General features: G+C 50.0%; 86 protein-coding genes, 8 tRNA genes and 1 pseudogene (1 of these 95 only partly in view). 41 read left to right on the top strand and 54 right to left on the bottom strand.

Translation table 11 applies throughout. From position 1 onward, the window contains the following. Positions 1-118: 118 nt before the first annotated feature. The 20 genes from Q0090_RS07825 to pta all read right to left on the bottom strand — a co-directional run bounded on the left by Q0090_RS07825 (position 119) and on the right by pta (position 22,541). Positions 119-1,906 (bottom strand): hypothetical protein, encoded by a 1,788-nt coding sequence (locus Q0090_RS07825; RefSeq protein WP_297949409.1) that lies wholly within the window; start codon positions 1,904-1,906, stop codon positions 119-121. A 235-nt stretch (positions 1,907-2,141) separates the two neighbouring features. Continuing rightward, a tRNA-Cys gene (locus Q0090_RS07820) sits at positions 2,142-2,212 on the bottom strand. 148 nt (positions 2,213-2,360) lie between these two features. Further along, a tRNA-Gly gene (locus Q0090_RS07815) sits at positions 2,361-2,433 on the bottom strand. Between the two features lie 21 nt (positions 2,434-2,454). Continuing rightward, positions 2,455-2,537, bottom strand: a tRNA-Tyr gene (locus Q0090_RS07810). Positions 2,538-2,726: 189 nt separating this feature from the next. Then, positions 2,727-3,947 carry an ABC transporter permease gene (locus Q0090_RS07805; protein WP_297949407.1) on the bottom strand — a complete coding sequence of 407 codons (1,221 nt, stop codon included), beginning with the start codon at positions 3,945-3,947 and terminating at the stop codon, positions 2,727-2,729. After that, on the bottom strand, positions 3,944-4,591 hold the full coding sequence (locus tag Q0090_RS07800; protein WP_297949405.1) for an ATP-binding cassette domain-containing protein: 648 nt from the start codon (positions 4,589-4,591) through the stop codon (positions 3,944-3,946). Before Q0090_RS07800 ends, Q0090_RS07805 begins: the two co-directional genes overlap by 4 nt. A gap of 5 nt (positions 4,592-4,596) precedes the next feature. Beyond that, positions 4,597-6,162 carry a hypothetical protein gene (locus tag Q0090_RS07795; protein ID WP_297949403.1) on the bottom strand — a complete coding sequence of 522 codons (1,566 nt, stop codon included), beginning with the start codon at positions 6,160-6,162 and terminating at the stop codon, positions 4,597-4,599. 250 nt (positions 6,163-6,412) lie between these two features. Then, complete coding sequence (locus Q0090_RS07790) at positions 6,413-7,882, bottom strand: fimbria major subunit (protein WP_297949401.1); 1,470 nt, start codon at positions 7,880-7,882, stop codon at positions 6,413-6,415. A 483-nt stretch (positions 7,883-8,365) separates the two neighbouring features. Continuing rightward, positions 8,366-9,562 (bottom strand): ribosome-associated translation inhibitor RaiA, encoded by a 1,197-nt coding sequence (gene raiA / locus Q0090_RS07785; protein WP_297949399.1) that lies wholly within the window; start codon positions 9,560-9,562, stop codon positions 8,366-8,368. 249 nt (positions 9,563-9,811) lie between these two features. Further along, positions 9,812-10,006, bottom strand: coding sequence for a 30S ribosomal protein S21 (rpsU, locus tag Q0090_RS07780; protein WP_004333564.1), 195 nt, complete (start codon positions 10,004-10,006; stop codon positions 9,812-9,814). Between the two features lie 193 nt (positions 10,007-10,199). After that, positions 10,200-11,498: an NCS2 family permease gene (locus tag Q0090_RS07775; RefSeq protein WP_297949397.1), complete on the bottom strand. Its 1,299-nt coding sequence runs from the start codon at positions 11,496-11,498 to the stop codon at positions 10,200-10,202. A 210-nt stretch (positions 11,499-11,708) separates the two neighbouring features. Beyond that, positions 11,709-12,380, bottom strand: a complete 672-nt coding sequence (locus Q0090_RS07770) for a hypothetical protein (RefSeq protein WP_297949395.1) — start codon at positions 12,378-12,380, stop codon at positions 11,709-11,711. A 640-nt stretch (positions 12,381-13,020) separates the two neighbouring features. Beyond that, a complete protein-coding gene (locus Q0090_RS07765; RefSeq protein ID WP_297949393.1) occupies positions 13,021-14,619 on the bottom strand; it encodes a T9SS type A sorting domain-containing protein in 1,599 nt (532 codons plus the stop codon). 25 nt (positions 14,620-14,644) lie between these two features. Next, complete coding sequence (locus Q0090_RS07760; RefSeq protein WP_004333776.1) at positions 14,645-15,193, bottom strand: pyruvoyl-dependent arginine decarboxylase; 549 nt, start codon at positions 15,191-15,193, stop codon at positions 14,645-14,647. Between the two features lie 90 nt (positions 15,194-15,283). Then, positions 15,284-16,600: a hypothetical protein gene (locus tag Q0090_RS07755; RefSeq protein WP_297949391.1), complete on the bottom strand. Its 1,317-nt coding sequence runs from the start codon at positions 16,598-16,600 to the stop codon at positions 15,284-15,286. Between the two features lie 2 nt (positions 16,601-16,602). Further along, positions 16,603-17,913, bottom strand: a complete 1,311-nt coding sequence (gene rimO / locus Q0090_RS07750; protein ID WP_297949389.1) for a 30S ribosomal protein S12 methylthiotransferase RimO — start codon at positions 17,911-17,913, stop codon at positions 16,603-16,605. Next, the gene (gene ftsY, locus Q0090_RS07745; RefSeq protein ID WP_004333620.1) at positions 17,910-18,863 is read right to left on the bottom strand and encodes a signal recognition particle-docking protein FtsY; all 954 of its coding nucleotides are present in this window, start codon (positions 18,861-18,863) and stop codon (positions 17,910-17,912) included. The genes rimO and ftsY overlap by 4 nt, the downstream gene beginning before the upstream one ends. Positions 18,864-18,903: 40 nt before the next feature. Beyond that, on the bottom strand, positions 18,904-20,019 hold the full coding sequence (gene nspC, locus Q0090_RS07740; RefSeq protein ID WP_297949386.1) for a carboxynorspermidine decarboxylase: 1,116 nt from the start codon (positions 20,017-20,019) through the stop codon (positions 18,904-18,906). Between the two features lie 286 nt (positions 20,020-20,305). Further along, a complete protein-coding gene (locus Q0090_RS07735; protein WP_297949384.1) occupies positions 20,306-21,505 on the bottom strand; it encodes an acetate kinase in 1,200 nt (399 codons plus the stop codon). A gap of 28 nt (positions 21,506-21,533) precedes the next feature. Further along, positions 21,534-22,541 carry a phosphate acetyltransferase gene (pta, locus tag Q0090_RS07730; RefSeq protein ID WP_297949382.1) on the bottom strand — a complete coding sequence of 336 codons (1,008 nt, stop codon included), beginning with the start codon at positions 22,539-22,541 and terminating at the stop codon, positions 21,534-21,536. A 500-nt stretch (positions 22,542-23,041) separates the two neighbouring features. Here pta and Q0090_RS07725 point away from each other — a divergent pair, with 500 nt between their 5' ends. From Q0090_RS07725 to Q0090_RS07710, 4 genes are all read left to right on the top strand, one after another. Further along, positions 23,042-23,521 carry an ArgR family transcriptional regulator gene (locus tag Q0090_RS07725; protein WP_297949380.1) on the top strand — a complete coding sequence of 160 codons (480 nt, stop codon included), beginning with the start codon at positions 23,042-23,044 and terminating at the stop codon, positions 23,519-23,521. Between the two features lie 31 nt (positions 23,522-23,552). Then, on the top strand, positions 23,553-25,265 hold the full coding sequence (locus Q0090_RS07720; RefSeq protein WP_297949378.1) for an alkaline phosphatase: 1,713 nt from the start codon (positions 23,553-23,555) through the stop codon (positions 25,263-25,265). An 80-nt stretch (positions 25,266-25,345) separates the two neighbouring features. Beyond that, positions 25,346-27,067: a sulfate permease gene (gene sulP, locus Q0090_RS07715; RefSeq protein ID WP_297949376.1), complete on the top strand. Its 1,722-nt coding sequence runs from the start codon at positions 25,346-25,348 to the stop codon at positions 27,065-27,067. Positions 27,068-27,183: 116 nt separating this feature from the next. Continuing rightward, positions 27,184-28,011: a glycosyltransferase gene (locus tag Q0090_RS07710; protein ID WP_297949421.1), complete on the top strand. Its 828-nt coding sequence runs from the start codon at positions 27,184-27,186 to the stop codon at positions 28,009-28,011. A gap of 26 nt (positions 28,012-28,037) precedes the next feature. On the opposite strand, the gene rodA is transcribed toward Q0090_RS07710, so the two are convergent. From rodA to purH, 6 genes are all read right to left on the bottom strand, one after another. Next, entirely contained in the window at positions 28,038-29,507 is a 1,470-nt protein-coding gene (rodA, locus tag Q0090_RS07705) for a rod shape-determining protein RodA (protein ID WP_297949374.1), read from the bottom strand. Beyond that, positions 29,497-31,362 carry a penicillin-binding protein 2 gene (gene mrdA / locus Q0090_RS07700; RefSeq protein ID WP_297949372.1) on the bottom strand — a complete coding sequence of 622 codons (1,866 nt, stop codon included), beginning with the start codon at positions 31,360-31,362 and terminating at the stop codon, positions 29,497-29,499. Before mrdA ends, rodA begins: the two co-directional genes overlap by 11 nt. Positions 31,363-31,376: 14 nt before the next feature. Further along, positions 31,377-31,892, bottom strand: a complete 516-nt coding sequence (gene mreD, locus Q0090_RS07695; protein WP_297949370.1) for a rod shape-determining protein MreD — start codon at positions 31,890-31,892, stop codon at positions 31,377-31,379. A gap of 3 nt (positions 31,893-31,895) precedes the next feature. Beyond that, complete coding sequence (mreC, locus tag Q0090_RS07690; protein ID WP_297949368.1) at positions 31,896-32,765, bottom strand: rod shape-determining protein MreC; 870 nt, start codon at positions 32,763-32,765, stop codon at positions 31,896-31,898. 80 nt (positions 32,766-32,845) lie between these two features. Next, positions 32,846-33,868, bottom strand: a complete 1,023-nt coding sequence (locus Q0090_RS07685; RefSeq protein ID WP_297949366.1) for a rod shape-determining protein — start codon at positions 33,866-33,868, stop codon at positions 32,846-32,848. 44 nt (positions 33,869-33,912) lie between these two features. Further along, positions 33,913-35,433 (bottom strand): bifunctional phosphoribosylaminoimidazolecarboxamide formyltransferase/IMP cyclohydrolase, encoded by a 1,521-nt coding sequence (gene purH, locus Q0090_RS07680; RefSeq protein WP_297949364.1) that lies wholly within the window; start codon positions 35,431-35,433, stop codon positions 33,913-33,915. A gap of 507 nt (positions 35,434-35,940) precedes the next feature. On the opposite strand from purH, the gene Q0090_RS07675 reads away from it, so the two are divergent. The 7 genes from Q0090_RS07675 to Q0090_RS07645 all read left to right on the top strand — a co-directional run bounded on the left by Q0090_RS07675 (position 35,941) and on the right by Q0090_RS07645 (position 44,448). Continuing rightward, positions 35,941-36,531 carry a leucine-rich repeat protein gene (locus tag Q0090_RS07675; protein ID WP_297949362.1) on the top strand — a complete coding sequence of 197 codons (591 nt, stop codon included), beginning with the start codon at positions 35,941-35,943 and terminating at the stop codon, positions 36,529-36,531. Between the two features lie 13 nt (positions 36,532-36,544). Next, positions 36,545-37,309 carry a hypothetical protein gene (locus Q0090_RS07670; RefSeq protein ID WP_297949360.1) on the top strand — a complete coding sequence of 255 codons (765 nt, stop codon included), beginning with the start codon at positions 36,545-36,547 and terminating at the stop codon, positions 37,307-37,309. A 5-nt stretch (positions 37,310-37,314) separates the two neighbouring features. Further along, on the top strand, positions 37,315-38,967 hold the full coding sequence (locus Q0090_RS07665; protein ID WP_297949357.1) for a hypothetical protein: 1,653 nt from the start codon (positions 37,315-37,317) through the stop codon (positions 38,965-38,967). 166 nt (positions 38,968-39,133) lie between these two features. Further along, positions 39,134-39,658 (top strand): hypothetical protein, encoded by a 525-nt coding sequence (locus Q0090_RS07660; RefSeq protein WP_297949355.1) that lies wholly within the window; start codon positions 39,134-39,136, stop codon positions 39,656-39,658. Continuing rightward, a complete protein-coding gene (locus Q0090_RS07655) occupies positions 39,658-41,733 on the top strand; it encodes a hypothetical protein (RefSeq protein WP_297949353.1) in 2,076 nt (691 codons plus the stop codon). The genes Q0090_RS07660 and Q0090_RS07655 overlap by 1 nt, the downstream gene beginning before the upstream one ends. A 701-nt stretch (positions 41,734-42,434) precedes the next feature. Beyond that, the gene (locus Q0090_RS07650) at positions 42,435-43,016 is read left to right on the top strand and encodes a 30S ribosomal protein S16 (protein ID WP_004333562.1); all 582 of its coding nucleotides are present in this window, start codon (positions 42,435-42,437) and stop codon (positions 43,014-43,016) included. 172 nt (positions 43,017-43,188) lie between these two features. Continuing rightward, on the top strand, positions 43,189-44,448 hold the full coding sequence (locus tag Q0090_RS07645; RefSeq protein ID WP_297949350.1) for a pitrilysin family protein: 1,260 nt from the start codon (positions 43,189-43,191) through the stop codon (positions 44,446-44,448). Between the two features lie 33 nt (positions 44,449-44,481). On the opposite strand, the gene Q0090_RS07640 is transcribed toward Q0090_RS07645, so the two are convergent. The 19 genes from Q0090_RS07640 to Q0090_RS07550 all read right to left on the bottom strand — a co-directional run bounded on the left by Q0090_RS07640 (position 44,482) and on the right by Q0090_RS07550 (position 65,899). Then, entirely contained in the window at positions 44,482-45,180 is a 699-nt protein-coding gene (locus Q0090_RS07640; protein WP_297949348.1) for a copper homeostasis protein CutC, read from the bottom strand. Positions 45,181-45,235: 55 nt separating this feature from the next. After that, the gene (locus Q0090_RS07635; RefSeq protein ID WP_297949346.1) at positions 45,236-47,533 is read right to left on the bottom strand and encodes a serine protease; all 2,298 of its coding nucleotides are present in this window, start codon (positions 47,531-47,533) and stop codon (positions 45,236-45,238) included. A 40-nt stretch (positions 47,534-47,573) separates the two neighbouring features. After that, positions 47,574-48,548 carry a methionyl-tRNA formyltransferase gene (gene fmt, locus Q0090_RS07630; RefSeq protein WP_297949344.1) on the bottom strand — a complete coding sequence of 325 codons (975 nt, stop codon included), beginning with the start codon at positions 48,546-48,548 and terminating at the stop codon, positions 47,574-47,576. Positions 48,549-48,577: 29 nt separating this feature from the next. Then, positions 48,578-50,377, bottom strand: a complete 1,800-nt coding sequence (locus Q0090_RS07625; protein ID WP_297949342.1) for a chloride channel protein — start codon at positions 50,375-50,377, stop codon at positions 48,578-48,580. Then, a complete protein-coding gene (locus tag Q0090_RS07620) occupies positions 50,374-51,780 on the bottom strand; it encodes an exopolysaccharide biosynthesis polyprenyl glycosylphosphotransferase (RefSeq protein WP_297949341.1) in 1,407 nt (468 codons plus the stop codon). Before Q0090_RS07620 ends, Q0090_RS07625 begins: the two co-directional genes overlap by 4 nt. After that, positions 51,777-52,373, bottom strand: a complete 597-nt coding sequence (locus Q0090_RS07615) for an L-threonylcarbamoyladenylate synthase (protein WP_297949339.1) — start codon at positions 52,371-52,373, stop codon at positions 51,777-51,779. Before Q0090_RS07615 ends, Q0090_RS07620 begins: the two co-directional genes overlap by 4 nt. A gap of 275 nt (positions 52,374-52,648) precedes the next feature. Further along, the gene (locus Q0090_RS07610; protein WP_297949337.1) at positions 52,649-53,650 is read right to left on the bottom strand and encodes an acyltransferase; all 1,002 of its coding nucleotides are present in this window, start codon (positions 53,648-53,650) and stop codon (positions 52,649-52,651) included. Between the two features lie 132 nt (positions 53,651-53,782). Then, on the bottom strand, positions 53,783-55,060 hold the full coding sequence (gene nqrF / locus Q0090_RS07605) for an NADH:ubiquinone reductase (Na(+)-transporting) subunit F (RefSeq protein ID WP_297949336.1): 1,278 nt from the start codon (positions 55,058-55,060) through the stop codon (positions 53,783-53,785). Between the two features lie 53 nt (positions 55,061-55,113). Next, on the bottom strand, positions 55,114-55,740 hold the full coding sequence (gene nqrE / locus Q0090_RS07600) for an NADH:ubiquinone reductase (Na(+)-transporting) subunit E (RefSeq protein ID WP_297949334.1): 627 nt from the start codon (positions 55,738-55,740) through the stop codon (positions 55,114-55,116). A gap of 37 nt (positions 55,741-55,777) precedes the next feature. After that, positions 55,778-56,398, bottom strand: coding sequence for an NADH:ubiquinone reductase (Na(+)-transporting) subunit D (locus Q0090_RS07595; RefSeq protein ID WP_297949332.1), 621 nt, complete (start codon positions 56,396-56,398; stop codon positions 55,778-55,780). Positions 56,399-56,413: 15 nt separating this feature from the next. Then, a complete protein-coding gene (gene nqrC / locus Q0090_RS07590) occupies positions 56,414-57,151 on the bottom strand; it encodes an NADH:ubiquinone reductase (Na(+)-transporting) subunit C (RefSeq protein WP_297949330.1) in 738 nt (245 codons plus the stop codon). 31 nt (positions 57,152-57,182) lie between these two features. Then, a complete protein-coding gene (gene nqrB, locus Q0090_RS07585) occupies positions 57,183-58,379 on the bottom strand; it encodes an NADH:ubiquinone reductase (Na(+)-transporting) subunit B (protein WP_297949328.1) in 1,197 nt (398 codons plus the stop codon). Positions 58,380-58,394: 15 nt separating this feature from the next. Beyond that, the gene (locus Q0090_RS07580) at positions 58,395-59,753 is read right to left on the bottom strand and encodes a Na(+)-translocating NADH-quinone reductase subunit A (protein WP_297949325.1); all 1,359 of its coding nucleotides are present in this window, start codon (positions 59,751-59,753) and stop codon (positions 58,395-58,397) included. 202 nt (positions 59,754-59,955) lie between these two features. Beyond that, positions 59,956-60,222: a hypothetical protein gene (locus tag Q0090_RS07575; RefSeq protein ID WP_297949323.1), complete on the bottom strand. Its 267-nt coding sequence runs from the start codon at positions 60,220-60,222 to the stop codon at positions 59,956-59,958. A 15-nt stretch (positions 60,223-60,237) separates the two neighbouring features. Beyond that, positions 60,238-60,954, bottom strand: a complete 717-nt coding sequence (locus Q0090_RS07570) for a CDP-alcohol phosphatidyltransferase family protein (RefSeq protein ID WP_297949321.1) — start codon at positions 60,952-60,954, stop codon at positions 60,238-60,240. Then, entirely contained in the window at positions 60,951-61,625 is a 675-nt protein-coding gene (locus tag Q0090_RS07565) for a phosphatidylserine decarboxylase family protein (protein ID WP_297949318.1), read from the bottom strand. The genes Q0090_RS07570 and Q0090_RS07565 overlap by 4 nt, the downstream gene beginning before the upstream one ends. 613 nt (positions 61,626-62,238) lie before the next feature. Next, positions 62,239-62,817 carry a rubrerythrin gene (gene rbr / locus Q0090_RS07560; protein ID WP_297949316.1) on the bottom strand — a complete coding sequence of 193 codons (579 nt, stop codon included), beginning with the start codon at positions 62,815-62,817 and terminating at the stop codon, positions 62,239-62,241. A 596-nt stretch (positions 62,818-63,413) separates the two neighbouring features. Next, positions 63,414-64,139 (bottom strand): DUF5131 family protein, encoded by a 726-nt coding sequence (locus Q0090_RS07555; protein WP_297949314.1) that lies wholly within the window; start codon positions 64,137-64,139, stop codon positions 63,414-63,416. 776 nt (positions 64,140-64,915) lie between these two features. Further along, the gene (locus tag Q0090_RS07550; protein ID WP_297949312.1) at positions 64,916-65,899 is read right to left on the bottom strand and encodes an NAD(P)-dependent oxidoreductase; all 984 of its coding nucleotides are present in this window, start codon (positions 65,897-65,899) and stop codon (positions 64,916-64,918) included. A gap of 357 nt (positions 65,900-66,256) precedes the next feature. Between Q0090_RS07550 and Q0090_RS07545 the strand changes: the two genes are divergently transcribed. The 14 genes from Q0090_RS07545 (at position 66,257) to mfd (ending at position 79,221) form a co-directional block, all read left to right on the top strand. After that, a tRNA-Asp gene (locus Q0090_RS07545) sits at positions 66,257-66,330 on the top strand. A gap of 97 nt (positions 66,331-66,427) precedes the next feature. Next, positions 66,428-66,509: transfer RNA gene (locus tag Q0090_RS07540), tRNA-Leu, on the top strand. Between the two features lie 44 nt (positions 66,510-66,553). Then, a tRNA-Leu gene (locus Q0090_RS07535) sits at positions 66,554-66,637 on the top strand. A 147-nt stretch (positions 66,638-66,784) separates the two neighbouring features. After that, positions 66,785-67,273 (top strand): ferritin, encoded by a 489-nt coding sequence (locus Q0090_RS07530; protein ID WP_297949310.1) that lies wholly within the window; start codon positions 66,785-66,787, stop codon positions 67,271-67,273. A 105-nt stretch (positions 67,274-67,378) separates the two neighbouring features. Further along, positions 67,379-68,110, top strand: a complete 732-nt coding sequence (gene mtnN, locus Q0090_RS07525; RefSeq protein WP_297949308.1) for a 5'-methylthioadenosine/S-adenosylhomocysteine nucleosidase — start codon at positions 67,379-67,381, stop codon at positions 68,108-68,110. Between the two features lie 24 nt (positions 68,111-68,134). Beyond that, entirely contained in the window at positions 68,135-68,614 is a 480-nt protein-coding gene (locus tag Q0090_RS07520; RefSeq protein WP_004333581.1) for an S-ribosylhomocysteine lyase, read from the top strand. 70 nt (positions 68,615-68,684) lie between these two features. Then, a complete protein-coding gene (locus Q0090_RS07515) occupies positions 68,685-69,863 on the top strand; it encodes a DNA polymerase III subunit beta (protein ID WP_297949306.1) in 1,179 nt (392 codons plus the stop codon). 15 nt (positions 69,864-69,878) lie between these two features. Next, positions 69,879-70,655: a 3'-5' exonuclease gene (locus tag Q0090_RS07510; protein WP_297949304.1), complete on the top strand. Its 777-nt coding sequence runs from the start codon at positions 69,879-69,881 to the stop codon at positions 70,653-70,655. A 24-nt stretch (positions 70,656-70,679) separates the two neighbouring features. Further along, positions 70,680-71,906 (top strand): bifunctional phosphopantothenoylcysteine decarboxylase/phosphopantothenate--cysteine ligase CoaBC, encoded by a 1,227-nt coding sequence (coaBC, locus tag Q0090_RS07505; protein ID WP_297949302.1) that lies wholly within the window; start codon positions 70,680-70,682, stop codon positions 71,904-71,906. Further along, a complete protein-coding gene (locus Q0090_RS07500) occupies positions 71,906-72,814 on the top strand; it encodes a DUF4835 family protein (protein WP_297949300.1) in 909 nt (302 codons plus the stop codon). The genes coaBC and Q0090_RS07500 overlap by 1 nt, the downstream gene beginning before the upstream one ends. Before the next feature lie 34 nt (positions 72,815-72,848). Beyond that, positions 72,849-74,519, top strand: a complete 1,671-nt coding sequence (gene recN, locus Q0090_RS07495; RefSeq protein WP_297949298.1) for a DNA repair protein RecN — start codon at positions 72,849-72,851, stop codon at positions 74,517-74,519. Then, positions 74,512-75,252 (top strand): 23S rRNA (guanosine(2251)-2'-O)-methyltransferase RlmB, encoded by a 741-nt coding sequence (rlmB, locus tag Q0090_RS07490; protein ID WP_297949296.1) that lies wholly within the window; start codon positions 74,512-74,514, stop codon positions 75,250-75,252. The genes recN and rlmB overlap by 8 nt, the downstream gene beginning before the upstream one ends. A 26-nt stretch (positions 75,253-75,278) precedes the next feature. After that, positions 75,279-75,656, top strand: a complete 378-nt coding sequence (locus tag Q0090_RS07485) for a RidA family protein (RefSeq protein WP_004333684.1) — start codon at positions 75,279-75,281, stop codon at positions 75,654-75,656. A 187-nt stretch (positions 75,657-75,843) separates the two neighbouring features. Then, entirely contained in the window at positions 75,844-79,221 is a 3,378-nt protein-coding gene (gene mfd, locus Q0090_RS07480; protein WP_297949294.1) for a transcription-repair coupling factor, read from the top strand. A 20-nt stretch (positions 79,222-79,241) separates the two neighbouring features. Here the strand turns inward: mfd and Q0090_RS07475 are convergent, their stop codons facing one another. Both Q0090_RS07475 and Q0090_RS07470 read right to left on the bottom strand, forming a co-directional pair. Continuing rightward, positions 79,242-79,952, bottom strand: coding sequence for a DNA alkylation repair protein (locus Q0090_RS07475; protein WP_297949292.1), 711 nt, complete (start codon positions 79,950-79,952; stop codon positions 79,242-79,244). After that, on the bottom strand, positions 79,927-81,453 hold the full coding sequence (locus tag Q0090_RS07470) for an O-antigen ligase family protein (protein WP_297949291.1): 1,527 nt from the start codon (positions 81,451-81,453) through the stop codon (positions 79,927-79,929). Before Q0090_RS07470 ends, Q0090_RS07475 begins: the two co-directional genes overlap by 26 nt. A 351-nt stretch (positions 81,454-81,804) precedes the next feature. Between Q0090_RS07470 and Q0090_RS07465 the strand changes: the two genes are divergently transcribed. After that, the gene (locus tag Q0090_RS07465; protein WP_297949289.1) at positions 81,805-82,437 is read left to right on the top strand and encodes a hypothetical protein; all 633 of its coding nucleotides are present in this window, start codon (positions 81,805-81,807) and stop codon (positions 82,435-82,437) included. A gap of 95 nt (positions 82,438-82,532) precedes the next feature. On the opposite strand, the gene Q0090_RS07460 is transcribed toward Q0090_RS07465, so the two are convergent. Then, positions 82,533-82,604: transfer RNA gene (locus Q0090_RS07460), tRNA-Arg, on the bottom strand. 126 nt (positions 82,605-82,730) lie between these two features. Here Q0090_RS07460 and guaA point away from each other — a divergent pair. From guaA to Q0090_RS07395, 13 genes are all read left to right on the top strand, one after another. Continuing rightward, a complete protein-coding gene (guaA, locus tag Q0090_RS07455) occupies positions 82,731-84,251 on the top strand; it encodes a glutamine-hydrolyzing GMP synthase (protein ID WP_297949287.1) in 1,521 nt (506 codons plus the stop codon). Between the two features lie 225 nt (positions 84,252-84,476). After that, entirely contained in the window at positions 84,477-85,298 is an 822-nt protein-coding gene (panB, locus tag Q0090_RS07450; protein ID WP_297949285.1) for a 3-methyl-2-oxobutanoate hydroxymethyltransferase, read from the top strand. A gap of 33 nt (positions 85,299-85,331) precedes the next feature. Next, on the top strand, positions 85,332-86,393 hold the full coding sequence (locus Q0090_RS07445) for a hypothetical protein (protein WP_297949283.1): 1,062 nt from the start codon (positions 85,332-85,334) through the stop codon (positions 86,391-86,393). 29 nt (positions 86,394-86,422) lie between these two features. Next, on the top strand, positions 86,423-87,697 hold the full coding sequence (locus Q0090_RS07440) for a type IX secretion system plug protein domain-containing protein (RefSeq protein WP_297949281.1): 1,275 nt from the start codon (positions 86,423-86,425) through the stop codon (positions 87,695-87,697). Between the two features lie 26 nt (positions 87,698-87,723). After that, on the top strand, positions 87,724-89,244 hold the full coding sequence (locus Q0090_RS07435; RefSeq protein ID WP_297949279.1) for a GH3 auxin-responsive promoter family protein: 1,521 nt from the start codon (positions 87,724-87,726) through the stop codon (positions 89,242-89,244). A gap of 386 nt (positions 89,245-89,630) precedes the next feature. Continuing rightward, the gene (locus Q0090_RS07430; RefSeq protein ID WP_297949278.1) at positions 89,631-91,019 is read left to right on the top strand and encodes a DUF6242 domain-containing protein; all 1,389 of its coding nucleotides are present in this window, start codon (positions 89,631-89,633) and stop codon (positions 91,017-91,019) included. 16 nt (positions 91,020-91,035) lie between these two features. Beyond that, on the top strand, positions 91,036-91,785 hold the full coding sequence (locus Q0090_RS07425) for a hypothetical protein (protein ID WP_297949276.1): 750 nt from the start codon (positions 91,036-91,038) through the stop codon (positions 91,783-91,785). Between the two features lie 13 nt (positions 91,786-91,798). Further along, positions 91,799-92,584 carry a polyprenyl diphosphate synthase gene (gene uppS, locus Q0090_RS07420; protein ID WP_297949419.1) on the top strand — a complete coding sequence of 262 codons (786 nt, stop codon included), beginning with the start codon at positions 91,799-91,801 and terminating at the stop codon, positions 92,582-92,584. After that, a complete protein-coding gene (locus Q0090_RS07415) occupies positions 92,584-95,295 on the top strand; it encodes a POTRA domain-containing protein (protein ID WP_297949417.1) in 2,712 nt (903 codons plus the stop codon). Before uppS ends, Q0090_RS07415 begins: the two co-directional genes overlap by 1 nt. A 73-nt stretch (positions 95,296-95,368) precedes the next feature. Next, positions 95,369-95,881, top strand: coding sequence for an OmpH family outer membrane protein (locus tag Q0090_RS07410; protein ID WP_297949274.1), 513 nt, complete (start codon positions 95,369-95,371; stop codon positions 95,879-95,881). Between the two features lie 65 nt (positions 95,882-95,946). Further along, positions 95,947-96,444, top strand: a complete 498-nt coding sequence (locus Q0090_RS07405; RefSeq protein ID WP_297949272.1) for an OmpH family outer membrane protein — start codon at positions 95,947-95,949, stop codon at positions 96,442-96,444. An 80-nt stretch (positions 96,445-96,524) separates the two neighbouring features. Next, a complete protein-coding gene (locus Q0090_RS07400) occupies positions 96,525-97,238 on the top strand; it encodes a M15 family metallopeptidase (protein ID WP_297949270.1) in 714 nt (237 codons plus the stop codon). Positions 97,239-97,291: 53 nt separating this feature from the next. Then, positions 97,292-98,491 carry a hypothetical protein gene (locus Q0090_RS07395; protein ID WP_297949268.1) on the top strand — a complete coding sequence of 400 codons (1,200 nt, stop codon included), beginning with the start codon at positions 97,292-97,294 and terminating at the stop codon, positions 98,489-98,491. On the opposite strand, the gene Q0090_RS07390 is transcribed toward Q0090_RS07395, so the two are convergent. The 6 genes and pseudogenes from Q0090_RS07390 to metG all read right to left on the bottom strand — a co-directional run bounded on the left by Q0090_RS07390 (position 98,488) and on the right by metG (position 108,657). Continuing rightward, positions 98,488-98,943 carry a nucleoside deaminase gene (locus Q0090_RS07390; protein ID WP_297949266.1) on the bottom strand — a complete coding sequence of 152 codons (456 nt, stop codon included), beginning with the start codon at positions 98,941-98,943 and terminating at the stop codon, positions 98,488-98,490. The genes Q0090_RS07395 and Q0090_RS07390 overlap by 4 nt on opposite strands. Before the next feature lie 749 nt (positions 98,944-99,692). Continuing rightward, a pseudogene (locus tag Q0090_RS07385) lies at positions 99,693-101,822 on the bottom strand (S46 family peptidase); the annotation flags it as partial. A 19-nt stretch (positions 101,823-101,841) separates the two neighbouring features. Further along, a complete protein-coding gene (locus Q0090_RS07380; RefSeq protein WP_297949264.1) occupies positions 101,842-103,272 on the bottom strand; it encodes a DUF389 domain-containing protein in 1,431 nt (476 codons plus the stop codon). Positions 103,273-103,274: 2 nt separating this feature from the next. Further along, the gene (locus tag Q0090_RS07375; protein ID WP_297949262.1) at positions 103,275-104,774 is read right to left on the bottom strand and encodes an oligosaccharide flippase family protein; all 1,500 of its coding nucleotides are present in this window, start codon (positions 104,772-104,774) and stop codon (positions 103,275-103,277) included. Positions 104,775-104,791: 17 nt separating this feature from the next. Next, positions 104,792-106,549 carry a bifunctional UDP-sugar hydrolase/5'-nucleotidase gene (locus Q0090_RS07370; RefSeq protein WP_297949260.1) on the bottom strand — a complete coding sequence of 586 codons (1,758 nt, stop codon included), beginning with the start codon at positions 106,547-106,549 and terminating at the stop codon, positions 104,792-104,794. Between the two features lie 50 nt (positions 106,550-106,599). Beyond that, a complete protein-coding gene (gene metG / locus Q0090_RS07365; protein WP_297949258.1) occupies positions 106,600-108,657 on the bottom strand; it encodes a methionine--tRNA ligase in 2,058 nt (685 codons plus the stop codon). Positions 108,658-109,110: 453 nt separating this feature from the next. Between metG and Q0090_RS07360 the strand changes: the two genes are divergently transcribed. Continuing rightward, a tRNA-Gly gene (locus Q0090_RS07360) sits at positions 109,111-109,186 on the top strand. A 168-nt stretch (positions 109,187-109,354) separates the two neighbouring features. Beyond that, positions 109,355-110,240, top strand: the 5' portion of a protein-coding gene (trpS, locus tag Q0090_RS07355) for a tryptophan--tRNA ligase (RefSeq protein WP_297949256.1). Its footprint extends 110 nt past the window's final position; 886 of the gene's 996 nt are visible here — the first part of the coding sequence; its start codon is at positions 109,355-109,357; its stop codon lies beyond the right edge, outside the window.

The raw sequence follows: 110,240 nt of genomic DNA, 5'->3' as shown, positions 1-110,240 counted from the left end.
ATAGGAATCAGTCCAAAGCTATATAGCTTTCTTCGCCATCCTATATAGCTCTACCGATGCACCCATACACCTATATATGAGGTCTTGCGCAACGGTCTCATGTGGTAGTCCTTAGATGTTATTTCTCGGGTTGATATCTTAGAGAGCAGAGCTCTGCTATCTGCTCTCTGTATTTAGGTATGTCATAGAGGCCGTTCCAAACCTCCTCAAGTCCGATGCGGTGTCGATCCTTCCCCCAAGGGCGTCGGTGTATGTCAGGCATATAGTCGGCGAAGACGACGTACTGGGTGTAAGGGTCATCTATGCTTGGGAGTCTATTCTCTTTCTTCTTGATTTTGTCTGGGTCGCTACTGGGAGTTACTTGGGCAAGGGTGGTCATTCCCCAGGATCTCCCACTGATATCTACGTGGGGAGTAGAGCCCTTAGGATCTATATGTGTGACGGATAGTCCATAGGCATCTGCAAGGTCAGAGGTAAGCCACATCTTGCATAGCTCCTCGGTAGCCTCATCGGAGAGGAGACTGTAGTGCTGTGGGTAGATGACGCCATAGTAGGCTCTGTAGACCGCCTCTTTCTTTCGCTGATTGACCACCTGAGTGATGGTCCTCATTGTCTTGATGGTGCTCTGCAGGAGCGGATAATCTTTGGGGTCAAGGTCGTCCCAAAGAGCCCCCCAGCAGGGTGTGCAGTAGGCACTCTTAAGCTTGAAGCAGTAGAGGCGGTAGCCTGCGTGCTGCTCCATATAATACTCTGTCCCTTGCTTGATAAGGCCAATGCGTACGGCGCTCTCCCCCTTGTATCTTGCTACGACGAGGAGGTCTTGCTCCTTGGCTTTGCTCGCCAGCTTCATAAAGTCCTGGATGTACGCAGCGCCCTTGGGACGTGGGCTTTTCTCCCCTGCGGCGAGTGCGTCGAAGTACTCTTGGTGTCCCCTATCGCAGCCTGTCTGGGCGTAGTCTTGGATACAGATGGATACTACTCCCTCTTCGTATAGGCGCGAGGTGTGCTGAGCGGGCTTGCCCTCATAGCTCGTGCACCATACATAGACGGGATCATCGAATGCAGGGGCTTGTAGCCAAAGGATCTCCGCTTGTCTGGTAGCTAAGGATAGGAGGCGCTCTCGCTGGAGGTCATCGTTGGCTTTGAGATACTCCTGCTCCTCAATGGGGAAATACTTCTTGGCCAGTGCAAGCTCGATAGGGTGGCATGGTGGGAGGCTCCACATCTCTGGGTTTGTGTGCTCCGCGACATAATTGGGTAGAGGGAAGGCCTTTTGATCTTGGAGCCTTTCCCAGTGCATGAGAAACCAAGAGGCATAGAGACCTCGGTAAGTCCACCACACAAAATCCGTGTTGATCTCCAGCGTCTTATCCCACTGCTCCATCATCTCGATGCGCTTGAGGCAGCGCACACTATCGCTTAGGTCAATGGAGGGATCAAGTAGCGGATGGTAAGGTGGCCGATCTTTGATATACTCTCGGACGAGCTCTCGCATCGAGAAGCTTCTTCGGAATATCTCTTCGAGAAGGTCCGCGTGCTCCTCCAGTGAAAAGGAGCGCAAGACTTTGGGCTTGTAGTTGGAGCGGGTGAAGCCCAATAGCTCAGCTATGTCTGGGTCTTCCTTTTTTATGCGCACCCGCTCTGTGATGCGCTGTATCAGGTCTTCGTTTATAGAGGCAAGAGTACCGCGGACTTCGAACCAGCGAGGCTCGTCTCGTGATGCACCTTTCTCAGCCAAGTAGCGGAGAGCTTCTTCTTTGAGGTGGTAGCCTGCCCAGACCATGCGGGCGAAGGCAAGCTCTCTCTCTTCCGAAGTTATTTGACTGCCTTCCATAGTGTATTCTTCGAAGAGACTTCTGGGCTTCATCTTGAGGTCCAGTAAGATAAAGGGGGAGATATGCTTCATGTATCGAAATGTCTCTCGTGGTAGCCGCCGAGAGTCTAATCGTGGGTGCCTATAAGGGAAGTGGCTACTACCCTCCCTCATCGGATATCGACTATCATAAAGATAGCCAATAACCACCACATATTAGGCGATGTGCCTCGTGGCTTAGATGTAGAAGTGATGGTAGGGAGAGATAGCTGTACTGATAAAAGCAGAGAGCTCCGCCATCCTGTCGGATAGCGGAGCCCTACTTCTGAGGTTCCTGGCGGAATCGAACCGCCGTAAACGGTTTTGCAGACCGGTGCCTAACCACTCGGCCAAGGAACCCTGTGTGGTTTGCGCTTGCAAAGTAACTAAATTCCTCCCACATACACAAGCCTGTGGCGCCGAGTCTAGTGCTCGGGGTGGTATAAAAAGCAAGATGCGCATCTCAGAGAGAGAGACGCGCATCTTATAGCTTGCTTAGTCAGCGTAGAGCGGAAGACGGGGCTCAAACCCGCGACCCTTAGCTTGGAAGGCTAATGCTCTATCAACTGAGCTACTTCCGCATTCCTGATGACGGAAAGGAGTGGGCAGTGATGGATTCGAACCACCGAAGGCGTAAGCCAGCTGAGTTACAGTCAGCCCCATTTGGCCACTCTGGTAACTGCCCCTCCGTCTGCAGCGCATCATCCCTTATTACTATCACTCCTCTGAGCGGGAAGGACGATCCGCATTCTCTTGTAAACACACCAATCCATAGGAGGGCATTCAAGAATCGGAGACAAAGGTACACACAAAATCAGAAATCACCAAACATCTGGCAAAAAATCCTTCTTTTTAGACTTCGGCCCTGCGAAAATCATAGGTATCTAAGACGTCTCATGAAGCCTCTGATGGCAAGAATATTCCCCAGAGAGATCAGTAGTATGATGACCAAACCCAGCCCCAGAGCTGAGAATATACTACTAGGCGCTGCAAGGCCCTCTAATCTCGGCAGATATAGGCCACGTACCACAAAAAGGGCGATGGCAGCAAAAAAGTAAACGCCAAGGTTCACCAGAGCAACAAGCCTCTCGTAGGGGCGAGCCACCTCAAAGGGAGAGTATCCCAACAAGAGCAAAATGCGCAACTTCTCCGTATTCTTCTGCAGAAGAAGATGAATGCTGAGGGTGAGAATAAAGAAGGACAAGGTAGAAATCAGAAGCCCCACCGCAAGCACAATAACAAGACTAATGGTCAAGAGGTAGTTTGCCTTATTCCTATTCATCTTATCTCCTGCCACCTCGTAATTATGCGCATCGAGGTATTGCTCCACCTTGGCATCCCCGGGTTGAGAGACCTCTAAGATTATTCGGCTCACCTCATCCGGGGGAGAAACGATACCCAACTGCCTATTACTCCACGCCATAAAGCTCTCCGGCACTATTATCGTATTGATACGACTAGAGAAGCCCACAATATGGCCCGTAACGCTCAGACTCTGCCCTTGAGACCCCGTCAGATAGAATTGAATGGGGATCAGCCCCACCATGCCTTCGCTAACACGGGGCAATCCTTGCGATGATGCAAAGCCAAAATTATAGAGTGCCAAATAGTCTTTGGGGATAATGATGGGCACCTCCTGAGGTCGAACCGGATCAAATTGCCAATCGGCCCCCTCCACATCGAGAAACTCCTCGGGCATAGTCTCAAAAAACATTTGCGTCTCCAAACCGCCCTGCCCCGGCTGTGCCACAACGGCCACCACATTATATTTAGACGATGAGAAGGTACCCAACTTACGCACCCAAGGCTGGGATGAGAGTTGCGCTATCTCCTTAGACGAAAAGACACCCGCCTTGCTATCGCCCCTCGAGAAGAGACCGCCCACGGCATCTAGCCCCCCGACCTTTTTGGTCAGCACCAAATAATCCTTATTGATAAAGCTATCCTCGCCCGAAAAAACGGTACGCACATCAGCATAGAATTGCAGCCCTATCATCACGATACAAAGCCCTATCACATTGGCAAGAGCAAAGCCGACCAATTGTCCCACACTTACGTTTTTGCGCAAGAGTTTCCCTAAGAGATGGCGGTTCATAGCTTGAGTGTATGCGTATAATCTAGAAGTAAGGGATTGCCAACAGAGGTGGATATAATAGCCGCACCCTGCTTGTTTGCCTCTTCACGCACAAGCTCTGCGACGATCCTATTATTCTCTTCATCCAAGTGACTCACGGGCTCATCCATAAGGTAGAATTGGCACGCTTGGCAAAGGAGACGTATGATAGCCACACGCTGCTGCTGACCTACCGACAACTTGCTCACGGGGCTATTCCACTTGTCTTTAAGACCCAGAACATCGAAAAGCCGAACGATCTCCTCTTTGGATTTGTAGTGGGTAAGTCGATTCTTTAGGAAGACATTGTCCGCTGCCGAGAGCTCCGGAAACAAGGCCAAATCTTGGGGCAAATAGGCAATTTCTTCCCTTCTTATCCTACACCAATCCCCCACAGAGAGGGAGTTTATATCCCTACCATCGAAGAGGATTGAGCCTTTGTAGTCACGCCTATAACCACAGATATAGGCACACAGCGACGACTTGCCGGCTCCGCTCTCTGCCGACACGAGATAGGAGATACCCTGCCTTAGGTCCAGCCCCGACTGAAGCCACACCTCCGACCGGAGAGGCGGCTCTGCCGAGAAGACACAAGGCAGGGTATCTTGTAAGGTAATTGTTTGCACTTTGCTTATGCTTGGAACATGCGTTTCACAAAGCCCTCTAGGATATTATTCCCCTCGGCAGCATCATTGCGGAAGACTATGGTAGATTCGTGTGGAGAAGACATACGCATCATGAGGTACCCATCCAAGCTATACTCTGCAATTTGCTTTATAAGTGCGCTTAGAGAGGACTGGGAAGATAAGTCAACGAACAATCCCCCATAACTCCCCACAAACGAGGCAATATGTTTATTCTCAAGAGCCGTTTCTTTGGGCTGAACAAAAGGCGCATTTCGGTAGTACACATAGTTATTTAGAACCCCATAGTAGGCTCCCCTTTCGCTACTGAGGAAGTCCTCATCCAGGTGATACACTCCATTATTTTGCGAACTCTTCGCATCATTCATTTGGCACAAGAGGGTATCCAGATGCAGGAGAAGTTCGGCACTATTCTTGCTCTGGGCGAGCAACATATACTCTGGGGTAGAATCCCAAGTCATGATTGAGCTTGGTAATTTTACGGCGCCGGCTATTTCTCCTCCAAGGCGGCAAATAACCTGCTTCGCCAAGAGAGCCTCAGCATCCGACGCACTTGTAAGAGCCAATGCCTCGCACACTGCGTCTAAGGTTTTCTCTCCAAGAGACGAAACAGCGATAAGCGCAACATCCTTTGGAAAGTTGGAAAGAAGTTCCTTTGTCACCTTAACATCACTCATAAAAGGACTGGTGTAGGGCTTCCCCTCCGGATCATAAAGTTTAATTTCGCTCCTAATTTCTTTTTTCTCAAAAGAAATGGTAGCAATCATGCGCATAACCTTTTGCTCTTCGAGCATGGGGAGCGCTTTTTCAAAGTCCATGGTTTGAGGTGCTTCTTCCTCAATGGCTTCTACTTCATCTTGCTCTACCCCCTCTTTAGAGAGTTCATCCAAATCCTCATCCCAGTCTCGCCAATCTATATCTTCGTCCTCTACACAGTTGCGGTTAAAGTTCAGACCGCGAAGTTCATCCAGATGAGCAAGGAGAGCATAATTCATATACATACCGGCATCCTTAGCATAGATATCGCTGATGTGCGGTATGGTATTAGCATTCTTCTCGGGCTTTATCTCTACATATTTCTTGACGGTCTCAAGAGGATCCAACCCCATGTCGTTGGAGATAATCCAGACCTGTTTTTTATTACTTACTACGGTACAATTCTTATTAGAGGCAATCCAGTATCCTTCTTTCTCTTCACGCTTCCCGTCCAAGTCCAACTGAGAATAAGTCTCGCTAAACTGCTTAAAGTCTTTTACGAAAAAAGTGAAGGTAAGATTCTTTTCCGGAGTGATAAAGAAGAACAGATCGTGCAACTTTACAGACTTAACCAGATCCTTCAAAAGAATAAAGTTCTCATCTTCGGCAGCATCTTTCGGGATATACTTTTCAAAATTCCCCTTTTTGATCAAATCTGCTCCGTTGCAATAGCCCACAAATAGACTCTCTTGAGGGATCGTCTCGAGTAATTTCTTAGCACCCTTGGGGCTACAAGAGGCAAGAAGTCCTACCACTAGCAACGTTGCCACAAGGCAAGTGTAACGAATTGTCTTCATCTCTATATCATCTTTTAGTTTAAACTCCCAACCCATTATTGGCTGGCTCTTTCGGCAACAAAGATATGTATATAATGGCATTTAGATGAACACACCTCCCCTCCTCCCCGCTTGAAAGGGAAATGCCAGACGGCTCTCTTCGAGCATCTTAAGGCTGATTTCTTTTCACTTTTAGGCGAAGAACGAAAACAAAACAGCCCTAAACCTGGGAAGATTTAGGGCTGCACCGGATCGATTATTAGGGAGAGACTTACTCCAAATCAGCCTCGGCCGTATGCGAAGACAGATCCTTAACCGTGAGAGTAAAGGAGAGGGAGGACTTTTCGGCAATACGCTCCGAGGTCAGTTTATCGGGAAAAAGGTTACTCCCATATCCCAGAATTGTATTCAGATGGACAGCATATTCATTATTGCGCACCACTCCATAACGCCCGAAAGAGTTCCACAAAGGCGCCTCTGTTTGCCCAAAATGACGAATCGGAAGGAAGTAATAATTATAGGAGTGGTGATAGAATTGTATCCCATTAATGGTGAAAGCGGCACTGCAAGCCGTGAGCAACCCCTTCTTCTCGGGGTCTTTCAATCCCTGCTTCAAGGCCGGCAAGAATCCCGAAGGCATCCCATCCACCGGCTTATTATAAGCATCTACGTTTTTCAGTACCTCTTGCACAAGAGCCGCAAATGCGCTCTCTTTCATCGCGCCGCCCTTATAACGGACCCAACCCTCGTCTGCAGTTAGAGCATCTTTCAACGTCTTTGGCACCACCTTTGCCCTTACAACAATATGGGGAACAAGGGACACAAGATACTGATTAGGCGGACAAGTCGTCTCCTTTACATATAGCCTCTTGTCGGACAGATCCGCACTATTGCGCTCCTTACCGGCCGTAGCATAAAACAATGCCGGATTGGGAGCTACACGATATTTACCAATAAACTCAGCCGTCAGAGAGCCGGGAGCCTGATCCTTTATCGCCTCATAACCGGGGCTATAGGCGTAGTCTTTGGCATAGGGTCGCTCCTCACCCTCTAGCTTTGTCCGGCGTATCAAGTCAAACTCCTGAGAGAAATAGATGGTGCGAAAGGCGATCTTCTCATCCAGCAATAGCACTTCGCCATTTGCCACATGGGGCGCACCGTAAACGAAAACTCGAGCAAGCATCGGCTCCACCTCTAACTGACAAGCCGTTTTCCCGCCAAGCCCCTCTATTGTTTCACTGAACTGGTCCTCTGAAACATGGCAGAGATCTGAGCTCACGGGAGACATGACAACGCTATGAACTTTACTCCCATCCACATCTGCCAGATAGGAAATATCCCCCTTGATAGCCTCCCGAAAATCCTTAAGTTGCGTATATCCCTGTAACCTCTTTTCCAATGCCTCCGTAGCATTAACAAAGGAGAGTATATAACATTCTTTACGCACAAGTTTGATCGGCGTAGGAGTAGCCATATTTCCCTCCACCCTCTTAATTCCAATCATTTTGCTCTCGGGACTATTCCCATCGAAGATATAAAGGGTAAGACGACGAACCTGATGAATAGGATCTTCGCCCCCCTCTCGCAACACCCCTTGAGGGCAATCTAGAGAGAAAGAGATATACGCAGAGTCTGTACTTAGGGTCGTAGTGCCGCCATTGTTGGGAGACGAAGTATGGCAGGCAGACAGCACCCCTCCCGCCAAAAGAGCTCCAAATAAAACTTTTGCTGTGAATTTCATAAATCCTATGTATTATATATTCACACGCAAAGTTAGCATCTATTTACAAATAAAAGACCTACACGAAACAACCTAGCAGGGACGAGACCTATACAAAAAGCTCATTTACAAGCACTAACACCTCCCACATTATTCTGAGGCTTAGCCAACCATCCGAGAGACCTCCCCCAGGGAACCAGATGAACCCTGCTTTATTCTATGGCTCAATCCAAAAAGAGAAGGGAGCCGCCTCACCCTCTCTCGTTGGAAATAGTCTATAAAAAAGGAGGGCTTACTCTCTCTCCGAAAGTAAATACCCTCCTATGGCGCCGGGGCAAAACCCCACTCAATCTATGTCACAAATATATCGAATCCTCAATATCGGAAGAGGGGAAGAAAGGCATCAAATAGAGCCTCCAGCTCTCCCCACTCCGGTGCAATACTTCCAGAGCCCCCCAATAGGACTTCGGATAGTTGTTCCCTGACAAAGATTGAGGACTATACTTAATGCTGTTCCTTTATCTTTTCGATTTGACGCTTAAGAGCATCTACAGCCAAATCCACAGCCTCCTCAAAACTAGAGGCCTGCTTCTCTGCAAAAAGATCGGGACCGGGCACTTCCAAACGAATCGAAGCTTCCTTATTCTTATCTTCGCCTCCCTTGGCAACCTTTAGCACAACCTCAGCTTTAACTACACCTCCGTAGAGACGATCCAAACGATCGAGCTTCTTTTGTACAAACTCTTCTAGTGCCGTAGTAGCGGTAAAATGTACTGATTGAATCCTAACTTCCATAATAGACTTCTTCTTTGATGCTCGTGGATGAGCGTTATACATCTGTTGCAACTCTGCTAGCGAAGTGTGTGTATATAGTACCGTTGTAGCTACGCTTTTATGCCCTAAAAGCTCCTTTACCGCCATCAGCTGCGCTCCATTGTTGAGCATAGCCGTAGCAAATGTATGCCTTAATACGTGAGGACCTCGACGTGCCAAACCTGGAATAGATTGTAACCGCTCGTGTACAATCTGATACACCACCTCTCCGCTAAGAGGTTGGTTACCCAAAGAAACAAAAAAAATCTGAGATAAACCCACCTTTTGGTGCTTGAGTGCAAGATATTCTGCGATGCGAGCAGCGAGATGCTCTCCGAATGGGATCACTCGCTCCTTCCGCCCCTTCCCAAAAACACGTAGTAGCCTCGAAGACAAATCAACGCCCCCCTCCAAAAGCCCTACCAATTCACTTCTACGCATGCCCGTCTCGTAGAACATCTCTAGGATCAATTGATTACGTAGGGCAACAAAATCCCCTTTATCTATTTCTTGCGCATAAAGCAGGTTGCTAACCTCTTGCTCCGAGAGCACTGCAGGCAACGGACTCTCGCCTCGCGGACCACGCACAAGACGAGCAGGGCTCTGCTCCAACGTACCGATCTTTACGAGATAACGATAGTAACTCTTGAGGGAACTCAGTTTACGATGCACAGAGCTTCTCTTCCGCCCCTGCTCTATTAGAGAGGACAAGAAACCTCGGATCAAGTCTCTATCCCCATCACTAGGCACAAACTCCTCGCCTAGCACGCCCTCCACATACTGCACATACTGCTGCAAATCCAACTCGTATGCCGCAACGGTGTGCTCCGACTGATTGCGTTCGTAGCGGAGATAACTCAGAAAACGTTCGATGCTAGGATGAGGCATAAACTCCTAAAAAAAAGAAACGTTGCTCCCCACACAAAAGAGGGAAGCAACGCTAAGTCACATACTAAAAAGTGAGGCGAGGCAATTAAGGGCCCGCTCAACATCGGGCACTTTACACACCCAAGGGAGCTCACGCCCCAAAGGCTCTTCCACCAAGAATCCCGTTCAAGAAAGGATCGGAAGTATTCCTCCCCTCTCCTCCTCCCAAGCTCCCGAAAGACAAGAGCCGGAGTCCTTTGGAGCCTATGTTTATTGCTCTTCTGCCTGACGAAGTGCCTGCACGTAGATGGCTTTTTCCATCTTTTTGCGCTTCACTTCAGAGGGCTTGATGAAAGCCTGACGTCTTCTTAGCTCACGAACTGAACCAGTCTTGTCAAACTTTTTCTTGTAACGCTTCAACGCGCGCTCGATGTTATCACCCTCTTTGATTGGAACTATAATCATAGTCTACAATATTACTTTTATACTTCTATCTTATGTTGTTATTCTGCTAGCTTAGGTGTACGAGAAAAACGGCCTTTCGGACATTCCTCTTCATACACGCAACTGCAAAGGTAGATATAATTCTACAACCGACAAACATTTGCACCCTATTTTATTAACACGAGGAGCTTCTTTTCCCTTTTTCTCCAGGCTTTTACTGGAAGATGTAACGCAGGAGAAGAAGCACGGTAACGACCGCAAGTGTTGGAGAAATCTGGCGCCACTGACCACTCAACAGCTTCACAAGGGTGTAGCAAATCATCCCCAGCGCCATCCCTTCTGCGATGTTGTAGGTAAGCACCATCGTTATCATCGTAATGAAGGCAGGTAGCGCCTCCGACACGTCTGTAAGGTCGATCTTGGGGATTGCATCCAACATAAACACCCCTACCATAACCAAAGCTCCCGTAGTGGCGGCACTAGGCACCAACAAAAAGAGAGGAGCAAAAAATAGAGCCAAGAGGAACAGAACCGCCGTAGTAAAGGAGGTAAGACCCGTGCGACCGCCCTCAGCGATCCCCGAGGCACTCTCCACAAAAGTGGTAACCGTAGAGGTCCCCAATACAGCGCCCACACTTGTGGCAAGAGCATCGGCCATCATAGCCTCTTTGATGTGGCGTACATTCCCCTTCTCGTCCATCATCTCCGTTTTGGCAGCAGCCCCAATGAGGGTCCCTACCGTATTGAATATATCCATAAAGACAAGGGCAAAGATGGTCAGCGCCATATCCATATTGAGGAGCGACTTGAAGTCAAACTTTAAGAAGGTTGGGTCCAACGATTTGGGCATCGAGACGGGGATAAACCCATCGGGCAACTGAGTAACCCCCATAGGGATGCCTATGAGGGTGCAGATCAAGATACCATAAAAGAGAGCCCCACGCACCTTGAGAGCAATAAGCACACCGCTTATCACAATCCCGATACAAGCCAAAATAGCCGTAGGAGTAAACTGCCCAAGAGTGACAAATGTAGCTTCATTGGAAACAATAATACCTGCATTTTTCAGACCGATAAAGGCAATAAACATCCCAATCCCCGAAGAAATGGCATAGCGAAGATTGAGCGGGATACACTTTACAATCTGCTCGCGGATATTAAATGCAGTGAGAAGAATAAAGATAATCCCCTCTACAAATACGGCAGCAAGGGCTGTTTCCCAACTATACCCCATCCCTTTTACGAGCGTAAAGGCAAAGAATGCATTGATACCCATACTCGGAGCCTGGGCAAAAGGCAGCTTAGCAAGGAAAGCGATCAGGATAGTACCAATGGCAGAAGCAAGTGCCGTAGCTGTAAATACAGCCCCTTGGTCCATCCCTGCCTGGCTTAAAATGTCGGGGTTTACCGCCAAAATGTAACTCATCGTAAGGAACGTAGTAAAACCAGCCATTAGCTCGGTACGACGATTGTGCCGAGAGGGGTCGAAACCCAATAACTTGTAGAAATTCATCAATCCGTAGGTTTACAAAGTCTATTTACGGCTGCAAAAGTACAAAGTTCTGCCCAGCACAGAAGCTTTTTTCACCCAATTTCTCCTCCAAAACCAGGCAAAGAGGGCACACATTTCACCCTAAATAAAAAACGAGAAGAGCAGAAATTTTGCCCTCCTCGCATAGGATTAAAATTTAGAGTATTACTCTAGAGTAAGGTACGGCTAGTGCTAGAAAGAAAAAGAAGCAGCAATACCTAATGAGGTTACATGCTGTGGATTGACAGTAAAACCGGAGAAGGAGGAATTGCGAAACAGGTGGCTATAGTCAATATACCCCTTCACTCCAAAAGCGAATCCCGAAGGGAAAAGATAATCGTATTTGATGGCTTCCTGTAACCCAACGCCCCATTTACTATTCGTAAAGGGAGTGGCCGATCCCACACCAAAGGAAAAATTTGTAAGAACTGCTCCTACATTCTGAACCCAAGAGACACGCACCTTCTTCCCCCTATTGTGCAAATAAAGCTTTGTGGTCAATCCTCCATAAAAACCCGAGAGAGCCGAGAGGCTTGAGGGGTCATTTTCTGCTCTACGGGCATATTCCGAGAGGGCAACATACAAGCCCAACCAGTCTCCTCCCTCTTTTGCAAAGTGAAGAAAAAGCGAATACTGCACTCGAAATCCATCCAGTTGAGTATGCAATGCCGCAGTATGCCCAAGGCGATAATCCGAATATAAAATTCCCCGTTCATAGGAGACATCCACTACAGAGGTAAGCCATTTTGAGAGACCGCCACGCTGGTATTTTTCCTTCGCCCCTGCTGCGTCTTGAGCAAAAAGGCTAGTAGTATTCAGCAAAAACGCCCATGCAAACGCAATACAAAAAGTTCTACTTTTCATCTTCATTTCTCACTAAAGCCTAGGCCGTTATAGGCCAAACAACAAAACTAATTTCTAATAACAATCAAGCGAACGCCCTCGAATGGGTAGCTTCTCCGGATGAATATCTCCCTGGTCTGAGCGCGACGAGCTAAAGTTAGAATTAAAAATTGAACTGGCAAAAATTACAAATCCACGAAGTAGGGAAATAGGGGAAACACGGCACAATGGGATGATGTATTTCTCCTAGGCTAAGCCCCCAGCAACTCTCCCGAAATACACCCGAATAGGCAAGGCTAATCCTATAGAAGGGCAAGGAAAATTTTCTTCAAATCCATCTCCTTTTCTACGCTTAGCTTCCTACGAACACAACGTCTACTTTCGCCCTCAAAGCGGATAGGTCAAAGTCAAAAAGAAAGGAATCTAGATATTTTTCTTACCAAACGCTTGCACATGTCAAATTTTATCGTACATTTGCACCGTGGTTTATTCATAATAGTATTGGATTTAGGTTTAACAAGACGAAAGAACCCCGCTGGGAAGCAGGGTTCTTTTTTATGTAAAGTTGGAAGTAGAATGCCCTAAATCTCCTAAGAGACAAAGCAATAGACCTGTAAAGGGATTCTCAAAAGTCCCTCCGAAAGCAAGGTCGATTCCTCCCCTATCTCTCTATAATAAAAGGGAATACACCCTCATCAGCGCGTAAAAAATAGCTCCCAACAGGGAGGTGAGATAGGGGCAACTTTAGGCTCCCCGATGCTCCCGTCAACTCTTTTTGTACACACTCTCCCGATGCATTATAGAGGTATAGCCAAGTATTTGGAGATAGATTTTCTACCAAAAGAAACTCTCCGGCGGGATTCGGGTAGAGAAAAACAGATTGTTGTGGTGTAGGCTCTAGAGCCATAGGCGAGCCCTCAAAATCTTCCGTCACCTCCCGTCCTTCGGCATCTACACCGGTTACGACACGCACTTCCCATCCGGCAGTACGCACCCTGTCAACGAGGCCTTTAGGACAGACATTAGACTCTGGCACCTCTGCCCGAGTAGTAAAAGGAGTAAAAACTCTCGGAGACTGCTCAGGGCTACTCTTAACCAAACGCTCAACAAGTTGCTCCATGCGCTCCAAAGACAATCTATTGCCATAGCAAGAGAGCTTTTGCATATTCGCTCTATCACTCAAGAGGATAGCGGATAGCTGGTTGCGGTCGCATTGCAATTCTTTGAGCCAAAGGGACGTCAGATCAAGCTCCGTTAGTGCATTGCGTCCACAGCGCAAAACCTCCAGGTTTTCGCAACGATTAACACTAAGATGGGTCAATTGGTTGTTGCTACAGTCGACCCTATTGATATAGGTAAAGTCGCTCAAATCAAGAGAAGAAATGCCTAGTCCAAAGCAATAAAGCGAGCGCAATCGCCCATGCGGCAGCCTACTCTCGTCAAAATCGCAAAGCGGATTATCTCCAATGGAGAGGTGTAGTAACGAGCGAAGGGGACGAAGATCGCCCATGGACTTCAGCTTATTCCCATGAATATAGAGCATCTCCAAGGCGGGGAATTTACGGCAATCAAACTCCTCTAACCCCAGGCGATCGCATGCAAGCTGGAGCAAGGGTAGGGAGCTATAAGCGTAGATATCGAAGTCTTGATCAAAAGGATTACCCCCAATCCCTAGGGCTGCAATTTTAGGGTTTGCCGAGAGATCCAATCTCTTCAGCCTCAGATCGGAGACCGAGAGTGAGGTAAGATCGGGTAGCCCTGAGAGGTCCAATTCGGCAATGGGATTGGCGTCGCAGAAGAGATACGCAAGACTCGTGTTCTTAGAAAGGTCGAGGGAGGTAAGGTCATTGCCCGCACAGTTGAGCGTAAGAAGATGGGGCGCCCCCTTTAGATCGAGAGCCGCCACCTTAGGGGTATTCTCGCCCTTCGCTCTATACGGAATGAAGAACTCTCGAAGAGAGCCCACCAGAGAAAAGGAGGTAACCCCCGAGGGCAAGTCTAGCGAAACGGATTGTTTACGATTCACCTTCTTGCCTAGTGTGAGCCTACCCGAGGTGGGCGACTCAAGAGAGACTTGGTCTCCCTCGGAGATGGAAAAGTAGACTTTTTGTGGCCCCTCTAGGGGTTGAGGGGCTAGCGTTACAACGATTCGATCCGTAGTTCGCAAGGCCGCGGACTGTCCCCAGAGGGAGAATAAAAAGACAAAGGGTAGTACGCAAAGCAAGGCAAAGCGCACTACCCCAGCGTAGCATTTGTTCATTGTTTGTTTGTGGGTTAAGGCCTCATTAGCTCTCTAGCATAGGAGATGAAGGTTGAACAAAGTCTACAAAACAGAGAGAGGCAAGAGCCGTTCCATACCGTTTGGTAATGGTGATACCCTCTGTAAGAAAAGTAAGTTCGCCGAGATAATACTGGCTGTAGGTTTTCTGATGCAGGTCGTTAATCACGCGGATCAGACGAGACTCGAGTTCCTCGATGCGGTAGCGTCCGTTCACTTCGCACACAAGACCGCCCACTTTCTCATCAAAGTTTTCGTCTTTGTACATCCAAGCATAGACAATTCCTGCCGATACAAACTCATCTTGATAGCCATGCGAAACGGACATGATCGTCTTCATTTCTGAGCCAAAGGGGGGCATATCCACTTCGTCCATGGTAGCAAGGCGAGCCGTTGCAGGTAGCACGGACGAATACGTCATGATATTATAGTCGGAGATACCGGCATCGTAAAGGGCCATGTGGTAGCTACCGGCATGGAGTTCGAGATCACTCTCTCCGCTCCCCTTGGTCACAAAAAAGGTGTTGGGGATGATATTTCCAAAGATATTGCTCATTCTTCTTTCTCTTCTTCTCTGGGTTACTTACAATCTTTCTGGGTTACTTACAATCTTTCTGGGTACAAATGTACAACTTTTTCTAGGCTATTAGAGTTGATTACGTACTGCCGTGACAAGACTATCGGCACGTGCCAGGGCTTCGGGGCTTTGAGCATCTATGTCATACTCCTCGGGTCGGGGCACTCTCAGGGTTGTACCAATGGGCACATTGTCGGGGTTGGAGATTTTATCTTTGTTGGCAAGGTAGATATAAATCCAAAACTTTTTATTTCCGTAATGCTCTCGGGCATAATCGGCAAGACGATCCCCCTTTTTAATCGTGATATAGACCTCCTCAACCACTTCGGGGGCAGGGGCTACAACGACAGAATCCTGAGGTGCAACAGCTTCTCGATGAGGGGCGGGAACCGTTTTTTCGCGAGCGGGTTTTCTCAAGGGGCGGGAGAGAAGTTGGGTCCCGGCAAAGTAGCCTCCCACAAGGAGTGAACACAATACGGGGAGAGCGATCCAAAGCCACACTTTACGTTGCGAGTGGGAACGAGTAGGAATAGGGGGTATGGGATCCTCGGATGCGCAGCACGCCCCCTCTTCTTCCTTAGACGAAGGCTCCATAAACTCCTCTTCCGGGAGAGAGGGCAGCTCGGGGGGAAAGGTAGGCAGCGGGGGCAAGGCCTCCTCCTCTTCTTGCTGAGGCAAAAGGTCTTCTATAGGGAGTAGCGGCGCCTCTCTCCCCTCCTCTTCTCCGGTCGACTCATCCTCTAAAAGACTAGGATGTAGCGTCTCCTCCACAGGTTCTTCGACCGGAAAGACTTGACGCACAGAGTAGACCGGAATCTTTGTGAGCTCCTCTTCCTCTTCAATCGCACGCTGGGGCAGATCGTCTAAAGCCTTGTCTTGAGGCAAGGCAATGGGCGAAAAAGCTTCAAAAGGCTTATTGATGCTCTGGAGAAGTCGCTCAGAGGGCGTAAATGTAAACGCCAACTCCTCTTGAGCCACCCCTTCAAACAGCCCAATTCCTTCCCAAAGGAAAGCATTGCCACTGTGCAAATGGTGCAACATCTGCTCGGTGAGGGCTTGATAAAAAGCATGTACGCTCTTGGGGGATAGAGGGGAAGACTCTTGCAAGATCGCCTCAAGATCATCGGGAGCCGCACTTGTTGCCAAGCCTGTCTCAAGGTGCAATCGAGGGGGAACCAGCAGGCGCACCCCCGAGGGCAAGAGAGCCACATACTCTAGGTCTTTACGCACACTCCATGCCACCACCCCCGCCACAGAAACGGGAATGGCGGATGCAAGCCGATCCGAAACTATGCGCCCCAATAGGCTCCACAGCTCTTCACAACTCTCGTATTGCAACTCCGATCGCTCGGCAAGTTGGCTAATCCATTGTAGGGTCTCTATCATAACTATCGGGACAATGGGGCTTGCGCCAATAAATCAAAGCCATCTACTCCTACGATAGGTAGGGAGTAATAATGCCCAACACGGAGAGAATGAGCCTGCTCTATGGGGATAAGCACCTCGGGATCCACCTCGGGAGAATCGTACTGAGTACGCCCCACGACAAACTCCTCCTCCCTGCGATCAATAAGCACCTCCTGAGTAGTCCCTACCAAGCTACGGCTATATGCCTCGGCAATCGGCTCCTGCAGTGCCATAAGTTGCTCCAGACGATCCATTTTCACCTCCTCGGGTATCTCGTCTTGGTAGTGCTTATAAGAATAGGTACCAGCCTCGTGACTATAGGCAAAGGCGCCCATGCGCTCAAATTGCCTACGCTCTATAAATTCGCACAGAGCTCGGAAGTCTTGCTCCGTCTCCCCGGGATGCCCCACAATCAGCGTGGTACGCAGGGCAATGCCCGGCACCTCTTGGCGGATCTCATCGAGGAGGTACTCTGTCTCGAGCTGGGTGATATTGCGGCGCATCTTTTGAAGCATGTTGTCCGTTGCGTGCTGCAAGGCAATATCCAAATACTTACAAATATTATCTCGCTCCCTCATGATGGGGAGAATTTCTCGTGGGAATTGGGTTGGATAGGCATAGTGCAAACGAAGGCGACGTACCCCGGGGAGGTCCGAGAGTTGCTCCAAAAGGGGAGCCAACAGCACCTTGCCGCCAAGATCCCGCCCGTAGGATGTAAGATCTTGTGCAATCAATTGAAATTCGCTACAGCCCTCGTCTACAAGCGTTTTTACTTCATCTACAAGAGACTCTATGGTACGCGATTTTTGCCGCCCCGTGATAAGAGGAATGGCACAATAGGAGCACCCCCTATCGCACCCCTCTGAGATCTTCACATAGGAGTAGTGTTTGGGGGTCGTAAGGAGTCGTGCCGTATCCGTCTCGGGAGCAAAAGAAGGGCCCAGGTCGGCCACTAGATTTTTCCAATCGAACTTGCCGTAGAGAGCATCAATCTCGGGAATTTCGGCTTTCAGATCGCCACGGAATCGCTCACTCAAGCAACCCATTACAATCAATTTGCCAATGCGCCCCTCTTCTTTGGCACGCACAAAAGAGAGTATCGTATTGATAGACTCCTCTTGGGCCGCTCCGATAAAACCGCAGGTATTGATCACGACAATCTCACCCGTTATGCGCTTGGGATCATGGCGCACCGAGTAGCCTGCCGCTGCAAAGCGCCGCATCAAGAGCTCCGAATCCACCAGATTTTTGGAGCAACCGAGCGTGACTACGTTTACTTCGTTTCTTCTCATTCGCCAAAGAGCGAAGCTACAAACTCATGTTTACGGAAGACCTGGAGGTCTTCGATTTTTTCCCCTAAGCCAATATACTTTACAGGGATATTGAACTGATCGGAAATCCCAATCACTACCCCGCCCTTAGCCGTGCCATCGAGTTTGGTTACGGCAAGAGCATTCACCTCGGTAGCAGCAGTAAACTGGCGTGCTTGCTCAAAAGCATTCTGCCCCGTGGAGCCATCGAGTACCAACAACACCTCCTGGGGGGCATCGGGTACTACCTTCTGCATCACACGTTTTATCTTGGTAAGCTCATTCATCAGCCCCACTTTGTTGTGAAGACGACCGGCTGTATCAATCAACACGACGTCGGCATCTTGTGCTACGGCGCTAGCCACCGTATCATAGGCCACGCTAGCGGGGTCTGCCCCCATTTTCTGTTTGATCATGGGTACATCCACACGCTCTGCCCACACGCTCAATTGGTCAATAGCAGCCGCACGGAAGGTATCGGCAGCGCCAATTACCACCTTATGACCGGCGGCTTTGAACTGGTACGCGAGCTTGCCGATCGTCGTAGTTTTGCCTACGCCATTGACCCCTACCACCATTATTACATAGGGTTTACTCTCTGTCGGTAGCACAAAACTATCCCCATCGATCGTACCGCTCTCGGTGAGCAAAGCCTCTATCTCGCTACGCAAGATGCCGTTAAGTTCGGCAGTAGACACATACTTATCACGAGCCACTCGCTCCTCTATACGCTTGATGATCTTGAGTGTGGTATCCACCCCTACATCGCTGGAGATGAGCACATCTTCGAGGTTGTCGAGCACTTCGTCATCAACCTTGCTCTTACCGGCAAGTGCACGAGATATCTTACCAAGTACCGAGTCTTTGGTCTTCTCAAGCCCTGTATCGAGTGTCTCTTTTTTCTTCTTAGAAAAGATTCCGAATAATCCCATATCTATCTAAATTTGTCTCTACTAAAACTGTCCTCCGGCGTCAATCCATTCGCTCTTTGTAGTCCTGATAGTCGAAGCGACGTAGGAGCACCTCCTCGCCATTAGCCTTTTGTAACACGAGGTCGGGATGCGCTACTCCATTAAACATATGGGTCTTAACCGTAGTATAATGGATCATATCCTCAAAGATAAGCGCATCGCCCACCTCCAAAGGCTTATCGAAACTCCAGTCTCCCAAGAAGTCACCACTTAGGCAACTATTGCCCCCGAGTCGATAGGTAGGTAGCCCCTCCACGGGGTCGTGGTGCGCACCTCGTATCACGGGTTTGTAGGGCATCTCCAAGCAATCCGGCATATGGCAAGTAAACGAAACATCGAGAATTGCCGTTTTAATGCCGTCGTGCTCTACAATATCTATTACATGACTCTCTAAATAACCGGTCTGCCAAGCAAATGCCGACCCCGGCTCCAAAATAAGTTGTAGGTGCGGATGACGCTGACGGAAGGCCTTGAGCACCGCAATCAAATGAGGTACGTTGTACTCTTTGTGGGTCATAAGGTGCCCGCCGCCTAGGTTAAGCCAACGCGCTTCTGAGAGGGGGGAGGCAAAACGTTGCTCTATGATGGAGAGCAGTTTCTCTAGCTGGAAGCTATTCCCCTCGCACAAAACATGTACATGCAACCCCTCTATCCCCTCGGGGAGATGCAAGCCCAACTCCTCGGGCGAGAGCCCAAAACGCGAGCCGGGTAGAGCCGGATTATAAAGGTCTGTCTCCACAGGAGAGTAACCGGGGTTGATACGTAAGCCGTAAGAGACCTCCGAAGAGGGGGTACAGAACGCTCGGTACTGACTGAGGGAATTGAAGGTTATATGGCTACAACAACGAGTCCATTCCGCCCAATCTTGCGCCCGATAGGCAGGCGAGAAAGCATGCGCCTTGCGCCCTAAGCCCTCATACCCTAGACGAGCTTCCCAGGGAGAACTGGCGGTACTACCAAAGCCGTATTCCCGAAAGATGGGAAAGAGCCTCCACAAGGCGAAGGCCTTAAAAGCGATAATAATTTCTACTCCGGCCTCATCCGCTACCTTGCGAATAAGGCTCAAATTGCGCCGAAGGAGCGGCTCCTCAACTACATAACGCGGATATACTTCCATGCTACAAAGATAGCGACTAATCTGCGACTAACGCCCCACACACCACCGGATATGCCGGCAGCTCCTCTCAGTATCCACACCATTCCCCCTCGTCGGGATGGAAAAGACAGCGTGCATCCGCCTCTTGCAATGGGTACACCTATTATATATAGGCTCCTCTTTCTTATCTGTAAGAGAGAGGTTTTAATCGGGGGGCGCAGCGTCAGAAGGGGAGAGGAAACACAAAAGCGGCTCCTACCCGTACAGGTAAGAACCGCTTCTTTCTTCCTCCTTAATGGGAAGGGATTTATTTTGAGGTGAGAGCCACTGTATCGAGAGCGATCATAAGCTCTTCGTCGGTAGGTATTACCACTACCTTTACCTTGCTTTCGGGGGTAGAGAGCAGCACCTCTTCTCCACGAGTTTTTGCATTGAGTTCGTTGTCAATCTTGACACCCATATACTCCATATCACGGCAAACATACTCGCGAGTTGTGGTTTGGTTCTCACCGACACCTCCCGTGAAGATAAGGACATCCAAACCTCCCATAGCGGCGGTAAAGGCGCCTACGTACTTCTTGATGCGGTAGTCGTACATCTCCAAAGCGAGTTTGGCACGCTCGTTACCTTGAGCGATAGCATCCTCAATCTCACGCATGTCGCTAGAGACACCACTCACGCCAAGTACACCACTCTTCTTATTGATAACTTCGGAGAGCTGAGCCATAGACAAACCCTCTTTCTCCCCAATAAAGACGAGTGCACCGGGGTCTACATCCCCTACACGAGTACCCATCATAAGGCCTTCTGTGGGGGTAAGCCCCATGGATGTATCGATGCACTTACCATCTTTGATAGCGCACATAGAGGCACCATTACCAATATGGGCGGTAATAATACGAGCCTTGTTGTAGTCAATCCCCAAGAATTCGCAAGCACGCTTACTTACGAAGCGATGGCTTGTACCGTGGAAGCCATAGCGGCGCACGCCATACTTTTCGTAGTACTCATAAGGAAGAGCATACATGAATGCACGTTGCGGCATCGTCTGAGGGAAGGCGGTATCGAATACACCTACCTGGGGCACCCCGGGGATTAGCTCCGTAACGGCAGCCACCCCCTTGAGTGTAGAGGGGTTGTGAAGGGGAGCAAGATCGATACACTTCTTCACATTTTCTACTACCTCGTCGGTAATTACCACGCTTTCGCTGAACTTATCGCCTCCGTGTACCAAACGGTGACCTACGGCATCGATTTCGCTAAGGCTCTTGATGCAGCCATATTCGCTGCCGGTAATTGTCTTGAGGATAAAGTCGATAGCCACCGTATGCTCGGGCATATCCTTCTCAAGAGTTACCTTCTCACCCGAAGGCAATTTGAACTTTAGGAAAGAGTCGGCCAAGCCCAATTTTTCCACACCCCCCTGGGCAAGCACCTTACCCTCGGGCATCTGAAACAATTTATATTTTACGGATGAGCTACCGCAATTAAGCACCAATACATTCATTTTGTAGAGTGTAGTTTAAGAGTTGATTTTATTGTTTAGCCGCAATAGCTTGGTTGGCGGTGATAGCCACCATCTTGTAGATGTCATCTACTGAGCAACCGCGGCTAAGGTCGTTTACAGGAGCAGCCATACCTTGGAGGATAGGACCAACAGCGATGGCACCACCCAAGCGTTCTACCAATTTGTAAGCAATGTTACCCACTTCGAGAGAGGGGAAGATGAGTACATTAGCCTTCCCTGCCACGGGGCTATCGGGAGCCTTGAGGGTAGCAACTGCCTCTACAAGGGCAGCATCAGCCTGCAATTCTCCATCGATGGTAAGGTCGGGAGCCAATTCCTTGGCCACGCGCAATCCTTCTACCACCTTATCTACGAGTTCGCCCTTAGCACTTCCCTTCGTGGAGTAGCTAAGCATAGCCACGCGGGGTTCCATACCGCCAATAGCACGAGCCGTAGTAGCTGAAGCAACGGCAATTTGTCCGAGTTCGTTGGCATTAGGATTGGGAGTAACGGCACAGTCGGCTACTACAAGAAGACCTTCTCTTCCGTATTGCTTTGCTTGCGTAAAGAGGAGGAAGGCCCCACTCACACAGCTGAGTCCCGGCATCGTTTTGATAAGCTGGAGAGCGGGTCTTAGGACGTTACCTGTTGTATTTTGCGCCCCGGCGAGCTCACCATCTGCATCGCCGGCCTTAATCATAAGACAAGCCAAGTAGAGGGGATTTACCACGAGTTTATCAGCCTCTTCTTTCGTCATTCCCTTAGACTTTCTGAGCTCCATAAGGAGGTCGCGATAAGCCTCTTTCTTGGCGTGACAATTAGGGTCGATTAGCTCTGCTTCCCCAATATGGGTAAGCCCTAACTCCGCAGCCTTAGCCTTGATAGCGGCAGGATCGCCAATGAGAACGAGGTTTGCAACACCATCTGCCAAAAGACGATCGGCAGCTTGTAGGGTACGAGGTTCTGTCCCCTCGGGTAGCACAATACGTTGCTTGTTAGCAGCAGCACGCGCTACGATTTCTTTCATCAAATCCATTGTGCAATATTCATTAGATCTAGCTCTGCCACCTCCTCTCTCCTGAGCCCAAAGGGGAAGAAAAAGGAGAAGGCACAACGTAGTTGTTTAACTTCGTGCGTTAAGCTCCACAAAGTTAGCTATTATTGCCCAAACGAGCATAGCCTCCGCTACTAGAGACGACAAGTAAGCGAAGAAATTCCCTACGAGAGGGACCTCAAAAAAGCCTGGGTAAAAATAAAAAGAATCTAGGGCGGGAAATTTTTATTTCTCGGGCAGAAAACAAAAAAGTTTTGGGCAGAATTCCCCCAAGAAACTAGCAGAAAAAGGAGGAAATTTCAGGCAGAGGATTTTGAGCGATAGGCATATAGCCTAGAAAAAGCCGGAGGAGCATCTTATTCATATCACTTATATTATTCATTTTTACTACATTTGCAGAGAGGTTATCTCCCCTTAGTCCCAGAGACACAAAGGCAACAAAGGAGGGGAGAATGACCCACTAGACATATCAAAAACGCATCATGGCAACAAAGAAAGAAATACGACAAGCGCTCATCTGTCGTCTCATTCGCAACAACGATGTCCCCAACCAAAAGACGCTACGCGAGCTACTTTTGATCAATGGGATCAGTGCCACTCAGGCCACCATTTCGCGTGACATGTACGAGCTCAATATCTCCAAAGACCGCTACTCTAGTGAAGATATTAGCTGCTACCGAATGCCCAGCGACCAAGCTCGGGCCACGCAAGATGTATTCCGTGTAATGGGCACCAAGGGCTTCCGCTCTATCCACTACTCGGGCTCTTTTATTGTGCTCAAGACACGCTCGGGCTATGCCCACAGCATCTGTGTAGACATAGACTCCATTTCCAACAATGCCATTGTGGGCACAATTGCAGGCAATGATACGATACTTGTAATACCGGCAGACGGGGTCTCTCGCGAAGAAGTGGTGAGCGTACTCGCTCAAATCATCCCCGAGCTAGCCCGTGCCAATTAAAAACCATCCCCATTTTTTAACCATTTCTCTTATGATTCGCAAGAAACTCCTCCTCTTAGCCCTTTTGGCCCTGGGTTGTGGCTCCTTATGGGGGCAACTCCCTGCCACGGTAAAACCCGTGCGTAATATTATTGTAATGATCCCCGATGGCACCTCCCTACCTGCGCTATCTCTGGCACGTTGGTACCAACGCTATCAGCACCCCGATAAGATCCATCTACACCTCGACTCGATCCTATGTGGGACGGTACTCACCTACTGCTCAGATGCCCCCATCGGCGACTCTGCCCCCACCACGAGTTGCTACATGACCGGTATCCCCTCACAGAGTGGATTCATTGCCACCTATCCTGTAAGCACTGATCACGACCTACAACCCCTAGATCCTAAGCTGGCCTATCAACCCATGACTACCCTACTAGAGGCCGGCAAGTGGAAGCTGGGGAAGCGTACCGGGCTTGTTGTTACATGCGAGTTTACCCATGCCACTCCGGCGGACTGCTCCGCACACTCCTACAATCGCAAGAAATACGATTGGATTGCTCCGCAGATCGTAAACCTCCCCGTGGATGTAGTGATAGGGGGAGGAAACAAAATCATAACCCCGGCCCTACAGCAATCATTCAAAGATCAGGGGATCCCCTATTTTGCCAACGACCTCGAATCCATGCGCGCCTTCCAAGGCAAGCAAATGTGGGCACTCTTTGGGGAGTACGATATGCCCTACGACCTCGATAGAGACCCTAGCAAAGTTCCCTCACTAGCTGAGAGCTGCCAGAAAGCAATTTCTCTACTCAACGATCCCGAGGGCGAAGGATTCTTCCTCATGGTAGAGGGGAGTAAAGTAGACTGGGCAGCCCATGCCAACGACCCCGTAGGGATCGCCTCAGAAATGCTTGCCTTTGACAAAGCCGTAGGGGTAGCCCTAGACTTTGCTCGCCGTGACGGCAATACAGCCATCATTATCATGCCCGACCACGGCAATAGCGGTTTGAGTATTGGGTTGCAACGCCTTCGTCAAGGAGATAAGCAAGGGCCGGAGGTACTCTTTGGTCAGCTCACAGCCATTAAGCGCACCGCTGCCGGGCTCGCCAAAATGCTCAACGAAGCTCCCAACGACCAAGCTCGCGAGCTCTTCCATAAGTATGCTGCCATCGATCTCTCCGAAGAGGAGCTCGATGCTCTCTACCAATGCGAAGAATATAAGAACAGCCCCATACCTCTAGAGCAACGCAAGGGAAGCTCGGCACAAACCGGCCTCTACAATGGATCTCTCAGTGCCGTGGTTATCCTCATCTATCAGCAGCACATGCCCTTCGGGTTTACTACCCATAGCCACACGGGCGAAGAGGTATTCATGGCCGCCTACCACCCCCAAGGCACTCGTCCTATGGGTATGATATTGAACACAGAAGTCAATGAATATCTATGCCGACTTTGGGGGCTAGAGGGTCAACTCCCCCTCATCACTCAAGAGGCATATGTACCTCACAAACAACTCTTCGAAGGGCAGAACTGCCGCATCGTAGGGGCAGAAGGTCAGATCCCTGACTACCTAGAGGTAAGCCTCGCCAAGTCGAAAAAGCTCCGCATCTATCCCTTTAGCCCCAAAATGGCGATCGGTACAGATAAGGACTTCAAGCGCGGCAAAGAGAAGCTTCTGAAAGCACCCAACAATGCCGTATGGGTGGATAAGACGCAGACATTCTACCTCAACAAGACTGTACTAGACCTTATCCGATAGACATGCGGTAGGCTCCTGAGACAATGTTAATAAAGAAAAAGCGGCTATCTTTGCGGTAGTTTTTAAGAGCTACCAACATTATGAACACAACAAAGCAACGAGCATGGCAACATGCCCTTGAGGACTTTACGCCTCAGCTGTTCAAGAGCCTCCGCGGATACACCACGGAGCGTTTGACCAAGGATATTATGGCAGGGATTATTGTAGGTATCGTTGCCCTACCCCTTGCCATTGCCTTTGGTATTGCCAGTGGCGTAAGCCCCGAGGTGGGTCTCACAACCGCCATTATAGGAGGATTTATTGTCTCGTTTTTGGGCGGGAGTTCCGTACAGATAGGGGGCCCGACAGGAGCTTTTATCGTTATCGTTTATGGCATTATCCAGCAACATGGCATCGAAGGACTTGCCATTGCCACCTTCATAGCCGGGCTTATCCTCATCCTTGTGGGGGTATTGCGGCTGGGGAGTGTGATTCGCTTTATCCCCTATCCTATTATAATAGGCTTTACGAGCGGTATTGCCGTTACCATCTTCACGACCCAGATAAAAGACCTATTCGGACTAACAACAGGGGCCCTACCCGGAGACTTTATCGGCAAGTGGAGTGTCTATGTCGAGCACTTTAGCACCCTCAACTGGGCTGCCACTCTCATAGGCATTGCCACGGTAATTCTGGTCTTCCACTTCCCAAAAATCTCTAAAAAGATACCCGGATCCCTCGTTGCCATCATCCTAATGACACTCGTGGTATACTTCCTACAAAAGTACACCTCAGTATCGGGCTTAGAGACCATTGGCGATCGCTTCACTTTTTCTTCGAAACTTCCCGAAATTCACCTCCTCAACCTTGACATGGCCACCATCCATGAACTACTCCCCAGCGCCTTTACCATTGCCATGCTGGGGGCGATAGAGTCCCTACTGAGCGCCTCTGTGGCCGATGGAGCTATTGGGGAGAAACACAACTCCAATGTAGAGCTCGTGGCGCAAGGGGTAGCCAACGTGGTGGTACCCTTTGTGGGAGGAATCCCCGTAACAGGGGCTATTGCTCGTACCATGACCAATATCAAAAATGGCGGTCGCTCCCCCATTGCAGGACTGGTACACGCCGTGGTTCTTCTCCTTATCATGCTCTTCTTAGGCCCCCTTACCGCCTATATCCCCATGGCTTGCCTTGCCGGCATATTGGTGGTTGTCGCCTATAATATGAGCGAATGGAACTCTTTCCTCGCCATATTACGAGGTCCTAAGGGTGATATTATTGTGCTCGTGGTGACCTTTGTGCTTACCGTAATGCTCGACCTCACCATTGCCATCGAGATAGGAATGATACTAAGTGTGCTTCTCTTCATGCGCCGCACCTATCTTGCCAGCGACGTAGTTCGCCAAGACCGGGTGGCTCCGTTGGACAACGAGGCAGCTCAAACCACCACCGAAGAGTCCCTAGAAGTACCCCAAGGAGTAGAGATTTTTGAGATCCAGGGGCCCTTCTTCTTCGGCATTGCCAACCGCTTCGAAGAGGTTACCAAATTTGTGGGTCGGAAGCCTAAGGTGCGCATCCTACGAATGCGAAGAGTGCCCTTTATCGATGCAACCGGGGCCCACAACCTCTCCATGATGGCCGAGAAGTGCCGTGCGGCTGGGATCGTGCTTGTGCTCTCGGGGGTGAGGGACGAAGTGCGCGAGACACTCGAAAAGTCGGGCATTGCCGAACAGGTAGGCGAGGGAAACATCTGTAGAGACATCCATTTGGCGCTGCAACATACCCAGACTCTGCTCCAAGAGGATCCCATCGCAGAATAAACTCCCTCAACAAGAAAACGTTGAAGGGAAACAATATCCACGAAGAATACTCGTTAGATAAGAGAGAAAAAAAGAAATTTGATGTGATGAACGATGCCATAAACAGCGAGAAAGAGATGAAGTTTTCCGTACTTCTCTCTACTTACTACAAGGAGCAACCCCAATTTTTCACGGCAGCACTAGATAGTATTTTCTCTCAAACTCTCCCCGCTCCAGAGGTAGTGCTTGTATGCGATGGACCTCTCACGCCGGAGCTAGACGCCCTTGTCGAAGGCTACCAAGCACAGCATCCTGAGGTGTTTAAGGTGGTGCGGCTCAAAAAGAACGGAGGATTGGGGAACGCCCTAAACGAAGGGATAAAAAATTGCTCCTACGACATCATCGTGCGTATGGATACGGACGACATCTCCTTTCCCACACGCTTCGAACGTCAGATCAACTTTCTCCGCGAACATCCCGAAGTGGATCTTCTCAGCAGTAGCATCGATGAGTTTGTAGACTCGCCCAGCGAAGTTGTCTCTCGCCGCACCCTACCCGAGCACCACGAGGAGATTGTGCGCTTTGCACGTTATCGATGCCCCGTCAATCATCCGGCCGTAGCCTTCCGCAAAGCCGCCATCCTAAAAGCCGGAGGATACATGCACTTCCCCCTATTCGAAGACTACTACCTCTGGGCTCGAGTTATCCTACAAGGAGGGCGACTTCACTCCCTACCCGAGTCGCTTCTCTACTTCCGCATGAATCACGCCACCCTCGGACGTCGGAGAGGATGGTACTATATCCGGCGAGACATCTGCTTACAAAAAACCTTCTACAAGATCGGCTTCATCAACAAATGGGAGTATGTGCGTAACCTTCTGCTGCGCATTCCTCCTCGCCTTGTACCAGGTCCCTGGCTCTATTACATCTACAAAAGATTCCTACGAAAACGCATCAACGACTAAGGAGATAGGCACTACCTCCAAACAGATCAGAAGGATCGTTGCGAACTCTCCTTCTTGCGGTCGGCATCAATTCGCACAAAAATAAACAACAGGATCGTGAATCCCCACAGCGAAGAGCCTCCATAACTAAAGAAAGGCAAGGGGATACCAATCACTGGCACTAACCCCAATACCATACCCACATTAACGGCAAGATGAAAGAGAAATATGGAGCCGACACAGTAGCCATAGACTCGTCCAAAAGCATTTACCTGCCGCTCTGCCAAGTAGAAAAAGCGCAGAATTAAGACCAAATAGAACAGCAGCAAAGCCGTAGATCCCAAGAATCCGTGCTCCTCGCCCACGGTGCAGAAGATAAAGTCGGTATCCTGTTCGGGTACATAACTGAGCTTAGTTTGCGTTCCTTGCAAGAAGCCCTTACCCGTAAGCCCCCCCGAACCGATGGCAATCTTTGCCTGATTCACGTTATACCCCATGCCCTTGAGATCCTCTTTAAGCCCGAGCGCAACGGCAATACGCCCTCGTTGGTGGGGCTGTAGCACATTGTCGAAAACAAACGAAACCGAAAGGGAATAGAAGATACACCCAATACCCAAAAGGGCGGCAAGAAGATAGGGGCGAGCATAGCGTTTTATAGCTATCAAGAAACAATAGCCTATGAGTAGAGCGAGGATGCCGATAGCCACAAACCCCATATCAAAGGGGAAGAAGTGATTGAAAAGAAGCGCTATCAAATAAACCCCTATATAGCCCACAACCCACCATCCGAAGAGGCGAGGGCGATCCTTAGGACTAAGCAAAAGAGCGATACAAACACATAGGGTGATGACCGTAGAAAGAGCCCAATAGGCCGCATTGGTAGCCCCCCACATGGTATCCGCAAGGGATAGAGCCATCACAAATAGCACTACGGCCACAAAGGCCAATCCAAGGAATACTCCCGAGAGCCCCTCCCTATAAAGAGCTAAAAAGAGTGCTGTATACACCAGAGCAGACCCCGCCTCTTTTTGCAAAAAGATGAGCATCATCGGGAGAAGCACAATAGCAAAAACCTCACCATAGGCTCGCCACGAATTGAGGCGAAACTTATAACGATTGAGCGTTGTTGCCAGCATTAGAGCCGTAGCAATCTTGGCAAACTCGGCAGGCTGTAGGCGCATAGGGCCCAATACCAGCCACGAGTGCGACCCTTTAATATCGGGGGCAATGAATATCGTCACCAGCAACAACCCCATCATCGCCAGATAGAAAATAGGAGCAAAAGTCTCAAACCATCCTACGTCACTCAAGAGTATCAAGAAGATAAGGACTCCGCTTAGCCCCATCCAGATCAACTGCATGGCTGGACGGCTCCCCGACTCAACCAGACTCGGCGTTTCGAAGCTATAGCTAGCCCCACAGATAGTGAACCAGCCCGTGACAACAAGCAGGAGGTATAAGCCTACGAGAAGCCAATCAATTCTACGAAAGATAGAAGACGGAGCGTTAGGGCGCATTTCTGTACGAAAGATAAGAGTGAGACATTCGAGAGGCAATCCCCTCAGCCGTAGGCGAAAGGTGGCCTTCGCGCAAATAGTACTCTAGCATCACACGCCCAATAGGCACCCCATAGATAGCACCAAAGCCTCCATTTTCTACATATACGGCAATAGCTACTTGAGGATTATAGCGAGGAGCAAATCCGATAAAGGCCGAGTGGTCAGGACCGTGAGGATTCTCGGCAGTACCTGTTTTCCCACAGACCTCAATTTCCCCGGGAGCAAAGTTGGCAGCGTGACAAGTACCGGCACGCACCGCCCCCGCCATTCCGTTTACCACAATCTCCCAATGTTGCGCAGCGATTCCCGTATACTGCTTATGACTATAGGTAGTATCAAGCGCCATGCCTTCGATTTCGTGCACAACGTGGGGACGATAATAGTAACCCCTATTGGCTATAATAGCGGCAAGATTGGCCATTTGTAGGGGCGTTGCCAGAACTTCGCCCTGACCGATAGAGTTGGAAATAATGGTGGAGGAGTTCCATCCCGCTTTATACCACTTATCGTAGTACTCGCTATTGGGGATAAAGCCACGCTTCTCTCCGGGTAAATCAATCCCAAGAGGATAGCCATACCCCATCCGTACCATATAGTCTTTCCAATGCGTGAAAGCCTCTTGTACAGAAGGATAACGGCTACGGTCGTCGAGCATATAATGCAACCCCCAAGCAAAAAAAGCGTTGCACGAAGTAGTCAGAGCAAACTCCACCGCTAAGGGAGAGGCATGCCCGTGGCAAGCAGGACGCCCCCGCATATAGGGGTAACCCCGATAGCAAGTATAGAGTGTTTGAGGTGTAATAACCCCCTCATTGAGCAGCAGTGCAGCTTGTGTCGGCTTGAAGGTAGAGCCTGGAGGATAGGAACCTTGCAGGGCTCGGTTGAACAAAGGCTTATTCGGATTATAAGCCAAGAGCAAGTGATTCTTTCCTATATCTCGCCCCGCAAGAAGAGAGGGCGAATAGGCGGGACTTGTCACAAGGCAGAGTACCTCTCCCGTAGCAGGCTCTATCATCACGATTGCTCCCCGCTTGCCTTGCATCATTCTCTCGCCCAGAGCTTGTAGCCCCTCGTCGATGGAGAGCGTTAGATTATGCCCTGCCATCTCCTTCCTGTCATTAGCACCATTATTGTAGTGCCCTTGTATCCGGCCTCGTGCATCTCGGAGCATTACTTTATACCCCTTAGTCCCCCTTAAGACGGCATCGTAGGTACGCTCTATGCCCGACTTTCCCACATAGTCTCCCGGAGCCAAGAGACTATCTTGCTCCAGATCTGCGGGACTGCATTCGCTCATGTAGCCCAAGACATGGGCTGCCACCTCTGTTCCATACCGTCGGATACTACGATGCTGCACAGAGAAGCCCGGGAACTTATACAAATGCTCCTGAAAACGCCCGGCATCTCCCGCACTAACCTGAGCCAAAAGACGCTGAGGCGTATAGGGCGAATAGCCCGGGTTTATATTGCGATTTCGTATAGCATCGAAGCGTTGGCGGAGTGTTTCTATATTGATCGAGAGTAATTGACAGAGCCCCAAAGAATCTAAATTCTCTCCCACCTCCTTCGTGATAACCATCACATCGTAGGCCGGCTCGTTGTAAACAAGGAGCTTGCCTGAGCGATCAAATATAGCCCCACGCTCGGGGTAGACAACATTGTGATAGAAGGCATTATTCTCAGCCTTTGACTTATACTCCGGACTCAATATCTGGAGGTAAAAGAGCCGTGCCATGTATCCGAGGACAAGCAGTACGGCTAGTGCCATAAGGAAGATAGAGCGTTGCGCTTCGCTACGATTCTCCTGTTTCATCCGAGTAAATGGAACTAGTCTCTACGCTTACGAGATCGATATCCCAGCAGTAGCAAGCACACAAGAGTAAGTGCATAAGTTGCCACAATACTAGTACCCAAGCGCAGCAAGAAATAGGGTAAATCGAAAGCCCCAACAGCATCCAAGAAGAATAAAAGAGTATGATGGAATGCCGTAAGGATAAGGAGCAAAAGAGCAATTCCCCAGCCACTCACAGCCAGCGAGGGTGGGCAGGAACCATCTGTATCCGAGTCTACAAAGAGAGGCAAAAGATAGCTTCTCAGAAATCCCGTAGCCGTGAAGGCCGCCATGTGCAGCCCGGGAGTCCCCGATAGGATATCAAGCAGAAGACCCGAGAAGGCACTCCACAATGTGATCCCCATTTTGGAGACATTTATTGGGATAAGAAAGAGGATATAGATATAAGGGAAGGGAGTCGCTAACCGAAAGATATAGAGCGGACTAAAGACCCACACTTGCAGCAAAATTAGTACTATAATCTTGCAAAAGAGAAGTAGATAACGCCCCATAGTCTAAGGAATATAGAGAGATTGAACAGAATCTAATGCCTCATGCGAAACGGAGACCCCAGCCATCACAACGTATACAAAATCCAGCGTTCCAAAGTCGGCACCCAAGGCTACAGGGACATTACTATTACCCAAAGCAACGCCATCTCGCGCCCGATACGAACTATCCACCCTACCTACATACAGATTGGGAGGGAACACAGAGCTATACCCGCTTGTCACGATGGTATCGCCAACGTTGACCCGCACATGTGAAGGCAGGTCGGTAAGCTTTGATGTAACCGAGCCGGGCGTATCCCAAGCCAAGTAGCCAAAGTGGTTTGTACGCTTGAGCTTACAGCTAAGTTTGAGCGTAGGATTAATCAAGGGGACTACCACAGAGTACCCCTTCGACACGGAGGAGACAATCCCCACAACCCCACGAGCACTCATCACCCCCATATCCTTTTTCACACCCGCCTCTTCGCCACGATTAATCACAATAAGGTTGTGCCCTCTATTGAGAGTAGAACTAACCACACGAGCCGTAAGGAACTGAAGTTGGGGGATCGCTTCGGTAGAATCTTGTACGAAGGTAAGGGGTTTGACGGTATCAGCGAGGGCAAAATCGATTTGCTGTTTGAGCTGCAAATACTGCATCTCTAGCTGAGCATTGCTCTCGGTAAGTAGGCGATTTTTCTCCCGAAGACCTATATAACTAGAGACCTCTCCCGTCACTTGCTGGATCGATCCCACAAGGTGATTAGAAAAGGCAACATTGATAAAGCGATGGTAAAAACCGCTATTAAAAATCAGCACAAGAGCGATCCCCTCAATCACTAGGAGGAGAAGCCAATGCCCTCGGGAGAGGAGGAATTCGGTAGCCTTGTGCACCTCTTTTTATTAGCCGGATCTAAAAGTATCGAAATGGAGGGGGGGGGGGACAAGCCATACCCCACCCTCTTTATCAAGATCTATCGGATTAAGAAGTTAAATGTATCCAGGTTTTTCAATGCCACCCCGGTACCCTTAGCCACAGCATGGAGGGGGTCTTCCGGCACTGTAAACTGAATACCGAAACGATCGGTGAGACGGCGATCAAGGCCACGCAACAAGGCGCCACCACCCGTTAGGTTGATACCATTCTCCATCACGTCACCGTAAAGCTCGGGAGGAGTCTCTTCCAACGTTTTGAGAATAGCCGCCTCGATCTTTACAATCGACTCGTCCAAACATCCGGCAATCTCTACACTCGAGACGGGGATCTGACGAGGGAGTGTATCCATCTGGTCGGCACCACAAACGATAAAGTCTTCGGGGGGATTCTCGAGGTCTTTAACAGCAGCTCCCACACTTATTTTGATCTGCTCGGCAGTACGCTCCCCGATGCGAACATTATGTTTTTGGCGCATGTACTTCATAATGTCGTTGGTAAACTCATCGCCGGCCGTGCGGATACTTTGCTTTGTGGCAATACCGCCATAGGATATTACGGCCACCTCGGTAGTGCCTCCACCTATATCTACGATCATATTTCCCTGGGGTGTAAGCACATCCACTCCGATACCGATAGCCGCAGCCATGGGTTCGAAGAGCATGTACACGTCACGCCCACCGGCGTGCTCGCTAGAGTCGTGTACGGCACGTATCTCCACTTGGGTACTCCCGGAGGGGATACTCACTACCATACGGAGAGAGGGGGTAAATAGTCGATGCGACTTCTTGTTCAGCATCTTGACCATCCCACGAATCATCTGCTCGGCAGCATTAAAATCTGCGATTACGCCGTCTCGCAAGGGACGAACGGTACGGATATAAGCGTGTGCTTTCTCGTACATTTCACGCGCTTCGTGCCCAATGGCAAGCACCTCATTGGTGCGGAGATCGAAAGCGACAACAGAGGGCTCGTCTAGTACTATCTTACCATCTTTCATGATGATGGTATTGGCAGTACCGAGGTCCATGGCCAGCTCTTGTCTAAAGGAGAAAAGTCCCATTATCTTGTAAACATCTAGTCTGTTAGTCTTTCGGAGAGGGCAAGTTAGTGTTTGAAGTGGCGTACCCCCGTAAATACCATAGCTAGCCCTAGCTCGTCGGCCTTGGCTATACTGTCGCCATCACGCATCGATCCCCCGGGTTGCACTACGGCTGTTACGCCGGCTTCGGCAGCGAGAGTCACACAATCGTCGAAGGGGAAGAAGGCATCGCTAGCCAACACGGCGCCTCGGAGATCGAAGCCAAAATGCTGCGCCTTCTCAATCGCTTGCTTGAGGGCTGCCACACGCGAGGTCTGGCCAATCCCCACTGCCAGCAAGTGACTATCTTTTACAAGAGCTACGGCATTACTCTTGCAGTGCTTTGCCACCTTTTGAGCAAAGACGAAGTCGTCCAACTCATCTTCGGTAGGTTGTTTCTTCGTAACGACTTCGAAGTCTCCCTTACCTTCGCTACGGAGGTCGGTCTCTTGCATCAAGACGCCGCCCAGAGCAGAGCGGAAAGTAAAGCGACTTTCGATCGGCTTCTTTTGGATAAGAAGGATGCGTTTGCTCTTCTGTGTAAGGAGCGTGAGGGCGTCCGTATCGTAGTCCGGAGCCACGAGCACTTCAAAGAAGAGGTTCCCAATAGCCTCCGCTGTAGCTTTATCAATGGGGCGATTGGCCACCAAGATCCCGCCAAATGCAGACTCGGGGTCTGAGGAGAGAGCGGCCATCCAAGCCTCTTCTATCGTTGCACGAGAAGCTATTCCACAAGGGTTATTATGCTTAAGGACAGCAAAGGTAGGCGCCTTGTATTCGGCAATAAGATCGCAAGCAGCAGCAATATCTTGCAGGTTGTTGTAAGAGATTTCTTTGCCTTGAATCTTATCGAAATAGGCCTCAAAATCACCAAAGAAACGGCCTTGTTGATGGGGATTTTCTCCGTATCGAAGCGTCTCTACCCCATCATAAGCAATACGCAAAGCGGTGCCTTCTCCTCCATCGAAATAGTTGAAGATGGCGCTATCGTAGCCTGACGATACGGCAAAAGCAGCCCCGGCAAAACGCTTTCTTTCTTCTAGCGATGTGCATCCCTTTTGGCTGGTTAGAATCTCCATCAAGAGAGGATATTGCGAAGAGGAGGAGATGATAAGGACATCTCGGAAGTTCTTAGCTGCTCCACGGATAAGTGAAATACCGCCAATATCTATCTTTTCGATAATATCGGCTTCGGGGGCTCCGGAGGCAACAGTGGCGGCAAATGGATAGAGATCTACGAGCACGAGGTCGAAGAGGCGAAGGTCGTACTGATCCACCTCTTGGAGGTCTTTCTCCTCATCACGGCGAGCTAAGATACCCCCAAAGATAGCGGGGTGCAACGTTTTTACACGCCCCCCCAGCATCGAGGGATACCTTGTAAGATCCTCGGCTGCCACGGCCGGCACTCCTAGGGATTCTATAAAGTCTTTAGTACCTCCGGTAGAGACAATCTCTACTCCCAAATCGTGCAGCGCACGTACAATCTCTTCGAGCCCCTCCTTATGAAAAACGGAGATTAATGCCCTCTGAATCTTTCTTTCCATCACTCCAAAATAAGCCCCCTAAAAGAGGGATAAAAACTTGCAGATACAAAGATACAGAAAAGCAAACACTCTAGCCGAATTCGTACAAAAAAGTAGAGGAGCAAACCCCTCCAATAAACAAAGGCTCACAGACTCTTCTGAAGAGATTTTAGAAAATAAATTCATATCCCTTAACGAGCCCTCGAGGGGGATCCTAGAGGCCACTCACACGCCCCTTTGGCAGAGCTCCCCTCCCCCCCGACCCTAAGAAGCGGCTCAACACACGGCATATCCCCACAACGAGGGGAGCGGGAAGGGCTCTATTTGGCAACCCACAAACCCTACACAAGACCTTGATATTATCAAAATAATAGGAACAAAATCTTTTGCTACATTTGCGGCGTAAGTTTTCTCTTGGCATGGAATCTCTCCCCTAGGATACTCTAGTTGTAAGTCCTCGGGCGACCTCTCCTTTCTGGAAAGCATCTTCTATAAGTGAATAGGTATAACGTTTCCAATAAAAAGTTTCCGATGAAAAGACTAGTTCTAATTTTCCTATTTGCCGCCTCAGGCTGTACGTTGTCACTCAATGGGCAAGAACTCAAAAATTCGCTCAAGTACCCCCAGAAGACACTTCCTGCTCAAGCCTTTGAGGGGAGTACAAAGCTCCAAGAGATCACGCTACCCCAATCTCTCAAAGAGGTCGGATCGCACGCCTTCAGGGGATGTACCCAGCTAAAACGAATCATCATCACCCCGGGCAACCCTTCACGATTTAACGTCAATGCCTTCCCCGATCAAGAGGGACTTACCCTCTACGTCCCCACCGAGGAAATGCGCCTTGCCCTCGATGCCATGTTCCACTTCAGCAAGACAAAGATTGAGGTAGGCCAACCCTTAGCACTTTCATCTGCCGGAAGAGAAGGCACCCTTATGGTAAGCACAAGAGAGAATGCACTCTCCCTCCTCCCCAACAGCACGGGAAGCATACGGATCTTCGACCCTCAAGGTCAGCTCCTATATCAGACGAAAGCATCCGCCAACACACCTTTGGAGATCGTACTCCCTCAGGGTGTTTACTTCGTCTCCTTCAACAATCAAATAACAAAAGTATCTCTCTAAGCCGGTTTGAGTTATGTCTAAAACAATCCTCTTTTTCACCTCTCTAGCCCTCTCTATCGGCGTCCTATTCGCCCAAAACGAAACCGCCCTTACGCTCCATGTAGACAAGGCCGGTAGCCTCAGAAGCCTCCTATCGAACGAGCAATATGCTCAAACCCAAAAGATCATAGTTTCGGGAGAGATCAACGCCCTCGACCTCAAGACCCTACAAGAGATGAGTGGCGAAAAAGGATCCTTGCGAAGCATCGATCTCTCCAAAGCAAACATTGTAGCCTACGAAGAGCCTAAGACCTTTAGCACGCTCCCCATGCCCACCCTGGCATTTGGGGCTAGTCAAGACGAGATCAAAGCCTATGAGGCAGCTCACAACGGCACCTACAACGAAAAGAGAAGCAACCCCGAAGAGGGACTTCACGCCCTTATGTGGTACGATATTGCCTCCGAAGAAATCTCCTTCCGGTGCTACTTTGTCTCCAAAAATGGAGCCGGAGAGTTTGATGAATTCTGGGGCTTCTATCCTCAAATAGAGTATGCCACACAACCCAACGGGGAGAGTTTCTCGCTCACCGAAGCCTTTATCCAACTACTCACAGCAAGCGGATTTAGCACCCCTCAATCACTGGGTGAAGACGGCTTCGTAGCGACTAACAAAGAGAAGAACCTCGACATTATGATCAACCTCACCAAGCTCTCCGAGATAACAGAGGAGGAAGGGGACAAAAAGGTACTTGTGCTCATGTTTGCCCCTGCTGGTAATTATATGGAAAACGAAGGCTAAAGATTATGTTACGATTTCTAGTAAAGAAGGGAAGTTTAATCGCCTGCGCACTCTTGCTTTTAGGCTCCACCATCGGAGCCAAAGCCCAAGAGGAGGAGGCCATCACCTTCAAACGCTCTGCGAATGCACCCGAAGAGATTGTCTTGGGGATCCACTGCCGCTCCCCATTCTCCATAGACTGGGGAGATGGCGTTCGCGAAGAGTTCCCCGCAAAGAACTACGGAGTAGATGGCATACGAGGGGAAGCTAAAGGCAATACCATCCGCATCTATGGCGACCCTCTAGATTTTATTGCCCTCTACCTAGGCAACAACGACAAAGGGAATGGCATCGAGAAGCTTGACATAACACGGCTAAAGAAACTTCGCTTCTTGCACTGCCAAAGCAACGAACTCTCTCAACTTAATCTATCCTCAGCCTTTATGCTCGAGGAATTGCACCTTGCCAACAATCATCTCAAGAGCTTGGATGTAAAACATTCTCCCCGACTTGACATGCTTATTTGCTATGGGAACGAAATCGAATCTCTCGACCTAAGCGAACTAAACAGACTCATAGCGCTACGCTGCGAGAACAATAAGATATCCAGCTTGCAGATAGATCACTTAAGAGAGCTTACAGTGCTACGTTGCGGAGGCAACCCAATAGAGCAACTCGATGTAAGTAAGAACAGAAAGTTACAGCAGCTATTTATCGAAAATAGTGCCATCAAGCATCTTGATGTAAGCACACTAGACGACCTACGAGTACTCAATCTGAATGACTGTGGGATAAGCCGACTAGACCTCTCGGGCAACCCGGCTCTACACGTTCTCTATGCCAATAACAATGAGCTTACCCAACTCACCCTCACCCAGCAACCCGAGCTGGAGAAGGTGGAGGTAATGGACAATAAGCTCCAATCGCTCAGCATATCGGCGCCCATTCTCTCCGACCTACGTTGCAGCAACAACCCGCTGCAAAAGATAGACCTCACAAAGGCACCTCTTCTCAAATATCTATTTTGCCAGAAGGCGCAACTCCAAGAGTTGGATCTAAAGGCAAACAAGGATCTTTGCGAGCTGCTTGCCTCCGACAATCAATTAAGGCAAATTGACCTCTCGGAGAACAAAGATCTATACCTCCTCTGGCTTGATGGGAACCAGCTCACAGAGCTAGATATAGCTCCTTTTGCCAAGAATCTGTTCTCTCTATTCCTTGCCAACAACCAATTCTCCACGCCCCAGCTACAAAAGGTCGTCAACCAACTACCCGACATCTCCGGCATAACGGTGAGTGAGAACAAGGCTTGGTGGAAGAAATGGCTGCGACTTGCGAACAACCCCGGATCCAATGAAGTGGACCTCACCCTACCTCTCCGGAATGGGTGGCGCATCGACCTCAAAGAGAACTGGCCAGGGGACCCTAGCAACCTAGCAAGCCCTCTCCACCTGGGAATAAAGATCGCACAATGCGTAGGAGAACTCCTTATCACGGCACCCGAAAGTCAAGCTGCGGAATATACGATCTACACGATAGAGGGGCTCCCCATCGCAAGCCTATCACTCTCTCGAGGGGAGACAAAAAGCATCACCCTCCCCCCTCACGCCTACTATCTAGTGGCGGCAACACAAGCCAATGGCCGGATAGAAAATGTAGCGAAAGTACTCGTTCCCTAGAGGCGAGGTAGCATGCATTCGCCCCCTACTCTAAGGAGCAATACTGGAATCTGCATTTTACCAGACCAGATCTATATGAAAAACATTATATTTGCCTACGCAGATAGGACGACAGAGAGATCCTCTATCTAAACGAAAAATCAATCAACCCGATCTTCAAACAACTATGAACAGACTAAGGAAACGACTAGCACTAGTTCCCCTACTCTGGCTCTTGTTACTACCCTCAGTGGTGGCTGCTCAGGCGCTACCCACGACTCTGGTAGTCAAGACCACGGAGAGCAAAGAGCTGTGCTATGATCTGAGCAAGATCAGCAAAATCACCTTCGCATCGGGGGCTATCAAGGTGGTGCGTAGCGACGCCGGCCAGCACTTCACTCCAGAGATGGTGACGATGAGTAGCATTGACAAGCTATTCTTTGCCAAGGATCGTAAGGGCAACACGACACACATCGCATCACCACTCCTAGCTCCGACAGCTACTCTGAGCTACTACAGAGTAGGGCAAGAGCTCCATATCGAGGGCTTCACCTCTAATGATGAGATCCTCTACATCTACGCTACCGATGGGCAGCTCATGTCGCACTACCCCATCACATCCGCTACATGCATCCTAGATGCCAGCCAATGGCCTAGTGGTCTATACATCGCGACAACAAATGCACACAACACCCTCAAGATAACTCTATAATGAAAAAGCAACTACTACACATTATTCTGGTCTGGCTACTGGCCCTCCTACCTTCGCTCACCATGGCGCAGAGCAACGAGCGCATGCTCATCTACTCCAAGAGCGGAGAGGTACTACCTTACCGCATAGAGCATATAGATAGCATCAAGTTCCTCTCAGACGAGGTAGACCTATCACTCAACCCTACCATCACTCCTCACGAAAACGGGAAGACGGGCTGGATGAAGCTCAAAGTAGGAATGGTCGGTGGCAACGTACAGAACATCAAGGTGATCATCCCTGAGAGCTTTATGATCGCCAATATGGACGACATGCAGTGCCTACGGCTCTTTACCCCTGAGATGTCAGCTCGTATGGGTGTACAGATCTTTAACGTAGATGGAGGCAAGGAGTATGACCTCTCGGGGCTACAGCTGGGATACACCTATACAGCACTCTTCCTCCCGTACGATGAGATCGGTTGTGCTGGCAACGTCAAGCGCGTTGAGTTCACCGTCCCCAAGGGTAAGCTCGCAGGCGATCCTAAGGTAGAGGTGGCCTTCTCAGACATCACGACGACAGGCTACACCGCTACTATCACGCCTAACGATGATGTCGCTGGTTACTTCTTCTTCAACAATGAGACAGACGACCCCTCACTAGACCAAATGATGCAGATGATGCGAATCCCCGACTTGAAGCACTACATCGTTCAGTTTGGTACAGACTTTACAACGGGCAAGCCTTACGTGGGTATTCAGAAGAGCGTGATGACTGACTTCAAGCCAGGTACTAGCTACACAGTCTATTTGGTCTTCATCGATCAAGAGGGGCAGTACTCCGACATTCAGAAATTTGCCGTCACAACCCGAAAGCAGGGCACCTCCGAGACAGCACGTGTGAGCATAGAGGTTAAGGATATAACCAAGACGGAGGCTACTGTCGTAAACACGCCTGACGAAAACACCGCCTCCTATCGCGAGACTATTATCGAGAAGTCTAAGTACAACGAGGCTGATATAATCAAGTACCTACAGGAGACGCCAGACAACATGTCTTTACCTTATCACAGTGGTCCCTATACATGGACTTGGCCTGATCTCAAGCCAGGCACCGCCTACTACGCCGCAGCTATGGCAAAGAACGCCGACGGCAAGTGGGGCCCCCTCACCAAAGTCGAGTTCTCCACGCAAGCAGATGCTATAACTAACGAGCTACCCTCACTCAACTTTGATCCTCAAGTAGATAGTCAAGGGGCTATAACGAGTCAAGACATATTGGATCATGAGCAGGCACTAGGACGCACTCCTACAGATCTAGCCCTACAAGGTAAGCGGTTTAGGGGTTTTGCTAATACGGCTCTAAAGACTATTCCAGGAGTCATCTACGATCTTGAGAGTGGTCAGCATCTTCTGATTGTAGCCTTTAGCAAGGAGACACTTGCTGACTGCCCTAAAACGAAGGCGATGCTATCCGAACTTGGGTTCAGCTCCTTTACGCAGGACTCTCATGATGGCACCGTAACCCTTACAGCCACTAAGGACGATGACCCAAAAGTCTCTGTCTTACTTCTAGACGAGCCCAACGCAGAACTTAATACAACACTACAAGTAAGACTCCTCTACAAAAACGTGTCGTCAGGTAACGATATCGAAAAGGATCATGTAGTCATCACTGACGCTCAGGACTTTCCTTCTTATACTCAACTAGAGACAAAGGATCACGATAAGATCAAGGCTTTTGAGCAGACACTAGGTCTTCGCGAGATCAACACTCTCTACTCTAGTGACACCAAGCTACAGTTCGATACTAAGCCAGAGGATCTCAGCAAGTCTAACTTCCATTACGTCCGCTACACCTTTGGTAAGTACACTGGCCTTTACATTATGTGCCGTCTCAATTGTCTCAGTAACGATGCAGAGCTACAATCTGCAGAACTAAAACAGTGGCTGGCAAACAATGGCTTTACGGAGGGCTACCAATACGATGCCCGATATCGTGCCATTTCTGCTATGGATACACAAGGGGTTAAGTGCGAAGTCTTCTTTGACACAGATCTCAAGCAATACCTCTTACAAATCTCTAGGCCTAAGTAAATCCTCTCTCATTGCTAACTGATTAAAGTCTCAGCGACAGCAAAACGTAAAGCGAGGGCTCAACCGCTTCCATTCAGCAGTTGAGCCCTCCTCTTTTTGCTTCTATATAAGCTAGTGACACAAAAACTTGAAGATGTGCATGACGCCTTGCATATCAACGACCTTAGCTATATATAGTCCAGGAGTTAGCTCCTCTGTAGGCACTACGCATCATAGAGCGCTACACTCTGCGTCTCTCCAGACACAGCCAATGCTCAATGAACAATTGCGCAGGTTATATCAGAAGCTACAGATGGTAGTGTCCGGGAAAAGTGTGTAAGGGAAGTATCCTAGGATGGAGTTCCTTGTCATTACTTTTCCTTTAGATATTATTTTTGTTGTGCTCTCTGAGAGCATCCCAATCCTTGAAAAGAGGCAGCGATCTTGCATAGGAGGTTTGGGTTTTCCAAAGGAACTTACTTCAAAGACATCGATGACAAGCAAATACGATATATCAGGATGCTGCTAAACAACAGACCTAGGAAAAAGTTGGACTTTAAATCTCCGAATGAAGTCCTTGCATTACTTTTGTCATACCGTTGCACCTGATACTGGAATCTGCATAGAAAAGTTACTTAGGTGAAAAGGAGCGTATCTCCACAAAAAGATGTACCTTTGCGTCGCTGTAAAGTGTACAGCACTAATAGATAGAAATAAAAGAAATGGCAACTAAAATCAGATTGCAGCGTCACGGTCACAAGGGTCACGCCTTCTATAAGATCGTAGTCGCAGACAGCAGGGCACCACGTGATGGTAGATTTATTGAAAGGATAGGTTCTTATAATCCGAACACTAATCCTGCTACGATAGATCTGAACTTCGAGCGTGCTCTTTATTGGCTTGGTGTAGGTGCTCAACCCACCGATACCGCTCGCAACATTCTCTCTCGTGAGGGAGTTCTTCTCAAAAAACATCTCCTTGGTGGGGTGAAGAAGGGTGCGTTCGACGAAGCTACCGCAGAAAGCCGCTTCGAAGCTTGGCGCAAGAAAAAGCAAGATGCACTCAACGCTGTAACAGCAAAGTGCAACGAAGCTAAAGCGAAAGCAAATGCAGAACGTCTCTCTGCTGAGCAAGAAATCAACAAAGTAAAGGCTCAAGCCCTCTCCGAAAAGCGTGCTGCCGAAGCTAAGGCAAAGGCAGAAGAAGAGGCTGCTAAAGAGGCTGAAGAAGCAGCTTCTATGAGCGCAGAAACTCCCGCTGTAGAGGAAGAAGCTCCCGCTGCTGAGGCTCCTGCTGAAGCATAATAGCCGGGGTTCTTAGGCTAAGCAACCCTAAAGAAAATACCCCTCAGGTCTCTATCCTAAGAGATTTGAGGGGTACTTTTATTACAGAGGGGCCTCTCCCCTATCTCGCCACCAAAGATTTTCTATTCACTCCCTCGCCTTTACAAAAAGAGTATTCTCGTACACCCGACCTATGCTACAACCCCTCGTCGAAACCGATCTCTATCAAGTGTATCAACTCCCCTCGGGACTCCGCATTGCCTACTACCCCGAGCCTAGCACTATATCCTACGCCGGCTACATCGTACACACAGGGGCAGCCCAAGACCCCAATAGGTACCATGGGATGGCGCACCTCGTAGAGCACATGCTGTTTAAGGGCACCCCTCTACGAAAAGCCAAGTCAATTATCCATCGTATGGAGGTAGTGGGCGCCGATCTAAACGCCTACACGACCAAAGAAGAGACCTTCCTCTACGCCGCCTTTGGGCAGAAGTATGCCGTACGCACCCTGCAACTACTTACAGACATCGTACTACACAGCCACATCCCCGAAGAGGAGCTAAAAAAAGAGAAGACAGTAATTATAGAGGAGATCAATAGCTACCGAGACTCCCCTGCCGAGATGATTTTCGATGAGTTTGAAGAGCATCTATTCCACGGAACACCCCTTGGGCATAACATCTTGGGAACAACCGCCTCGGTAGAACGCATCACAAGCAAAGCGGCTCGAGACTTCCGCCAGCAGCACTATAGAGCAGACAATATGATTCTCTGCCTCCGTGGGCAATTCGATCTTGCGTGGGTGTGCGACTTCTGCAACTACCACTTCGGGAGCATCCTTCCCACAAAAATAGAGCGACCACTCCTCTCTTGGGATCCCACCGCCGCACCGCTCCCCAACAAACGCCAGGTAACGCATCGCTTCGATACCTACCAAACCCACCAACTGATGGGGGGATTTGCCTATAGTTTGTATGACGAGCGCCGCATTATACTTACCCTCCTCAATAATATTTTGGGAGGGCCAGGGATGAACTCACGGCTCAATCTAAGCCTACGAGAAGAGGCCGGGCTGGTCTACTCCGTAGATAGCAACTACACGATATTCTCAGGCGGTGGGCTCTTCTCTATCTACTTTGGCTGCGCCCATCGAGACGTCAAAGAGGCAACCCAAAAGGTACTAGACGAGCTCATGAAGCTCTCTTCTACCCCACTAGAAGCGGACGAACTTGCCAATGCCAAGCGGCAACTTATGGGACAACTTGCCATCTCAGGCGATGCCCGTGAGAATGCTTTTCTCTCTATGGGTAAGAGTGTTTTGTTCTATGGTAAGTACGATGCTCTAGACGTTATTGAGCGACGAATACAAGCCATTACGGCCGAGCAACTCCAACACACAGCCCAAGAACTTTTCGCCCCTGAACGACTTTTCACCCTCACCTATCACTAAAAAGAGAAACAAAAACGAGAAAGGGCAACCTCTCTAGAGAAGAAGAAGTTGCTCTCTGGCACGTGCCACCTCTTCTGCACTGGTGGCTAGAGAACCATCCGCAAGGGGGCGACGGAAAGAACCATGAAAGCAACGAGCCCCAGTCTTTTGCGCCAAAGAGAGGATATTATCCGCCATCACCCCACTACCACATTGAATCTTAATACGATCCTTTGCCAGCAATACGAGTTCGTGTAGCTCCTCTACGCCCTCAAGAGCTGTAGCGGCTCCTCCCGAGGTGAGAAGGCGAACAAACCCAGCCTCTATGATAGAAGAGAGCAACGCGGCAGGCCGAGGGGCCACGTCGAAGGCTCGATGAAAAGTACAGGGCAATCCCCCCGCAGCCTCTAGGAGTTGAGCATTGGCTTCCGTATCGTAGTCACCCGCCGAGGTGAGACATCCAAAGACAAATCCATCGGCCCCTTCGAGGCGCATCAAACGTATATCGTCTGCCATTACGGCCACCTCTTCCGGGGTATAACAAAAGTCGCCCGCCCGCAGGCGGATAAGAGGGAAGATCGCGATACGGAGTCTCGTACGGAGCTGACGCAGAAGCCCTAGTGAGGGAGTAAGTCCTCCCACAGAAAGGGCCGAACAAAGCTCAATACGCTGCGCTCCGCCCTCTTCTGCGGCTAGAGCATCGTAATACTGCGAGGCGCAAACCTCCAATTCCCAGCCTTCCCTTGTACTCATATAGCGTGCATAAGCCTATACAATCGGCTCTTCTTTACACGTTCCTAGACTAGTCTTAGAAAGCTTGGACGACATCTTTGTAGACCTTTCCATCGTACTGGATAGACCATACCACCCACCTCTTCAGATCCAGGCGAGGAAGGGTTACATCCGTAACGCTTTGCGAAGTAGTCACACGACAGAGGCGCTCTCCCAATACGCTATAGAGAGAAACGACCGCAGTTTTGCCGGCTTCGGCATTAGGCAAGACTATTCGCATCGTATTATCGAGCACGATAACATAGGGAGTCTCTTTAGCAAGATCCTCGTCCTTGGCATTCTCCTTTTCAATGGGCTGGACGATGGCATCAATCCAGAAGGAGCCGGAGTATTGTAGGTCGGAGGGCAGACTTTCACTATTCGACTCTTGCCACACACTAGCCCCAAGGGGTAAGATCTGGGTAGAGTTGCCCGAGCGAGAGAGCTGCTTGCTCCGTAGGATAGGAAGCTGAAGAGGCATGGAAGAATCATCCTTTCTACCGGTTACCGAGATGTACAAATAAGCATCTTTGGCAAGCGTTACATCGTAGGGTACGGGTACAAAGAACTCCATATCCCCACCTAGAGTGCGAGGAGCCTTCCCCCCTAATTGTGTATAGTAGGGGTGACGGAGCTTAGTCGTATAGAGTTCTTCTTGGGGACCTTTTGCATCACCACTGTAGAGGGTTATATCCCCCGTGGGGAAAGAGGCGCCTATTGTTGCCACAATCTTAAGGCCCAATACGCGAGAGCTATCCGAGAGTTGATAGAAGGTACGCACCCCAGAAAGGCGAGCAATATACTCAGTAGTACGTTCCACAGAGTCGCGTCGGAGCGAGTAGAGATTGTGCGATAGACGTTGTGGATTGAGCGGAGCATAGGGATCCAGACCACCCAAACTGCGCACTCCGGTAGACTTAGGGTCGAGCCATGGCTCTAACCTTGTGCCATCCTGCATGCTGGAAGCCTCCCAACAACGAGAGATGGCATAATAGAAGTCATTAAAGGGGCTATGGCAATAGGAACTACCCCCTGTTAGGGCCCCAATGATGCGTCCCTCCGAATCTAAGAGAGGCGAACCGGAGGAGCCCCCCGCCGTGGTACCTACTGCCCACTTATCAATATAGTAGTGAGTATCAGACCAAGACTTATTCTTTACACTATAGTCCGAAATGGGGATTTTGCTATCGCAGCGAGAGTACCGAGCCGTAGAGGCTTGAGGATGGTGCATGGCCGTATAGGGAGGGTTGTGCTCTCCCACATTCCATCCGGCAAAGTAGGGTCGATAAGCAGCCGGTATGCTCCCCACGTCACTTGCACCTTTTTTTTCGACCCCCGTAATGCGCAAGAGACAGAGATCGTGATCCTCGTCCCAAGCTACGATCTCAGCCCCCGAGAGAGTCTGCTCTTCGCTCGGGCGAGTGAGTAGACTCCCTGTCGGGCTACGGAAGTTGAAGTAGAAAACGCACTGACGTGCCGTAGTTTCCCGATAGTTTTGGTTGTGGGGATAATTGAATGAACCATTGAGGCAGTGAGAGGCGGTAAGCACGTAGGCTTCACCATTCTGAGCGGTATTATTGATAAGAGCACCCGAGAAGATGGTTCCCCCTCGAGCAATCACCAAAACAAGGCTGCGGCTCAGACTCTCGAGTTCGGGGCGCATTACGATATTGGGGGCACAGTCCATCCCCCCAACAAACCAGGGTTCCCCCTGCTTATAAACACCTGCGGTCTCATGCATCAGGGCACGGAATCCATAAGTAACGCTACCGATATGCAGCTTGGGGAGTTTGAGATCTCCCTTGGGCGACTCGTAACGCACGATGACTTGCTCCCCTGCCACCGGAGCGATGGCAAGACAATTAGCCTCTGTATTATTGTGGGCTCCAAATGCCCCACGCACTATATTTCTCTCGGGAGAGAGCACAAAGAGACGACTCCCCTCCTCTAGAGAGTATTGATCGAAGAAGAGCTGCAGATAGGCTGCCCCCTCGCTTCGGATGGCTAATTCCCAAATCAAACGCCCTTCGTTGTCGTAAGAGATGGAGCCACTATTACTCGGGGAGAGGTCCACCTCTTGAGGTATCCCCGTCCGAAAAGTAGCACGCACGAGGGGAGTACCAAGGCTCTCCTCTTCCAAGAGTCGCTCAATCTCCGCTTTGGGGGGTGCCGGCAAGGTAATCGCCTTAACCTCAGACGAGGCGGAGCGAAGCTCAGATGAGGTGGAGATGTTAGAGGGCATCCCACCCAAGCTCAACTGAGCCAGAAGAGGCAACGAACTACCTCCCACGATAGTGCAGAGGAAGGCGGAAAGTATTATCGATCGAATTTTCATATTCAAAAACAGGCTGTATGGTGTGTAATTACTCCTTTAATTATTCAAACAAAGCTCCCTCTCCGAGTTGTACCCCATTGAGGAAAGCAGCAATAGGAAGGCGCTTTTTGGCCGGAGCTTGCAACTCTTCTATTGCCAAAATGCCGCCACCGGTGGCCACATGCAACGAACGCCGGGGGGAGGGCAAGACTGTGCCGGGAGCGGTACTCTTAGGTAGGGGCTCTTCGGAAACAACACGTGTTACAAACAGCTTATACGTCAAGGGCTCTCCATGGTTGGGAGAGACCAGAGTAGTCCAAGCCGTAGGCACAGGAGACAATCCCCGCACGAAGTTATGAATTTCTCGGGCAGATCGGTTCCAATCTATTCGAGTATTTTCTTTTGTCAACTTATGGGCATAGGGTTCGTTGGCGCCCTCAGGCTGAGGTACCCCCTCAGGGACCTTGCCTTCTCGGCAAGCTTGCAAGAAGTCTCCAAGCAAGAGAATACCCTCCTCGGCCAGGCTATCGTAGAGGTCTCCAAATAGGGTATTTTCCTCTATCGGGAGAGTGCGTTGCCCCAAAACCTGCCCCTCATCCAAGCCTTTGGTAAGACGAAAAAGCGAAACGCCCGTCTCCTTATCTCCTGCCATTAGAGCGTGATTGATAGGGGCTGCCCCTCGCCAGCGTGGGAGCAACGAAGCATGGATATTTAGCGTCCCGAGGTCGGGCATTGCCCATAACTCCTCGGGCAGCATCCTAAAAGCAATAACCACCCCCAGAGTGGGTCGTAAGGCACGCATTTCTGCCAAGAAGCTCTCATCTCGGAGCCGCTCCGGTTGCCAAATGGGAAGCCCCAAGCGAAGAGCCTCCACCTTTACAGAGGATGGTTGCAACTTATGCCCCCGCCCCGCAGGGCGATCCGGAGTAGTCACCACCCCCACCACAGAGTAACCGGCCTCTACCAAAAAGGTGAGATGCCGCGCTGCAAAAGGGGCTGTACCCAAAAAGAGAATGCGTATATCTTGTTGTTCCATATAGTGCAACGAAAAAGGATCTAGAGAGGTCAATCTCCCTGACTTAAGTCTGTGAGTACCTCTCGATATGTATTAAAGATCTTCGATTTAGAGATAAACCCGAGGTAGTGGCCCTCGGCATCTACGACAGGGAGATTCCATGCCTTGGTATCGTCGAATGTGCGCATTGCCTCCTCCATAGACATCGTAGATAAGATTTTGGCAGGAGGAGAAACCATGAACGTTTCCACCCGGAAGCGATCGTACAACTCGGGGCGGAACATAATATTGCGGATATTGTCGAGGAGGACTATCCCCACCAAACGTTTGTCCCCATCCACTACGGGGAAAACATTGCGTCGGCTCTCTCCAATGATTCGTACCACATCTCCCAACGTCATCTCAGGGGCTACGGTGCTAAACTCCGTCTCGATAACACTATCTAGATTCATCAGAGTAAGCACAGCTTGGTCCTTTTGGTGCGTGAGCAATTTACCCTCTTCGGCAAGACGCAATGAGTAGATACTATGGCGCATAAATACCCGGATGGTACAATAGGCACTGAGCACAACCAACATAAGCGGAAGGAAAAGATTATACCCCCCCGTAAGCTCGGCAATGAGGAATACCCCTGTAAGAGGGGCGTGCATTACGGCCGCCATGGTTCCGGCCATCCCCATGAGGATAAAATTTTTCTCGGGCAGGTAGACTCGGATAAAGGGGAAATAATTGAGGGTATGCGAGAAGAGAAAGCCTGTAAGCCCTCCCACAAAAAGCGTAGGAGCAAAGAGCCCCCCACAACCTCCACCTGAGTTGGTAGCCACCGAGGCAAATACCTTAAAGAGAAGTACTAAGGTGAGGAAAAGCACAATCCACCAATACGAGTCTCCCAATGTGGCAAAGAGCGAGCCCTCCATGATGCTGCTGTAATCATTGGTCAGCAAGTGCTCAATAACACTATACCCCTCGCCATAGAGTGGCGGCATAAGTACAATGAGAACACTCAAAATCGCAGCTGAGAGCAAGAAGCGGTTGACATACTTAGGTATACGCTTAAACCGCCGCTCCAAAAAGAACATAATGCGGGAGAAGTAAAGCGCCACAAAGCCACAGAGAATACCCAACAAGAGGGTATAGGGGATACGATCTAGGATAAAATCTTCGCTCTGCATGAAGCTAAACATCGCCTGACGGCCCGTCAGGATATAGGCGAGAGAGGCTGATGTAACGGAGGCGGTAAGCAAGGGGAGGATACTCACAAGGGTCAAATCCATCAAGAGCACCTCTACAACAAAGACCAATCCCGTGATAGGCGCCTTAAAGATACCGGCGATGGCTCCGGCAGCCCCACACCCCACAAGGAGCATCAGGTTGCGCTGCTCCATCTTGAAGAAACGCCCCAAATTGGAACCAATGGCAGCCCCCGTGAGCACAATAGGCGACTCTGCCCCCACAGATCCCCCCATACCAATGGTAATGGCGCTAGACAAAACCGAAGACCACATATTGTGCGGTTTGATTCGACTCTTACGCTGGGAGAGGGCTATAAGGATCTTGGTAACCCCATGGCTTATATCGTCTCGTACCACATAACGCACGATCATGGCCGTGGCAAAAATACCCACCGGCGGGAGCACCAAATAGAGATACTGATTACGCTGCGCTGCCGTAGTGGCAAAGTGCTGAAGTGTATGCACCAACTCTTTGAGCACAAAAGCAGCTACCGCCGTGGCCAGCCCCACAATAAAGGCAAGAATTAAAACAAATACACGTTCGCTGATGTGCTTCTCTCGCCAGAGGATAAAGCGCATGAGGGCGCTGGACTGTGTAGTAGAGGACGATGAGGTCATTTTCCTTCTCCGTTTAGTATCGTACGTATCGTATAAAAGAGCACTACGAGATCGAGCTTTAGCGACATATTTTCGTAGTAAAGCCAATCATAGCGTAAGCGTTCGAGCATCTCTTCGAGGGTAGAAGCATACCCATAGCGCACCATACCCCAAGAGGTAATCCCGGGCAACACGTTGTGCAAAAGGGAGTAATAGGGGGCATGCTCTACGATCTGATCAATGTAGTATTGCCGCTCGGGACGCGGACCAACAAAGCTCATATCACCCCGCAACACATTGTAGAGCTGAGGCAACTCATCGAGTCTATAGCGTCGCAGCCATCGCCCCAAAGGGGTTACTCGAGGATCCCCATCAAACGATAGTTGTGGAGTCTCACCCTCGGTATTGGCATACATGGTGCGGAACTTGTAAATAAAAAAGGGCTTGCCTCGCTTGCCGATGCGCTCCTGACGATAAAAAACAGGGCCCGACGAAGAGCGGCGAACGGCTATAGAAAGCACTAGTAAGAGGGGCGAAAGTAGCAGCAAAGCAAAGAGCGAAGCCAAGCGATCGAAGCAGTACTTGAGGTTCTTGGCCAGCTCACTCATATTCGTCTCTGTCACTTCAATCATGGGCACCCCCATAAGTATCGTATGGGTTAGTTTGGGGCGAGGTTGTGAGAGCGGTACACTCTCTGCCTCTATATAGATGGGGCAATGGAATCGATACATCGAGTAAAGAAGATGCCCTGCCACAGACTTCCATTCGGGAGAGGCCGAGAGATAAATAGCCGTAGGTTGTAGCGAGAAAAACTGCGAGGCAATCTTATGCGACAGATGTTCAACGTCGGAGGATTCGGATGTGGACTCTTCGTCTATCAGCACTCGCCCTCTCTCCACAAAGCGCATCGTTTTGGCGCATTGCACCAGATGCTCCACCTCTTGTCGAGTCCCTACGAGCAAGACCTTCTCCCAATGCTCGGGGTCCTCTCTCTTGCGTATTCCCCAAAGAGTAATACAGAGACGCCCCATATAGACCCAAAAGAAAGCAAGGAAAAAGATCCCGGCAAACAGCTCCAGATAAACCCGGGTATTGAGTACGACATCGTCTACCACCCAGAACAAAAATGAGACAACACTCCCTACAAAGACAGAGCAGAGGGTAGTCCACAACTCATCAATCCGACTCTTGTTGACAGGTTTATTATAGTATCCGGAGAGAGCAAAAATAGCCATCCAAGCAACCCAAACCAAGGCGCTGATCGTCAGATTGTGCAGGTTTAAGAGATAGCTTCCCAGGCCTCCCCAGGCAGATGTTACCTCCTCCATATTGTACCGCAGGATATTAAATAGAAGGATAGTCAGCAACATGGCGAGACTATCCAAGAGAATATACCTTAGTCGATACAATAGAATCCGACTCATGAACGCAAGATCTTTACTTCGCCACCTAAGCCAATGGATATAATTTCGCTAGGACGAGCCGGCGTGCATTCGTCTTGACGGACGGGGACGATATAGTCTACAGCAACCTTGATCTCCTCGGAGATCTCTGCAAAAATCTGGGGAGCAGGCTGCCCCGACTTATTTGCACTCGTAGAAACCAAGGGCACTCGCACAGCCGCACAAAGGGCTCGTGAGAAAGCCTCATGCGTGATGCGAATACCCAACGTACCCTCGGCAGCAATCAGCGAAGGAGCTACATTGCGCCCTCCCGGGTAGATAAGAGTTAGAGGCGACACGGCTGCATCAATCAATTGATAGGCAATATCGGGCACCTCACGCACCAATCCCGGCAACTTGGCATCACTATCGATAAGCAGCAACATAGCCTTGCTCTCGGCACGCTCCTTGATGGTGAAAATACGTTGCACAGCCTCTTCGTTGGTGGCATCACACCCCAATCCCCAAATGGTGTCGGTAGGATAGAGTATAACTCCCCCACCTTTTACCACCTTAGCAGCCTCCTGCACCGCCTTCTTATATTCTTCGGTTAATGTATTGCGTTGAACATCCATTAGAGTTACAATCTAAGCTTCGACATACACGAGGGCAAAGATACAATTTTGAAAGCGTTGCGCCATCAATCTAAACTCTTTGCCCTGTAAAAAACAAAGAGAAGGGCAAAGGCCGAGAGAAACGCAGGCTATTTCTCGAGAGAATACAGACTGAAAAGAAAAAGGGTTCGGGTGGTTCTTCGTAGAGTTTAGGGCAAGAACGGAAAATTTTTAGGGCAGACATCCCCCCTTTTTCAGGGAGAGAATTTTAAGGATTTAGGAGCGGCGTGGTGTTTTCAGAGGAAGGGGCGTAGGGGGCGCACTTTATACAAGATCGAGACCCCAATAAAAGAAAGTACCGCCGTAAGGCTCCAGCGTAAAAGAATCGAGAGCCAGGCCTGCCCCATAACGGAGGGGCACCACAGCAAGAAAGGCTTCGTAACCACATCCAACACCACGATATGGATAAGATAAACGCCTAAAGAGCACGCTGCAAAGGAGGTGAGGGATCTAGGGTTGTAAGAAAGGCGAGGGCTGGAAGCAAAGAGTGCGAAAAGACTAATAGTAGCCTCAGCCACGAGGGGCGAGAGGTTGCTCGTCACATACTCCGACCAAGGGGAGCCATGGTACAGCACGAGCAGACTTATCATAGCCAGCGTACCCACTCCATACAGCACGCCCCAAAGAGACTTACTCGCCAACGTATATTTCTTCAAGACATACCCCAATAGGTAGTATCCAAGATAGGGGATAAATAGGATGGGGACGGGTAGCTCTACTTGGCACACAAAGAGGACAAGGTTACCCAGCACCTCCAAAAGAAGAATCCCCACAGCAATAAGAGAAAGATCTCTCGGACCTGACACTCGCTCTACGAGCTTGCGAAGAAGCGGAGTTACAAGGTATAATCCAATCAGCGGAGGTAAGAACCAGAGGTGGAAATAGCCTTTGGCCCAAAAGAGATGGCTCGCAGACTCCGCAACATCAGCCCCTTTGACAAAAAAATAGAGGTAGTAAAGAGGAAGCCAAACAGCGAGGGGGATGAGAAGTCGAGGTAAACGTTTGCGATAGAATGTAGAGGGTTTCTCAATGGGCTGAGCGAGAAGAAAGGCTCCACTTAGCATAAAAAAGAGAGGTACCCCTATCTGCACAAAGCCCTGCACCAAAGCTGCAACATATCCGTTACTACTCTGCCAATGCTCCGGAGCGAGGTACTGCCCCGAAGTATGAATGCCAATCACAAAAAAGGCAGCAAGTGCACGGAGAGCATCCAGCCCCTCATGTCGAGTCGCATTCATCGTTTCTAGGGATTATTCTTTCACAAAAAAGCCTCTCTAGCAAAGCTCTCGGCACTCTCCCCTCTCGGGTAGCACCTTGATATTCGCTAGAGAAGCTCCTTGTACATTTCGCTTCTGATATTTCCTCCGAGATCAGCCGCCGAAGTCGTCGAAGTTGACCTGCTCACGAGGCACGCCTAGGTCTTCGAGCATCTTATTGACAGCGTTGGACATGGGGCCCGGTCCGCACATGTAGTATTCGATATCTTCCGGAGCCTCATGATCTTTGAGGTACATATCGTATATAACCTGATGGATAAATCCGGTAGCACCCGTCCAATTATCTTCGGGCTGAGGGTCACTCAGGGCGATAACGAAGCGGAAGTTGGGGAAGTTCTTTTCTATTTCGCGGAAATCCTCTTCATAGAAAATCTCGCTCTTAGAGCGCGCTCCATACCAATAAGACACCTTGCGCCCCGTCTTTACCGTATTGAAAAGGTGCAAGAGCTGAGCACGAAGGGGAGCCATACCTGCCCCACCACCGATATAAAGCATCTCGGCATCGCTATCTTCGTGGATGTGGAAGTCTCCATAAGGACCACTCATCGTCACCTTATTTCCAGGTTTGAGAGAGAAGATATACGAAGAGGAGATACCCGGCATAACACCCGCCTTCCAAGTACCCGTAGCCCGATCGATGGGAGGAGTGGCAATACGAACGTTGAGGGTAATGATGTTACCCTCGGCAGGATAATTCGCCATTGAGTAGGCACGAATTGTCTCTTCTGTATTTACAGCCTTCAAGCCAAAGAGCCCCACTTTTGCCATACGCTCCCAGTCCTTACGGAAGCGATCATTCCCATCCTTATCGCATATGTCATAGTCGGAATAAGAGATATTGTATTTGGGGATCTTGATCTGCGCGTAGCTCCCACTCTTGAAGTTCATCACTTCACCTTCGGGCAGTTTTACCACAAACTCTTTAATAAAGGTGGAGACGTTGCGGTTGCTGACAACCTCGCACTCCCACTCTTTTACCCCGAATACAGACTCGGGAACGATGATCTTGAGGTCCTCTTTCACCTTTGTCTGGCAGCCCAAGCGCCAATGCGCTTTCTGCTCCTTGCGGCTAAAGAACCCCTTCTCGGTAGGAAGGATTTCGCCCCCGCCCTCTACCACACGGCAGCGACATTGTCCACAGCTACCACTACCACCACAAGCGGAAGAGAGGTAGATGCCGTTGTTTTGTAGCGTATTGAGCAGGGTGCCTCCTATGGGGACTTCGAGTTTACGCTCGTCATTTACAGTGATGGTTGCATTGCCCGAGGGAACAAGTTTGCTCTTAGCAACGAGTAGGGCAACGACCAATATAAGGGTGATTACGAGGAAGATAACTACGCTCGCAATGATTACGATAGAATTAATCGCCATATCGTGTATTCCTTTTTATTACTTAGTCTTCTACGAACTTTCTAAGTTGCCTCCTAAAGCTTAACCCCCGAGAAGCAAACGAAAGCCATCCCCATAAGCCCCGTAACGATGAGGGCTATACCAAAACCTCTTAGCGGCTTAGGAATGTTGGAGAACTGCAATTTCTCGCGGATTGCAGCCATTCCTACAATGGCAACGAGCCATCCAATCCCGGAGCCAAAGCCGTAAACAGAAGCTTGTCCCAGATCTGCAAATTCTCTTTGTTGCATAAAGAGAGATCCTCCCAAGATGGCACAATTCACAGCGATCAGAGGCAAGAAAATCCCTAGCGAGGCGTACAAAGCGGGAGCATAACGCTCCACCACCATCTCCACCAACTGAGTGAAGGAGGCAATAACTGCAATGAAAAGAATAAAGGAAAGGAAGCTAAGGTCTACGGAAGCAAAGGAGGGACTAAGCCACGTGAGTGCGCCCTCTTTGAAGATGTAGTTCTCGAGCAAATAGTTAATCGGCAGGGTGCAAGTAAGCACAAAAGTTACCGCAATGCCCAAGCCCAAAGCCGTCTTCACATTCTTCGATACCGCGAGAAACGAACACATCCCGAGGTAAAATGCGAAGATCATATTGTCAATAAATACCGAGCGAAAGAAGAGGCTCAGAAGATCTACTGCGTAATTCATAATCCGTCTTTCTAGTATAACTTATCCTACCTTCTCTCTACGCTTCTTGTAGATTTTTGTTGTAACTCCGCTGAACCCATACCACACAAGCAAGTATGATGAGGGCCATAGGAGCCATATTCATCAGGCCAAAATTGGCATACCCCATATCGTAAAAAGACTGAGGGATCACGCGGAAGCCGAAAAGGCTTCCATTGCCAAATAGCTCACGAACAAAGCCAATGATGAGTAGCACCATACCGTATCCGACCCCGTTGCCTACCCCATCGAGGAACGACTCCCAAGGCTTATGCCCAAGAGCGAAGGCCTCAAGGCGTCCCATTAGGATGCAGTTCGTAATAATAAGACCAACGTATACCGAAAGCTGTTTGCTGATGTCGTAGACGTAGGCTTTGAGTATTTCATTTACGATTGTTACAAGAGCTGCTACCACCACGAGCTGTACAATGATACGAATACGTGTGGGAATAGTATTACGAATCAACGAAATAATAACATTGGCAAAAGCCAATACAGCCGTTACAGAGAGCCCCATTACAAGAGCGGGCTTGAGCTGCGACGTAACAGCAAGAGCCGAGCAAATACCCAGCACCTGGATGAGCACGGGATTGTTACTACTGAGCGGCCCTAGTAAAACCTCTTTATTTTTATTTGCCATAATCTCTATTCTTCCTTATTTGGTAGCGTTGGCTTGAAGATATTTCTCGTAGGGTTTGAGCGAGCTTGAGAGCATTGCGTCAACCCCATTACTGGTAAGAGTACCACCGGTTACGCCGTCTACAAACTCACGTTCGTCGGGCGACTTGCCATTCTTTACCACGGCAATCCCAATCACTTGCCCCTCGGCATTGGCAATATGCTTGCCGATAAAGCGAGAAGAGAAGTGCTCTGTTGCAATTTCGGCACCCAGCCCCGGAGTTTCTCCGGCATGCCCAAAGTCACTACCAAAGACGGTGGTTCCGTCCTCATCAATAGCCATATAGCCCCAGATTACATTCCAAAGTCCGGCTCCATTGAGGGGGATAATGAATTTTTTCGCCCCATCAACTTCTGCGATATACAGAGGGAGCTCGGCATCGGGATTGCTTGCGAGCAACTTAAATTGATTGGCAGTATTTAGATTGAATGCAGCGTTATTGGCAATTTCTTCGCCCTCAAATGTACGAAGCACTTCACCCTTAGCATTGATGAGAAGCTCTTGTTTGATGATGGTCTTGTAGAGCTGGCTCACCTCTTTTTTACTGGGGGCAGCCTGATGCACAGAGCGAAGGATCTGCTCCATCTTGTCTATCTTGACATTCTCTTCCTGGGGTGCCTTGAGCACCTGTGAGGTGAAAGCAAGAGCAACAGCTACGAGAGCAACCATAATGGCTGCGTATACTATAGTGTATGTATTACTCTCTCTATTCATAGTTTCTTGTCTATTAGAAAGCTCGTATTGGTTAGTTTGCCTTTTTTAGACGGCGAGCACGACGTTGGATATTCGCATTTACCACGAAGTAATCGATAAGAGGAGCGAATACATTCATAAGTAGGATGGCAAGCATCATCCCCTCAGGATACCCGGGGTTGAGTACGCGGATAAAGACGCACATGACCCCAACAAAGAATCCATAGATCCACTTGCCGGTCTCGGTACGAGCCGAGGTTACGGGGTCCGTTGCCATGAATACAAGCCCAAAGGCAAAGCCACCATACAAAAGGTGCATGAGGGGTGTCATCTGCATAGCTGCCGTAGAACCGACCGCATTGAAAAGCAGAGCCATGAGAGAGGCTCCCACAACACCCGAGAGCATAATCTTCCAACTTGCAATCCCCGTCCAAATAAGGAACACAGCCCCGATCAGGATAGCCAGTGTAGAAACCTCCCCAATAGAGCCGGGGATGAATCCCAAGAAGGCGTCAAGATAAGAGAGAGGTTCGCCCACCACATTGTGTAGTGCGGGAAGCGTATCTCCGGCAGTCGCAATTTGACCGAGGGGAGTTGCTCCGGAGTAGCCATCTACCAACGTACCGGCTCCTAGTCCAAAGCTATCACCCGTGCGGACAAAAACGTTGTCCCCCGTCATCTTGGTCGGGTAAGCAAAGAAGAGGATCGCACGAGTAATCAAGGCTACGTTAAAGACATTGTATCCCGTACCGCCAAAAACTTCCTTGGCAAAGACTACGGACATGGCCGTCGCTACGGCAATCATCCACAGCGGAGTATCTACCGGCACAATGAGGGGGATCAAGAATCCCGTCACTAGGAATCCCTCTTGGATCTCCTCTTTTTTCCATTGAGCGACCGTGAACTCAATCCCGAGCCCCACTACATAAGCCACAATGAGTTTGGGCAGCACGGCAAGGAAACCAAAGCCAAAGATCGACCAAAAGTCGCGAGCAGCGAGCTCCCCGATAGCCAGGTAATGCTGATATCCCACGTTGTACATCCCAAAGAGTAGAGAAGGAATCAAGGCGAGAATCACCATACTCATCACTCTCTTCGAGTCTATTGCATCGTGAATATGCGTCCCCCTACGAGCGGTATCGTGAGGCACAAACATAAATGTTTCCATCCCCTCAAAAAGCGAATGGAAGGCATGCAACTTCCCCCCTTCGGAGAAGGTTGCACGATATTTATCAAAGAATCCTTTCATATCTATAGGGAAGGGTTAATTCATTTCTTTGTAGAGGAGGTCGAGCCCATTGCGTATGATATACTGCAATTCCATCTTCGAAGAGCAGACAAATTCGCACAACGCAAAATCCTCGGGAGCCACTTCGTAAATTCCCAGAGCCTCCATTTTGTCGATATCGTAGGCAATAGTGGCTTTGATAAGCTGCTCGGGAAAAATATCCATAGGGAAAACGCGATCGTATTCGTGGCTCATAATCATAGCCCTCTCGCCCCCCTTGATACGTGCATCGAAGGCATACTCACGTTTCTTACCAAGCAACCACGAGAAGTAGCTGCGGTTGGCACTAAACTGCTTAAAGCGAGGAGCGATCCACCCAAAGGCCTCGTCGCAATCGTCACCTTCGGGGATAATGCTTATCTGATCCACGTTGAGCGAAGTAAAAGGACGCTCATCCGAGATACGCACTCCCGTAAGGACGTCTCCGTTGATAATCCGTTCGTGATCTTGCTTTACGCAGAGGTCCGAACCGTAGAGGTCCAACGCTCTTGCTCCCGGAGTGATCGTTGCATACCCACGCTGCGCAGCATCGGAGCCGGCAATGACTATCGTACGAGAGAAATCCACCTTACCGGTGCGCAAGAAGCGCCCTACAACGAGCAAATCCGTGGCCTTTAGGGTCCACACCACTTCCCCCTTATTGATCGGGCGGATATGATTGATAAGGACGCCCACATTACCGGCAGGATGAGGCCCCTCCACGGTAACCACCTCCACGCCCTGAGGGGCTGTGAAAGCGAGGCCGGCAGGGACTCCCAAATACACAGAGCCCTCAGTGAGCGTCTGTAGGGCAGCAAGGGCAACTTGCAAGTCCTCTGCTCTATCCTTTAATAGGAACTCCATAGAGGGAGCTAGGGGAGCCGTCAGATTGGCCGTTACAAAGACATCTCTCGGCATCTCCCGAGGGTTGGCAATCCTATCATAGGGACGTTGTTTGAAAAATGCCCACATCCCCGAACCAAGTAGCATCTCAAGAAGAGCCTCACGAGAGGAGCTCTCCTTTTTATAAGGTGCAAATGAGACCGAAGCCGTATCCCCAGAGGGACGCACCTCCACGCTCAAAACCTTACGCTTTGCCCCACGATTAACGGCCACAACCTCACCAGCCACCGGGCTCGCAAACTTGATTTCGGGAAAGGTTTTATCGTAAAAAAGAGGCGTTCCGCACTCTACTTTATCGCCCACATGCACCATAAGTTTGGGGATCACACCCACATAGTCATCGGGGACTAACCCATAGGTACTGCTTGGCTTAGGAGCAACCAAATGCTCCAACGGGGCTTTCCCCTTTAGATTCAAGGAGAGGCCCTTTCGTATTTTTATCGATTTAGCCATGACTACAATCTCTGTCGTTGCTACAATTTCAGTTCTGCAAAAGTAGTCAAATCCCATCAAACAAATATCCTTCCGGATGGAATATTACATCCTTTAACAACGAAATCTGCTCGCACTCAGAGCTGTACGAATAGGGATTAGGCCACTAGAGAACCTCCCCAACGGCAAAAAAAATAATTGTAATGCAGGAGCCCCCTCGGGTCTACTGCTCCGGATTTGTATTTTTCTCTTCTGTAAAGTCTACGTACTCCCCTTGTCCCTTATCAAATTTGCGCTTATCCACCGTCGTGATATCCACCTTTTCTCCGGGCGATCGGTGAGGCTCCCTCTCCCCTCTTCTCTTCTGAGAGCGAGAGGTCTCTTGGGAGGCGTTATACATCCCCGCACGGCGTAAAAACCATTTGAGGATCTGGATACGGAAGAGGTAAAAGAGTACCCCTATAAGGACGATTATGAGGAAAAAAGTCATACTACCAATTGACTACTATTTGTTATTAGTCCGCCCAAAAAGACGATAGAGCGCAGAGGCAATAAGGTAACTTACGACAAAAGGAAGCAACCCTGCCCACCCCAACAAACACACAAACAGTGTGCCAAGGACAAGCAAGACCAACGCAATAGACAGAAGTACGCGATCTTTTTTCTCCGTTAGCGGAAAGTGTATCTTAAATGCAATCAAAGGAATGTCTGCCACCAAATAGACACAACTTACCAATACCAAGGGATACACAATAGACAATAGGATAGGCATCGTGAGCGGCAACCGGGAGAGTGTAGCCACAATACCGATCCACAAGAGTGCATTTGCCGGCACTGGCAGCCCTAAAAAGGAGGTAGTTTGACGAGTATCATTATTGAACTTGGCAAGACGTAGAGCCGAGAATGCCGCAATCAAGAGAGCCGGCAATGCAAACCAAACAGAGAGGGTTGCTCTCTCCAAAAAGCAGAGAAGAATCATCGCCGGGGCAACGCCAAAACTGACCACATCACTTAAGGAATCCAGGTCGGCACCAATAGCGCTCTGAGCATGGAGCAGACGAGCCACCAAGCCATCGAACAGATCGAAAACACCTGCTGCCACAATGCACCAAGCGGCGGCATTGCCATCCCCGTTGACCAAGACCTGATAAATGGCAAGGCAACCTGCTATAAGATTAGCAAGGGTGATGCAATTGGGGATATAGTAGCGAATGCTTTTCATCGTTGCACAGAGGGGAGCTTCCCGATAACGGTAGTATTACCTTTCACCTTTGTCTCCGGCGCAATAAAAATCTCCGTACCTAGCGGGAGGTAAAGATCAATACGCGAACCAAACTTGATAAAGCCCACAAAATCATTAATGGTACCCACATCACCCACCTGAGGATAGGTAACAATACGCCGAGCCACAGCCCCGGCAATCTGACGCTCCAGCACACGATGCCCTTGCGGCGTCTCTATCACCACAGCACTTCGCTCGTTCTCGGTACTACTCTTTGGCAGGAAAGCCTTGTAGAAATTCCCATCCGTATGGCTTACGTGACGCACAACGCCATTGCATGCAAACCAATTGGCATGTACATCATAGATAGACATAAAAATAGAAACCTTGAGGCACTGTGTCTGCAAAATCTCTCCCTCATACACCTCTTCTATGGTCACGAGCTTACCATCGGCAGGAGCCACGATAATATCTTCTTGCCCTTCGCCCTCATTGTGCCGATTGGGACTCCGGAAGAAATTGAACGCCAACCCCATAAGGACAAGCGTACCTACGAGCAATACAATAGGGATAAGAATATAGGGAGATGCCAGGAATGCTAGGGCATCTATAACTGAGAATATAAGAAAGAAACTGAACAGAATCCCTCTTCCTTCGTGGTGAACTTTCATTGGCTACCTACTGGTGTCATTTATTTCTTTTGCGCTACCCACAGGTAGCATTAGCCCTGCAAAAGTAGCTCATTCTTGCCGATCTGCCCCATTTTGGCAGGACAAATACAAAGATCCTCCCAAATAAACCTCTAAAACAACGACACTTACACATCCAAATACAGCCCTACTCCACCCCTCAAGAGAGGGCAATACTTCCCTTTGACAAGGACTCTTCCCCTCACCTTCTAGGCAGCTCGAAGAGACTCCCTCCGGATATAAAAAGTTGCCCCCGGAGATCAAACCATAGACGTAAGGAAGGGTCCTTCGCCTTTTGACCACCGAGGGGGCAACCCCACAAACAAATAAAACGCATTGGCTCAATCCGCACCTCCCCATCCATGCCCCGAGGGGAGCCAAGAGAGAGAAGGCAATACATGGAGCGGTATAGCTACCATGCGCTTTACGACGAGGGGGTGTGGACCCCATTTCTCGTCTCACAAATAGATCTATTCCATTTCTTTAGCCCCATCACTCCTCTTGTATATAATAATAAGGTGCAGAGGCTCTTCTATCCAAGCAGCTCTATAGTTTGCTACTTTTCGTGGGGGCTTCTCCGCTTGAGAAGGAGTGTTTAGTAGTTTTGCTTACAGGGCTCGAAGTAAGCCTGAGGATGCTGACAAGCAGGGCACTTTACAGGCGCCTTCTTCGAAGTGAGCACGTATCCACAATTGCGGCACTGCCACATAATCTCTTCTTCACGAGAGAATACGGTCTCTGTTTTTACTCGCTCCAGAAGAATACGGTAGCGACGCTCGTGCTCTGCCTCCACCTTAGCAATCTGGCGGAATGCGGCTGCAATTGTGGGGAATCCTTCTTCGTCAGCGATGTCGGCAGCTTCGGGATATAGCACTGTGTGCTCTTCGTTCTCACCATCGGCAGCTGCAGCCAAGTTCTCCATCGTGGTACCAATTACACCGGCAGGATACATAGCCGTGATCTCTACCATCCCACCTTCGAGGAATTTGAAGAACGTTTTGGCATGCTCACGCTCCTGCTCTGCAGTTTCGAGGAAGATGGCAGCGATTTGCTCATAACCCTCTTTCTTAGCTACACTTGCAAAGAATGTATATCTACTACGTGCTTGAGACTCCCCAGCAAAAGAGGCTAATAGATTCTTCTCTGTACGAGTTCCTTTGATTGACTTTTCCATAGTTTCTTTTTTATTTGTCTGTTTCCTTTTCGTTTTCTGCGTGCAAAAGTAGGGATTAAATGTCAGACATACACCCTTTTTGTACCTACTTATAGGTAATCCGTATCTTTTAGTAATACAGAAATGTACTACAACGTGCCAAAAAAAGAGATGAAAGAAATCCTTTTTACCACCCTAAAAACAAGATAAATACAAGAATTTCGAACCATTACCACCCCACCCCTCGCCCAACAAATCCGTACAATTACTGACAAAACACACCCTTTTTAGGTAATCCCAGAAGGCGAGCTAGGCCACCCTCTTCGCCACAAGGGAAGAGCGACATGACAGAAGGAGACCGTACGCCCCTCCCTACTAAAACATGAACAAGACAACTCTCGAACGAGGACATAAGAAGGGAGCACACCACTACTGATAGTCGTACTAAGGGTTCATTTGCGAACTGCTTTTTAGATTTCTATTCCTAAAAGATTCTTCCCTTGCATCATCACCACATAATGCACAGGGGGTATTAGCACCTACCACAAGTACACGCCCTTTGTTTTATCTATGTAAAAAGAGACTCTTTCACATTATAGAAAGAGTGGTCTCAAAGCTCAAAGAGCGACCTCAGAATCAATATCAATATTCGCACGCCTAGCCTGCGCCATTTGCAGCTTGTGCGTAAGTTTATAATTCTTTCCGTCCTTATAGAAATTCCCACCCGTCTGCATGAAATGAAACCCGACTCTAGCCTCCTCGCATTGGCGACGCACATCTAACACCCATTCATAGTAGCAGGGGCGAGCGTTTCTTCCCGACTCACCACCCACGATAATGCGATCGATACCGCTCAACGAGCCGTGGAAGTCTACCATCTCGAGCATTGGCTCTACTATTATCTCACGATGGACGAGCGGCAGTGCCTGAAAAACCGGAAGACGCTCATCTACTCGTCGCTGATTTTCCATCGTACAACAGATATAAACACGGGCCTTTAGCTCAGCCCAAAAGCGAGGTAAACTCTCGGCAATGCGCTCAGGACGCTTGGTGACCATATAGAACTCCAAGTCCTTCCGCTCTCGCATCATCCGCCAAGCCTCCTCCCTCCAGGCATCTATTTCTTCGATAAAGAAATCCGACGAGAAGCACGTCATCACCATAGAGCCGGCAGGGATCTTCCAGTCTCCCCTCCTATCCCGCCTCATTGGCAGATAGAAGGCCGATGTTTTGCACACAATATTTGCATCTATCCCATGCTGCTCATCGCGCGTGAAAACGTAGCAATGCTTACACCCTTCGCTCTTTCGATGACAGCCGTGCACTAAATTCCAGAGTACCATTGCGCCTATTATCTATCCCAACATATTTGCCACAAATCCGAATCTGAGCAACATCCTCCTAACAAAGATAGCGACTCCCGGCTATTATCTCCAATCCTTTTACCAGGAACTTACAGAGACTGTTATTGTAGACAAAGAAGCGTCCGAGAAAGAAGCAAGGGGGATTCGTGGAGCCTCATAAGGGCTTGGATTGTAAGGCTTGGGGCAAAATAAGTATTACGATCACTCCTTAATAGAAATAGAAAAGGGCAAGCTCATAGATGAACTCGCCCGTAATCCGAAGAGCTTTACAACAACTGGGGACGCACCTGTACAGTCTTCTGCTCTCTCTGTTGGCAAAGATAAACGATCGCTTTCACTCTTGCAAGTGGGGGAAGTTTCCAAGGTGGTTGATGAGAACGGAGAACCTTTGGTCGTGTATCATGGTACACCGCTTTCCCGAAGTCAAACAACTCCGAATAGAGGATGACATAGAGAGGAAATGACGCTACCCTATCATAGTTCTGTTGCTCTAAAGAGGGCTAAAAAGACCAAGGTCTCGAGCTGAGCCCCCCCCTGCAGGGTAGAATTCTTTCGGAAATAGGCTGATTAGAAGGGAACATTCTGCCCGAAAAATCAAAAAGTATAGGGCAAGAGTTCTAAATTCCTCAGCCTGCATCCGTTCTCGTTTCAAGGGGCAAAAAAGAACACTCCCCTCTTCCGTCTTCCCCATCAACGGGAATAGACAAAAGAGAAGAGCGCAATTCATCCGAAATCTCTCGAGTGAGAGCCGGAGCCTACACCGGTCGCACTACATAAGCTACAGGGCGGTCTCCATCCACAAAGCCAAGTACATTATTCGTTAGCTCACGCGCCATAGAAAGACGAGCATCGTAGGTCTGCGTTCCCACATGGGGGGTCATTACCACATTGTCTAAGCGGAAGAGGGCCGCATTAGGCTTGTCGGCATCTTCGTATACATCAAGCGCTGCACCGGCAATTTTCCCGGAGGAAAGAGCCTCCACTAGGGCATTTTCGTCCACCACCGCTCCACGAGCGGTATTAACGAGGAGAGCCGAAGGCTTCATCCGAGCGAGCCTATCGGCATCCACAAGATGGCGAGAATCCTCATTAAGAGGGGTATGGAGAGAGACCACATCGGCTGTCTCAAATAGCGTATCAAGGTCGCAATAGGTCACACCGAGCTTCTGCTCTATCTCCTCCGAAAGCCTATGGCGTTTGTAGTAGAGCACCTTCATTCCAAAAGCCTGACAGCGCACGGCCACACTTCGACCTATATTGCCAAAGCCTACAATCCCTATTGTTTTACCGAGGAGGTCGAGCCCCAAGCGATCCAAACGAGAGGGCTTGAGATCTCTACCCATCGTGCGCAAAGTACGATCCCACTCCGCCGTGCGACGCGAAAGCGACAGCAAGAGGGCAAGGGCCAGCTCTGCCGTAGGCGCAATTACACTCTCGGGGGTATTGGCCACAGCAATCCCCTTCTCTCTACAATACTCGATGTCTATATTATTAAAGCCAACGGCATAATTGGCAATTAGCTTTAGATTGGGAGCCTTATCGATAATCTCTCTATCTATGGGAATGTCGAATACCGAACAGAGGATGGTGGCCGAGGGGATCTGCTCCATAATCTCTTGCCGAGAGAAGTCTCGTCCGTGAGGAGGACGCACAAGCTCAAAGCGCTCTTCGAGTTCTTCAAACCCCTCTTCGATGGTATCGAACGCCATGAGGATACGTTCTTTATGTCTGTCTGTCATATTACTAAGGTCTAATTGAATCCGACCACAAAGATAATCCTCTTTCCCTCTCCCTGCTCCCCAGAGAAGCAGAAAAGAGGGCGAAAGAGGAAAAAAAATTCACTCTCAGTCAAAAAAGATCTAGAGCCTCACAGTATCCACAAATAAACCTATATAACAGCCACTTACAAAACACACCTGCAAAAACAAGAAGGCAAAACCCACTCCGGAGAGAGAAAAAAAATTCGCCGACTATTGCACAAATAAAAAAAAGCAGTACCTTTGCTGTCGCTTTCGAGTTGAGAGAGCATCAAAAGTAAAACAGCAGAGGTTGTTTTATAGCTCTTGACAAAGACGGTCGAAGTACACTTCGAGTTTGGTGCGGTAGTTCAGTTGGTTAGAATACCTGCCTGTCACGCAGGGGGTCGCGGGTTCGAGTCCCGTCCGCACCGCAAAATGCGAAGTAAGTACTGAAGAATAAGATAGAAGTCGATTGTGTGCGGCTCTTTTCATTTGGGCCTAATGCCAGGAGAAGAGAGTAACAAAGAAGCCCAAGTGGCGGAATTGGTAGACGCGCTCGTTTCAGGTGCGAGTGTTTTGCGACGTGCAGGTTCGAGTCCTGTCTTGGGCACGACGACAGCTTTGAGGGCGACCTCAGACAACTTGAAACATTTTGCGCGAGTGGTGGAATTGGTAGACACGCTACTTTGAGGGGGTAGTGCCGGTTACGGTGTATGAGTTCAAATCTCATCTCGCGTACTTCCCTTTAAGCATTTATCCTTGGTATTGAGGGTAGGTGCTTTTTTATTTTTATACCCTAGAGAAACATAATCTTCGTCGATATTGAACCAAAGCAAGACTCATCTGTTCTACCAGTAGTAACAAACAAAAATTGTATTTGAAGATATGAAAATCAACGAAAAAGTAACAAAGGCCATCGACCTACAAATCAACCGCGAGATGTGGTCTTCCAACCTCTACCTTTCTATGTCTATGTACCTACAGCACAAGGGCTATGCAGGACTAGCAAAGTGGCTTATGGCTCAATCTAAAGAAGAGATGGAGCACGCTTACGATATGATGAACTTTGTAAACCGCCGCGGCGGCCGTGTGACCATCCTTCCTCTTGAGGAAGTTCCCACTGAATTCGGTTCTGTAGCAGACACCTTCACACAAGTATATGAGCACGAATGCAAGGTAACAGCCTGGATCGAAGAGCTCGTTCAGATTGCAGCCGCTGAGCACGACATGGCTTCTCAAGACTTCTTCTGGAAGTACATCCGTGAGCAAGTAGAGGAAGAAGACACCGCTTGCAGCATTATCGATCGCATCAACCTCTCTAAGGAGCAAAACCTAATTTTCTTGGACGAAGAGCTCGCCAAGAGTAGTCTTTAAGAGATCTCCATACTAGGCTTTAAGCCTTAAAAAGGAATTCCACGCAGTCCATCATCTCCCTCTCACTTGGGGTGCAGATGATGGGCTTTTTGTTGTATCTTTGTAATGATGGATACGAACAAGCCTTATAATATGGAGAGTGCAGACAAAATACTCTTAGTGGCCGCTATGCCCAAAGAGGCGCAAGAGCTTCTCCCCCTCTTCTCTGAGCCCCCGAAAAAGGAGGTATCACCTCTTGGCTTTGAGAGCTGGGAAGGCACTACACACAAAGGGCAGCCGTTGCTTCTTGTAACCACCGGTATTGGCAAAGTCTCCGTAGCCGTAGCCACGGCAGAGGCCATCCGCCTATTCTCTCCCACCCTAATACTCAATGTGGGGGTAAGTGGCACCCTCAGCCTGAGTGTGGAGAGAGGCGATATAGTGGTGGCTAGTTGGGTTTGCTATCACGACGTCTATTGCGGAGCCGAAATCCCCTATGGGCAAGTACAAGGTTACCCTCTGCGTTATCCCGTAGAGACTTCTCTCGTTGAGAAATTCAGGGAGACAGAGGTTCCTTTCCATCTAGGAGGGGTAGCCTGTGGAGACCGATTCTTATCCTCCCCTGCCGAGTTCTCCTTTATCAAAACTAACTTCCCCGACGCTCTCGCCTTAGACATGGAGAGTGCCGCCGTAGCGCAGACAGCCTACATCCACCACCTCCCCTTGATGGTGATCCGGCTCATCAGCGACACCCCGGACCGCGCCGATGGCTATGCGCAGTACTGCCAATTTTGGAAAGAAAAGGCATTCCGCACCGAGCGATTCGCCGCCATCCATCAACTCATTAATGCAATCTAGTATAATCAAATACGCACCCTAAAAATGGAGAAGATACCTAGTTTTCAACTCGATCATATCCGCCTCAAACGAGGCATCTACGTATCCCGCAAAGACCGCTTTGGCGATGTGGTAATTACCACTTTCGACATTCGCATGAAGGAGCCCAATCGGGAACCCGTGATGGGCGTACCCGAGTTGCATACCATTGAGCACCTTGCAGCCACCTACCTTCGCAACGATCCCGAGTGGCGCGATCGCATTGTTTACTGGGGGCCTATGGGGTGCCTTACGGGCAACTACCTCCTTATCAAGGGAGATCTCTCCTCCCACGACATCCTGGACTTAATGCGAGCCACGTTCCGCTTTGTGCGCGATTTCGAGGGCGTAGTACCCGGCACCGAGCCTAGAGACTGTGGGAATTGTCTCCTGCACAACCTCCCCATGGCACGCTACGAAGCCGAGAAGTACCTTCGAGAAGTACTCGACGTGGCAACAGAAGAGAATCTTGTTTATCCCTCCTAATCCCTAGAGAGCCTTCAAGAAAAATGGCTACTTTTGCCTACGAAGAATAACTATAGCAACAACCTCTGATATGCAGTTTAAAATAGCCTCCGGAGAGCTTTCGACCCTCCTTCAGAACCAAAGTAAAGTAGTGCCTACCGTCTATAATGAGATGCCGGTACTCACCTACTTCCTTTTCGAAATACAAGACAACAACCTATACGTAACAGGCTCTGACGGTATGATGCGAAGCCGCGGGGTACTCCCCGTGATCACCTCAGAAGGGAACGCGACCTTTGCCGTTCATCCCAAGGATATATTGGAATACGTAAAGGGACTGCCCGACCAACCCCTCCTTTTCGACTACGAAGCGGAGACCTCTACCCTACTGATGACTTTCGAAGGGGGCTACATCCGTTTTGCAACGAGCGATGGCGAGCTCTATCCTAAGGACGATAAAGACAGAGAAGAGGCCGAAACGGCACACGTAGCCACTATGTCTGCCTCTGCTATGCGTCGTGGATTGGATCTTACCATTGGCTCTATGGCAGAGGATGCTAGGCGACCCATCCTTGCTTCGGTGTGCTTCGACTTCAAAGCAAAGTACCTTGCAATGGTAGCTACCTCTACCGAGATCCTTACGAAATATACAGACTCTAGCGTGGTGGATCCCTCTATTGTGGAGCCGGCCGACGTGCGAGTACAATCGCCCTATCAGTTCTGTTTGCCCCAAAAGATGGCGAACTTCTTGCGCGCTCTCTTGGCGTCTTTTACAGATGAAGAGGTAACTCTCTCGCACACGGACCGCAAGGCGTTCTTCAAAGTTGGTAACATCGAGGCCTCTACTCGCCTCGTAGAGGGCCGTTATCCGCCCTATGATTCTGTAATTCCTAAAGACAACCCTCACCGCATCTCCATAGAAGGGCGTCTATTTGTGCCTGCCATCAAGCGCATGAACTCCTTTATGAGCAGCCCCAATCACCCCCTAGTGATGCAGATGTCTATCGATGGGAATTTATTGACAGTCAGCATGGATGTACAAGACGTACGGCAGGCCGAGCAACGCTTCCCAATAGAGAATCCCTCTAACCTCAGCATGAAGCTCCGCTTTAAGGTACATAGCTTTATTGCCCTTATCAATACAATTGAGTCGAGCAACATCGTCTTTGAGATTGCCGATGCCTCTCGAGCTATGGTTATCATTCCCTCCGAAAACCCCAAGGATACGGAACTAACCAATGTGATCATGCCCATTACTACGGCTCGCTAAAATTGCCCTTCTTCTATGGAACTACAGCTCAAGCGTCCACTTGTATTCTTCGATATCGAGTCCACGGGGCTCAGCCCCGAGAAGGATCGTATCGTAGAGATTTCCCTTATCAAAGTCTACCCCGATGGGCACGAAGAGGTGCGCACGCGGCGTATCAATCCGGAGTGCCACATCCCCGAGGAGAGCACGGCAGTCCACGGCATTACCGATGATGACGTGCGCGATTGTCCCACATTTCGGCAGGTGGCCAAGAGCTTGGCTTCTATGATTCAAGGGTGCGACATTGCGGGCTACAACTCCAATCGCTTCGACGTTCCCCTCCTAGGAGAAGAATTTATCCGAGCCGGCGTAGAGGTCGATTTCTCGCGCTGCCGTTTCATCGACGTGCAAACGATCTTCCATAAAATGGAGCGCCGCACCCTAGAGGCTGCGTACAAATTCTATTGCGAAAAGGACTTGACCGAGGCTCACTCTGCCGAAGCCGACACTCGCGCCACGCTCGAAGTGCTCAAGGCTCAGCTAGACCGCTATCCCGAAGATCTGCAAAACGATGTTGAGTTCCTCTCTTCTTTTACAACGCAGCAGCGGAATCTCGACTTGGCAGGACGCTTCGTTTACAACGAAAAAGACGAGGTCGTGATTAACTTTGGCAAGCACAAAGGCACTCCCGTTGCCGAGGTGCTCAAAAAAGAACCCGGGTATTACGACTGGGTGATGAAGGCCGACTTCTCCGAAGACACCAAACAGCACCTCACACGCCTTCGCTTCAAACTCGCATCCGAAAACAACTAATCAAACCCCACCATCAAGCCTTTTATGAGCCTTCAAGGTAAGCATATTGTTCTGGGCATTACGGGCAGCATTGCGGCCTATAAGAGTGCTACGCTTATTCGCCTTCTCATAAAAAAGGGGGCCGAGGTGCAGGTCGTCATCACCCCTTCGGGCAAAGAATTTATTACTCCCCTTACCCTCTCCACTCTTACACAAAAGCCTGTAGTCTCGGAGTTTTTCGACCGCCGAGATGGGTCTTGGCACAGCCACGTCTCTTTGGGATTGTGGGCCGATCTCATGCTTATCGCACCGGCTTCGGCAGCCACCCTCGCCAAGATGGCAACAGGAGTTGCCGACAATATGTTGCTCACCACGTACCTTTCCATGAAAGCTCCAGTCTGGGTGGCTCCTGCCATGGACCTAGACATGTATCGCCATCCTGCAACTCAGAGTAATCTACAGACCCTCCGCGAGCGAGGAGTGCACGTCGTAGAGCCGGGAGACGGCTTTCTAGCAAGTGGGCTGGAGGGCAAAGGGCGTATGGAAGAGCCCGAGCAAATTGCACAAGCCGTGGCCGACTTCTTTGAGGCTAAAGAGCCAGGATGCAAAGAGCCTAGCCTAGCCGGGATAGAAGTGCTCATCACAGCAGGCCCCACCTACGAGCCGATTGATGCCGTCCGTTTTATCGGGAATTACTCCTCCGGACGAATGGGATATGCACTCGCTGCTGAGTGCGCTCGCCGAGGAGCCCAAGTTCATCTCGTCTCCGGCCCCTCCTCTCTGCCCGATCCTCAAGGGGTGCATGTGGAGAGAGTATCAACGGCCTGCGAGATGCTAGCCGCCTGCCAAAAAGTTTCAAACTCATGCCGCCTTGCCATTTTTTCCGCTGCTGTGGCAGACTATCGCCCCGAGCATAAAGCGGAAGGCAAGATGAAACGAGAAAGCACAGGCGCCTCCATGTCTCTCTCTCTTGTAAAGAATCCGGACATTGCCGCCACGCTGGGAGCAGAAAAAAAGGAGAAGCAAATCATGGTAGGTTTCGCCTTGGAGACCTCTTCTAATCACGAGGAGGCAAGGCGCAAGATGGCACGTAAGGGAATGGATCTTATGGTGCTCAATTCTATAAACGACAAGGGAGCCGGCTTTGGCACTCCGACTAATAAAGTCACCTTGATTCCCCAAGAGGGAGAGCCTTTGGAGTGCTCTCTCAAGAGCAAAGAAGAGGTAGCAAAGGACATCCTCAACTACCTTACAAACCATTATTTGCAGTGATGAAGGCGATCCGTTCATTTCTGATTTTGCTTTGCCTACTGCTGGGTGTAGGGCCGATCTCTGCACAAGAGCTCAAAGCAAAAGTTACGATCAATACCGAACGACTGGGGTCGGTCAATGCCAGCCAGTTCGCAGAAATGGAACGCCAACTAACCGACATGCTCAACAATACGCATTGGACTTCGCTGCAATACTCCCCTGCGGAACGCATCGAATGCGCCTTTGCCATTAACCTTACCGCCGTAGAAGAGGAGCGTAAGTACGCCGGAGAGCTTTACATCACGGCACAACGCCCTGTCTTCAACAGCTCCTACCAATCCCCTCTTCTCGTTTGGCGCGACCGAGAACTCAACTTCGATTACCAATCCTTCGACGTCTTAACGTACTCCCCCAACGACATAGGAAGCAACCTCATTGCCAGCATCGTTTTCTATGCATACTACATAATCGCTCTCGACCTCGATAGCTTCTCGCCCTTGGGAGGCAACGTGGCTCGTGACGAGATGCGGCAGCTCGTCAATATTGCCGGGCAGGCAAGCACGGAGTGGAAAGGATGGAAAGCCTACGACAACGACTACAACAGATACGCCATAGCAGAGGCCCTCAGCGATCCCACTCAAGAGCCATTCCGCCAAATGTGGTACACCTATCACCGAAAAGGATTAGACGAACTTGTTGCCAACGTGCAGCGGGGGCGCACCACCCTTTTAGAGGCTCTTAATCAACTCGAGGAGGTCTGGAAAAACACCCCTCGCTCCCCACTTCTCATTCTTTTCTCCCAAACCAAACTTTCCGAATTGGTCAAAGTGGCAGAGAAAGCTACCTCCGAAGAGAAGCAAGCGGCCTACAAGCTCCTCAATAAGATATACCCCACAGAGGGTAATACGCTCGATGTGCTCAAGCGTTAACTTCCCCCAAATCGCTAAAAAACAATAGACACGAATGCTCCAACTCCTCAGGATTCAAGATTTTATTCTCATCGATCTCTTGGAGGTCTCTTTTGCCTCCGGCTTTACTTCCATCACGGGAGAGACGGGTGCAGGTAAGAGCATTTTCGTTGGAGCGCTCTCGATGTTGCAAGGCCGCCGTGCCGATAGTAGTCTCGTCAAGGCTGGGGCAAAACGAAGCGTTATAGAGGCAACCTTTGTAGCACTCCCCCCACATGTGGAGGAATGGTTGCGCCAAAAGGATCTTTGGATGGAGGATGGTGCTTGTGTGGTATGGCGAGAAATCTCCGCCATGGGGCGCAGTAGATGTTTCATCAACGATACGCCCGTCCCCCTCGCTACGCTGGCAGAGTTGGGCGTTCTACTCATCGACATTCACTCGCAACACCAGAATCTGCAGCTTTCGAGCAACCAATTCCAACTGCACATAGTAGACCGGATGTCGGACGATCCTCAACTCCTCCCCGCCTACAAGACCTCATACACTCAATACGAAGAGGCCACCCGCACTCTCGAGGAGCTGAAAAGTCAAATAGCTCGCAGCAGAGAGGAGTATGACTACAACCTATTCCGCTACCAAGAGTTGATCGACGCCCAACTCGTAGAGGGCGAAGAAGAGGGATTGCTTGAGGAGGAGACCCTTTTGCGTCATGCCGATGAAATCAAGAGCACCCTCTACCAAGTGCAAGAGATGCTCGACGGAGAATCCTCAAACGTGATCGGCCAGCTCTCCGGAGCCATTCGCCAACTCGAAGAGATAACAAGCAAGTTCCCGAGAGTCGAAAGCCACCTGGAGCGGTTGAACTCCTGCGCCATAGAGATGCGCGATGTGGCTAGAGACCTCGCCTCTTTTACCGAGCAGGTAGATACCGATCCCGAGGCTCTTGCTCACGTAACGGCGCGCCTCGACCTCATCAATATGCTGTGCCAAAAGTACCATCACCCGGATACAAAAGGACTTATCGCCCTCCGCGAAGATCTTCACAAGAAGGTGCAATTCTGCGATGGGCAAGAAGACCTTCTCCTAGAGGCTGAAAAAAAATCCACAGCTGCCCTAAAAGAGGTGCGACTTCTGGGTGAAAAATTATCGAAAACCAGGCAAAGTACCGCCCTAAAACTAGGCAAGAAATTGTCGGAAGAACTACGGCTACTCGAGATGCCCCATGCCCGAGTAGAATTTAGGGTAACGCCCCTAGAAGCTCCCTCACCCACGGGTTACGATCGCGTGGAGGTGCTCTTTAGTGCGAATGGGGATGCCGAGTTACAACCCGTAGGGAGCGTTGCCTCCGGAGGCGAAATGGCACGTTTGATGCTCACTATCAAGGCGATGCTTGCTGCGTGTGATCACCTCCCAACCATTCTTTTTGACGAGATCGATACAGGAGTCTCTGGGCGCGTGGCAGATCGTATGGGGCAGGTACTCCGATCCATGGGGCACCACCTGCAGGTCATCGCCATCACCCATTTGCCTCAAATTGCAGCACGTAGCGAAGCGCAAATGGCCATCTTGAAGCATTACAACGAAGAGACAGAAAGAGCCTCTACCGAGCTACGCACCCTCTCGCCCCAAGAGCGCGAAGAGGAGGTGGCACGCCTCATCAGCGGCTCCGTTATTACCCCAGTAGCCATTGCTGCTGCCCAAGAATTACTACAAAACAATGATTAAAGAAAAAATCATATTTGGCATACACTCCGTACAAGAAGCCCTAGAGGCTGGCCAGGAGATTGACAAGATTTACCTGCGCCGTGCGCTCGTTTCGGAGGAGGTTCGCGCCATCAAACGATTAGCACGAGAGCAAAGAGTCCCCGTCCTAGAGGTGCCCGTGGAGCGACTCAATCGCTTTACAAGAGGCGCCCATCAGGGCTGTGTTGCCATCATTGCACAGGTCTCTTACACTCCGTTGGAGATGCTGGTCCCTCAGATTTTTGAGCGAGGAGAAGATCCCCTTATCGTGCTACTCGATGGGGTGACAGATACACGCAACTTTGGTGCAATAGCACGCTCTGCCGAGTGTGCAGGCGCTCATGCCCTTGTGATTGCCGAGAGAGGGAGCGTCTCCGTCTCCGCAGATGCCGTGAATGCTTCCGCCGGAGCCCTGATGCGTATTCCCGTGTGCAGAGTGCCCTCAATAAGCGGAGCTGTAGGCTACCTCGCCGAGTGCGGACTCCAGATTGTTGTCGCCAACGAGAAGGCAGAAAACAGCTACTACACGGCCGATCTTACGGGGCCTCTGGCTCTCGTGATGGGGAGTGAGCACGAAGGGGTTTCGCCACAAGTGGCTCGACTTGCCACGCTATCGGTAGCCATCCCCCAAGTGGGAGAGATTGGCTCCCTCAACGTATCAGTAGCCGCAGGGATACTCCTTTTTGAGTCTCTCCGCCAGAAGCAAACGAAATGAATATCACCTAATTATAGAGAAGAGATATGAAGAAAGTAATTAGCACGACCAATGCTCCTGCAGCCATTGGTCCCTACAGCCAGGCTGTAGAGTTCGACAACATGCTTATAACAAGTGGCCAGTTGGGTCTCGACCCCAAGACCGGTGCTTTTGTAGAAGGAGGCGTAACGGAGCAAACGGAACAGGTATTCCGCAACCTCAAAGCCATCCTCGACGAAGCCGGATACACCTTCGATCACGTTATCAAAACAACTTGCTTTTTGGCCGATATGGCGGACTTTGCCGCTATGAATGCCGTGTACGAAAAGAACTTCTCGGGTGCTTTCCCGGCTCGCTCTGCAGTTGCCGTAAAAACGCTTCCCAAGAACGGACTTATCGAAATTGAAGTAATCGCTCGTAAGTAATCCGACCTACGAGGTGCCCACAGAGAGGTGAGGAATCTTGAGAAGCCTCGCCTTTTGGGCACCCTTTTTTTTGTCCCGTTCGAGAAAGTTATAGCTCTCTTCTCAGGGCCTAACGCCCCTCTCCTTGCTATATAGCGACCCCTACCGCAGGCCTTTAGAGCCTAGCTAGTTTTTCTTTATCCCCCTTATGAAACAACCTTTGCCCCCTACATCCGACCCTACGGAGCATCTTTTCACCTCTCTCCGTGAGCACCCTTCTATTGGCTCTCTAGCTCAGACTCTATCTTCCATTCAGCCCGGGGAGGCAGTGCGTTATCGGGGAGTAGCTGGGTCGGCTCTTGCGGTTATCGTGGCTGGGCTTCACCTACGAGAAGACGCACAACCCCTACTAATTGTAGCCAATGACGAGGAGAGCGCAGGGTATCTCTATAGTGATTTAACCCAAATCTTAGGGCGCGAATCGGTTCTCTTCTTCCCCTCTAGTTACCGCCGTCACATCCGCTATGGGCATACCGATGCAGGGAGCGAAGTTCTTCGTTCGGAGCTCATCGCCCGCCTCTCATTGGGTGAATGCCCGATTATTGTATCCCACCCCTTTGCGCTGGCGGAGGGGATCCCCCATGCCAACGAAGTGGAGACGCATGTCCGCTCCCTACGTGTGGGAGAGGAGGTGGATAGGCAACAGCTCCGTGCCTGGTTCGTGGATGAGGGGTTTACCGTTACGGACTATGTATACCAACCCGGGGAGGTGGCCTTCCGTGGTAGCATCGTAGATATATTTGCGTACAACGCAGAGCGACCCATCCGATTAGACTTCTTCGACACCGAGATAGAGAGTATCCGTTCGTTTGATATAGACACACAGCTCTCACACGAAAAGCTAGAAGAGGTTACCCTCTCCTCCAATCTTGCCAACATGGCAGGGGGTGAAAAGGGACAATCGCTCTTCTCGTTTCTCTCCCAAGACTATACGCTACTCTTTACCGATTATGAGGCGGCATTGGGGCGAATAACTCAGCTATACCAAGAGGAGGCCCTGCTTGTAGAGGGGGAGGGATTTTCCTCTACCGAAGAGATGAGAGCCAAGCTAATCGCCCTCGAGACACTACCCCAAGAGATCCACTGCCATCGCCTGATTTTGGGGATGCTCCCCTCGGGCTTGGAAGCTACGAAAACAGTAGAGTTTGCCACCCTTCCCCAGCCCCTATTCCATAAGAATTTTGATCTTCTTATTGAGGGCTTAAAGCACTATAAAGAGAAGGGGTATAGGGTATGGTTCCTCACCGAGAGCACACCACAAGCAGAGCGTTTGAGGGAGATACTAAGCGATTTGGGCGAAGCCTCTCTGATGCCCGACCCTCTCCCCTTGACCCTACACGAGGGGTTCGAAGACGCCGATAGCGCCATGGTCTTCCTGACCGATCACCAGATATTTGAGCGTTATCACAAGTATCGCTTGCAGAGCGACCGCATCCGCACGGGCGGAGTCTCGCTTTCCCTCAAAGAACTCAAGAGCTTCACCCCCGGCGATTTTATCGTGCATTACGACCACGGAATCGGGCGTTTTGCAGGGCTATTCACCCAACGCGACGGGGAGAAGCAGCAAGAAGTGGTGAAAATTGACTACCGAGATGGCGCCTACATCCTCGTGAGTGTACATAACCTCAGGAAGCTCTCGAAGTACCGAAACAGGGATGACGAACCTCCCAAACTGAGCGAATTAGGCGGAGGAGCGTGGAACAGACTAAAGGAGCGCACCAAGAAGCGAGTAAAGGATATTGCGCGAGACTTGATCCGGCTCTATGCAGCGCGCCGAGAGTCTGAGGGTTTCGCTTTTAGCCCCGATAGCTACTTACAACATGAGCTGGAGGCCTCGTTTATCTACGAAGAGACGCCCGACCAACTCAAGGCTATGGAGGCCGTGAAGCAGGATATGGAGCAACCGCGCCCCATGGATCGGCTCATTTGTGGCGATGTAGGCTTCGGCAAAACAGAGATCGCTATACGTGCGGCATTCAAGGCAGTAGCGGATAGCAAACAGGTGGCAGTACTGGTACCCACCACCATTCTTGCCTACCAGCATTATCGTACCTTTTCGGAGCGGCTCAAAGATTTGCCCGTGCGTGTCGCTTACTTCTCACGCGCTCAGTCGGCAAAGGAATCGAAGCAATTGCTAGAAGACCTCAAGGAGGGGAAAATAGATATTGTGGTAGGGACTCATCGGCTTGTGGGGAAGAATGTGCAGTTCAAAGACCTGGGACTACTCGTAATTGACGAGGAACAGAAGTTTGGGGTAGCCGTAAAAGAAAAATTGCGCTCGCTACAAGTGAATGTAGACACCCTCACCATGAGCGCAACCCCCATCCCACGCACCCTGCAATTCTCCCTTATGGGCACACGCGACTTAAGCAACATCCTCACTCCTCCTCGCAATCGTTACCCCGTAGCTACCGAGGTAATTCGCTTCGACCCTGAGGCTATTGCCGAGGCCATTAACTTCGAGCTAAGCCGCAATGGACAGGTATTCTTTGTCCATAACCGCATTGACGATATAGAGGGAATTGCACGCATGATACAGCAGCGCATCCCCGATTGCCGAATTGCCGTAGGGCATGGACGCATGAACCAAACTGAGCTGGAGCAACTCTTTGTCTCCTTCTCGCAACATGAGTTTGATGTGCTCGTCTCTACCACCATTGTGGAGAATGGCATTGATGTTTCTAATGCCAATACCATTATAATAGACAGTGCGCACCATTTTGGTTTGAGCGATTTGCATCAGTTGCGAGGGCGTGTGGGACGCTCCTCTCGAAAGGCATTTTGCTACCTTATTACCCCTCCCATGGATCTCTTGCCGGAGGCATCGCAGCGTCGCTTACGAGCCATTGAGAGCTATTCAGACCTCGGCAGCGGCATCCGAATTGCCATGCAAGATCTCGATATTAGAGGGGCCGGTAATGTATTCGGTAGCGAGCAGAGCGGTTTTATTGCCGACCTAGGATTCGATGCTTATCATAAGGTATTCGACGAGGCGGTGCGAGAGGTAAAGCGAGAGGAGTTTGAGGAGCTTTTCCAAGACGAGAGCGCAGAACTGGCCGCCGAGGAGGACTGCCCCTTCGAGAGCGATCTCTATTTATCGTTACCTCCCGACTACGTTCCTCAAGACTCCGAGCGCATCAGCCTTTACAGAGAGCTAGACAATCTTACGACAGAAGAGGAGGTAAAGGAATTCCGTGAGCGGCTCGAAGATCGCTTCGGACGACTGCCCTCGCAAGTAGAGCAGCTTATCTTGGTACCCATTTTGCGCCGCTGGGGTCGATCACTCGGCGTGCAGCGCATTGTACTACGGTCGGGCGTTCTTTACTTTTTCTTACCCGAGGATCCGGATTCGCCTTACTATCAGGGGCCTCTTTTTGGGCAGCTTATTGCCTATGCTTCGTTCCACCATCGCCAGTGTAGATTAGAAGAAAGCAAGAAAGGGCTTCGCATGGTACGTTTTTCGGGCATCGGCTCTGTTGGCGAGATTATCACGCTCATCCGCACCATTCTTGGGGAGCAAGCATAATTCCCCTCCCTCTTCTCGAATTAAGAAATAGGTTTCGTCTTTTTCCCTAGATAGTGAAGCCGCTCTTCTGTAGGGAGCTTCTCTATCGAATAGCGCAACATGGTACGAGGCATAACATGGGCGTAGCGATTGAGGAAATCTCGAAGAAGATCAAGCCTTTTCTTCCCCACCTCACGCAGCATCCAGCCCACAGCTTTGTGCATAAGATCATGAGGATGATGCAATAGTTCTTCAGCAAGACAAAGGGTCTCTTGGCAGTCCCCCTCACGGATAAATGCCCAAGTAGAGACAACGGCAATGCGCTGCTCCCACATATTAGAGCTACGGGCAAGCTGATAGAGAGGTGAGCGATCGCGTCGGAGCAGATGGGCTCCCACTATTTTATAGGCACTTAGGTCTACCAAATCCCAATTGTTAATTCCCGGAGTATGCTCGAGGTAAAAGTTATACACCGCCTCAGGCTCCCGTTTGTATTTCTCCACCAAAGTAAGAAGAGCTGCAAGGCGACATTCGTGCCAAGGGCTGGCGAGTAGCTCTTCGAGATCCTGCCAATTCACTTTCTCTTTGTAGGCCTTACTTACGGAGCGCACCTCGGGTACCGTTACCCCCAAGAAGCGGTCGCCTTCGCCATACTCGCCCGGCTGGCATTTGAAAAATCGGCTCAAGTCTCGTGCTTTCTCCTCTCCACCTCGAGCGCGGAGTTGCTCAAAAATCTCGTTCGCAATGGTCATTTTTCTGAGGGATTGGGTAGGTAGAGATCAGGAATGCAGCCATAAGGCTCATAGCAATAAGGTATTGACTTAAGCAGGTAATCACCTCAATAAGCATGACAACCAGCATAATCACCACATAGATAAGGGCGGCATAGTTGCGGCTGCGCAGGGCATATCTTAGGTAGGAAATGAATATCACGACCCAAAGCAATAGGCTTATAATCCCCCCCTCTACGTAGCACAAAAGATATTGATTGTGGAAGTGTGTGGCATACTCTCCCTGATAGAAAGGAGAGATAAGAGCCTTAGCAGAGCCTAGTCCATAGCCCCAAAGGGGGTTCTCTTTTAGATACATGATGGCCGTCTCGAAGAGGTTAAGGCGGTGCTCATCTATGAGGTATTTCAAGGCCGATGGATAGCACAAAAAGAGAAGAAGAGCAGCCACCACGATAATAGGGAGTAGGAGCAAAATTCGCTTCTTCTGAGTACCTTTTTGTGGGAAGACAAGGGTCGTAAAAAAGTAGAGAAGCCCAAGGGAAAAAGCTCCGCACAAGACTAACATCAAAATCCTACTTTGGAATATGAACACGAAGAGGAGGAACCCCACAAGAGACCCCACTAAAAGGTTTCTGATCTCGGGCAGACGCTCTTTCTCCAGCAGCCAGTAGAGAATGGGGGCTAGCATGATAAAGCCCAGGTAGGTGTAGTGTTGGAAGCCAAAAAGAGAACCCAAAAAGAGCGTCCCCATCGGCGTCCCATTAAACACAAAATACATCTTTTCAAGCCCAAAGGCTGCCCCCAGAGAGGTATCAGTAGCCCAACATACCACTACATAAATCGCTACAATGCTGAGGAGGTAGAGGTAGCTAATACGTAGGGCATAGTGCATAAAGACGCGTATATCACGAGGATGCGGAGGATACATCAGCAGTAGGAAAATCGAGGGTAGTAGGCTGGCTTCGCGTATCCACCACTCCAGAGAAACAGCACGATTGGGAGACCAAAGGAGGGTGCAAAGGTCGTACAATAAGAAAATCCCAATGGCAAGGATATAGCCACGAGGTTGCCACGAGGGGCGTTCGCCCAGGCGTACAGCACGAGCGATATAGAGCACCATCCCCACAAGAAATGGAGCTATCGTACCTATAACGCTGGGGATAACACCAAATAAAAGGTTGGCATACCCTAGCACCCAGCAGGCAATGGCACCCTGGCGTAGCCGCTCGCTTCCCTCCTCGTGCCTAAGGTGCGAGAGGAAAGATTTCCCTTGTGATGTACGCGGATAGAGAATGGTAATGAGAAAAGCTACCACTAGTGCGACATAGAGGGGGGGACCTAAAGGTTTGAGCCCTCCCACCAGATTGAAGACAATCAGAGGGCGAATCTCCTCAGCAACCAGGGGATAGCACGCAAAAACAATCCCCCAAACGAGAAGGGGAAGTAGAAGGAGTAAAAACCATTGCTGCCCTTTGTAGGATACTTTCTCGTTCAGCTCCGTTATGCGTTTAGCTTCTTCCATAAAATTAGGAGGGCTCTTTCTCTCAGGATATTTGACCCTAAGAAAGGGCTCCCAACACCGGAACAAAAGTACTGCATTCCTCCGTAATACATAAAATCTAGAGAGGGAGATAGGAGAGCAACCCACAGACACCCCAAAAGGGAGATAAAACAAATAGACAGAAGGCAGAAGGAATGAAATACAATTCGAAAGCCCACTCTTCAAGAAAACATCAAAAGTACACATCAAGCATATCTATTTAGAATTTTATTTATACCTTTACAAGCGAAGGGAATCAATAAAAGAAAGAGCATCAAGTTGTCTCCAACACTTTCTCACATGTATCAGAAGCATTAAACACTTATTGGCATTATGAAAAAACTAAACACACTGACCTTGTTACTATCTGTAGTCCTTCTTCATGCCTGCACACCAAAGACAGAATGGGATAAAGCGAAATGGCATAAATATGCTATTGAATCCTATTACGTACCAAATTATGTTTATGTAGCGAAAGCAGAAAGGTCAGAAGACCTTTCTAAACTCTATTGGAATCTTTGGTTCAGTCGTTCTGAAGAATCCTCTATCACGGAGAAGACAAATAAAGAATTGTTTGAAAAGATAGCACGAGAGCATGGCGAAACGGGAGTAGGATTTTATGCCTTTCCTCCCATGTTACCATGTCTATATGGAGTCCAAAAGATTGAGGTTGCAGGCTACAATAAAGAGAATGAGACCTCACTCTCTCACATCATCTTTCTTTCGAGTTATAGTATTGAACCATTCATCCAAAGAGGATATAAAACGGATTTTCATGGGATATGGACCCCTATAGATCTATCTTTGGAGAGTATTATCAACTATGATTATTTCCCATTCCCAACAAAGGGACATGGATTTCTTCTCTCCTGCGACAAGAATAACATAGAAGGTAAGTTCGATCGGGTAGAGGTGCGTGTGACCCTCAAAGACGGCAAAACACTCCGCACCGACATGCCGCTGTAGACAGCGGCGAGGCTCTCTGTAACACACTGTAAAAACGAAGAGAAAGGGGTTCGAGACAAGGCTAGAGTATTCCAAGTCTTACCGAGATTTAGGAGTACCTCCGAGGGGAATCGAACCCCTATCTAAAGTTTAGGAAACTTCTATTCTATCCGTTGAACTACAGAGGCAAACTACTCAGCAAAAGAGAGGAAAGAGACCTCCTCCTTGCCATACTTAGGGCAAAAGTAGCGAATTATCAGCGATTGACCGATAGTTTACGCTACCTTTGCACCAAAGTTATTAGAGACTAAAGTATGCAAGAGAAAATCCTCATCCTCGACTTTGGATCCCAGACGACTCAATTGATCGGGAGACGCATCCGCGACCTCAACACCTACTGCGAAATTGTACCCTACAACAAGCTACCTGAGGGGCTAGAGGGAGTGCGCGGCATTATACTATCGGGTAGTCCCTACTCAGTATATGACCCCAAAGCCTTTAAGACCACCCTTTCTACACTGCGTGGGCGCTGCCCTCTCCTTGGCATCTGCTACGGAGCGCAGAGTCTCGTCTATCAAGCCGGAGGGATGGTAGAGCCGGGGGCAACTCGAGAGTACGGCCCCGCTAAACTAGAACTTACCGCCCCAGAAGATCCCCTCCTCAAGGGGATGACCAAAGGCAACACAGTATGGATGAGCCATGGGGATACCATCACCCGACTCCCCGAGGGCTTCCGCGCCATAGCGCGCACACCTGAGGTGGAGAATGCCGCCTTCCGCATCGAAGGGGAAGAGACTTGGGGCGTACAATTCCATCCCGAAGCCTTCCACAGCGAAGAGGGTACCAAGCTACTTGCCAACTTTATTGACATCGTGGGGATTGGGGGCAACTGGTCGCCAGACGCCTTTATCGAGCGCACCGTAGCAGAGCTGCGTGAGCAACTCCAAAACGACAAAGTACTCCTCGCCCTCAGTGGCGGCGTGGATAGTTCGGTAGTGGCTGTGCTCCTAAACAAAGCAATCGGGCGCAACCTCACCTGTATATTTGTGGATCATGGTTTGCTAAGAAAAGACGAGGCAACCCAAGTGATGCAAGACTACCGCCACCTCGGTCTCAACGTAATTGGTGTAGATGCTCACGAGCAATTCTATAACGCCCTAGCCGGAGTAACCGACCCCGAGCAGAAGAGAAAAATCATCGGCAAGGGCTTCATCGATGTATTCGAAGCCGAAGCTACCAAAATAAAGGATGTGAAATGGCTCGGTCAGGGGACTATCTATCCCGACATTATTGAGTCTATCAACATTACGGGTATGGTCATCAAGAGCCACCACAACGTGGGAGGTCTCCCCGAGCGTATGAAGCTCAAGCTCGTAGAGCCTATCCGTGCCCTTTTCAAAGACGAAGTGCGCCGTGTGGGTCGTGCCCTCGGCATGCAAGCCCACCTTTTGGAGCGCCACCCCTTCCCCGGACCCGGGCTAGGGATCCGCATCCTAGGGGAAATCACCCCCGAGAAAGTACGTATCCTACAAGAAGCGGATGCTATCTACATGAACGAAATGCGCCGCCAAGGCCTCTACAACGAGGTGTGGCAAGCCGGAGCCATCCTACTACCTGTGAAGAGTGTAGGGGTGATGGGAGACGAGCGCACCTACGAGTACACCGTTGCCCTACGCGCCGTAACGAGTGTAGATGCCATGAGCGCAGACTGGAGCCGACTCCCCTACGAGTTTTTGGCAAAAGTCTCCAACGAGATCATCAACAAGGTGAAGGGGGTTAATCGCGTTGTGTACGATATCTCCTCCAAGCCACCCAGCACCATTGAGTGGGAATAACCCAACAATTTTCTAAAAACGACTAAACGCCTCCTAGGGAGCAAGGTATAGACAGAGATGAGATCTACCCCATACCTTCCTCCTTAGGGCTTGTTTCGCTACCCATTCTCTTCGCATCTACAAGGTCTCAACGAGAGCAACCCTATTCTAAAAGACAATATCAAGAGCCTCTCTCTTCTCCCATGAAGAGGGGAATAAATGGTACTAATCCAATAGAGAAAACCAATGTCTACTTATCAACCCGAAGACTCCCGCAAAGTAACAACGCACCGACTACGAGAGATGAAAGAGCGTGGAGAAAAAATCGCTATGCTCACGGCCTACGACTTCACCATGGCTACCCTTGTAGATAGTGCCGGCATGGATGTAATACTGGTAGGGGACTCTGCCTCCAACATTATGGCGGGCAACACCACCACCCTCCCCATTACTCTTGATCAGATGATCTACCATGGGAAGTCTGTAATGAAGGCGGTAAAGCGGGCATTGGTCGTAGTGGATCTCCCCTTCGGATCGTACCAAGGTAACCCGATGCAGGCGCTAGACTCTGCCATCAAGGTGATGAAGATCACCCATGCGGATGCCATCAAAGTAGAAGGGGGGAGCGAGATTAGCGAATCCATCCAGCGCATCCTCTCGGCAGGGATCCCCGTAATGGGGCACCTCGGTCTCACCCCTCAATCTATCAATAAATTCGGCTCCTACAACGTACGAGCTCGGGAAGAAGCAGAAGCCAAGAAGCTAATAGCCGATGCCCACTTGCTCGAGGAGCTAGGATGCTTTGCCATCGTTTTGGAAAAAATCCCTGCCACCCTTGCAGAGCGTGTAGCAAGCGAACTCTCCATTCCCATCATTGGGATCGGTGCCGGAGGCAACGTAGACGGACAAGTACTCGTGCTGCACGACATGTTGGGGCTGAACGAGGGATTCCGCCCCCGCTTCCTACGCCTCTACGCCGAGATGGGGCAAGCCGTGCGCACCTCTGTAGCGCAATACATTACGGATGTGAAGACAAGAGACTTCCCCAACAGCGAGGAGCAATACTAGTCTCAACCCAACGCAAGCAAAACACGTACTAAGGTGGGCAATACAGAGCACCTCCAACGACGAGACATTTCGTTTGTTTCGTTTATTGCCATACTCGAGTTTGCGCTCGCACTAGCGGCACCTAGTAGCGGCGACTCCCTCCACGGAGGCGTTGCCGCACCTGCTTGGTACACCTTTTACGTAAACAAACTTTTTGCGGGTCTACCCCTCCTGCTCTCCCTCTCGGGCTATCTCTGGAGCGTTCGAGGCGAGACGCCATCTCCCCTCCGCAAGCGAGGCTCCCTGCTCTTAGGCAAAGCCGATCGCCTGCTCTACCCCTATTGGCTCTTTACCACCATCCTTTACTTTGTGGCTGTTGGCCTGCCCAATTATCTAGCCGGGAGCTGTCCCTTTACGAGCTATACCCAATGGGTGCTCTTCCCCCGCACCCAAAGCATCGGTTATCTGTGGATTTTGCCTGCCCTCTTTTGGTTGCACGGCATCACCCTTTTACTCCCGAAGCAACTCAGCCTTAGGCAAGCCATAATCGCTTATGGGGTAGGACTCGGGCTCTATGCCCTAGGGGGGCTCTTCGAAATTGAGGCGCATCAAGATCCTCTTGCCCTAGCCTGGACCATAAAGAACGCCCACTTTTTCATTCTCGGAGCCTTGATGCAGAAGATTTATTGTAGGGGCGTGCCGGGTCGTGTTACGATCATGGCCCTACTGCTTTTCCATGCGGTGCTGGTGGCGCGCATCCTGACGCCCTACAAGCAACCTTGGATCCTTCTTTTTACGCTTCCCTACTTTACCTTCCTACTCGTCATTATCTACGGAGCCAGCTCTAAGGTGGGCAAATGGATCGAACGCCCTCTATGGCGAGATCTTGCACGCTTTTGCTACCCCATCATCCTACTGATGCTCTTCAACGTGCTCGCCTTTAGACTTTGGATTTTCCCCTTAACCTCGGGCAGCACTTGGGCTATTAACCTAGCCATGATCGCCTCTTTTGTCTCCAACCTGCTCCTGCCGCTTCTTTTCGCACGCCTACTCCATCGCTACCTCCCTCGCTCTTGGCGCACCACTTTTGGCTTCCCTGCCCAGAGGTTCTCCTAGTAGCAAGAGTTATGTATCTTTGCCTGCGTATGAATCGATTTGCGCATATCGTCCTATGCTTGTTGCTCACAAGCCTCGTGGCATGGGGGGCTCGTGCCCAAAAGTTCTTCCCCTCTACCATGCTCGATGGGCGTGTCAATGCCTTACAAATCAAGCCTACCCCCGAGCGCAGGGAGTGGACTCCCTTCCCCTACTATACCCTAGGGGGAAACGAGGGGCTACGCATCTCTTTCGACCTCCTAGACGACGAACCGCACACCCTTCGCTACCAACTGCAACACTGCGATAGCGAGTGGAATCCATCCGAACTTGCCCGCACCGAATTCCAATCAGGCTACTCCGAAGGCGAATTCCCTCCCTCCATCCCCTCCTCTCTTACCAAAGTCTCTTACCGGCACTACTCACTCACGCTATCCCAAGCGAGTTCTCCTCATCCCATTCTATCGGGCAATTACCTCCTGACTGTTTACGATGCCATGGAGCCGGAACGGCCTCTCGTGCAAGCGGCATTCGCTGTGGTAGAGCCCCTTGCCACCCTCGTAGGGAATGTAGATAAGGCTTGGGGCGTAGACCCTCATAAGCAACACTTGGAAGTAAATGTGGGGATAGGGCATTTGGGAGGAAGCACCTCCGACCTGGACTTTACGCTGGTTGCGGCTCAGAATAGCCGACGCGACAATGTCCTATGGGTTCTCCGCCCCTCTTTTAGAGGGCTGGACCGTCTCGAATATCGGCGCGAACTTCTCGCCTTTGAGGCGGGCAACGAATACCATGCCATGGAGTACCTAAGTCCCCAGATCCCTTCCCTTGGGGTAGAACGCTCCGCCGTGGAGCCTGAGGCGAATAGGCTTATTCTCTACACCAACTACAACCGATCCCTAAGCGACTTCCATAGTACCGACCAAGGAGCCATGGGGCAGTATGTAATCCGCTCTCGCAATCTTGATGGAGATATTGCCACGGCTACGGATTATTATAGAGTCTGCTTCCGACTCGAAAGCGAGCCTCTAGCCGATGGGCTGCAACCCATCCTCGAAGGCGAAGCATTCGACTATCTCCCCTACGAAGAGCGTCTCCTACACTACTCCAGCCAAGAGGGAGCCTATACCGCAGAGCTACTTCTCAAAGGGGGCTACCTATCCTACCTCTACCTCGCAGCAAAAGACGAGGAGAGCCGCCCCTACACGGCCCAGGCCATTGAGGGCAATCACTACCCCACTCACAACCAATATACGCTATTTGTGTACTACCATCCCTTAGGGGCTCGGTACCACAGACTCGTAGGGGTTACTCAGTGTCACTAAATAAGCATAGCAGCAAAATATTCTCTATGGATGCTCTAACTCGTACTATCTACACGGCCATGCGCCCCCGTCTCGCCGCTATCCATCATTACTATCCTCAGCGAGCCGAGGAACTACAACACCGTCAATGGCAACGCGTCATGCGCTGCCTCCGTGCCACGGAGTACGGATGGGAGACACGGGCTGCCGCAGTCTCCACGCCTGAGCAGTACGCCTCCATCGTGCCTCTTGTGCAGTACGAAGACTTACGAGGATACACAGATCGCATGATCCAGGGCGAGAGCAACGTGCTCGTACGTGGGGGATGCAATCGCTTTGCCGTCTCTAGTGGCACCTCGGGAGGGCGCAGTAAATATATCCCTGTGAACCCGTTACATCTACAGATGTGCCACTTCAAAGGGGGATCGGATGCCCTCTGGCTCTACCTAGCCACCCGACCCGACAGCCGTTTTTTCAGGACAAAGGGCCTTGTACTCGGAGGAAGCCAAAAGCCCACTCCCCTCACACCCGATATTTCTAGGGGAGACTTGAGTTCGATTCTCATCGAACAAATGCCACGCTTAGGCAGCGCCATACGAGTTCCCTCCAAAGAAACCCTCCTCCTTGAGGATTGGATGGAGAAAATCCCTGCCATCATAGCCGAAACAAGAGACGCTAACGTAGGGAGCCTCTCGGGCGTCCCCTCTTGGATGCTTACCCTCATCAAACGACTACTTGAAGACACCAAGGCGGATAACCTAAGCGAAGTATGGAGCGAATTGGAGGTCTTCTTCCACGGAGGAATCAGCTTTACCCCCTATCGAGAGGAGTACAAACGCCTCATCCCCTCGCCGCGCATGCAGTATAGAGAGACCTACAACGCCTCCGAAGGGTTCTTTGGGATCCAAGACGACCCCAACGACCCCGCCATGCTGCTAATGCTCGACTATGGCATTTATTACGAGTTCATTCCACTGGCAGAGCTAGACGCGCCCGACCCGAAAGCCATCCCCCTCGTAGAGGTGGAACTGGGCAAAACCTACGCTCTTGTGATCAGTTCTCTTGGGGGATTGTATCGTTACATCCTCGGGGATACCGTCCGATTTACCCAACGCGACCCCTATAAATTCATCATTGCCGGGCGCACCACTAGCTATATCAATGCCTTTGGAGAGGAACTCATGGTATGCAATGCTGACGAAGCCCTCGCTCGGGTAAGTAGCGAACAGCAGGCTACCATTACCGAATACACCGCAGCTCCCTACTTCGATGCCTCTACGGGCAAAGGTCGGCACGACTGGCTTATCGAGTTCGACCAAGCCCCTCAAGATCTCACTCTATTTGCCCAACGCCTGCACGAAGAGTTGCGCAAAATAAACTCCGACTACGAAGCCAAGAGCAGTCCGGGTATGACCCTGCAACCCCTACAGATCCGTGCAGTACCCAAGGGCACCTTCGCCCGCTATCTGCGAGAGAAGGGAAAGATGGGAGGACAAAACAAGATACCTCGGCTACGCAACGAGCGTGAGCTATACAACTCCATCCTGCAACTCTCCGGCCTAGCCTAACCAGGCAGAAAAAGCGTTCTACGGAGAGGGGAAAAGAACCGAGGCTGATTTTCGTTCCGATTCTGGCTAGAATTTTCGGATTTCTAGGCCGGAAAGTGGGAGAGAAATTGCCCAAAATATTTTTCAATTTAGCCCTGTACTTTTTTGCTTACAGGGCTATTTTTTTGTCCGTTTGGCAGTAAGAAAGATTCAGCCAGAGCCGTAGGCAATATCCCCCTGGCTGTGGTTTGACTTGGCAAGGGGCAAGAGATTAGCCCGGAGCAGGCCTCCTCCATGGCAAGCCCTCTCGGCACAAAGAGGCGCTTCCCTTGCATATTCCCTTAGCTGTAAAGGTATCGTATTCACGGAGAAAGGCTATCTTTGTATCGTAATATATAGTGTGCACAATGAAACATCGCAGTATACAACACGCCCTCAGCTCCGCACTTGGGTTGCTCACATTCCTCTTTGCCTCAAGCTGTATCAGCAACAAGGAAATCCAAAACCCGGAGCTTACCACGGTACAAGTATCGAGTTTTGTACTCGCCTCCAAGGCCAATCCTGACCTTGAGAAAGTCTTCTTTTCTATCGATCATGCAGAGGGAAAGATCTACAATGCTCACCCACTCCCCTATGGCACCGAGATCGATTCGGTAAAAATCTCGGTCGGGATACAAAACCTGGCTACCTTTAAGTTGCTCATCGATGGGAAAGAACTTGAGCGTAGTGCTGCGGACTCTATCTACCTTCGCGACCGCTGGGACAAGGAGATCACGGTAGAGGTCACCAATACAGAAAAAGGGCTAAAGAAGAGCTATACGGTACAGATCCAGAAGCAACTAAACAACCCTGACTCGTATTATTGGATGCCCGTTATTACAGGTCAACTCCCTGACCTAAGCGGCAAGGAGACCATCTTCTGCCGGTCAGACAAGGATCTCTACATCTTTGCTTCTCAGGGAGGGAACACACAGCTCTATCACGCCCCCACCAATACCCTCGTATGGGAAGAGGTGACAACAGGGCTATCGGGTAAGGCTGTGACAAGTGCCGTTGCCTCTCCAGAAGGCGTGCTCTATGCTATTCTGGGCGAGGCTCCTCACCAAACTTGCATTGTGAGCCTAGACGGAGGGAAGCAATGGCTCGAAGAAAATCGCTACAATAATGGTAGCATACTGCTTGGTGCTTTCACAGAACGTGGGCGGACCCATCCTACTCTTTGCATGATAGAGCAAGACCCCTCAGGCAAAAACTACTTCGCATGCCTCCCCGGCAACGGGGTATACAAGCGAGGTGAAGAGGTACCGGAAGACTTCCCCATGAGCGGACGCAGCACAGCCCTCTTTGAGGTGGCTCACCATCCCCTCCTCGTCTTGGTAGGTGCAAAAACAGCTAGTGGCAAGCCATCTCGCCTCACCTGGACTACGACAACCGGTCTCGATTGGCTCACACCCACGCCTCAAGGCGACAAGGACCTACTCCCGCCTTTTGAGGGGGCAGAGGCTCCACTTCTCATCTCAACATCGAGCAACAAGGGACTACTTTACTGCGTCTATCCGGCTAGCCACACTCCTCAGCGAGGGGCTACAATTTACAGCTCCAAAGACCAAGGAGTCACATGGACGGTGCGTAATTCCGCCCTCATGCTACCTCACGAAACACTCCCCTTTGGAGGATATGGAAAACTCTTTGGGTTCGCACAAGAAGAATTAATTTTCTTCCTCTTTGGCGGGAAGAAGGCCGATGGTTCACTCGACCGCACCATTTGGGAAGGGAGGTCTTCCATCTTAAACTAAAAACAGCCCCCTCTCAATGCAGAAGTTTTGCACAAACAGATCGGAGGGAAATAGGCTCTCTCACTATCCTTGGTGGCTCTTGTTGCTCATCTTGGGCGGGATACATTCTGCCCTTAATGCGCAAGAGTATCGCTTAGAATTGGGAGGGATTGCTTCGGTTAATAGCTACCTAGGCGACGCCAATCGGGTAATTCCTTTTGCATCCGTAGGTGGAGGAGTGGGGGCACAAATGCGCTATAATCACAATTTCCGCTTTACCTTCTCGGGAGACCTTACCTACAACTACCTCCATGGCAATAGCCAGATACGGGACCAAGTCTTCCCCCAACAAACAACACGAGTCCACTTTGCGGCTCAAGCCCTATTGCTCTCCCTTAGAGGGGAGTACAACTTCTTTGCGTACAGCGATAAGTACCCATTTCTCCACACACGTAGGTGGAGTCCCTACCTTGCTCTTGGGCTATCCGTGGGGGCCGCTTTTGGCAAAGACGCTTACACATTCCTGCCGGGGATAGAGGGAGCGCTCGGCATCAAATATAAAATAGCGAATCGCCTCAATCTCATTGCCTCCCTCGGAGGGCGACAGTTTTTCACCGACAAACTGGATGCTCTCAGTACTGAATCCTCGTTTCTTAGCAACCCCTACCGCCTTAAATCGTCTTGGTATAAAGGAGGAGATGGAATGCTGCTTATAACCCTGGGGGTCACGTACGAATTTTCGTCCCGAGGCTCTTCTTGCAACATAAATGAGCAAATTGCACGATAATAACGGATCCAATATGCCTTGCGAGGCAGTACCCAAGCACGTTGCCATCATCATGGACGGTAACGGCCGTTGGGCTACAGCGCAAGGGAAAGATCGCTCCTACGGTCATGTAGAGGGAGTAGCCGCCCTCCGACGCACCGTAGCCGCCGCCGCCCAAGCAGGCATTGAGACGCTAACGGTCTACGCCTTCAGTTCGGAAAATTGGGCACGCCCAACGGCTGAGGTGGATGCCCTTATGGCTCTTATGGCACAGAGCTTGGAGTACTATGCCCCTGAGTTTGCCTCAGAGGGAGTGCGCATCCTTGCCATTGGCGACCTCCATCGCCTGCCCGAGAGTACGCGCCAAGCCGTGGAGCGCACCATGGAGCAAACAGCGCACAACAGCACTATTACGCTCGTTGTATGTCTCAGCTACTCCTCCAAATGGGAGCTAAACCAGGCAGTCCGCACCTTGGTTCAAGACATAGCCTCGGGCAAGATCTCTCCAAAAGATCTATCGGGAGACGAACCGCTGGCTCCCTATCTCACCACCTACGGCATACCCGATCCCGACCTCCTCATCCGCACAGGCGGCGAGTTCCGTATCAGCAATTTCCTCCTCTACCAAATAGCCTATTCTGAGCTCTACTTCTGCCCGACCCTCTGGCCGGACTTTGGAGAAGAAGAGCTGCAAAAGGCACTCTACGAATTCTCTCAACGTCACAGACGGTTCGGACTCGTAGAGGGACAAGCCCCCATTCATCTCAACGAAAACAAAGTAACATCGGCAGCAAATGCAGCCCCTCAAGATACTCTATGATGCGTAAATTCCTAGTTCAGATCCTGCTCCTATCGGGGCTATCTCTCCTATCTTCTCAGCTCCGGGCTCAATCAGTAACACCTGAGTCTCCGCAAAATGATAAGGTAGAGATAAACTATGCACGCCCCACAAACTATCGGATTGCCGACATTGCGATAAAGGGAGGAGAGGGCTACGACAATGCCGTACTCATCAGCCTCTCCGGGCTCAATGTAGGTGACCTTGTAGAGGTGCCCGGCATTGCCTTTAGCGATGCTGTACGCCGCTTTATGCGCAATGGTTACTTCGACAACGCCCGCATCGTAGCAAAGAAAATAGAAGGCAATCAGATCTGGATCGAAATCCAACTCAAGCAACGCCCCAAGATCTCAGAGGTTACCTTTACCGGAGTTACCAAGAGCGAACGCAAAGACCTAGAGGAGCGTACCGGCCTCCGTGCAGAGATGCAACTCACCCCCAATATCATTGACCGCACCAAACAACTCGTAAAGAAATACTTCGACGAGAAGGGCTACAGCGATATGACCGTAGAGGTAGAACAGAAAAACGACCTCTCGAAACAAAATCACACCCTCGTTACGGTGGTTATTGATAAGAAGAGTAAAATCAAAGTAAGTGAGATCGAATTCGTTGGCAACAAGGAGCTAAACAACAGCACCCTACGTGCCGCTATGAAAAAGACCAACGAGACCTTCTCTCTTGGGAAGGGACGCGCATGGTCCAGCATTCTCGAGATCTTCAGTCAGAAAAAATTCATCGAAAAGGACTACAAAGAAGACCTCAACAACCTCTTGACTCGCTACCACGAAGCAGGGTATCGCGATGCCGAGATTCTCTCCGACACTATCGTAAAAGACCCCCAGAATCCCAAGCGCATCAAAATCCGAATCAAGCTGGACGAAGGGAAGAAATACTACATCAAAAACCTTCGATTTGTAGGGAATACAAAGTATCCCACAGACTTCCTCAACGCCATGCTAGGCATCAAACCGGGGGAAGTCTACAACCAAAAGAGACTCGAGAACAGACTCTCTGTAGACGAAGATGCTGTGGCCAACCTCTACTACAACAACGGCTACATCTTTGCCCACATAGACCCCATAGAAACAGGCATTGTGGGGGGAGACTCTGTTAATCTAGACCTCCGAATCACCGAAGGCCCCCAAGCCACCATCAGCAAAGTACTCATCAAGGGGAACGACCTCGTGTACGAAAACGTGATCCGCCGCGAGCTTTACACCAAGCCCGGCAAGCTCTTTAGTAAAGAGGACTTGATGAACTCCTACATGGCGCTCAACCAGCTCAATCAATTCGACCCGGAGAAGAGTGTCCCCAAGCCTGTGCCCAACACTCAAGACGGGACCGTGGATATTGAGTACAACTTAGAGCCGAAACGAAGTGACAAATTCGAAATGTCGCTGGGTTGGAGCCAGGCCGGACTTATTGCAAGTGTAGGGCTTAGCTTCACCAACTTCTCTATGCACAACCTGTTCCACCCCAGCATGTACAAGGGGATCATTCCTCAGGGGGATGGACAGACCCTTTCGATCAATGTCTCCACCAACGGTCGCTATTACCAGCAATACGGCCTCACCTTCATCGACCCCTGGTTTGGCGGCAAACGACCCAACTACTTCACGGCAAGTATCTTCTACTCTCGCCAAACGGCCCTCGACACCCGCTTCTACAACAATAGAATCTCATCTCAAGCTGGGGCCTACAACCCCTACTATGGATATGGAGGATACGGCTACGGTGGTTACGGTGGCTATGGCGGTTACGGAAGCGGCTACGGATATGACGGCAGCGCCCTCATGGAAAAGGCCTATAACCCCAACCAATCGCTCTCTATCTTAGGGGGTACCATCGGTTATGGTAAGCGCCTCAATTGGCCCGATAACTGGTTTATGCTCTATGCCTCTCTCAACTATAATTACTACCACCTCAACGACTGGGTGTACGACACATTTGAGGGATTCCACAACGGCTCTGCCAACGATATAAACCTACAACTTCGGTTCTCTCGCTCTTCGCTCGACAACCCCGTCTACACACGCCGCGGGTCTGAGTTCTCGCTGAGCGTAACGGCAACGCCTCCCTACTCTCTCTTCGACAAGGTCGATTATTCAGATCCCAGACTCTCTGCCAACAAGCGCTATAAGTTTGTAGAATACCACAAGTGGCGTTTTACCGGACGCGTATTTACACCCCTTGCCAACCCTCAGACGGTACAATACACGCCCGTACTGATGAATCGCCTCGACCTCGGTATTCTTGGCTCGTATAACCCCTACAAGCGCTCACCCTTCGGCACTTACTACATGGGGGGTGACGGTATGAGTGGCTATGTGGGCGGCTACATGAACGAGACCATCGGGCTACGTGGGTACAAAAACGGGACCATTGCGGGTAGCAACTACGACTACGCCACCGCCTTTATGCGTCTCACCACCGAGCTTCGTATGCCGATCATCTTCCAAGGTCAGACCAATATCTGGGGCCTCGCCTTCCTAGAAGCCGGGAATGCCTGGACAAATATCTCCGACCTCAACCCCTTCAATCTGAAAAGATCTGCCGGGCTGGGCATCCGCATCACCCTACCGATGGTGGGGCTCCTAGGCATCGACTGGGGATACGGGTTCGACCGCCCCAACAACAGCACCGAGCGTGGGGGCAGCAATGTACACTTCGTGCTTAACAAAGAGTTCTAATAACGTATAGCAAATAAACCCAAGCCCTATTTCGGACTCCAACAGAATATAAATACATATAAGCCTAATTGACATGAAACGACTAGTAATCACCCTCCTCTTTGCAGCAGCAACCACGCTGTCTGCATTCGCCCAAAAGTATGCTCTTGTAGACATGGAGTACATCCTCAAAAACATCCCTAACTATGAGATGATGAACGAGCAACTCGAGTCTGTCTCCAAGAAGTGGCAACAAGAAGTTCAGAAGGTACAGACCGAAGCCGAGACCCTCTACAAAAAATATCAGAAGGACCTCGTATTCCTCTCTGCGGCTCAAAAGAAGACTCGCGAAGACGAGATCGTAAAGAAAGAGCAAGCAGCAGCCGAATTGCAAACGAAGTATTTCGGCCCCGAAGGTGAGCTATACAAGAAGCGCAACGAGATGATGAAACCCATCCAAGATGAGATATGGGAAGCCATCAAAGAGATCGCAAAAGCCAACAGCTTCCAGCTCGTTCTTGATAGAGGCACCTCCGGCATTATCTATGCCAACCCCGGTATCGACATCAGCGATCAGGTACTCAAAAAGATGGGATACAGCAAGTAACCTAAGACAGCAACCCACCCAACAGTATAAAATCAATATTTTAATCATTCAACAATATTCTCAGTATGAAGAAAATTATCATCAGCTTGGTGGTGGCTCTCTGCCCCCTAGCACTCGTGGCTCAGCAAAAGATCGCCATGGTAAACACGCAAGAGATCATGGCAGCTCTGCCCGAGACTACAGCAGCTCAGACGCGCCTCCAAGAACTTGATGCCAAGTACACGCAAGAAGTTCAGAAGATGCAACAAGAGTATACCACCAAGGTGGAAAACTTCACCAAGGAGCAAAATTCGCTCTCCGAAGCTATCCGCAAGAGCCGTCAGCAGGAGCTTGTAGACATGCAAAACCGCATCCAACAATCTATGCAGGTAATGCAGCAAGACCTCCAAAAGCAACAGGAAACACTTCTTGCTCCTATCCAACAAAAAGTGCTCGATGCCATTAAAAAGGCTGGCGACGAAGCCGGTTGCACCTATGTACTAGAGTATGGAGCATTCCTCCACGCCGGTAAGGATGCCATCGACCTCACAGCCAAAGTACGTGCACGTCTCGGCATAAAATAATTCTCCAATAGAACAAAATGGAACCTGCCTAGCCTTCCTCTTCGGGGGTTGCCTAGGTGGGTTTTTCTTTTCCCCTTCTGATGGAACACAAGCTCCTCACCCTCTTACTCTCGCTGGTCTGTGTGGCTCCTAGTGCCGCGCTCCCGCTATTAAAAGTCCGCCCTCAATCTTCACAAGAAGATAAGGGCTCTATTGACCGTAAAATGGAAGCCGCAGGACTTGTGGATGTATGTAGTCTGGCGCCCGAGATCCGGCTCGACCTCCGCTACGCCACAACGCAAAACTTTACGAAGCAACAACTCTACAAGGGACTCTCCAGAGCCTATTTCCAACCCAAATTCGCCCAACGTATTGCAGAGGCGCAACGCCTACTAAGCAAGGAGCACCCAGGGTATCACTTTGTCATTTTTGATGCTTCACGCCCCATAAGTATGCAGCGGAGTATGTATGCCGTTGTGCGCAATACGCCTCTCAAGGTTTACGTAGCCAATGGCGATCGTGGGGGCCGACACAATTATGGCGTAGCCGCAGATCTCTCCATTGCCGATGCCGAGGGCACTTTGCTCGATATGGGTACCGACTTCGATTTCTTTGGAGAGGAGGCCCACACGGACCAAGAGGCTCGACTCGTTAAGGAAGGCAAAATAACCAAAGAAGCACAGCGCAACCGAGAGCTCTTACGCTCTGTAATGGACCGTGTTGGGCTTCGTTGCTATACACGAGAATGGTGGCACTTCCAGGAAAAGATAGATATGCCGGAGGTGCGCAAACGCTACAAGATATTGGACTTCTAGTCCTATTTACCCCCCTCATTTCGATGCTTACTCTAGAAGAAATAGAGCATATAATGGATCTCGCAAAAGGCGAGTGGCGAGACAAATCCCCCGACCGGATCCTTTTCGGGAAGTCTTCCCTTTCGCCCGCTCTTCGCCAACATCTGGCCCTACAGATCACCTACCGCGAAAAGATCGCCCGCAAATACCCCTCTCTTTCTTCATTGGGCATCTTTTTGCCCGAGGGCATCACCTACGAACAAAGCTCCGGCGAAGCAACGGCACGCTACAAAGCAGATACGTTTGCACCCAGCCCCTTTTTGGTTGATGGCACTGGGGGATTAGGGATTGACTTCTCACACCTTGCAAGGAGAGCCCAACGCGCCCTCTACCTAGAGCGAAACGAGGATTTTGCCACGGCTGCCCACTACAACATCCCCCGTCTTATGGGCGAGAGCTACTCCCAAGAGCGAGTGGAGATCCAACAGGCCTCCCTATTAGACGAGTTGGAGCAACTGGTACAAAGGGGTATGGAAATGCTCTATTTCGATCCGGCACGACGCGCTCAGGGCGGAGCTCGCACCTACGCACTTGCCGATACCGAACCCTCCCCTATTGAAGTCTGCCACACGCTACAAAGGCTAGACTATCAAGGGCGAATCCTCATCAAAGTCTCTCCGATGGAGGACATTAAAGAGGTATTGCGGCAACTCCCCTCCGTACAAGAGGTACACATTGTGCAGAGTGGCGACGAAGTAAAGGAGCTACTACTCTACATTCCCCATCTATCGTCCCCAAGCGAGACAACTCCGCCCTCTCTTATTGCGGTGCAGCTATGCCCGGAGGGGCTCGTAGTAACCCAATTTTGTGCAACTCCGGATGGAGAAAGCGAACAACCCCCTCACTTTGCCTCAGCCCTAGGGCACTATCTACTACTCCCAGGGGCTGCCCTACAAAAGAGTGGCCTCTACCACTCTATCGGCATAGCCTATCACGCCCTCCCTCTACACCCGAATAGCCACATCTATACCACGGATCAAAAGCCCGACCACTTCCTTGGAAAATGCTATGAAGTTGTGCGCATAATACCCGCTAAATCCAGCGAATTAAAACGATTGAATCAAGTGTACCCCGAGGCGGACTTCTCGCAACGCAATTTCCCCCTCAAGCCTGTTGATTTTTACAAGAAAACGAAGATTCGCCCCGGCAGTAGTCACCGACTGATCGGTACCACCCTGCTATCCGGAGAGAGCGTAATTATCGAAGTACGCTAGCGGCGCTCCGAAAAGAAGCTACGCAAAAGGTCTGCGGCCTCCTCTCCAAAGGGCCCCTGCTCAATAATAGCACGAGGATGCGGAGCCTTAGGGGCTAATACATGAAAACCGGCCTTGGGGTCGGAGGCGGCATACACAATCCGCGACACTTGCGCCCATCGCAGGGCTCCCATACACATCACGCAGGGTTCGAGCGTAACGTACAGTGTACAATCCGTCAGGTACTTAGCCCCCAGATTTTCCGTTGCTGCCGTGATGGCAAGGATTTCGGCGTGCGCCGTGGGGTCTTGCAATTGCTCCACATGGTTACGCCCACGCCCTACAATTCTGCCCTGATAGACCACAACAGCGCCAATAGGCACCTCTCCCGCCTCTTTGGCTAGATAGGCCTCATCTAGCGCGGCACGCATGCCGCGCTCGTCTTCTGTCCGGATGCTTTTCCCTTGTTCCATGGAACGAAGGTACTACATCTCAGCCTGATTTATATCGCTCTGCCTCAAAAGGAGCGCCAGCAATGGGGGCTCCCTCCCCTCTTTAAGGAAAGGGTCTCCATACTCTCACGAAGCGGTCCAATCGGCTCTACCTGAAAAAAGCTCCGAACTAGGGTAATAAATTTTTATTTTTCAGGCAGAAATAGGACAACAAACCAGCCTATTTCCCAGCCATTTTAGGGCAGATTCTTCCGCAGAATTGGCTAAAAAAAGGAAATCCCTAGGCGGGCCCCAAAAAGAAAGGGGCGACAGGTCGAAACCCATCACCCCTTGTTTTGAATTGTCACGTTCGAAAAGAGCGTGAGACAAGGATCTTATTTCTTAGCCGCTTTCCTAGCTGCAGCTTCCTTGTTCTTGCCGCAGCAAGCCTTACCGGACTTAGCGCAATCCTTGTCTGCGGTACAAGGCTTACCATCCTTCATCGTAGAGCAGCAATTGGCTTTCTTTTCGGTTGCCTTCTTACCGGCAGCACAAGCCTTTTCTTCCTTGCAGCACTTGCCGTCCTTCTTGTCAGAGGAGCAAGCAGCCAACTTGTCGCCGCACTTCTTTTCCTTGCCACACTGGCCGTCCTTCTTGTCAGAAGAGCAAGCAGCCGACTTTTCGCCATTCATTTTGCCCTTGGAGCACTCTTCTTTTTTAGCGCAAGACTGATCTTTCTTGTGAGGACAATTGCCACCATTAGCAGCACCCATTTGGTCGCGAGGTTCGCCCTTAACAAGGTTAAGTTCCTTGATAAGGTGAGGCATCTTAGCCCACTTGTCAATCATAAAGAGTACATAACGGATATCTACACTAATGGTACGTTGGAGGTCAGGTTCGAACTCAATGTCACCACTCATAGCTTCCCAGTTACCATCGAAAGCAAGACCGATCAACTCGCCATTACCGTTGAAGACAGGGCTACCAGAGTTACCACCGGTGATATCGTTGTCTGAGAGGAAGCAGAGACGGAGGTGACCACCAACTCCATACTGACCAAAGTCTTTGCTACGGAGGAGAGAGAGGATCTCGGGTTGTACGGCAAATTCGCTACTGGTAGGATCTTGCTTTTCGAATACTCCTTGTTCCGTTGTGTAGTAGTTGTACCAAACACCATCTTTGGGAGCATATCCCTTGATAGAGCCGTAGCTCATACGCATCGTAAAGTTAGCATCCGAAGGCATCTGACGGTTGGGGTCCATGATGCGAGAGGCTGCGAAGTATTCACGCTTACCCTTTTCGATATTTACCATTACATCCTCAGCCTTGCCTTGTGCCTGCAGAATAGCGGGGAGTACGCTGTTGAAGAGAGCAATAGCGGGGTCGTTGTCCAAAACCTTCTTCTGCTTGTCGGCAGGGAGGCTGAGGAAGTCTTTTACCTTATCAGCATAGGGTACGATACTCTTCTCGAATACGTACTGAGCATACTTTTCTGTGCTACCCTTGAACTTCTTATCGATGAACTTGAAGATATCGGGCTGACAATCTGCACTTACACGCTGACGTACAATGTTGAGCATGGCGGGGAGTACCTTAACGTCGAGAGAGGGGAGGTAGTCTTTATAGAGGTCGTCGAGACGGGCCTTATACTTAGGCATGTCTGCAGCCTGAATGCGGGTTACAGAATTCACATCACGAGCCAAACGAACGATTTCCGTTCCGCCCCAGAGTGTCTCGTATAGATAGTTAATGTCTTTGGAGATAGCAGCACTCTTAGCATAATCCTCCTTGAGACCGGGAAGGATATGACCGTAGGTACTTTGAGAATTATTCTTGGCAATCCATGCTTCGAAAGCCTTTTCTTCGGCACGCTTACGGTTTACTACATCGAGGTTTTTGAGGCCACGATTCATCCCGATAGAGTTCTTCCAATAGTTAGAGCTCTGGGCATACTTGCTAGCATATTTGATGCGTGTTGCCTGGTCAGCTTCCATAGCTTCCTTCCAGATAGCTTGCTTGATACCACGCACCTCAATACGGGGAGAGTTCTCGTTGTTTATCACGTCCTCTACCCCCCAAGATGTAAGATAACGGTTTGTGCTTCCGGGGAAACCGATAGTCATAGCATAGTCACCCTCACGATAGCCGTTGAGAGAAACGGGAGCATACGAAATAGGCTTGTAGGGCTTGTTGTTTTGGCTGTAAAGTGCAGGATTATTGTTGGCGTCAGCATACACACGGAAGACGCTAAAGTCGCCCGTATGACGTGTCCACATCCAGTTGTCGGTATCACCACCGAACTTACCTACAGAGCTGGGAGGAGCCATTACAAGACGCACGTCTTGGAATACATTGTACACAACTACATAGTACTTGTTGCCTGCATAGTAGGGAGTAACTTCACCTACAATAGTAGACCCCTTGGTGTACTCTGCATTGATCTTTTGGCTCAACTCTTCGATGATCTGAAGACGCTCCATTTCGCTCTTGGCACCCTTTACGGCAGCTTCGATACGGGGAGTTACGTCTACGATCTCACGGAGATAGCGAACACTAAGGCCCGGGATCGGAAGTTCTTCGGCATGATTATTAGAGCGGAAGCCATCACGGAGGTAGTCGTGATCTACTGTACTTTGGCTCTGGATAGCACCAAAACCACAGTGGTGATTGGTGAAGATAAGACCTTCGTTAGATACTGTAATACCGGTACAGCCCCCACCAAAAATTACGACAGCACTTGCCACACTGGGCTGACCAGGGCTATAGAGTTGCTCAGGAGACAACTTAAAGCCAAGCTCCTTCATGCGTTCGTAGTTCTGCTGATTGAGCTCATTGAGTAGCCACATCCCCTTGTCTGCCATCGCCGTTGTGCCGATGCCACAGAGAAGAGCTACTGAGAGTAGAATTCTTTTTAGCTTCATGAGAATTTATTATTAACGATTATTTCTTTGGACTATCTATGATGAGATCGACGGCCTTAGCCTTGGTACGAGCGGAGAGCCATACAATCATCTTTTGCCGCTCGGCAACGGAGAGCGCACCTCCCGTACGAGGACGTATCACCACATTGAGCGTACTATCCGTAGCAGACTTCGCTGGAGAAGGAGCTACCAAAAAAGCTTTCTCCACACTAGGGAAGAGCGACTTCATCTCCTCTACTACGGCACCTTCTAGCTCGTCGTAGTAGTCCCTCTTTGCAATAATTTGCTTGAGGGAGTCGATCTCCTGACGCTGACGCTGTATAATGGCGTCACTATTTTCGTAGAGATCTTTGAGTACGGTATTCCGCAACTCCCCAAGGTCTGTTTTATCTTCAAAGCCCTGATGGACGAGTAGTTGAGTACCTGCAAGGCCATACTCCTTAAGGCGATTTTGCAAACTATCGATCTGCGAATTCTGTAGAGGCACCCCTAGGAGTACGACATCTAGCACCTTTACCCCATTCTGCGTTCCTAGAGTGTACTTAACGACCTGTGTGCTCGTAAGGGCAAGTTCCTTCTCCACAAACGACTTGGCATTGCGCGTAGCGATACTATCACGCACCATGCCAATACTCAAATACACAGCAGGAATAATGGTACAAGTGGCAATGACCATAAGGATGCGATGTACCTTGCGACCGCGAGCCCTGTCAAGGAAAACTTTCGGTGGAAATCGCAAAAGCCGTACCACAAGATAGGTCGCCAATGCGATAAATACGGAGTTAATAAGGAATAGGTAGAAAGCTCCAAAGAAAAAATGCCATTGCCCTGTGGCAATACCATATCCGGCGGTACAGAGCGGCGGCATAAGAGCCGTAGCAATGGCCACACCCGGGAGCACTTGTCCTTTGCTTTTAGTACTTGCAGCAATCATCCCTGCCGCTCCCCCAAAAAAGGCGATAAGCACATCGTAGATATTGGGTTGGGTACGTCCTAGGAGTTCACTCCCCGAGTCCGTAATAGGGGTAAGGATAAAATAAATAGTGGCAGTAAGTACACTAAAGAGGGTCGTTAGACCTAGGTTGCGAAGCGACTTCTTGAGTAGTTCAAAGTCGTAGATACCAAGAGCTGTACCAAAGCCTATGATGGGCCCCATAAGGGGTGAGATAAGCATCGCACCAATGATTACTGCGGTGGAGTTGGTATTTAACCCCAGAGAAGCAACAAAAATGGCACAAATAAGAATCCAAAGCTTCGTGCCTCGAAAATCCACGTCCGCACGCACCATTTCTAAGGTTTCGAAGTCGTCTTCCTTATCGGTATGGAAGTCGAAAAGTTTGGCAAGATACTCTCGTATCTCTTCTCTCCGATCTTTGGGATTCTTCGAAGTCTTATCGGGGAAATTTTCGTCGAGATCTTCGTCGTCTCGCTCCATGGGTTCGTTACTCATAATTACCTCCTAATTTTTTGCAAGATAGCCCCAAGGGGCACATCTTTTTTGATAATGATAAAAAGAAAAGCTCCCACCACAGCTATATTTACAACCCACATAAGCGAAGGCATTACGGGGGCGATATAACGATGGTTTAGGGCAACAATAGCCACTGCAATAGCTGCTATTGTAAAATAGAATAGGGCATTTTTTAGTTCATATTCCACCTTATAATATTTCTGCCCAAGCAGATAACAAACAACAGCCATCACTGTATTGCTGATCGCACTAGCCCAAGCACAAGCCATATAACTGTAGCGAGGCACTCCCCAACAGATGATGGCGATGGTAAAGATACAACCCAACGAAGAGATCAAAGCTCCCCACCAAGTTTTGTCTACGAGCTTATACCAGAGCGAGAGATTGAAGTAAACTCCCATCATCAGCTCGCCCCACATGGCTAGAGGCACCACCTTCAGGCCTTCCCGATAGTCGGCGCCTACGAGATATTGCAAGACATCCATCCCCGCCATTACACCCACAAAGACAAATAGACTACAGATGAGGAAGTATTTCATAGCCAAGGCATACGAGCGGCGTCTCTCGGCTTCGTCTCCCGCACCTTTGTTGAAGACGAAGGGCTCGTATGCGTAGCGAAAGGCCTGCGTAAACATCACCATGACCATGGCAATCTTGAAGCAAGCGCTATAGATCCCGAGCTGCGACTCGGCCTCCGCACGGTCGGTAAGAATAATCGGAAAGAGTATTTTGTCTGCCATTTGATTGAAGATCCCGGCAATTCCCAAGAGGAGAAGAGGCAGCGAATAGGCAAGCATCCGACGGAGCAGGGATGATGAGAAATGCCATCCAGCCGGCAAGATATACGGCAGTAGCATCAAAAAGATAACGCCATTGCCGATAAGATTGGAAACAAATATGTACCCAACGCCAAACTCGGGGTCGTAAAACCACGAAATCGCTTCGGGTGCTACTCGCCAGACCCACGGACAAAGCAAGAAAAAGAAGAGGTTAAGCCCAATGGACAGAGCGATGAATGTGAGTTTTATGGTAGCGAAACGCCAAGGGCTATTCTTGTAGCGAAGGTAAGCAAAAGGAATCGCCATAAAGGCGTCTGTGGCGATAATAAAGACGAGCATTGCCACCAAGTCGCTCCGATCGGCATACCCAAGAAGGCTACTAATTGGGGAAAGGAAAAGGAGAGACAAAAGAATAAAAAACGAAGAAGTGGTCCCCAGCGAAATCAAGGTTGTAGAGTAGACCTGCTGAGGATTAGGCTCCTTATTCACAAAACGAAAGAACCCGGTCTCCATACCATAGGTAAGGATAGCCATGAGAAGAGCCGTCCAGGCGTAGAGGTTGGTTTGCACACCAAACTCTCCCGTAGAGACCAAAACACGGGTATAGAGCGGAGTTAGAGCCCAATTGAGGAAGCGCCCCAAAATACTGGACAAACCATATACGGCCGTGTCTTTTACCAGCCCCTTTAGTGCATTAGCCACAGTGTAATCGAAATAAATTACTGATTATCCAAAAGGAATTTCCGATCTGCAACAATGGCGCTCTCTGCCCAATAGACCGGAACAAAGCGCCAATTTGGACGGGATGCAAGAGGCAGAAGAACAGGACCTTTCTCGCTCAAGATCTCAATCATATAGGTACGCACGTCTTTGAACGTAGTCCAAATGATGCGATCCTTCAGCTCCTCCTTGGGGATACCGGCCCCTTTCGTGAGCAAACCGCCTCCGCCATTTGCTCTGTAACTATTGAGTACAACTATATAGGTTTCGTCTAAATGGAAAGGAGCTCCCGACGACATTTTCTCTATCTTGATGCGCTGCCCCATAGGTTTGCTCACGTCTACCGTATAGTCAATACCCGCAGCACTGCTAAAGTTGAACATCGGATATTTCGTTATAAATCGGCTCGTAGAATCCGGAGCCTCCTCTAATAGGAGAATATGATCACTTGCCGACTTCATCTGCTTGACCCAACGACTATAAGAATACTCCAGATAATCCTTGACTTCTCTCCCCGTCATGTTTATCACGTAGAGGTAGTTTTCGAAGGGATAAAGGGCAAACATACGCCCCACCGTAAGGTCTCCACGAGGGACTGTTTGGTTCTCAGTGAGGGGGGCTGCAAAGGATATTTCCGCTCCTGTAGTGGCGAGCTGCACCTCATGTATCAAGCCAACGTACTCCGAAAATCCAAACAAAGCATCCTCTGTTCGGATGGGGGCAGACAAGCTAACAATGGGCCGATTGACAAAGCTCTCGATAGCCTCAGCATCTTGTGAGAACTGCTTCATAAACTCTTCGTCCGGATCGTAGGTGTCAAGTTCTGTAAAGCTAGCTTCGACCTTCTTGCCCACTACCTTGCCATCCTTTTTCTTCAACGTAATGGTGATGTCCCCCACTCGGTCGAGATGGTTGCCAGGGGTGAGCATGAAAACAGAATCGCCCTTAGGATTTACACGCTGCTCGATGTACTGCTGGTGATCGTGCCCGTAGAGTACGAGGTCGATACCGGGTACAGAGTCTGTAAGGGCAGTCGCAAAGTTTTCCCTATAACCCTCATCCCTATCAATACGCCCCGAGTGTAGCAACGCAATAACTACATCAGGGTTTTCTTTTTTCTGAATGATTGGGAGCCAATAGCGTGCAGACTCCAATCCATCAGCAAAGTACATTCCTTCGTAGAGCTCGCTAGGTAGCCACTGAGGCACGCCCGTAGTAGTAAGCCCTAAGATGGCAACGCGTATTCCGCTACGCTCTACCATGGTATAGGGGTTAAAGTAGGTTGCTTCCGGATTTTTGGGATCGCGCAAAACATTGGCAGCCAAAAGAGGACACGTAGTCTCCTTTACAAAGCGATCGTAGACGCGGTGCCCCGTCTCTATATCGTGGTTACCCACCGTCATTGCATCGTACTGCAAGTAGTCAAGGACACGGGCCCCGATATGCTTTGTTGCCGTATCTACAAAGTTGTAGTAATAGGTAATAGGCTCTCCCTGTAATAGGTCTCCTCCATCCAAAAGGATAGGCTGATCGCCATCCGCTCTCAAGGCTCCCACATAAGCAGCAAGACGAGCCATAGAGCCGGTCGCGGGGCATTCCCTTACATAGTCGAAAGGCAAGAAATTGCCATGCACATCCGTAGTATGCAAGATGTGCAACGTCACCGTCTCCTCCCCCTTAGGGCTACAAGCCAAGAGAGTGAGCAGGAATGCCCCTAGAGAGACAAGACGTAAAATACATCTGTATAATAGCCGCATATGAAGAATAAAAACTTAATTCGGGAGAGACGACTTAGCACCGTAGGCACTTAGCCCAGGCGACTGCCCGGAGCAATATCGTCACTCACGATCATAACATTGAGGCGTTCTGTCTTATAGTCTACAGCCGAGAGGATCATCCCCTGCGACTCAACCCCCATGAGCTTACGTGGGGGGAAGTTGGCAATGAAAACAAGGTTTTTGCCCACCAACTCTTCGGGCTCGTAGTATTTGGCAATACCCGAAACGATGGTACGTCCTTCGAGGCCATCGTCTAGGCGGAAGCGGAGCAGCTTGTCGCTCTTAGGCACCTTTACACACTCCAAAACACGTCCGACACGAAGGTCCATCTTCATAAAATCGTCGAAGGTTGTGTTCTCGGCAATGGGCTCAGCCTTGCGCTTAGCTGCATCATTGGCAGCCTTAGCCGAAGCGAGCTTCTGCATCTGGGCGTCGATAGCGGCATCCTCTATCTTTTCGAAGAGGAGTGTAGGCTCAGCCAGCTGATGACCGACCGAGAGCAAATCGGACTGCCCCAAGCGGCTCCAATCAAACGGCTCAACTTGTAGCAAATCAAGCAAACGACGGGTACTGAAGGGGAGGAAAGGCGCAAAAGCAATGGATAGATTTGCCGAGATCTGGAGGGCAACATGCAAAATAGTAGCTACCCTCGTAAGATCCGTTTTTGCCACCTTCCAAGGCTCGGTATCGGCAAGATATTTATTTCCGATGCGTGCAATCTGCATCGCATCACGCAAAGCATCGCGGAAGTGGAACTCATCAAGACGATGCTCTAGGTGCGGCACCAAGTCGGCCACCTCCTGCAACGTAGCTTGATCATACTCGGTAAGCGTACCCACCTCAGGCACTTTCCCTCCGAAATACTTGTGCGTAAGCACCATGGCCCGGTTCACAAAGTTACCATAGATGGCTACCAATTCGTTGTTGTTGCGCGCCTGGAAGTCTCGCCAAGTGAAGTCATTATCTTTGGTCTCGGGCGCATTGGCCGTAAGCACATAGCGCAAAACATCCTCCTTGCCGGGGAACTCTTGCAAGTACTCGTGGAGCCAAACTGCCCAATTCCGGCTCGTAGAAATTTTGTCCCCTTCGAGGTTCAAAAACTCATTTGCCGGCACATTGTCGGGGAGAATATAGCTTCCCTCGGCCTTGAGCATGGCAGGGAAAACGATACAATGGAAAACGATATTATCCTTACCGATGAAGTGGATAAGGCGGGTTTCTGAGTCCTTCCACCACGTCTCCCAAGAGTCGGGAAGAAGCTCTTTTGTATTGCTGATATAACCGATGGGGGCATCGAACCAAACGTACAACACCTTACCTTCGGCACCCTCCACGGGAACTGGGATCCCCCAGTCAAGGTCTCGGCTCACCGCACGAGGCTGTAAGCCCATATCAATCCAGCTCTTGCACTGACCATATACGTTGCTCTTCCACTCCTTGTGACCATCGAGGATCCACTCGCGGAGCCAGTCTTCGTAGCGATCCAAAGGCAAGTACCAATGGGTCGTCTCTCTCAGTTCGGGCTTTGCTCCACTGATGACACTTTGAGGGTCAATCAGGTCGGTGGCATTGAGAGAAGTACCACAAGACTCGCATTGATCTCCATAGGCCCCGGGCTTATGGCAATGGGGGCAAGTACCCACAATATAGCGGTCTGCCAAGAAGGTTTCTGCCTTGGGGTCGTAGTACTGCTCACTCGTACGCTCTATAAATTTATTGTTGTCATAGAGGGTGCGAAAGAACTGAGAAGCGGTCTCGGCATGCGTACGACTGGAAGTGCGAGAGTAGATATCGAAATCGATTCCGAACTGCTCAAACGACTCCTTGATGAGTGCATGGTAGCGATCTACCACCTGCTGAGGGGTGATGCCCTCGGCTTTGGCTTTGAGAGAGATAGGCACTCCATGCTCGTCAGACCCTCCGATAAACAAGACCTCCTCACCACGCATTCGTTTGTAGCGCACGTAGATGTCCGCAGGGACATACACACCGGCAAGGTGACCTATATGCACAGGTCCATTGGCATAGGGGAGCGCAGTTGTAACAAGGGTACGCTTAAATCTTTTTGTAGAAGGGTCGTTAGTCATCTCTATCTTCAGTTGTACGTTCTAGTATATCTCGTGCAAAAATAATAATAACTCGCCATATTGCCGCCACTCTGCGGGCAGCACAACCAGAAGGATGCCTTGAGAAACTCGAAAGGGGCCCCGAGAAAGGGCGAAATCGTTGCCTAAAAGCAAAAAGGATACCAAGTGAAGAATCTTTGGCTTCTGGGCAAAAATCAAAAATTTCTCAACCAGAAAGGGAGACACTTATTAGCTGACTTCCCCAGCTTTTTCGCCTGCAGAAAAACTCGAAACGCCCAAGGCCTCCAACAAGAGGTCACCCCCGAAAAATCGAAGATAGAGGACTGAAACACAACCATACAACGTCTTTTAACCCAAGATATCTCGCTCAAGATTTGGTCAGAAATAATTATTTGCATTACCTTTGCAGACGCAAATCGGAACGCATCACTCGGTTGATAAGTTCACGCCTCTGCGGAAATAGCTCAGTTGGTAGAGCATAACCTTGCCAAGGTTAGGGTCGCGAGTTCGAGTCTCGTTTTCCGCTCCAAACGAATGTTTTTACATCACTATTGTTATAAGGCACCCTCAAGAGAGCAATCTTTTTGAGGGTGTTTTGTATTTACACCCCACCCAAAAAGGGAGGAAGAAAGCCTTGTACAACGCACCTAATTTTGCTACCTTTGCACGAGATTGTAGAATAATACATACTAAGATAATGGAACGAGTAGTAAGTGGTATTAGACCCACCGGCAACCTCCACCTGGGTAATTACTTTGGGGCTGTACGAGGATTTCTGGAGATGCAGCATGAGTACGATTGTTTTTTCTTCATCGCAGATTGGCACTCTCTTACTACCCATCCTCACCCCGGAGATATCGTGCGCGGTGCCAACACAATCCTTGCCGAATACCTTGCTTGTGGGCTCGACCCCAATAAAGTAACCATCTATCGTCAGAGTGACGTGCCCGAGGTGCTCGAGTTGTATCTCTACCTCAACATGAATGCCTACCTAGGAGAATTGGAGCGGACTACCTCCTTCAAAGACAAGGCCCGCCAGCAGCCCAACAACGTAAATGCAGGGCTACTCACCTACCCCGCATTGATGGCGGCCGACATTCTTATCCACAAGGCAGTCAAGGTGCCCGTAGGCAAAGACCAAGAGCAAAACATGGAGATGGCGCGTCGCTTTGCACGTCGCTTCAATACGATATACCAGACCGAGTACTTTACCGAACCCGCCTCTTGGCACTTTGGCGATAAGGCCATAAAAATACCCGGGCTTGATGGATCCGGCAAGATGGGCAAGAGTGAAGGAAACGCTATCTACCTCATCGACGACGAAAAGACCCTTACCAAGAAGGTGAAACGTGCCGTAACGGACGGAGGCCCAACAGAGCCCAACAGCACAATGCCGGAGCCTATTACCAATCTGTTTACCCTGCTCAAGATCGCCTCTTCAGAAGAGATCTACCAACACTTTCTTGCGGCCTACAACGACTGCTCAATCCGCTATGGCGATCTCAAAGCTCAGCTCGCTGCGGATCTCGTTGCCCTCACCACTCCTATCCGCGAGCGCATCCTAGAGCTAAGCAGTGATCAGG

Origin of the sequence: uncultured Porphyromonas sp. (assembly GCF_938023125.1) — a bacterium.
Taxonomy (GTDB): Bacteria; Bacteroidota; Bacteroidia; order Bacteroidales; family Porphyromonadaceae; genus Porphyromonas.
This window is presented reverse-complemented; position numbering and strand designations above follow the sequence as displayed.

Excerpts from the sequence above, each read along its gene's own strand:
- Q0090_RS07825 (WP_297949409.1), bottom strand. The coding sequence starts at position 1,906 with ATGAAGCATATCTCCCCCTTTATCTTACTGGACCTCAAGATGAAGCCC.
- Q0090_RS07805 (WP_297949407.1), bottom strand. The coding sequence starts at position 3,947 with ATGAACCGCCATCTCTTAGGGAAACTCTTGCGCAAAAACGTAAGTGTG.
- Q0090_RS07795 (WP_297949403.1), bottom strand. The coding sequence starts at position 6,162 with ATGAAGACAATTCGTTACACTTGCCTTGTGGCAACGTTGCTAGTGGTA.
- Q0090_RS07790 (WP_297949401.1), bottom strand. The coding sequence starts at position 7,882 with ATGAAATTCACAGCAAAAGTTTTATTTGGAGCTCTTTTGGCGGGAGGG.
- raiA (WP_297949399.1), bottom strand. The coding sequence starts at position 9,562 with ATGCCTCATCCTAGCATCGAACGTTTTCTGAGTTATCTCCGCTACGAA.
- rpsU (WP_004333564.1), bottom strand. The coding sequence starts at position 10,006 with ATGATTATAGTTCCAATCAAAGAGGGTGATAACATCGAGCGCGCGTTG.
- Q0090_RS07775 (WP_297949397.1), bottom strand. The coding sequence starts at position 11,498 with ATGAATTTCTACAAGTTATTGGGTTTCGACCCCTCTCGGCACAATCGT.
- Q0090_RS07770 (WP_297949395.1), bottom strand. The coding sequence starts at position 12,380 with ATGAAAAGTAGAACTTTTTGTATTGCGTTTGCATGGGCGTTTTTGCTG.
- Q0090_RS07765 (WP_297949393.1), bottom strand. The coding sequence starts at position 14,619 with ATGAACAAATGCTACGCTGGGGTAGTGCGCTTTGCCTTGCTTTGCGTA.
- Q0090_RS07760 (WP_004333776.1), bottom strand. The coding sequence starts at position 15,193 with ATGAGCAATATCTTTGGAAATATCATCCCCAACACCTTTTTTGTGACC.
- Q0090_RS07755 (WP_297949391.1), bottom strand. The coding sequence starts at position 16,600 with ATGATAGAGACCCTACAATGGATTAGCCAACTTGCCGAGCGATCGGAG.
- rimO (WP_297949389.1), bottom strand. The coding sequence starts at position 17,913 with ATGAGAAGAAACGAAGTAAACGTAGTCACGCTCGGTTGCTCCAAAAAT.
- ftsY (WP_004333620.1), bottom strand. The coding sequence starts at position 18,863 with ATGGGATTATTCGGAATCTTTTCTAAGAAGAAAAAAGAGACACTCGAT.
- nspC (WP_297949386.1), bottom strand. The coding sequence starts at position 20,019 with ATGGAAGTATATCCGCGTTATGTAGTTGAGGAGCCGCTCCTTCGGCGC.
- Q0090_RS07735 (WP_297949384.1), bottom strand. The coding sequence starts at position 21,505 with ATGAATGTATTGGTGCTTAATTGCGGTAGCTCATCCGTAAAATATAAA.
- pta (WP_297949382.1), bottom strand. The coding sequence starts at position 22,541 with ATGGATTTGATGAAAGAAATCGTAGCGCGTGCTGCTGCTAACAAGCAA.
- Q0090_RS07725 (WP_297949380.1), top strand. The coding sequence starts at position 23,042 with ATGGCAACAAAGAAAGAAATACGACAAGCGCTCATCTGTCGTCTCATT.
- Q0090_RS07720 (WP_297949378.1), top strand. The coding sequence starts at position 23,553 with ATGATTCGCAAGAAACTCCTCCTCTTAGCCCTTTTGGCCCTGGGTTGT.
- sulP (WP_297949376.1), top strand. The coding sequence starts at position 25,346 with ATGAACACAACAAAGCAACGAGCATGGCAACATGCCCTTGAGGACTTT.
- Q0090_RS07710 (WP_297949421.1), top strand. The coding sequence starts at position 27,184 with ATGAAGTTTTCCGTACTTCTCTCTACTTACTACAAGGAGCAACCCCAA.
- rodA (WP_297949374.1), bottom strand. The coding sequence starts at position 29,507 with ATGCGCCCTAACGCTCCGTCTTCTATCTTTCGTAGAATTGATTGGCTT.
- mrdA (WP_297949372.1), bottom strand. The coding sequence starts at position 31,362 with ATGAAACAGGAGAATCGTAGCGAAGCGCAACGCTCTATCTTCCTTATG.
- mreD (WP_297949370.1), bottom strand. The coding sequence starts at position 31,892 with ATGGGGCGTTATCTACTTCTCTTTTGCAAGATTATAGTACTAATTTTG.
- Q0090_RS07685 (WP_297949366.1), bottom strand. The coding sequence starts at position 33,868 with ATGGGACTTTTCTCCTTTAGACAAGAGCTGGCCATGGACCTCGGTACT.
- Q0090_RS07675 (WP_297949362.1), top strand. The coding sequence starts at position 35,941 with ATGAAAAGACTAGTTCTAATTTTCCTATTTGCCGCCTCAGGCTGTACG.
- Q0090_RS07670 (WP_297949360.1), top strand. The coding sequence starts at position 36,545 with ATGTCTAAAACAATCCTCTTTTTCACCTCTCTAGCCCTCTCTATCGGC.
- Q0090_RS07665 (WP_297949357.1), top strand. The coding sequence starts at position 37,315 with ATGTTACGATTTCTAGTAAAGAAGGGAAGTTTAATCGCCTGCGCACTC.
- Q0090_RS07660 (WP_297949355.1), top strand. The coding sequence starts at position 39,134 with ATGAACAGACTAAGGAAACGACTAGCACTAGTTCCCCTACTCTGGCTC.
- Q0090_RS07655 (WP_297949353.1), top strand. The coding sequence starts at position 39,658 with ATGAAAAAGCAACTACTACACATTATTCTGGTCTGGCTACTGGCCCTC.
- Q0090_RS07650 (WP_004333562.1), top strand. The coding sequence starts at position 42,435 with ATGGCAACTAAAATCAGATTGCAGCGTCACGGTCACAAGGGTCACGCC.
- Q0090_RS07645 (WP_297949350.1), top strand. The coding sequence starts at position 43,189 with ATGCTACAACCCCTCGTCGAAACCGATCTCTATCAAGTGTATCAACTC.
- Q0090_RS07640 (WP_297949348.1), bottom strand. The coding sequence starts at position 45,180 with ATGAGTACAAGGGAAGGCTGGGAATTGGAGGTTTGCGCCTCGCAGTAT.
- Q0090_RS07635 (WP_297949346.1), bottom strand. The coding sequence starts at position 47,533 with ATGAAAATTCGATCGATAATACTTTCCGCCTTCCTCTGCACTATCGTG.
- fmt (WP_297949344.1), bottom strand. The coding sequence starts at position 48,548 with ATGGAACAACAAGATATACGCATTCTCTTTTTGGGTACAGCCCCTTTT.
- Q0090_RS07625 (WP_297949342.1), bottom strand. The coding sequence starts at position 50,377 with ATGACCTCATCGTCCTCTACTACACAGTCCAGCGCCCTCATGCGCTTT.
- Q0090_RS07620 (WP_297949341.1), bottom strand. The coding sequence starts at position 51,780 with ATGAGTCGGATTCTATTGTATCGACTAAGGTATATTCTCTTGGATAGT.
- Q0090_RS07615 (WP_297949339.1), bottom strand. The coding sequence starts at position 52,373 with ATGGATGTTCAACGCAATACATTAACCGAAGAATATAAGAAGGCGGTG.
- Q0090_RS07610 (WP_297949337.1), bottom strand. The coding sequence starts at position 53,650 with ATGAATGCGACTCGACATGAGGGGCTGGATGCTCTCCGTGCACTTGCT.
- nqrF (WP_297949336.1), bottom strand. The coding sequence starts at position 55,060 with ATGGCGATTAATTCTATCGTAATCATTGCGAGCGTAGTTATCTTCCTC.
- nqrE (WP_297949334.1), bottom strand. The coding sequence starts at position 55,740 with ATGAATTACGCAGTAGATCTTCTGAGCCTCTTCTTTCGCTCGGTATTT.
- Q0090_RS07595 (WP_297949332.1), bottom strand. The coding sequence starts at position 56,398 with ATGGCAAATAAAAATAAAGAGGTTTTACTAGGGCCGCTCAGTAGTAAC.
- nqrC (WP_297949330.1), bottom strand. The coding sequence starts at position 57,151 with ATGAATAGAGAGAGTAATACATACACTATAGTATACGCAGCCATTATG.
- nqrB (WP_297949328.1), bottom strand. The coding sequence starts at position 58,379 with ATGAAAGGATTCTTTGATAAATATCGTGCAACCTTCTCCGAAGGGGGG.
- Q0090_RS07580 (WP_297949325.1), bottom strand. The coding sequence starts at position 59,753 with ATGGCTAAATCGATAAAAATACGAAAGGGCCTCTCCTTGAATCTAAAG.
- Q0090_RS07575 (WP_297949323.1), bottom strand. The coding sequence starts at position 60,222 with ATGACTTTTTTCCTCATAATCGTCCTTATAGGGGTACTCTTTTACCTC.
- Q0090_RS07570 (WP_297949321.1), bottom strand. The coding sequence starts at position 60,954 with ATGAAAAGCATTCGCTACTATATCCCCAATTGCATCACCCTTGCTAAT.
- Q0090_RS07565 (WP_297949318.1), bottom strand. The coding sequence starts at position 61,625 with ATGAAAGTTCACCACGAAGGAAGAGGGATTCTGTTCAGTTTCTTTCTT.
- rbr (WP_297949316.1), bottom strand. The coding sequence starts at position 62,817 with ATGGAAAAGTCAATCAAAGGAACTCGTACAGAGAAGAATCTATTAGCC.
- Q0090_RS07555 (WP_297949314.1), bottom strand. The coding sequence starts at position 64,139 with ATGGTACTCTGGAATTTAGTGCACGGCTGTCATCGAAAGAGCGAAGGG.
- Q0090_RS07550 (WP_297949312.1), bottom strand. The coding sequence starts at position 65,899 with ATGACAGACAGACATAAAGAACGTATCCTCATGGCGTTCGATACCATC.
- Q0090_RS07530 (WP_297949310.1), top strand. The coding sequence starts at position 66,785 with ATGAAAATCAACGAAAAAGTAACAAAGGCCATCGACCTACAAATCAAC.
- mtnN (WP_297949308.1), top strand. The coding sequence starts at position 67,379 with ATGATGGATACGAACAAGCCTTATAATATGGAGAGTGCAGACAAAATA.
- Q0090_RS07520 (WP_004333581.1), top strand. The coding sequence starts at position 68,135 with ATGGAGAAGATACCTAGTTTTCAACTCGATCATATCCGCCTCAAACGA.
- Q0090_RS07515 (WP_297949306.1), top strand. The coding sequence starts at position 68,685 with ATGCAGTTTAAAATAGCCTCCGGAGAGCTTTCGACCCTCCTTCAGAAC.
- Q0090_RS07510 (WP_297949304.1), top strand. The coding sequence starts at position 69,879 with ATGGAACTACAGCTCAAGCGTCCACTTGTATTCTTCGATATCGAGTCC.
- coaBC (WP_297949302.1), top strand. The coding sequence starts at position 70,680 with ATGAGCCTTCAAGGTAAGCATATTGTTCTGGGCATTACGGGCAGCATT.
- Q0090_RS07500 (WP_297949300.1), top strand. The coding sequence starts at position 71,906 with ATGAAGGCGATCCGTTCATTTCTGATTTTGCTTTGCCTACTGCTGGGT.
- recN (WP_297949298.1), top strand. The coding sequence starts at position 72,849 with ATGCTCCAACTCCTCAGGATTCAAGATTTTATTCTCATCGATCTCTTG.
- rlmB (WP_297949296.1), top strand. The coding sequence starts at position 74,512 with ATGATTAAAGAAAAAATCATATTTGGCATACACTCCGTACAAGAAGCC.
- Q0090_RS07485 (WP_004333684.1), top strand. The coding sequence starts at position 75,279 with ATGAAGAAAGTAATTAGCACGACCAATGCTCCTGCAGCCATTGGTCCC.
- mfd (WP_297949294.1), top strand. The coding sequence starts at position 75,844 with ATGAAACAACCTTTGCCCCCTACATCCGACCCTACGGAGCATCTTTTC.
- Q0090_RS07475 (WP_297949292.1), bottom strand. The coding sequence starts at position 79,952 with ATGACCATTGCGAACGAGATTTTTGAGCAACTCCGCGCTCGAGGTGGA.
- Q0090_RS07470 (WP_297949291.1), bottom strand. The coding sequence starts at position 81,453 with ATGGAAGAAGCTAAACGCATAACGGAGCTGAACGAGAAAGTATCCTAC.
- Q0090_RS07465 (WP_297949289.1), top strand. The coding sequence starts at position 81,805 with ATGAAAAAACTAAACACACTGACCTTGTTACTATCTGTAGTCCTTCTT.
- guaA (WP_297949287.1), top strand. The coding sequence starts at position 82,731 with ATGCAAGAGAAAATCCTCATCCTCGACTTTGGATCCCAGACGACTCAA.
- panB (WP_297949285.1), top strand. The coding sequence starts at position 84,477 with ATGTCTACTTATCAACCCGAAGACTCCCGCAAAGTAACAACGCACCGA.
- Q0090_RS07440 (WP_297949281.1), top strand. The coding sequence starts at position 86,423 with ATGAATCGATTTGCGCATATCGTCCTATGCTTGTTGCTCACAAGCCTC.
- Q0090_RS07435 (WP_297949279.1), top strand. The coding sequence starts at position 87,724 with ATGGATGCTCTAACTCGTACTATCTACACGGCCATGCGCCCCCGTCTC.
- Q0090_RS07430 (WP_297949278.1), top strand. The coding sequence starts at position 89,631 with ATGAAACATCGCAGTATACAACACGCCCTCAGCTCCGCACTTGGGTTG.
- Q0090_RS07425 (WP_297949276.1), top strand. The coding sequence starts at position 91,036 with ATGCAGAAGTTTTGCACAAACAGATCGGAGGGAAATAGGCTCTCTCAC.
- uppS (WP_297949419.1), top strand. The coding sequence starts at position 91,799 with ATGCCTTGCGAGGCAGTACCCAAGCACGTTGCCATCATCATGGACGGT.
- Q0090_RS07415 (WP_297949417.1), top strand. The coding sequence starts at position 92,584 with ATGCGTAAATTCCTAGTTCAGATCCTGCTCCTATCGGGGCTATCTCTC.
- Q0090_RS07410 (WP_297949274.1), top strand. The coding sequence starts at position 95,369 with ATGAAACGACTAGTAATCACCCTCCTCTTTGCAGCAGCAACCACGCTG.
- Q0090_RS07405 (WP_297949272.1), top strand. The coding sequence starts at position 95,947 with ATGAAGAAAATTATCATCAGCTTGGTGGTGGCTCTCTGCCCCCTAGCA.
- Q0090_RS07400 (WP_297949270.1), top strand. The coding sequence starts at position 96,525 with ATGGAACACAAGCTCCTCACCCTCTTACTCTCGCTGGTCTGTGTGGCT.
- Q0090_RS07395 (WP_297949268.1), top strand. The coding sequence starts at position 97,292 with ATGGATCTCGCAAAAGGCGAGTGGCGAGACAAATCCCCCGACCGGATC.
- Q0090_RS07390 (WP_297949266.1), bottom strand. The coding sequence starts at position 98,943 with ATGGAACAAGGGAAAAGCATCCGGACAGAAGACGAGCGCGGCATGCGT.
- Q0090_RS07380 (WP_297949264.1), bottom strand. The coding sequence starts at position 103,272 with ATGAGTAACGAACCCATGGAGCGAGACGACGAAGATCTCGACGAAAAT.
- Q0090_RS07370 (WP_297949260.1), bottom strand. The coding sequence starts at position 106,549 with ATGCGGCTATTATACAGATGTATTTTACGTCTTGTCTCTCTAGGGGCA.
- metG (WP_297949258.1), bottom strand. The coding sequence starts at position 108,657 with ATGACTAACGACCCTTCTACAAAAAGATTTAAGCGTACCCTTGTTACA.